General features: G+C 28.5%; 81 protein-coding genes, 1 pseudogene and 1 riboswitch (1 of these 83 running past the window's edge). Of the genes and pseudogenes, 70 read left to right on the top strand and 12 right to left on the bottom strand.

Annotated elements, in window-relative coordinates; all coding sequences use genetic code 11:
- Together feoB and BUB01_RS03470 are read right to left on the bottom strand one after the other, a co-directional pair.
- A protein-coding gene (feoB, locus tag BUB01_RS03475; protein ID WP_072985290.1) for a ferrous iron transport protein B crosses the window boundary here: on the bottom strand, positions 1 to 1,089 show its 5' portion. 1,062 nt of this gene lie to the left of the window's left edge; the window shows 1,089 of its 2,151 coding nt (coding positions 1-1,089); the start codon lies at positions 1,087 to 1,089; its stop codon lies beyond the left edge, outside the window.
- Between the two features lie 48 nt (positions 1,090 to 1,137).
- Positions 1,138 to 1,377: a FeoA family protein gene (locus BUB01_RS03470; RefSeq protein ID WP_072985289.1), complete on the bottom strand. Its 240-nt coding sequence runs from the start codon at positions 1,375 to 1,377 to the stop codon at positions 1,138 to 1,140.
- 219 nt (positions 1,378 to 1,596) lie between these two features.
- On the opposite strand from BUB01_RS03470, the gene BUB01_RS03465 reads away from it, so the two are divergent.
- From BUB01_RS03465 to BUB01_RS03410, 12 genes are all read left to right on the top strand, one after another.
- Complete coding sequence (locus BUB01_RS03465; RefSeq protein ID WP_072985288.1) at positions 1,597 to 2,094, top strand: metal-dependent transcriptional regulator; 498 nt, start codon at positions 1,597 to 1,599, stop codon at positions 2,092 to 2,094.
- A gap of 204 nt (positions 2,095 to 2,298) precedes the next feature.
- A complete protein-coding gene (locus BUB01_RS03460) occupies positions 2,299 to 2,664 on the top strand; it encodes a hypothetical protein (protein WP_072985287.1) in 366 nt (121 codons plus the stop codon).
- Between the two features lie 258 nt (positions 2,665 to 2,922).
- Complete coding sequence (locus BUB01_RS03455; protein WP_072985286.1) at positions 2,923 to 5,037, top strand: methyl-accepting chemotaxis protein; 2,115 nt, start codon at positions 2,923 to 2,925, stop codon at positions 5,035 to 5,037.
- Between the two features lie 225 nt (positions 5,038 to 5,262).
- Positions 5,263 to 5,955, top strand: coding sequence for a response regulator transcription factor (locus BUB01_RS03450; protein WP_072985285.1), 693 nt, complete (start codon positions 5,263 to 5,265; stop codon positions 5,953 to 5,955).
- Positions 5,956 to 6,045: 90 nt separating this feature from the next.
- Positions 6,046 to 6,945, top strand: coding sequence for an ABC transporter ATP-binding protein (locus tag BUB01_RS03445; protein WP_072985284.1), 900 nt, complete (start codon positions 6,046 to 6,048; stop codon positions 6,943 to 6,945).
- Between the two features lie 2 nt (positions 6,946 to 6,947).
- Positions 6,948 to 7,688 carry a hypothetical protein gene (locus tag BUB01_RS03440; protein ID WP_072985283.1) on the top strand — a complete coding sequence of 247 codons (741 nt, stop codon included), beginning with the start codon at positions 6,948 to 6,950 and terminating at the stop codon, positions 7,686 to 7,688.
- A gap of 21 nt (positions 7,689 to 7,709) precedes the next feature.
- Positions 7,710 to 8,396, top strand: coding sequence for an ABC transporter permease (locus BUB01_RS03435; RefSeq protein ID WP_072985282.1), 687 nt, complete (start codon positions 7,710 to 7,712; stop codon positions 8,394 to 8,396).
- Positions 8,397 to 8,412: 16 nt separating this feature from the next.
- Positions 8,413 to 9,336 (top strand): ABC transporter ATP-binding protein, encoded by a 924-nt coding sequence (locus BUB01_RS03430; protein ID WP_072985281.1) that lies wholly within the window; start codon positions 8,413 to 8,415, stop codon positions 9,334 to 9,336.
- Positions 9,329 to 10,066, top strand: coding sequence for an ABC transporter permease (locus tag BUB01_RS03425; RefSeq protein ID WP_072985280.1), 738 nt, complete (start codon positions 9,329 to 9,331; stop codon positions 10,064 to 10,066). Before BUB01_RS03430 ends, BUB01_RS03425 begins: the two co-directional genes overlap by 8 nt.
- Before the next feature lie 96 nt (positions 10,067 to 10,162).
- Complete coding sequence (locus tag BUB01_RS03420) at positions 10,163 to 10,990, top strand: sensor histidine kinase (RefSeq protein WP_242958356.1); 828 nt, start codon at positions 10,163 to 10,165, stop codon at positions 10,988 to 10,990.
- 69 nt (positions 10,991 to 11,059) lie between these two features.
- Positions 11,060 to 11,263, top strand: coding sequence for a hypothetical protein (locus tag BUB01_RS03415; RefSeq protein ID WP_072985278.1), 204 nt, complete (start codon positions 11,060 to 11,062; stop codon positions 11,261 to 11,263).
- 154 nt (positions 11,264 to 11,417) lie between these two features.
- The gene (locus BUB01_RS03410) at positions 11,418 to 12,320 is read left to right on the top strand and encodes an acetamidase/formamidase family protein (RefSeq protein ID WP_072985277.1); all 903 of its coding nucleotides are present in this window, start codon (positions 11,418 to 11,420) and stop codon (positions 12,318 to 12,320) included.
- Positions 12,321 to 12,397: 77 nt separating this feature from the next.
- Here the strand turns inward: BUB01_RS03410 and BUB01_RS03405 are convergent, their stop codons facing one another.
- The 3 genes from BUB01_RS03405 to BUB01_RS03395 all read right to left on the bottom strand — a co-directional run bounded on the left by BUB01_RS03405 (position 12,398) and on the right by BUB01_RS03395 (position 15,219).
- Complete coding sequence (locus tag BUB01_RS03405; protein WP_084108273.1) at positions 12,398 to 12,745, bottom strand: winged helix-turn-helix transcriptional regulator; 348 nt, start codon at positions 12,743 to 12,745, stop codon at positions 12,398 to 12,400.
- A 210-nt stretch (positions 12,746 to 12,955) separates the two neighbouring features.
- On the bottom strand, positions 12,956 to 13,777 hold the full coding sequence (locus BUB01_RS03400; RefSeq protein ID WP_072985276.1) for a nitroreductase family protein: 822 nt from the start codon (positions 13,775 to 13,777) through the stop codon (positions 12,956 to 12,958).
- Between the two features lie 116 nt (positions 13,778 to 13,893).
- Positions 13,894 to 15,219, bottom strand: a complete 1,326-nt coding sequence (locus BUB01_RS03395) for an MATE family efflux transporter (RefSeq protein ID WP_072985275.1) — start codon at positions 15,217 to 15,219, stop codon at positions 13,894 to 13,896.
- Positions 15,220 to 15,392: 173 nt separating this feature from the next.
- Between BUB01_RS03395 and BUB01_RS03390 the strand changes: the two genes are divergently transcribed.
- The 11 genes from BUB01_RS03390 to BUB01_RS03330 all read left to right on the top strand — a co-directional run bounded on the left by BUB01_RS03390 (position 15,393) and on the right by BUB01_RS03330 (position 41,233).
- On the top strand, positions 15,393 to 16,220 hold the full coding sequence (locus tag BUB01_RS03390; RefSeq protein ID WP_072985274.1) for a MerR family transcriptional regulator: 828 nt from the start codon (positions 15,393 to 15,395) through the stop codon (positions 16,218 to 16,220).
- Between the two features lie 214 nt (positions 16,221 to 16,434).
- A complete protein-coding gene (locus BUB01_RS03385) occupies positions 16,435 to 17,268 on the top strand; it encodes a hypothetical protein (protein ID WP_072985273.1) in 834 nt (277 codons plus the stop codon).
- 141 nt (positions 17,269 to 17,409) lie between these two features.
- Positions 17,410 to 19,323, top strand: a complete 1,914-nt coding sequence (locus BUB01_RS03380) for a S8 family peptidase (RefSeq protein ID WP_072985272.1) — start codon at positions 17,410 to 17,412, stop codon at positions 19,321 to 19,323.
- 124 nt (positions 19,324 to 19,447) lie between these two features.
- Positions 19,448 to 21,274, top strand: a complete 1,827-nt coding sequence (locus BUB01_RS03375) for a S8 family peptidase (RefSeq protein ID WP_072985271.1) — start codon at positions 19,448 to 19,450, stop codon at positions 21,272 to 21,274.
- Between the two features lie 60 nt (positions 21,275 to 21,334).
- Positions 21,335 to 23,332, top strand: coding sequence for a S8 family peptidase (locus BUB01_RS03370; RefSeq protein ID WP_072985270.1), 1,998 nt, complete (start codon positions 21,335 to 21,337; stop codon positions 23,330 to 23,332).
- 17 nt (positions 23,333 to 23,349) lie between these two features.
- Positions 23,350 to 25,368, top strand: a complete 2,019-nt coding sequence (locus BUB01_RS03365; RefSeq protein ID WP_072985269.1) for a S8 family peptidase — start codon at positions 23,350 to 23,352, stop codon at positions 25,366 to 25,368.
- Between the two features lie 121 nt (positions 25,369 to 25,489).
- Positions 25,490 to 27,340: a S8 family peptidase gene (locus BUB01_RS03360; protein WP_072985268.1), complete on the top strand. Its 1,851-nt coding sequence runs from the start codon at positions 25,490 to 25,492 to the stop codon at positions 27,338 to 27,340.
- A 29-nt stretch (positions 27,341 to 27,369) separates the two neighbouring features.
- Positions 27,370 to 29,211 (top strand): S8 family serine peptidase, encoded by a 1,842-nt coding sequence (locus BUB01_RS23790; protein ID WP_072985267.1) that lies wholly within the window; start codon positions 27,370 to 27,372, stop codon positions 29,209 to 29,211.
- A 225-nt stretch (positions 29,212 to 29,436) separates the two neighbouring features.
- On the top strand, positions 29,437 to 34,593 hold the full coding sequence (locus BUB01_RS22680) for a S8 family peptidase (RefSeq protein WP_084108267.1): 5,157 nt from the start codon (positions 29,437 to 29,439) through the stop codon (positions 34,591 to 34,593).
- Positions 34,594 to 34,829: 236 nt separating this feature from the next.
- On the top strand, positions 34,830 to 40,130 hold the full coding sequence (locus BUB01_RS03335; protein WP_341422250.1) for a S8 family peptidase: 5,301 nt from the start codon (positions 34,830 to 34,832) through the stop codon (positions 40,128 to 40,130).
- 287 nt (positions 40,131 to 40,417) lie between these two features.
- Entirely contained in the window at positions 40,418 to 41,233 is an 816-nt protein-coding gene (locus BUB01_RS03330; RefSeq protein ID WP_084108248.1) for a MerR family transcriptional regulator, read from the top strand.
- Between the two features lie 176 nt (positions 41,234 to 41,409).
- Here BUB01_RS03330 and BUB01_RS03325 read toward each other — a convergent pair whose 3' ends face one another.
- Entirely contained in the window at positions 41,410 to 42,432 is a 1,023-nt protein-coding gene (locus BUB01_RS03325; RefSeq protein WP_072985265.1) for a branched-chain amino acid aminotransferase, read from the bottom strand.
- 458 nt (positions 42,433 to 42,890) lie between these two features.
- On the opposite strand from BUB01_RS03325, the gene BUB01_RS03320 reads away from it, so the two are divergent.
- From BUB01_RS03320 to BUB01_RS03240, 17 genes are all read left to right on the top strand, one after another.
- The gene (locus BUB01_RS03320) at positions 42,891 to 43,055 is read left to right on the top strand and encodes a zinc-ribbon domain-containing protein (protein WP_072985264.1); all 165 of its coding nucleotides are present in this window, start codon (positions 42,891 to 42,893) and stop codon (positions 43,053 to 43,055) included.
- 124 nt (positions 43,056 to 43,179) lie between these two features.
- Entirely contained in the window at positions 43,180 to 43,710 is a 531-nt protein-coding gene (locus tag BUB01_RS03315; RefSeq protein WP_072985263.1) for a hypothetical protein, read from the top strand.
- A 674-nt stretch (positions 43,711 to 44,384) separates the two neighbouring features.
- Positions 44,385 to 44,687 carry a hypothetical protein gene (locus BUB01_RS03310; RefSeq protein WP_072985262.1) on the top strand — a complete coding sequence of 101 codons (303 nt, stop codon included), beginning with the start codon at positions 44,385 to 44,387 and terminating at the stop codon, positions 44,685 to 44,687.
- 110 nt (positions 44,688 to 44,797) lie between these two features.
- Positions 44,798 to 45,940, top strand: a complete 1,143-nt coding sequence (locus BUB01_RS03305) for a DEAD/DEAH box helicase (protein ID WP_072985261.1) — start codon at positions 44,798 to 44,800, stop codon at positions 45,938 to 45,940.
- A 228-nt stretch (positions 45,941 to 46,168) separates the two neighbouring features.
- A complete protein-coding gene (locus tag BUB01_RS03300; protein ID WP_072985260.1) occupies positions 46,169 to 47,899 on the top strand; it encodes a ferredoxin hydrogenase in 1,731 nt (576 codons plus the stop codon).
- A gap of 598 nt (positions 47,900 to 48,497) precedes the next feature.
- The gene (locus BUB01_RS03295) at positions 48,498 to 51,116 is read left to right on the top strand and encodes a cation-translocating P-type ATPase (protein WP_072985259.1); all 2,619 of its coding nucleotides are present in this window, start codon (positions 48,498 to 48,500) and stop codon (positions 51,114 to 51,116) included.
- Positions 51,117 to 51,240: 124 nt separating this feature from the next.
- Complete coding sequence (locus tag BUB01_RS03290) at positions 51,241 to 54,483, top strand: sensor histidine kinase (protein ID WP_072985258.1); 3,243 nt, start codon at positions 51,241 to 51,243, stop codon at positions 54,481 to 54,483.
- Between the two features lie 24 nt (positions 54,484 to 54,507).
- Positions 54,508 to 54,951: a MarR family winged helix-turn-helix transcriptional regulator gene (locus BUB01_RS03285; protein ID WP_072985257.1), complete on the top strand. Its 444-nt coding sequence runs from the start codon at positions 54,508 to 54,510 to the stop codon at positions 54,949 to 54,951.
- Between the two features lie 395 nt (positions 54,952 to 55,346).
- Positions 55,347 to 55,985, top strand: coding sequence for a fructose-6-phosphate aldolase (fsa, locus tag BUB01_RS03280; protein ID WP_072985256.1), 639 nt, complete (start codon positions 55,347 to 55,349; stop codon positions 55,983 to 55,985).
- Positions 55,986 to 56,299: 314 nt separating this feature from the next.
- Positions 56,300 to 57,070 (top strand): transporter substrate-binding domain-containing protein, encoded by a 771-nt coding sequence (locus tag BUB01_RS03275; protein WP_072985362.1) that lies wholly within the window; start codon positions 56,300 to 56,302, stop codon positions 57,068 to 57,070.
- 432 nt (positions 57,071 to 57,502) lie between these two features.
- On the top strand, positions 57,503 to 58,273 hold the full coding sequence (locus BUB01_RS03270) for a transporter substrate-binding domain-containing protein (protein ID WP_072985255.1): 771 nt from the start codon (positions 57,503 to 57,505) through the stop codon (positions 58,271 to 58,273).
- Positions 58,274 to 58,293: 20 nt separating this feature from the next.
- Complete coding sequence (locus BUB01_RS03265; RefSeq protein WP_072985254.1) at positions 58,294 to 58,992, top strand: amino acid ABC transporter permease; 699 nt, start codon at positions 58,294 to 58,296, stop codon at positions 58,990 to 58,992.
- A complete protein-coding gene (locus BUB01_RS03260) occupies positions 58,940 to 59,662 on the top strand; it encodes an amino acid ABC transporter ATP-binding protein (RefSeq protein ID WP_072985253.1) in 723 nt (240 codons plus the stop codon). The genes BUB01_RS03265 and BUB01_RS03260 overlap by 53 nt, the downstream gene beginning before the upstream one ends.
- 423 nt (positions 59,663 to 60,085) lie before the next feature.
- Complete coding sequence (locus tag BUB01_RS03255) at positions 60,086 to 61,795, top strand: methyl-accepting chemotaxis protein (protein WP_072985252.1); 1,710 nt, start codon at positions 60,086 to 60,088, stop codon at positions 61,793 to 61,795.
- 160 nt (positions 61,796 to 61,955) lie between these two features.
- Complete coding sequence (locus tag BUB01_RS03250; protein WP_072985251.1) at positions 61,956 to 62,504, top strand: sigma-70 family RNA polymerase sigma factor; 549 nt, start codon at positions 61,956 to 61,958, stop codon at positions 62,502 to 62,504.
- Positions 62,497 to 63,960 (top strand): DUF4179 domain-containing protein, encoded by a 1,464-nt coding sequence (locus BUB01_RS03245; protein ID WP_072985250.1) that lies wholly within the window; start codon positions 62,497 to 62,499, stop codon positions 63,958 to 63,960. The genes BUB01_RS03250 and BUB01_RS03245 overlap by 8 nt, the downstream gene beginning before the upstream one ends.
- A gap of 89 nt (positions 63,961 to 64,049) precedes the next feature.
- Positions 64,050 to 64,616 carry an NUDIX hydrolase gene (locus tag BUB01_RS03240; protein ID WP_072985249.1) on the top strand — a complete coding sequence of 189 codons (567 nt, stop codon included), beginning with the start codon at positions 64,050 to 64,052 and terminating at the stop codon, positions 64,614 to 64,616.
- Between the two features lie 33 nt (positions 64,617 to 64,649).
- On the opposite strand, the gene BUB01_RS03235 is transcribed toward BUB01_RS03240, so the two are convergent.
- Both BUB01_RS03235 and BUB01_RS03230 read right to left on the bottom strand, forming a co-directional pair.
- Positions 64,650 to 68,222 (bottom strand): hypothetical protein, encoded by a 3,573-nt coding sequence (locus BUB01_RS03235; RefSeq protein ID WP_072985248.1) that lies wholly within the window; start codon positions 68,220 to 68,222, stop codon positions 64,650 to 64,652.
- A gap of 14 nt (positions 68,223 to 68,236) precedes the next feature.
- A complete protein-coding gene (locus tag BUB01_RS03230) occupies positions 68,237 to 69,997 on the bottom strand; it encodes a hypothetical protein (RefSeq protein WP_072985247.1) in 1,761 nt (586 codons plus the stop codon).
- Positions 69,998 to 70,486: 489 nt separating this feature from the next.
- On the opposite strand from BUB01_RS03230, the gene BUB01_RS23425 reads away from it, so the two are divergent.
- Positions 70,487 to 72,301, top strand: coding sequence for a carbohydrate-binding protein (locus BUB01_RS23425; RefSeq protein ID WP_200802831.1), 1,815 nt, complete (start codon positions 70,487 to 70,489; stop codon positions 72,299 to 72,301).
- A gap of 182 nt (positions 72,302 to 72,483) precedes the next feature.
- The gene (recQ, locus tag BUB01_RS03220) at positions 72,484 to 74,607 is read left to right on the top strand and encodes a DNA helicase RecQ (protein WP_072985246.1); all 2,124 of its coding nucleotides are present in this window, start codon (positions 72,484 to 72,486) and stop codon (positions 74,605 to 74,607) included.
- Between the two features lie 194 nt (positions 74,608 to 74,801).
- Here the strand turns inward: recQ and BUB01_RS03215 are convergent, their stop codons facing one another.
- Positions 74,802 to 76,850 carry a methyl-accepting chemotaxis protein gene (locus BUB01_RS03215; RefSeq protein ID WP_072985245.1) on the bottom strand — a complete coding sequence of 683 codons (2,049 nt, stop codon included), beginning with the start codon at positions 76,848 to 76,850 and terminating at the stop codon, positions 74,802 to 74,804.
- Between the two features lie 226 nt (positions 76,851 to 77,076).
- Positions 77,077 to 79,125: a methyl-accepting chemotaxis protein gene (locus BUB01_RS03210; RefSeq protein ID WP_072985244.1), complete on the bottom strand. Its 2,049-nt coding sequence runs from the start codon at positions 79,123 to 79,125 to the stop codon at positions 77,077 to 77,079.
- A 418-nt stretch (positions 79,126 to 79,543) separates the two neighbouring features.
- Here BUB01_RS03210 and BUB01_RS03205 point away from each other — a divergent pair, with 418 nt between their 5' ends.
- The 25 genes and pseudogenes from BUB01_RS03205 to BUB01_RS03085 all read left to right on the top strand — a co-directional run bounded on the left by BUB01_RS03205 (position 79,544) and on the right by BUB01_RS03085 (position 109,058).
- Positions 79,544 to 80,257 (top strand): DUF5714 domain-containing protein, encoded by a 714-nt coding sequence (locus tag BUB01_RS03205; protein ID WP_072985243.1) that lies wholly within the window; start codon positions 79,544 to 79,546, stop codon positions 80,255 to 80,257.
- Positions 80,250 to 81,329, top strand: coding sequence for a hypothetical protein (locus tag BUB01_RS03200; protein WP_072985242.1), 1,080 nt, complete (start codon positions 80,250 to 80,252; stop codon positions 81,327 to 81,329). The genes BUB01_RS03205 and BUB01_RS03200 overlap by 8 nt, the downstream gene beginning before the upstream one ends.
- A 30-nt stretch (positions 81,330 to 81,359) precedes the next feature.
- On the top strand, positions 81,360 to 82,115 hold the full coding sequence (locus BUB01_RS03195) for an MIP/aquaporin family protein (RefSeq protein ID WP_084108241.1): 756 nt from the start codon (positions 81,360 to 81,362) through the stop codon (positions 82,113 to 82,115).
- A gap of 13 nt (positions 82,116 to 82,128) precedes the next feature.
- On the top strand, positions 82,129 to 82,932 hold the full coding sequence (gene arsM, locus BUB01_RS03190; protein WP_072985240.1) for a putative arsinothricin biosynthesis methyltransferase ArsM: 804 nt from the start codon (positions 82,129 to 82,131) through the stop codon (positions 82,930 to 82,932).
- A 23-nt stretch (positions 82,933 to 82,955) separates the two neighbouring features.
- Complete coding sequence (locus tag BUB01_RS03185; RefSeq protein WP_072985238.1) at positions 82,956 to 84,182, top strand: ATP-grasp domain-containing protein; 1,227 nt, start codon at positions 82,956 to 82,958, stop codon at positions 84,180 to 84,182.
- 19 nt (positions 84,183 to 84,201) lie between these two features.
- Positions 84,202 to 84,495 carry a hypothetical protein gene (locus BUB01_RS03180; protein ID WP_072985236.1) on the top strand — a complete coding sequence of 98 codons (294 nt, stop codon included), beginning with the start codon at positions 84,202 to 84,204 and terminating at the stop codon, positions 84,493 to 84,495.
- Between the two features lie 24 nt (positions 84,496 to 84,519).
- The gene (locus tag BUB01_RS03175; protein ID WP_072985234.1) at positions 84,520 to 85,791 is read left to right on the top strand and encodes an MFS transporter; all 1,272 of its coding nucleotides are present in this window, start codon (positions 84,520 to 84,522) and stop codon (positions 85,789 to 85,791) included.
- A gap of 214 nt (positions 85,792 to 86,005) precedes the next feature.
- Positions 86,006 to 86,464 carry a MarR family winged helix-turn-helix transcriptional regulator gene (locus BUB01_RS03170; protein ID WP_072985232.1) on the top strand — a complete coding sequence of 153 codons (459 nt, stop codon included), beginning with the start codon at positions 86,006 to 86,008 and terminating at the stop codon, positions 86,462 to 86,464.
- A 128-nt stretch (positions 86,465 to 86,592) separates the two neighbouring features.
- Complete coding sequence (locus tag BUB01_RS03165) at positions 86,593 to 87,093, top strand: GNAT family N-acetyltransferase (RefSeq protein WP_072985230.1); 501 nt, start codon at positions 86,593 to 86,595, stop codon at positions 87,091 to 87,093.
- Between the two features lie 600 nt (positions 87,094 to 87,693).
- Complete coding sequence (locus tag BUB01_RS03160) at positions 87,694 to 89,889, top strand: DNA topoisomerase III (protein ID WP_072985228.1); 2,196 nt, start codon at positions 87,694 to 87,696, stop codon at positions 89,887 to 89,889.
- Between the two features lie 752 nt (positions 89,890 to 90,641).
- Entirely contained in the window at positions 90,642 to 90,962 is a 321-nt protein-coding gene (locus BUB01_RS03155; protein WP_072985226.1) for a rhodanese-like domain-containing protein, read from the top strand.
- Between the two features lie 46 nt (positions 90,963 to 91,008).
- Complete coding sequence (gene trxA, locus BUB01_RS03150) at positions 91,009 to 91,329, top strand: thioredoxin (protein WP_072985224.1); 321 nt, start codon at positions 91,009 to 91,011, stop codon at positions 91,327 to 91,329.
- A gap of 15 nt (positions 91,330 to 91,344) precedes the next feature.
- The gene (locus BUB01_RS03145) at positions 91,345 to 91,713 is read left to right on the top strand and encodes a C-GCAxxG-C-C family (seleno)protein (RefSeq protein ID WP_072985222.1); all 369 of its coding nucleotides are present in this window, start codon (positions 91,345 to 91,347) and stop codon (positions 91,711 to 91,713) included.
- A 433-nt stretch (positions 91,714 to 92,146) separates the two neighbouring features.
- Entirely contained in the window at positions 92,147 to 92,626 is a 480-nt protein-coding gene (locus BUB01_RS03140) for a DUF7832 domain-containing protein (RefSeq protein ID WP_072985220.1), read from the top strand.
- Between the two features lie 257 nt (positions 92,627 to 92,883).
- Complete coding sequence (locus BUB01_RS03135; protein ID WP_072985218.1) at positions 92,884 to 93,684, top strand: SMI1/KNR4 family protein; 801 nt, start codon at positions 92,884 to 92,886, stop codon at positions 93,682 to 93,684.
- A 166-nt stretch (positions 93,685 to 93,850) separates the two neighbouring features.
- Positions 93,851 to 93,944: riboswitch (NiCo riboswitch) on the top strand.
- 112 nt (positions 93,945 to 94,056) lie between these two features.
- Complete coding sequence (locus BUB01_RS03130; protein WP_072985216.1) at positions 94,057 to 96,624, top strand: cation-translocating P-type ATPase; 2,568 nt, start codon at positions 94,057 to 94,059, stop codon at positions 96,622 to 96,624.
- A 17-nt stretch (positions 96,625 to 96,641) separates the two neighbouring features.
- On the top strand, positions 96,642 to 97,244 hold the full coding sequence (locus BUB01_RS03125) for a class I SAM-dependent methyltransferase (RefSeq protein WP_072985214.1): 603 nt from the start codon (positions 96,642 to 96,644) through the stop codon (positions 97,242 to 97,244).
- On the top strand, positions 97,234 to 97,899 hold the full coding sequence (locus BUB01_RS03120; RefSeq protein WP_072985212.1) for an L-2-amino-thiazoline-4-carboxylic acid hydrolase: 666 nt from the start codon (positions 97,234 to 97,236) through the stop codon (positions 97,897 to 97,899). The genes BUB01_RS03125 and BUB01_RS03120 overlap by 11 nt, the downstream gene beginning before the upstream one ends.
- A gap of 161 nt (positions 97,900 to 98,060) precedes the next feature.
- Complete coding sequence (locus tag BUB01_RS03115; RefSeq protein WP_072985210.1) at positions 98,061 to 98,414, top strand: zinc ribbon domain-containing protein; 354 nt, start codon at positions 98,061 to 98,063, stop codon at positions 98,412 to 98,414.
- Between the two features lie 276 nt (positions 98,415 to 98,690).
- On the top strand, positions 98,691 to 100,652 hold the full coding sequence (locus BUB01_RS03110) for a serine hydrolase domain-containing protein (RefSeq protein WP_072985208.1): 1,962 nt from the start codon (positions 98,691 to 98,693) through the stop codon (positions 100,650 to 100,652).
- Between the two features lie 72 nt (positions 100,653 to 100,724).
- Positions 100,725 to 101,420: a response regulator transcription factor gene (locus BUB01_RS03105; RefSeq protein ID WP_072985206.1), complete on the top strand. Its 696-nt coding sequence runs from the start codon at positions 100,725 to 100,727 to the stop codon at positions 101,418 to 101,420.
- The gene (locus BUB01_RS03100; protein ID WP_072985204.1) at positions 101,410 to 102,504 is read left to right on the top strand and encodes a HAMP domain-containing sensor histidine kinase; all 1,095 of its coding nucleotides are present in this window, start codon (positions 101,410 to 101,412) and stop codon (positions 102,502 to 102,504) included. The genes BUB01_RS03105 and BUB01_RS03100 overlap by 11 nt, the downstream gene beginning before the upstream one ends.
- 335 nt (positions 102,505 to 102,839) lie before the next feature.
- Positions 102,840 to 103,654 (top strand): annotated as a pseudogene (locus BUB01_RS03095) (MBL fold metallo-hydrolase).
- A gap of 744 nt (positions 103,655 to 104,398) precedes the next feature.
- Positions 104,399 to 105,445, top strand: a complete 1,047-nt coding sequence (locus BUB01_RS03090) for a putative sugar O-methyltransferase (RefSeq protein ID WP_072985202.1) — start codon at positions 104,399 to 104,401, stop codon at positions 105,443 to 105,445.
- A gap of 535 nt (positions 105,446 to 105,980) precedes the next feature.
- Positions 105,981 to 109,058, top strand: coding sequence for a cyclic peptide export ABC transporter (locus tag BUB01_RS03085; RefSeq protein WP_072985200.1), 3,078 nt, complete (start codon positions 105,981 to 105,983; stop codon positions 109,056 to 109,058).
- A 120-nt stretch (positions 109,059 to 109,178) separates the two neighbouring features.
- Here the strand turns inward: BUB01_RS03085 and BUB01_RS03080 are convergent, their stop codons facing one another.
- Positions 109,179 to 109,727 carry a rubrerythrin family protein gene (locus tag BUB01_RS03080; RefSeq protein WP_072985198.1) on the bottom strand — a complete coding sequence of 183 codons (549 nt, stop codon included), beginning with the start codon at positions 109,725 to 109,727 and terminating at the stop codon, positions 109,179 to 109,181.
- A gap of 601 nt (positions 109,728 to 110,328) precedes the next feature.
- Between BUB01_RS03080 and BUB01_RS03075 the strand changes: the two genes are divergently transcribed.
- The gene (locus BUB01_RS03075) at positions 110,329 to 111,360 is read left to right on the top strand and encodes an LCP family protein (protein WP_084108238.1); all 1,032 of its coding nucleotides are present in this window, start codon (positions 110,329 to 110,331) and stop codon (positions 111,358 to 111,360) included.
- 60 nt (positions 111,361 to 111,420) lie between these two features.
- Here the strand turns inward: BUB01_RS03075 and uraA are convergent, their stop codons facing one another.
- Positions 111,421 to 112,728, bottom strand: coding sequence for a uracil permease (gene uraA / locus BUB01_RS03070; RefSeq protein ID WP_072985196.1), 1,308 nt, complete (start codon positions 112,726 to 112,728; stop codon positions 111,421 to 111,423).
- A 226-nt stretch (positions 112,729 to 112,954) separates the two neighbouring features.
- Between uraA and BUB01_RS03065 the strand changes: the two genes are divergently transcribed.
- Together BUB01_RS03065 and BUB01_RS23630 are read left to right on the top strand one after the other, a co-directional pair.
- Positions 112,955 to 114,535, top strand: coding sequence for an ABC-F family ATP-binding cassette domain-containing protein (locus BUB01_RS03065; protein WP_072985194.1), 1,581 nt, complete (start codon positions 112,955 to 112,957; stop codon positions 114,533 to 114,535).
- A gap of 126 nt (positions 114,536 to 114,661) precedes the next feature.
- Positions 114,662 to 115,343: DNRLRE domain-containing protein (locus BUB01_RS23630; RefSeq protein ID WP_242958355.1), on the top strand; the 682-nt coding region annotated here is incomplete at its 3' end.

Here is a 115,343-nt window from a genome sequence, read left to right as displayed (position 1 = left end):
GTTTAAAAAATCTGTAAGCTTATTTTGAATCTCAAATAGACCTTTAGCAAGAAGTTCAGAAGGAATGTTAGCACCACTAATAGTAATCCAAAAAATTATGGCTAAAAGAAGGAGCATAATAGGAATTCCAAACTTTTTAGATGTCAGATATTTATCTATTTTTCTATCTATATTGCTAAAGCTTCTATTCTCAAAGGTTAGTACTTTATTGCTTATTTTTTCAGATGTTTTTACTAATTCAGAAACAATTTTGTCACGTAGTACTTCAGAGGTAATACCTTCATCATTTAGAAATGTTCTTACTTCATAAACTTTTTTCATAAGTTCATCTTCTTCAGTTAAGTTAAAATTGAGATATTTTTTAATTGAAGCTAATAAGGATTCATTACCATCTATAAGCTTTAAAGCCAACCATCTAGGAGGAAGATTCCCTCGAAATTTCAATTTTATTATTTCTTCAACCTCAGATATAGATTTTTCAATTTGATTTTCATATATAATATTTATAGGTGTACAAATATTATTATTGGAAGTAACATTATAAATTGTATCTATTAATTCATCTAAACTTTTTTTATTAACAGCACTTGTTCCTATTACAGGAACTCCAAGTTCTTTTGATAATTTCTTTAAATTAATAGATATTCCTTTTCTTTTAGCTTCATCCATTAGATTAACACAAACAACCACATTTGAAGTAATTTCAAGCGTTTGTAAAGCAAGATTTAGATTTCTTTCTAAGCATGTGGCATCTAGTACAATTACTGTTGTATCTGGGTTCCCAAAGCAAATAAAATCTCTAGCAACCTCTTCTTCAACAGAGTTTGACATTAATGAATAGGTACCAGGTATATCTACTAAAATAAATTTAGTATCTTTATAAAAATACTCTCCATGAGCATTTGTTACAGTTTTACCAGGCCAGTTACCTGTATGTTGATTTAGCCCAGTTAGATTATTAAAAATGGTGCTTTTACCCACGTTTGGATTGCCACCTAAGGCTATTATTTTATCTGTGGATTTCAGTTTATCAATTCTAAGCTCTTTTTCTAAAATTGACCTCCCAGTTGAACTATTGGTTAATCCCATTAACATTCCTCCTAAAAATAATATAGTATAGGTTAATTAAAGAAAATTTTAAATAATTTCTACTAATATCATTGATGATACTTCAGTGCGAAGAGCTATTACTGCACCTCTTATAAGATAAGCAACAGGATCACCTGATGGACTTTTTTGTAAAGCTTCTATAATCGTATCATTAATTAATCCTAAGTCTAGTAATCTTCTTCTTAATAATCCATTTGAATTAAGTTCTTTGACTTTACATTTACCTCCAAGTGGTAAATGGTTAAGTGAAATATAGTTGTTATTCATATTAAATCGAACCTCCATTTCTAATCGTAAGTTTATTTTTAAATAGTAGTTTCTTTGTAGTTTCTTTAGAGAAAAAAAGTTTCCCTAAACTAAAATATGATAAATACTTTCTAAGTGTTACTAATATATATAATGTGAAACAAAAATTTGAATTTTGAATAGGAAATATTAAACAATGTAATAATTCTTATTTTTAACATACTTAATGGTGGTGATTTTATGGATGATAGGTTTTATACTGTTCGTGGATATGAATTACAAAGATATAATAAAAATATTCTTACCCCTGCATTAGAAGATTATCTTGAAATGATATATAGAAATAGTCTAAGTGAAAATTATATTAGAATAAATATCCTTGCACAGCTTTTAAATGTTAAGGACTCGTCAGCTTCAAAAATGGTAAAAAAACTTGGAGAGTTAGGTTTTGTAGATTATGAAAAGTATGGAATTATAAAACTAACTAAGGAAGGAAAAGAATTAGGGAAGTATCTATTAAGAAGGCATAATATAATAGAAAAATTTTTATCTTTTATAGGGTGTGATAAAGAGGCTTTAGAGGAGGCAGAATTAATGGAGCATATTATCACGGATAATACAGTTAAAAATATAGAAATATTATACGACTTTATTAGAGGTAATGAAGATGTAATGGAAAAGTATATAAAATTTAGAAATGATACTAAGGATAACAATGTGAAAATAACGAAGGTATAATAGAAAAAGTAAAATATTGTTGGTACTAATTTATAATAGAGTATTTTGTCAAGCCATTTCTATGAAGTTAGTAATGGCTTAAGTTATAATGTAAGTTGATAAAAGTGAAATAAAAATGAATTGTATGTATAAAATAACCAAAATGTAGCAAAAATCATAATAGAAGAAAAAATAAATTTATTATATTATGAGAGGATTGTCATTATGGTTAAAATAAAAGAAGTAGTAAAATCAATATTAGAATATGTAAAAAAGTACGAGGTTGAAAAGTTTACTTATGAGGATAGAATAGGAATAAAGTTGTTTTTATTTATAAGTATAGTGTTAACAATATTAAGTATAGTTTATACAGCTGTATATAGTAAAGCAGGTTACTCACAACTTTCATCTCATAGAGGAACTATTAGAGGGGGGATTGGGTATATTAAAGCTGTTGCTGATTACTTGGGAGATGGTATAGGGGCATTTATAGTTTGTATTACATTTTTAACTACAACAATTTGGTGTATTGGATGGTTAACTAAAAATTCAAGCCATAAAAAGAAGAATATAAAAAAAGAAAATGTTTAAAAGTAAAAATGAAACGACATTAAAATTCCTTTAAATAAATTTTTGTTTAAAGGAATTTTATATTTTATAATAGATAAATTATTAGCTATAACTAAAGATATTATATTAAATCAATTCTTAAATAAAATATTAGTAATAATTATAAAATTGGGAAAATAAATAAAAAAAATAAGTTTATTTAAAGGATTATGAAAAAAAATGTAGAATGGTATAGATTGGACAAGTAATTATATACATAATTTGAAAGGAGAAACTAACATGTTAAAAAAATTAAATTTGGCAACCAAATTAAGTATTATACTTGGCACAATAGTGTTTATAGGGGTCATTCTTATAGGAGGAATTACACTTAATAAGGTTAAAAAAAGTTCTTATAATCAAGCAACTGAACAAGCAAAACAAGTATCAAGTGCTTTTGCAAAGGATATAAGAGGAGATTTAAAGGTAGCACAAGCTACTGCTGAAGGCATAAGAGATACAGTTCTATTTTGTAAGAAATCTGGTGGCTTAGATAGAGAACAAATAATACGTCTTTTAAATGATACATTAGAAAAAAATAAACGTATAATAGGAGTACATACTGTATGGGAGCCTAATGCTTTTGATGGAAAAGACAGCGCTTACATAAATAAAGAAGGACATGATTCTACAGGGAGGTTTGTTCCTTATGTTGTGAGAACAAATGAAAAGATAAAAATAGAACCGTGTAAATCTTATGATAAAGAAGGTATTGGAGATTATTATCTTCTTCCAAAGAAAACTAAGAAAAGTTGTTTAATAGAACCATATATGTATGAAGTAGATGGTAAAAATATTTTAATAACTACATTAACAATACCTATACTTGATGAAAATGAAAATTTTATAGGTACTGTAGGAGTTGATATTGATTTAAAAACTTTGCAAGATAAAACAGTTAAAGCAAAACCTATGGGAGGTTATGCGACAATAATTACAGATAAGGGAACAATAGTTACAAATGCTTTGAAATCAGAGATAGTTACTAAAAATTTACTTGATATAGACAAAGAAGAGCAAAATCTTGTTAATAAAGTTGGAGGTGGTAAAAGTTTTACTGTATATGAGAAATCATCAGTAACAGGGGAGTCATCTTTAAAAGCTAGTGCACCTATATCTGTAGCTGAAATAGATAGTAAATGGGCTTTTATATCAGTTATTACAGATGAAAATATGTATGCTGAATATAATAATTTATTTAGAATAATAATGACTATGAATGTAATTATTACTTTAATAATAATTATATTAATTTTCTTATTAGTTAAGAAAACTGTAAAACCTATAGCTGTTACTTGCAATCAACTAGAGTTAATTTCTAATGCTGATTTTACAACGAAAATACCTGAAAGTTTCTTAAATAAAAGTGATGAAATAGGTAGACTTTCAAGATCAATGGACAAGATGCAAAGTTCTATTAGAGAGCTTGTTATAGGGGTTAAAGAAGAAGCTTCAAATATGGAAAATGCGGTTTTAGATACTGCAAGCCATATAAAAGAATTAAATTCAAACATAGAAGATGTTGCAGCCACTACTGAAGAGTTATCAGCTAGTATGGAAGAGACAGCTGCAGCTACAGAGGAAATGAATGCTACATCAAATGAAATAGAAAGTTCAGTAGGTGTAATAGCTAATAAGGCTAAAGAAGGTACTAAATCAGCTCAAGAAATTGATGAGAGAGCTGAAAATTTAAGATTAAACTTTATAGAAGCAGAAAAAAAGGGCTTCAAGATTTATGAAGAAACAAGGGAAAGGCTTCAAAAGGCGTTAGAAGAATCAAAATCAGTTGAGCAAATCACTACACTTTCAAATACAATAATGGAAATAACTGACCAAACTAATCTTTTAGCTCTTAATGCAGCAATAGAAGCTGCAAGAGCAGGAGAATCTGGAAAGGGATTTGCTGTTGTAGCTGATGAGATAAGAAAACTTGCGGAAGATTCTAAGGATGCAGTTTCTGAAATTCAAAAGATAACCGAAACTGTAATATCATCAGTAAAGAATCTTGCAGATAGTGCAAATGGTATGATGGACCATATGACAAACAATGTTAGTAAAGATTATGATGATATGCTTAAGGCAATAGATAAGTATAGTAATGATGCTGACTTTGTTAAAAACATGGTTTTAGAATTTGATAATGCATCAAACCAGATTTTTAATTCAATAAAAAGTATGGTAAGTGTCATAGATAATATAACAGCAGCGGCAAATGAAGGAGCAAGTGGAACTACTACTATTGCTGAAAAATCTACTTTAGTAGCAGAAAAGTCACATGAAACTAAAGAACTTTCAGAGTATGTTAAAGAGAGAAATGAGAGACTTGTAGAGTTAGTTTCAAAATTTAAGGTTTAATATATTATTTAGAATTAGCAGGGAAAAGGTAGAGTTAATTCTAAAATCAATAAATGTTAATTTTTAAAAATAAGTGGACCTATATAATTTCCAACTATTTTAATTTTATTTATGTAGAAGGAAAATTATTTAAGTCCACTTTTTATTTTATAATATACTGGATTTATTTATTGTATAATTAGTATAATATTCAAATACAGATGTAATAGGTGGTGCAAATTTATTGTGAATAAAAATAAAAACATATTAATAGTTGAAGATGATAATGATATAAACAAAATGTTAGCTACTCTTATTAGAAAAAATGATTATAATGCTGTACAGGCTTATTCAGGTACAGAAGCTATGTTACAAATAGAACATAATGAATTTGATTTAGTTTTACTTGATTTAATGTTACCTGGAATCACTGGAGAAGAGTTATTAGAAAATATAAGAAAAACTAAAGAAATGCCAATAATAGTGATTTCAGCTAAAATTCATAAAGATGATAAAGTGAATTTACTTAAATTAGGAGCAGACGATTATATTACAAAGCCATTTGATATTGATGAAGTATGGGCAAGAATTTATTCAAATCTTAGAAGATATACTAAGTTTAATAATACAACTATAAAGAAAACTTTAACATTTAAAGATATTATCCTCAATAAAGAAACTAAAGAAGTATACGTAAATAATAAGAAAGTAATTTTTACAGCAAGAGAATTTAAAATACTTGAGTTATTTTTAAGTTATCCTAAAAAAGTATTTTCAAAGGAAAATCTATTTGAAACTATATGGGATGAAGAGTATTTAGGTGATGATAATACAGTAAATGTTCATATGAGTAATGTAAGAAGTAAGCTTCAAAAGGCTAACAAAGAAGAAGAATACATAGAAACTATATGGGGAATGGGTTATAAACTTAAAGGATAAACTTAAGGTTTTCTTAAGCTTTCCTTTAAGTTTCTTTATGTTTCCATTTATAAAATAATCTCAAACAAAAATATTTGGAGGAGATTGTTAATGGAGGAAATATTAAAAATTAAAGATATAACTAAAGTTTATGGAAAACAAGTTGTATTAGATAAAGTTAATTTATCATTAGGGGAGGGAGAAATAATAGGACTTGTAGGACCTAATGGTGCTGGTAAGACTACGCTTATGAAAATTATTACTGGACTTATTAAAAAGTATAATGGTGATGTTTTTATAAAAAATGAAAATATAAAGGAGAATATAAAACATGATACAAAACAAATAGGTTGTGTAATAGAAACACCAGGTTTTTATCCAGATTTAACAGGCTATGAAAATTTATTGTTTTTTTCAGAAATATCTGGGTTAAAAGATAAAAATGAAATTAATGAAATAGTTAAGAAACTAGGGATTGAGGACTATGTAAATAAGAAGGTAAAAAAGTATTCACTGGGTATGAAGCAAAGACTTGGGGTTGCACAGGCTGTTTTATCATATCCACCTATACTTATATTAGATGAGCCAACTAATGGCTTAGATCCTGCAATAGTTCCAGAGCTTAGAAAGTTTATAAAATATATAGCAAAAGAAAAGCATACAGCTGTATTTATATCAAGTCATATTCTTTCTGAGATTGAGTTAATGTGTGATAAAGTTGCTTTTATACAGGAAGGAAAATTAGTTAAAATAGAAAATTTAAAAGAAGTAAAAAGGGATAATACTACTATTGCTTTTATAACAAGTAAAATAGAAGAATTAAGGAACTTTTTTAATGAAAGGAAGATTGAATATAAAATATTAGGCGAAGATAAGTTACAGATAGTTTTAAATCCTAAACATTTAGAAGACTTAGTTTTAAATATAAGTAAAGCTAATATACCACTTAGAAGTGTCTATGAGGTAAGTGAAAGTTTAGAGGAAAAATATTTAAGGACTATGGGGGAATAAAAATGAAAGGGTTATTAAAAATATCTTGGCTTAATGTTAAAAATATAGCGTATTCAAAGAAGTTTATGCTTGGAATTAGTATAGCTTTTATTTACTCAATGATGTGGGTATTTTTAGTTAGGCCTTCAAGATATGGTCTTAGTGAATATGCATTCGAGATAGGAAGGTTTTTATTTATAGTAATACTATATAGTACAGTTTCATTACTTAGAAATGATATAATTTTTAATACAACTAAAACTGTTTTTACAGGAATTTTTAGTAGAATAGAAATAATGATAACAAAGGCAATATCTTTAATAATATGGGGGATAATTTTTGCACTTATAATTGAGATAAATAATGTGGTAGCATCATGTATTTTATATGAGAAGATAGGAATTTCTGGATTTTTAGCTTTTAATCATTTAGAGTTATTTATCACTTATATTGTTATAGCTCTTTGTATTGGAAGTCTGATGTTTTTAATATCTTCTATAATGTTTAATGAAAGTAAGACAGTGCTATTTTTTATACTATTTATTAGTATGATAAATTTTTATACGGCAGGTATTGTAACATTGATTTTTAGGCATCCAGAAGTTGCAAATAAATTATTCATTTATTTGCAGACACCCTTCTATAATATAGTACTGTTAACACAGGGAATATTTAATATAAAAGCAGTAATAATAAATTTAGCTTGGACATTAATATTCTTTGTTTCAGCTACTTTTGTCATTAATAGAAGAGAGATTAAGTAGTTAAGGGGTAGGTGAATTGTCTTGGAAAGAGTTTTAAAGCTTATAACATTGGAAATAAAGAAAAGAAATTTTTTAAAAATGGCAACTATTTCATTACTAGCACTTAGTCCTATTTTATTATTATACTCTAAATTTATGGATAAAAATTTGATTCCACAAGCAGCGTTAAGATTAATTGCTTTCATTATATTAGTTATTAGTAGTTTCTCATTAACACATGAGTTTTCAAACAAAACAGATAAGATAATATTTACAGGTATATTTAGTAGAACCCAAATAATGATTTCCAAACTAGTTAGCTTCATATTTGTAACTACTATATGCTTTATATTTTATGAAATTGTGTTAATAGTATGTGGTACCTTTGATTTTAAAAATTTATTCGGTAATTTTTTAACATTTAATATTTATGTTTTTACTATAGGGTCCTTTATATTATTAGTTTCAGTTATTACTTCTAATTTTATAGTTACAGGTATTACTTGTTATATTTTGTATTTTGATTTAATATTAGTACTTTTTAATAATGCATTAGGATCAAATAGAAGTGAAGAAATAAAACAAATTATAAGAAATTTACCATTTTATATAGCAAACATGGGTTTTGCTAAAGGTATGTATACTGTAACTGAATCTATTGTTATGCTAGGTTATGGAATTGTATTTTTTGCATTAGCTTGTGTTATAATGAATAGAAAAAATATCTAACTTAGAGAGGCTTTAAATGGATAGTATTATATTAAGAACCTTTGGAGTTACTAAAGCTTATAAAAATTCAAATGTGTTAGATGGCATTAATATGTCAATAAGAAGAGGACAAATTTATGGACTTATAGGCTTAAACGGTGCAGGAAAAACTACATTAATGAGAGTTATATCAGGACTTGTAACAAATTATAATGGAAATATTGAGCTATTTGGAGAAAGTAATGTTGAAAAAATACAGAAAGAACGCAGTAGGATGGGGTGCCTTATAGAGACACCTGCTCCATATTACTATAAAACTGTTTATGAAAACCTAGAGATAGAAAGACTTCATAAAGGAATACCAGGGAAAGAGTGTATAGAAAAGGTTTTGAAATTAGTGGATTTAGTAGATTTTAAGGATAAAAAGATAAAAAATCTTTCAGTAGGGACAAAACAAAGAGTGGGAATTGCAATGGCTTTGCTTGGAGATCCAGAATTTTTGATATTAGATGAACCTATTAACGGGTTAGATCCGGTATGGATAATTGAAATAAGGGAATTATTAAAAAGGTTAAATAAAGAAGTGGGAGTTACAATTCTAATATCTAGTCATATATTAGAGGAATTACATCAACTTGCAAATTGTTATGGAATAATTCATAAAGGAAAATTAATAGAGCAAATAACAGATAAAGAATTAGATGAGAAATGTAAAAAATTTCTTCATATTAAAGTAGATAATATACCTAATGCAACAGTTATATTAAATACAAAGTTAAAAACATCTAATTTCACAGTATTACCTAATAATATCATTAAATTACATGATTATGTAGATAATTCAGGCACAGTAGCTAAATTATTATTTAGTGAAGGAATTATAGTAGAGGAAATAATGCCTATGGGAGATAGTTTAGAATCATATTTTTCGAAGGTTATAGGAGGTGTTTTAGATGATTAATTTAATAAAAGTTGAATTATACAAGCTAAAAACCTCGAAAACATTTTTAGCAGTTATATTTTTAAGTGTATTACAAAGTATTTTATGTCCTATAATATTTAGTCAGACTATGACTGGAAAACAAGTATTAATTACTGTATTTGAGACACAGGATGTCATAGGTTTTTTCATGTTAGTAGGATTATTTACTGCTTTTTACATAGCTGACGAGTTTAGCTCTAAGTATATAAAGAATTTAATTGTTTATGGGCATAGAAGAAGAGATATTCTTATGGCAAAGATTATAGTTTATTATATTGGAATTACAATTATAAGTTTAATATCTCCTATTTTAATAACAATAATAAATACATTTATTAATGGATATGGAGAAGCTATTACGTTAAATACTCTTATGTTTATAATAAGGGTATTTATGCTTATGTTACTTGTCTATATTGGTTTATCAAGTATTGCAGTTTTGATAGCAGTTATTTGTAAAAATTCTACGCTTGTTATAATTTCGCTTATAGTATTGGACTCAATTAACAGGTTTGGGTTAGCTTTTGCAATAAGAAACTCAATTGTTGATTTAATTTATAGTAATATTATATTTGGACAAAAGGTGAACGCTGTGGCAGAGAAACTTAGCATTTTGCAAGGGACAAAGGTGATAGTAATATCTTTAATTACAATAGCAGTTTCAATTTTTTTAAGTATATATTTTTTTGAAAAAGCAGATATAAGATAAGGAAAGGCGGATAAATGTATGATTCTTATTATAGCAATTTTAATAATTATAATAATATTTTTATTTATACGTTTATTTCTTATAAGAAGGCAAGTAATGGGGATAAATGAGCAGATTATAGATATTAATAGAAATAAGGAAGATAAAAAGTTAACTGTAGGTTTGATAAATAAAGAACTTGAAGAATTAGCTAAAAATATAAATATTACTTTAGATTTAAAAAAACAATGTGAAATCAGAGAAATTGAGCTTCAAAATGATTTAAGACAAACAATTGCAAATATTTCACATGACCTTAGAACACCATTAACATCTATTATAGGTTATATTCAATTTTTAAAACTTGATAATACAAGTGAGGAAGAAAAAAAAGAGTATTTAGAGACAGCAGAAAGAAGAGCAAAATCATTAGAGGTATTACTTAATGATTTTTATGAACTTTCTTTAATAGAATCTTTAGATTATAAAATAAATTTAGAAAAAGTAAAGTTTAATAGAATTATAAAAGAAATAGTTTTAGGGAGATATTCTGATTTTATAAATATAGGCATAACTCCTAATATACAAATTTTAGAGGAAGATGTATATATTATAGCGGAGCATAAATCATTAGAACGTGTGATAGAAAATTTATTAAGCAATGCTATTAGATATGCAAAGGATAAAATTTCTATTTCTTTAGAAATAGAAGAAAGTATAGCAATACTAAAAGTTAGTAATAATATTAGAAATTTAACTAATCATGATGTGGAAAAGGTTTTTGACAGATTTTACATGGCAGATAAGACACGTTCAGGAAAAGGATCAGGGCTTGGTTTAGCTATTGTAAAAGGATTAGTTGAAAGAATGAATGGCAATATAGAAGCAGATATTGTTGGTGATATTTTTAATATCTACTGTAGGTTTAAAATAATTAATATTTAGTATAAAAATATATGTTATAAATTATTTTAAAGATAAGTTATTTAAAATAATATTTAGAGGGGAAATTAAATGACAAATAAAAAGCAAGAAAATAAAAGCAAAGCTACAAATCTAGGAATAGTATTTGGAACGTCATTAGGAATAATATTTGGAATTATTTTTAATGAATTTACGCTTTGTTTCATAATAGGAATAAGTGCTGGGCTTACAATTGGATCAATGTATGATTTGAGAGATAAGAAGAATGATTATAAAGAAGTGACTAAAAACTAATAGTTATTTTTAATAAACTGTATCTAAATAATAGTATCTATATTAATGATTATATTTAGGGCATAAAATTAACTAAGGTTTTAACATATTGAATTAAACTTAAATAAGTTGTATAGTTTATACAAATGGAAATAATTATAGAAGAGGTGTTAAAATGGTTCATAATCTTAATAACTCAAATTCAATTTTTAATTTTTCTAATAAACATGAATATGTATTAAAAGTTAATTCAGGGGATGTTGTTGAAATAGAAACAAAGGATTGTTTTTCAGATTTAGTAAAAAGTGAAGAAGATTTTATGTACAATATGGAATGGGACAAGGTTAATCCTGCAACAGGTCCTATATATATAGAAGGGGCCAGAAAAGGAGATGTACTTAAAGTTACTATTAAAAAAATTAATATAAAGGAAAAAGCTGTTATAGCTACAGGAAAAGATATTGGAGTTCTTGGAGATAAGATGAATGGGCAACATTGTAAGGTTGTAGACATAAAGAATGACAAAATAATTTTTGATAATAATTTAGAAATACCAGTTAAAAAAATGATTGGAGTAATCGGAGTGGCTCCAAATGAAGAGGAGATTAATACAGGGACTCCAGGCTCTCATGGTGGTAATATGGATAATACTATGGTAGAAGAAGGTGCTACTATTTATTTTCCAATATTTAAAGATGGTGCCTATTTTGCTTTAGGAGATGTTCATGCAGTTATGGCTGATGGTGAAATTGGGGGAGCTGGAGCAGAAATAGGTGCATTTGTAACGGTACAGTTAGAAGTAATTAATGAGTTAAAATTAAATAATCCTCTACTTGAAAACAATGAATTCATTTCTACAATAGCTTCAGAGAAAAGTATTGATAAGGCTGTATATACAGCAGTTCACGATATGCTTAATATTGTAAAGGAAAGAGTTAATCTTGAAATAAAGGACATATCAATGTTATTTAGCATAACCAGTAATACTGAAATATGTCAAGTAGTGGATCCTTTAAAAACAGCTAGATTTGTAGTGCCTAAGTGGGTTCTTGAAAAATATAATTTTAGATTATTATAGAAAAGTATATATTAAAGAGTCTATATAAGATTGAACAAAAATGTTCAACATTATATAGACTTTTGTTATTTATAGGATTAATTATTTCGTGTTTGATTTATAACATCGTATCCAAATTTTTCGAGAGAGCGTAATATTGGGCATAAAGACATACCGAGGTCAGTTAAAGAATACTCAACATGGGGTGGTACTTCATTAAATTGTTTTCTATCTACTAATTTGTATTCTAGTAGTTCTTTCAGACAACGAGTAAGCATTAAATTAGAAATACCATCTAAATTTTTTTGTAATTGATTAAAGCGTATAACTTTGTTTGTATATATTTCCCAAAGTATTTTTAAACGCCATTTTCCACTTATTATATTTAAGGCTAAATGTATAGCATTTTCATTCATAGATATTTTTTCTATTGGACAGTTATTCATATTGAACTCCATTTCTTTTTTATAGTATACTAATATATTATTTTATAACTTAGTTATTTGCTTGTAAAGAATATTATTTATAATAAGAAAACATTTTAAAAGTAAACTTATAAAACTAAGAATAGAGATTATTGGGAATGAAAAGTATATCAATAATAGTGTATAATTAAAAGTCAGCAATGAAAGGAGTATTCATTGCTGACGAATTTTTTATAACCAAGTTATAGAAGATTTCTTTCTAGGAACAGTTCTAAGATATTTTATATTTGGATAACCTATTACCATACATGTTACGATTTTGTGATTTTCTTCTAAACCAAGAAAGTCATTAATTTTTTTATTTCCTTCTGCAGCCTTAGCTAAGAAACCGCTAAAGTAAGTGCCAAGACCTAATGCATTTGTAATAAGTTCCATATTTGAAGAGGCTAATGATGCATTTACAGAATCAGGGGAGGTTACAAGAATAACTAGAGGTGCCTTAAAGAACAACCTATCACTGCCATTAGGATTTTCTAAAAAGTCACTATACATTTTAATCCACATATAAGCATATCTTTTTAATCTATTATCAGTTATATTTTGATTTGTAAGTATATGCTCACCTTTTTCTTTAAGTGATTCTAGTACTAATTTTCTTAACTCTTGAAGTTTATCTTTAACAACTATATAAGAAACATTTTGACTGTTAATGCCTGTTTGAGTAAATCTACCTGCTTCTATAATTTTATTAATTTTCTCATCTTCAACATCTTTATTATTAAAGTTTCTTACACTTCTTCTAAACTTAATAAAGTTTAGAAGATTTTCAGCTTCAATAGTAAAATCTTCTTTGGTATATTTTTTTACTTCATTCATATCATATTCATCAGTTGATACAGCCTCTTTTGGACAAATAGCTATACAATGTCCACATTTAATACAAGTTTCATTTTTTATATTGGCTTTTCCATTAACTAATTCAATATCGTAAGCGATACAATCTTTTGAGCAAAGTCCACAACCAACACATTTTTCTAAATTAACATTCATCATATTTAAAAACTCCTAACAATAATATTTATTCATGTAGGTTATTATATTAGTGATTTTTAAGTAAAACAAGTACTGAAATCTTTGTAACCAAGTTACAAAAAAGTAAGTAAAGTTTTTTAGTAGTGATATATCTTTTTATATTTTCTTAAAAATGTTAATGAAAGTAGAATAGTTAATAATTCAGCAAACGGAACCGTAAGCCATAAGCCATTTATGTTTAATAATTTTGGTAATATTGCTGCACCAATTATTATAAATACAAATGATCTACATAAGGCTAATATTGCTGAAATTTTACCATTTGAAAATGCAGTAAATAACCCAGATGCAAATACATTTATACCAATAAATAAAAATGCAATAGCAAATAGTTTAAGTCCATTTAAAGCTATATTAAAAACAGGATTATTAGTTGTTACAAATATACCAACTAACATGGGTGAAAAAGCTATAGATATAATAAATACTATAATAGATGAAATTATGATAAATTTCTTTGAATAATTATAGGTTTCTTTTATTTTATCAATATTTTTAGCACCATAATTAAAGCTAAGGATTGGGGTAATTCCAGCTACAAGTCCCAAATATGTTGATACCATTAAAAAATGAGCATACAGTATGATTGTTAATGCAGCTAAGCCCTTTTCACCAGCATATTTTAATGCTAGCATATTAAAAATTATAGTTGTAATTCCAGTAGAAAGTTCCGTAACCAATTCAGGAGATCCATTAATTATGACTTTAATAAGTAATTTAAAATCTACTTTTGGAATTCCAAATTTTAGATTTGACTTAGAAGATAAGAAATAATAAAATCCCATGATAGCTGCAACTAAAACTCCAAGTCCAGTTGCTAAAGCTGCTCCAGCAACTCCAAAATTAAATATAGATATGAAAATATAATCGAATATAATATTTACTATACCTGAGATTATAGATAATAAAAGACTAAAATTAAAATTTCCATCAGTTCTAATAAAAAATTCAAATAAGGTTTTTATTATAAATATAGGTGCAAATAAAATTATTATTTTACCAAAGGCTTCAGCATAAGGTAAAATAACTTCGGTAGCGCCAAGAATAGTAGCTATATTTTTAATAAATATAGAACCTAAAACTGAAATTATAATACCAACTAATGTTGCTGATATAAAAATGAAAGAAAAAGCTTTATTTGCTTCTTCATTTTTACTTTGACCAAGCATTATAGATACAATAGCACTTCCTCCAATAGCAAACATTATACCAATTCCGAATATAAGATTTATAGCAGGAAGAATTATATTAATACTAGCTAAAGCATCGGAACCTACAAGTACGGATACAAATATACCATCCACAATAGTATAAAATGAAATGAATACCATAGATATAATGGCTGGTGATATAATTTTTAAAAATTTAAGAAAAGTAACTTTCTTAGAAAAATTTGCTTCCATGATGATAGCCTCCTTTATTTTTTTATATAAAAAGCATAATTTATTTAGAGAGTTTAGTATTAGGAACATGTCCTATTGTATAATAAGGTATATAGTAACTATATAGGCAAGCAATTTTTTAAAATAAACTTGTGTAAGAATGTGTATACAAGATATATAAAGGAGTAATTTTTATGAATAGTTCAAAAAAATATTTTGCAACAGGTGAATTTGCAAAGTTATGCGATATATCTAAACAAACATTAATATATTATGATAATATAGGAATTTTTAAACCAGCATATAAAGATGAGAATAATTTTAGATTTTATGCTTTAAGTCAATATGATACTATTTGTACATTAATTACTTTGAGAGATGTTGGAATGTCTTTAGAAGATATTAGAAGTTATTTGGATAAGAGAACGCCTCAAAAAGCAGTTGATATGTTAACTAATGAGTATAAAAAAATTGAGAAGAAAATACAGGAGTTAGATGATATAAGTAGAAATATTAAAAATAAAATAGATGTAATTAATAAAGGAATAAAAATTGGGTTAAATAATGCAATATATATAAAAGAAATGGAAACAGAGTCATTAATATTAAATAGATTTAGATGTAATTCTGAGACTGATATTATATTTAACGCCATGGAGCTCATAAAATACTGTAATGAAAATAAAATATATTCAGGATATTCTTTAGGAGCTACTGTTAGTAAAGAAAATATAATTAATAAGAGATATACGAAGATAAGCAGTCTTTTTATTAAGGTAGACAAAAGTATAAAAAGTGAAAAAATTACTATTAAGCCAAAAGGGCTATATGCATGTATAAATCATATTGGTAGCTATGAAACAACTTTTAAATCCTATGATAGATTATTAAAATATATAGAAGAAAATGGATATGATGTTGATGGAGATTCATATGAGTGGACCTTATTTGATTCATTAATTGTAAAAAGCGAAGACGAGTATTTAACAGAAATAAACATTCCTATTAGAAAAGCTATATAATTATTTAGATAAAATATGCAAATAGATAATGTAAACAAAGGTAATATAAAAATTATTTTTTCAAATTTTAATGGATAAGTTAGATATCTGGACCTTAAATTATAGAAAAGAATATAATATTTATGCTACATTTCTAGAAAAAATACAAATTATTATTTTGGTACATATGTTAAAATTAGATTATTGTAATATTTTGGTGATGGGGTGTTATTTTATGAAACCATTAGATAATTTTAATGAAATTGTAATTTCAGAAGAAAATGCTAAAAAGTATTTAAATGACATTGAATTTAAGGAATTTAAATTAATGTCGAATGAAGAGAAAAATCAAAAGTTAAGAAATTTATTAGAAAAACCTATTTTTGAATTTACTGTTATAAATGAGCTATATTTTAGAAGTAAATGGGCTGAATGTGTAAATATTTTAATGGGTGACAACAGATTGAATTTACTTGAAATTGCATCTGGAGATGCAGATATGATTCCACAAATGATGGCAAGAAATAATATTAACAGTCATTATATTACTGCAAATATGAATAAAGAATTAAATAGTAGTTTAACAAATAAAACAAAAGATTTGCCTATTAGAATTACACTTATTGATGATGATGCTGCAAATATAAAAAAATATTTAGGTGAAGAGCAAGTCGACATAATAGCCTTTCAACATAGTGTAAATGATATAGTTCAAGCTATATTATGTGAAGATGAAGGAATAGATACTGTTTATTCAAACTGGATTGAAATATTACCAAAAATGATTGAAATAATGAAAAGGGAAGATAAGAATAACTCATTAGAGGAAAGTGTAAAACTACCATTTCTAAACTTAATAAAGAGTTTGTTAGGTGTGTTAAAAAAAGACGGATTTATAATTATTAATCACTACATGTTTCAATTTGACTTAGAGTTAGGTTATCCAGAAGATATATGGGAGAATTTTGTTCTAATCACACGTAAATGGCTAAGTGAGTTAGAGGAATGTGAAGAGTTTGCTATTGATGGATTTAATGAACAATGGTGGATATTTTTAAAAAAGAATTAGAGGATATTTTAAGTGATAATAAAAAGTAAAATAGATGATTTATGTTATTATATGAGAAAATGTGTTTCTATGGAATTTATAGAAACGCATTTTTTTATTTTAAATTTTAATAAATTATAAATATAAGGTGTTTATTGAGAAATGTTTGAATATTTTAATAGTATAGAGCTTTATTCACTGGGGGAGATTAACATAGGAGATTATAAGTTGAATGAAGAATTGAACTTATTAAATAAATCAAGAATTGAACAGAAAAATATGAGTTTTGAAAATATTGATGATACCACGTTTTTTACATTACCAGGTACTATTTTTGCTACAATAGAGTATCAGGGAGATATTAAAGCAGCCATAAAGAAGATACCTAATGCTAGAGTTTTTATAGCTGATAAAAACCGTGCAATAATAGCAGCTCAAACAAATTTAGAAGGATTAAGAAAGATATTTGATGAGCTCTTTGATGTAATTGTTTATGTAGTTACTATTTTATTACATACTTTATGTGATATTTCACCTATAGAAGCATCAGGGGCGAGTAGTTTTTATAATAGTGTTTATTTACCTTTAGATGGTCAAGGTATTACTGTTGGAATTATTGATACTGGAATAGATTATTTAAATGAAGAGTTTATTAATGAAGATGGAACTTCAAAAATTATAAGTATTTGGGATCAGGATATTTATACAGGAAAAGTGCCTGAAGGTCAGTATGGGGGAAGTGAGTATACTAATGAAGAGATAAATAGAGCTATTAATGCTAAGAAGAATGGTGAAGATCCATATAAGATAGTTCCTACGAAAGATAAGGATGGACATGGAACTAATATGGCTAGCTTAATAGGTGCAAGAGGGGTAAATCCATCACTTAGAGGAGTGGCTCCAAGGTGTAACTTGGCAATTGTAAAACTAAGCCCAGCAGTATCTGCTTATAGAGATGAGTATGGAGTATATGGAGATAAGGTTGCTTATTCAACATCAGTTATATTTGCAGCTATGAAGTATTTATATGAGTTGGTACCTAAAATTAAGACACCCATGGTAATATTGGTGCCCCTAGGCTCAAATCTTGGACCTCGTAATGGATTATCATTCATTGAGAGATATATAGATGATATTTCAAAAGTTAAAGGGATAGCTGTAATTATGCCAATAGGTAATCAAGGTGATGGAAGTAATCATAATTCTGGAATAATAGAGAGTACAGGGGATGTAAAAGATATTGAACTTAAAATAGATAAAAACCAAAAGAATATTAAATTTGAAATTTGGATTTCTAAACCTGATAAGGTTTCATTATCAATAGTTTCTCCTTCTGGGGAAATTATTGATAGGATACCACCAACTAATAATAAAATAACAGAAATTAAATTTTTGTATGAAAGCACTGTTATGTATATAGAATATTTAATACCAGAAACGGTAAGTGGAGAGGAAAAAATTTCAATAAAGGCTAGGAATATAAGAGAAGGTATATGGACTTTTAAACTTATAGGGGATTTAATTATAGTTGGTAAATATGATGCTTATTTACTTGAAAGAGAACTGTTGGCTCCAGAAACTAAGTTTTTGAAGTTTGCTCCGTATATAACTTTAACTACACCATCTTCATCTTCATCAGCTATAACAGTAGGATACTATAATCAAAATAATGATAGTATTGTGAAAGAATCTGGTAGAGGTTATACGAGGGATAATAGGGTTAAACCTGAGATAGTTGCTGGTGGAGTAAGAGCAGTAGTTACTACTGTAGGAGGAGGAACACAAGTTATAACTGGATCAAGTGTTTCAGCAGCTATTGTAGCAGGGTGTTCAGCACTTATATTTCAGTGGGGAATTGTAAATGGAAATGATAGTAATTTGTATGCATCAAAGCTTAAAACATATTTAATAGGTGGTACTTTAAAGAAAACTGAGGATTTATATCCAAATCCAGAGTGGGGATATGGAAAAATTGATGTAAAAGCTATATTTGATAATATAAGAGTTATAGAAGAAAAACATATAGAGAGTAAAGAATATTATATTGGTAATTTATTTATAAGATTACCAGTATGAATTAGCCATATAAAAATATAATCTTGAATTAATATATAAATATTAGAGATGTTTCTAGGAGGAGAGTAATATAGAAGGAATAAATCTGTCTAGTAATAATAGGATAGAAGAAGACATAGGAAGCATGCCGGATGAAAAGTTCTTTGCTCTATTAGATACTGTGTATTCAGTAGTTGAATACAAGGGGGATATAGTTAGTATGGTAAAAAAAATCCCTAATGCTAGAGTAGCTATTGTAGATAAAAATCGTGCAATATTAGCAGTTAGAGGAGATGTTCAGGAGGTTGTTGATAAGCTTTTTGATGTAATTGTTAATGTAAGTCCTAGTTCACTTTATACTTTATGTGATATTTCACCAGTAGAAGCATCAGAAGCAACTATATTCCACAATAGTATTTATTTACCACTAGATGGGTCTGGTATTATTGTAGGGATAATTGATAGTGGAATAGATTACTTAAACGAAGAATTTATTAATGAGGATGGAACATCAAGAATTATAGCTATTTGGGATCAAAATATTGTTAGTGATAAAAAGCCACCAGGACAATTTGTAGGAACTGAATATACTAGAGAAGAAATAACTTCTGCTATTAAGGCTAAACAGGAGGGGAAAGATCCATATTCTATAGTGCCATCAAAAGATGATATAGGGCATGGTACACATATGTCATCAATTGTTGGGGCAAGAGGAGTTAAGCCAGAACTTGTAGGAGTAGCACCAAAATGTGATTTGGCGATGGTAAAGCTTGGGCCCAGTCCTGAATCATTAAACAATCAATTTGCTAAATATGGTAATTCACCTACGTTTACCACATCAGTCCTTTTTTTGGCTACGAAATACTTATATGATTTGTCTTATCGAATGAAAAAACCTATTGTAATACTTACACCATTAGGAGGAGTTAGGGGAGGACATAATGGTCTGGCATTTAATGAGAGGTATATAGATGAGATTTCAAAGGTTAGAGGTGTAGCTGCAGTTATACCAACAGGAAATGAAGGAAATGCAGAGAACCATGTATCTGGAAAGATACTTAATGAAGGTGATTCACAAAATATAGAAATTAAAATAGGAAAAGACCAACAAAATATAAATTTTGAAATTTGGGTAAGCAAACCAGATAAATTTGCTCTATCAATAATTTCACCTTCTGGAGAAATTATTGATAGAATACCTCCAACTTTAAATAAAATTACGCCATTTAAGTTTTTATATGAGGGAACCGTAATATATGTTAAATATGATATTCCAGAAGCATTAACTGGCGATGAGAAAATCACTATTAATGCTAGGAATATAAGAGAAGGAATTTGGACTTTTAAACTTATAGGTGAACTTGTTGTAACAGGTGATTTTAATTCATATTTACTTCAAAGAGAACTCTTAGCTCCTGACACTAAATTTTTAAACCCAGATCCTTATGGAACATTAACTATACCATCAACTTCATCTTATGGAATATCGGTTGGATTTTATAATCAAAATAACAATTCTAATGTAGCAGAGTCTGGAAAGGGATATACACGAGATGGAAGAGTTAAACCAGACTTAGCGGCTGGGGGAATAAATGCGGTAGTAGCTGATGGAAATTCCGGAACGAAGGTTATAAGTGGATCTAGTGTAGCTGCTGCTGTTGTAGCAGGGTGTTCAGCTCTTATATTTCAATGGGGAATTATAAATGGAAATGATGTGAATTTATACTCTACTAAACTTAAAACCTATCTTATAGGAGGCACAGTAAAAAGGGAGGGAGATATATATCCTAATCCAGAGGTTGGTTATGGATTTGTCAATATGAAAGGAATTTTTGATAATATTAGATCAAAAATTTATGTGAATCCATATGATAGGGAACTACTTTACAAAGAGGATATATATGTGAATGAATATTGTTTTGGTAGTTTATTCATAAGATTGCCAAAAGCCAAAAATTATATAAAGTTATAGAAATATTTAATTAATATGAAATAGCTTTTTAAGGAGGTGCTTAATATAGAGAAAGTAGAAGTGAAACCATATGTTACTGTAGAATATAATGGAGATATTTCTGGAGCTACAAAAAAGATTGGGAATGCAAAGGCTTTTATAATAGATGAGAATCATGCAATATTAGTATATCAAGGAGACATTAAGGAAGTGGCTGATAAGCTTTTTAAAGAAGGTGTGAGTATTAAAATAATTCCTAATCTTACAGATCAGCAATTTTTTGCATTACCACAAGCAACTTTTGCCACCATAGAATATCAAGGTGATGTTATTAGTGCAGTGAAAAATATTCCTAATGCTAGGGTGATTATTCTTGATAAAAAACGTGCAATATTAACAGTTGTAGGAAATGCTGATGATATACAAGATGTAGTTAATCAACTTTCAGATGTACTTCTTTATTCAGTGCAAACTGTACTTCATACTACCTGTGACATTTCACCAATAGAGGCTTCTGGAGCAACTACATTCCATAATAGTGTTTATTTACCTTTAGATGGGAGAGGGGTTACTGTAGGAATTGTTGATACTGGAATAGATTACTTAAATGAAGAATTTATTAATGAAGATGGTACATCAAGAATTGTAGCACTTTGGGACCAGATACTTAATACTGGAAAAAAACCAGAAGATTCATTTGGAGGCAGTGAATATAGTAATGAAGATATAAATAGAGCAATTCAAGCTAAGAGAAATGGTGAAGATCCTTATAAAATAGTACCATCTAAAGATACAGATGGACATGGTACTAGTATGGCATCTATTATAGGAGCAAGGGGTGTAAATCCAGATATTATCGGGGTAGCACCAAGATGTGCATTAGCTATTGTAAAGCTATATGATGCACCGAATACTGTAAGAGATGATTTTGGTGTATATGGAGATAGGGTAGCTTATTCTACATCAGTAACATTTTCAGGTATTAAATATCTATATGAGTTAGGCATTAAATTAAAAACACCTATAGTAATATTTGTAGGAGTAGGAGCTAATATAGGTCCTCATAATGGTTTATCATTTATTGAAAGATATATAGATGAAATTTCAAAGGTAAGGGGAATAGCTGCAATTGTACCAACAGGAAATCAGGGAAATAGTGAAACTCATGTTTCAGGTAAGATAATTAAAAAAGGAGATACTAAGAATATTGAGATTAAGATAGGCAAAGAACAAATTAATATAAAGTTTGAGATATGGATTAGTAAACCAGATAAATTTGCATTATCAATTATTTCGCCTTCTGGTGAAATAATTGAAAGAATACCACCTACTCTTGAAAAGAGGGTAGAAGTTAAATTTCTTTATGAAAGTACAATACTATATGTAGAATATTCTATACCAGAGGTTTTAACTGGTGAAGAGAGAATTACGATTAAAGGTAGAAATATGAGGGAAGGAATATGGATTTTTAAGCTTATAGGCGAACTAGTCATATCAGGAGAGTATGATTCATATTTGATTCAGAGGGAATTATTAGCGCCAGAAACAAAGTTTTTAAATTCAGACCCATATGAAACTTTAACTATACCATCAACTTCAGCTTATGCTATAACAGTAGGTTTCTATAATCAAAATAATAATTCTGTTGTAGCTGAATCTGGAAAGGGATATACAAGGGATAATAGAATTAAACCAGATTTAGTGGCCGGTGGAATAAATGCTATGGCAGCTACTATAGGAGGAGCTACAAGAATGATAAGTGGGTGTAGTGTAGCAACAGCTATTGTTGCAGGTTGTTCTGCACTTATATTTCAGTGGGGGATTATTAACGGAAATGATACAAATTTATATTCTACAAAGCTCAAAACATATTTGATAGGAGGGACAATAAAACGAGAAGGTGATATATATCCTAACAGAGATTTTGGATATGGAATACTTAATATGAAAGGTATATTTGATAATATTAGACTAAAACTCAGTAACTTCGAGAGTAATAATATTGTGAGTAAAAAAAGGTTATTGAATGAAGAAGAATACTATATAGATAATTTATTTATAAGGATACCTAAATTATAAAAAACTCTAAGTAGGAGGTGATTTATATATATAGAATAGAACCAAAACCGTATGTTACTGTTGAGTATGAGGGAGATATTGTTGGATCTGCAAAAAAAGATGGTAATACTAAAGCCTTTATAATTGATGATAAACGTGCAATATTGGAATATGAAGGAGAAATTAAGGAAATTACGGAGAAATTTTCTAAAGAAGGTGTAACTATTAATATAATTCCTAATCTTACAGAACATGAATTTTTTGCTTTGCCACAAGGGACTTTTGCTACTATAGAATATCAAGGTGATGCTATTGGTGCTGCAAAAAATATTCCCAATGCTAAGATTACTCTTCTTGATAAAAAACGTGCAATTTTATCAGTTGTAGGTGATGCAGATGATATACAAGATGTAGTTAATCAGCTTTCAGATGTAATTCTTTATTCGGTGCAAACAGTACTTCATACAACCTGTGACATTTCACCAATAGAGGCTGCTGGAGCAACTATATTCCATAATAGTGTTTATTTACCTTTAGATGGGAATGGAGTTGTAGTAGGAATTGTTGATACTGGAATAGATTATTTAAATGAAGAATTTATTAATGAAGATGGCACTTCAAGAGTTTTAGCTATTTGGGATCAAATAAATGATACAGGAAAGCAGCCACCAGATTCTTTTGGAGGTAGTGAATATAGTAATGAAGATATAAATAGAGCAATTCAGGCTAAAAAAAATGGCGAAGATCCTTATAAAATAGTACCATCTAAAGATACAGATGGACATGGTACTAGTATGGCATCTATTATAGGAGCAAGGGGAGTAAATCCAGATATTATTGGGGTAGCGCCAAGCTGTGACTTAGCTATTGTGAAATTATATTTTGCACCTGATACTATAAGAGACGATTTTGGAGTATATGGAAATAGAGTGGCTTTTTCAACTTCTGTAGTATTTTCAGGTATTAAGTATTTGTATGAGCTTGGTATTAGGCTAAAAAAACCTATGGTAATATTTGTAGGGGTGGGAGCCAATATAGGTCCTCATAATGGCTTATCATTTATTGAAAGATATATAGATGAAATTTCAAAAGTAAGGGGAATAGCTGCAATTGTACCAACAGGAAATCAGGGAAATAGTGAAACTCATGTATCAGGTAAGATAATTAAAAAAGGAGATACTAAGAATATTGAGCTTAAGATAGGCAAAGGACAAATTAATATAAAGTTTGAGATATGGATTAGTAAACCAGATAAATTTGCATTATCGATTATTTCGCCTTCTGGTGAAATAATTGAAAGAATACCACCTACTCTTGAAAAGAGAGTAGAAGTTAAATTCCTTTATGAAAGTACAAAAATATATGTAGAATATTCTATACCAGAAGTTTTAACTGGTGAAGAGAGAATTACGATTAAAGGTAGAAACATGAGGGAAGGAATATGGATTTTTAAGCTCATAGGTGAACTAGTCATATCTGGAGAATATGACGCATATTTAATTCAAAGAGAATTATTAGCTCCAGAAACAAAGTTTTTAAATTCAGAACCTTATGAAACTTTAACCATACCATCAACGTCATCTTATGCTATAGCAGTAGGGTTTTATAATCAAAATAACAATTCTGTTGTAGCTCAATCTGGAAAGGGATATACAAGGGATAATAGAATTAAACCGGATTTAGTGGCTGGTGGAATAAATGCTATGGCAGCTACTATAGGAGGAGCTACAAGAATGATAAGTGGGTGTAGCGTAGCAACAGCTATTGTTGCAGGTTGTTCTGCACTTATATTTCAGTGGGGTATTATTAATGGAAATGATACAAATTTATATTCTACAAAGCTCAAAACATATTTAATAGGAGGGACAATAAAACGAGAAGGTGATATATATCCTAATAGGGATTTTGGATATGGAATACTTAATATGAAGGGAATATTTGATAATATTAGATTGAAGCCTACTAATTTTATAAGTAGAAATTATAGAGATGAAGAGATGATAAAGTATGAAATTGAATATTATATAGGCAAATTGTTTATTAGATTACCATTATAATAAAAAAAAGTAAAATTATTAAAGATGGATATTTTACTATAAAATGAGCTCTTTTTAGGGGGAGATTTATATAAAAAGTGGGGAGTTTAATAAAACATCAGAAAAAGTAAGAGAGAGTAGTATGGAAGACTTAGGAAATATGCCTGATTATATATTTTTTACTTTACCAGATACGGTACTAACTGTAGTTGAATTTATGGGAGATATTATTGGAGCTGTACAAAAAATTCCTAATGCTCGTATTTTTATTGCTGATAAATATCGTGCGGTATTAGCAGTTAGGGAAAACTATAAAGAAGTGATTGATAAATTATCTGATGTACTTGTTTATCCTAATCCTAATGCTCTTTATACCTTATGTGATATTTCACCAATAGAAGCATCTGGATCCTCTCAATTTTATAATAGTACTTATTTGCCGCTAGATGGAACGGGAGTTCTTGTAGGAATCCTTGATACTGGTATAGACTATTTAAATGAAGAATTTATAAATGAAGATGGAACTACAAGAATTATAACTATTTGGGATCAAACTATTCCATGTGAAAAAGGAAAAAAATACTTGCACGGAGGTTGTGAGTATACTAGGGAAGATATAAATAAAGCTATTAAAGCAAAGAAAGATGGTCAAGATCCTTATAAAATAGTTGCATCAAAGGATGAAATAGGTCATGGTACTAGTATTGCCTCAATAGTAGGAGCAAAAGGAGTAAATCCAGAAGTTAGAGGTGTGGCACCTAGGTGTGATTTATCTATTGTAAAGTTAGCACCTAGTCCAAAAGCGTTTATTGAAGAGTTTGAAGCTTATGGTAATGCACCCACGTTTACAACTGCGGTTGTATTTTTAGGTGTAAAATATTTTTATGATTTATCTCGTAGGTTAAATAGACCAGTAGTAATACTTATACCAATAGGGGGATGTAGAGGAGGGCGTAATGGATTAGCAACTATTGAGAGATATATAGATGAGATTTCAAGGGTAAAAGGGATAACTGTGGTTGCAGCACTAGGTAATGAGGGAAATTCAGATAATCATACTTCTGGAACAATAGAGTCAGTAGGGGACATAAAGAGTATTGAACTTAAAATAGGTAAAAAACAAAAAAATATAAATTTTGAAATATGGGTTAATAAACCAGATAAATATTCAATGACCATTATTTCTCCTTCAGGAGAAGTATATAGTAACATATCACCTAGCCTTAACAAAACAATAGAAATAAAATTTTTATATGAAGGTACAATTATATATTTAGAATATGCTATACCAGAAATATCAACTGGAGAGGAAAGAATAACTATTATTGGTAAAGATATAAAAGAAGGAATATGGTCTTTTAATCTTATAGGGGAAGTTGTTATAACCGGTAAGTATGATGCATATTTGATTCAACGTGAATTATTAGCTCACGAAACAAAATTTTTAAATTCCAATCCATACAGAACATTAATGATACCATCTTCTAGTCTATATAGTATATCAGTTGGTTACTATAATCAAAATAATAACTCTATTGACATTAATTCAAGTAGAGGATATTCAAGAGATGGGAGAGCAAAGCCAGAATTGGTAGCAGGTGGAGTAAATGCCTTGGCAACTACTACAGGGTCTAAAACACAAGTTATCAGTGGATCTAGTGTAGCAGCTGCAGTAGTAGCAGGATGTGCAGCACTCATATTTCAATGGGCAATTATTAATGGAAATGACACAAGTTTATATGCAACAAAAGTTAAAACTTATTTGATAGGAGGTACTGTAAAACCTGAGGGAAAGGAATATCCAAATCCAGAATGGGGATATGGAATTATTAACATGAAGTTAGTTTTTGATAATATGAGAGTAAAAAATAAAGAAGATATAATTAGAGATAATTTGCAAGGTAATCATATATTGAAAAATAAAACTGAAGATGAAGGTGCAATGGATAAAAAAGAATATTATGTAGGGAAGTTATTTATAAAGTTACCTTAATATTTATATAGTTCTATTCTTAGGAGGAGATTAAAATAGAAGCAAATAAAACTAACACTCAATTAAATTTATTAAGTAAAATACCAGAACAGTTATTATATAAAGTGGTTCAATTAGCTGAAAATGAGAAAATTAATAAAGGGAACATAGAATTAGTAGTCTTATTTGGAGACAATGTAGAAAAGGTAGCAAAATCTGTAGAGCAAATAGGAGGAACTTTTGAAAATTTAGGTTTTGGCTTTGGTATTATTACATTAAAGGCTGATGATATAAGAAAAGTATCTCAAATAGAAGGAGTACAGTATGTGGAAGTACCTAAGGTATTATTTACATCAGATTTAGAAAGTAATAAAGCCTGTTGTGTGCCAAATGCTTGGGAGAGGTATGGATTAAGTGGGGAGGGAGTATTGGTTGGATTTATTGATACTGGGATAGATTATACTCATCCAGCTTTCATAGATGAAGCAGGAAATACAAGAATTGATTTCATATATGATTTGGGTGAAAATAAAAAGGTTTATGATAAAGCTCAGATAAATGAAGCCTTAAAGTCATCTGATCCTTATGCCATTGTAAATGTAAAAGATCCAGTAAATCATGGAACACATGTAGCAGGAATAGCTACAGCAGGAGGCAAAGCTCAAAAGCAAAACTATGGAGTAGCTTTCAAAAGCTCTATTGCTATGGTCAAGATAACTAGATATGGGTTTCTAAATTTTGCTTTGAGCACTCAGATTATGAGAGGAATAAAGTTTCTGTTAGACAAGGCAAATGAGAATAATAAGCCTTTAGTTATAAATATCAGTCTAAGTACTAATGATGGTGCACATAATGGAACAAGTCTTTTAGAGCAATATATAGAGACTATATGTAGACTTGAAAGGGTTGCAATGGTTATTGCAGCTGGTAATGAGGGAGATGCAGCCCATCATGTTGGTGGAACGTTAAGTGATGTTAATACAATTCCTTTAAGTGTATCAGATTTTGAAGCATCAATAGCATTACAAATATACAAACCTCTTCTTGTTGATATTTCTATTGAAATAGAAAATTCATTAGGTGAGAGGAGTGGTGAAATAGTATTACGTACTGGATATAGGGAAGTTAATATAGGAGTTGATAAGTGTATCATTTATAATACAGGGCCTAAGCCTTTTGATATAAATGGAGAAATAACTGTAACCTTATTAGCTGGAGAACAATATTTAACAGGTGGAGAATGGAAGGTAACAATAAAGCCTCTTAATAAATATAGAGGAGTATATGATATATGGTTGCCTATTACAGAAGCACTTAGTCCTAAAACAAAGTTTCTTCAACCTGATGTTTATAATACTTTAGGTATACCAGGAACAGTTAGAAGTGCAATTACAGTTGGTAGTTATAATAATATGACTAATACTTTTTCTGCTTTTTCAGGTAGAGGAAAGCTTTATGAAACATCATTTACAAAGCCAGATATAGTAGCACCAGGAGAAGATATATTATCTACAGTATCAAATAATGGATTTGATACTAAATCAGGAACGTCAATGGCAGCACCTCATGTATCTGGAATATGTGCGTTACTTTTAGAGTGGGGAATAGTTAAGGGTAAAGATCCATTTCTTTATGGAGATAGACTTAAGTATTATCTTTCAAAAGCAGCTAAAAAAGATAGATTAGGAGTGTTATATCCTGATCCAAGTTGGGGATATGGTACGGTGTGTGCTTATGATTCTTTAGATTTATTAAGAGTGGCTAACGTTAGAGGAAACTTAAAAGACACTTATTATGAAGATATAGATAATACAAATAAGTCTATTAATGATGCTATAAAAGGTGAGAGTGAATATTATTTAGGAAGTTTGTTTGTGAGGTTATGTAAATGATAGTGTTCAAAATTAATAGTTTAGGATTTTAAATAGCTATGAAGGGAGGAGAGTGGTATAAAAGATAAAAAGTGTACTAAAACATATAATAGAGAAAACTCCTCTGACATTCCATTAGGAGATAATATAACATATGCGTTAGTAGAATATAGTGGTGATATAGTTAATGCAGTAAAGAAGTTTAGTAATGCAACAATTTTTATAGTTGATGAAAATCATGCTATATTGTCAGTTATAGATGATGAGGTAGATAATGTAGTTAATAAACTTTCTAGTGTGATAACATATAGAATTCCTAGTGCGATTTATACTTTATGTGCTATTTCACCAGTAGAAGCTTCAGGTGCGTTACAATTTTATAATAATGAATATTTACCCCTTGATGGAGCTGGAGTCATATTAGGTATATTGGATTCAGGAATAGATTATTTAAATGAAGAATTTATCAATGAAGATGGAACTTCAAAGATTTTGAGTATATGGGATCAGACTATTCAAAGTGGTAAAAAACCAGAAAAATATCCTTTAGGAAGCGAATATACTAGAGATGATGTAAATAATGCAATTAAAGCAAAAAGGGAAGGCAAAGATCCTTATTCTATAGTGCCATCAACAGACGAAATAGGTCATGGAACAAATATGGCGGGGATAGTGGGAGCTAGAGGTGTTAATCCACAATTTAGAGGAGCAGCACCAAGATGTGACTTGGCTGTTGTAAAGTTAATATCAGCAAGTAAAAAATTTATAAAACAATCATATATATATGAAAATATACCTTTATATTCTGTTATACAAGTATATCTAGGAATTAGATATTTATATGAGCTTTCTTTAAATTTAAAAAAACCAATTGTAATATTATTACCCCTTGGAACTAATTCAGGTTCTCATGATGGATTGGCTTTTAATGAGAGATTTATAGATGAAATTTCAAGAATTAGAGGAGTAACTGTTGTTGTACCAACTGGAAATGAAGGAGATACAGATACTCATACGTCAGGAGTAATATCACAGAATGGTGATGTAGGAAATATTGAACTTATAGTAGATAATAACCAAAAAAATTTAAGGTTTGAAATATGGATTTCTAAGCCGGATAAATTTACGTTATCTATTACTTCACCTTCTGGTGAAATAGTAGAAAGAATAGCGCCAATAAATAAAAAAATTACAGAGATTAATTTTATATATGAAAAAACTAAGATGTTTATTCAATATGTTAAACCAGAGGAGATAAGTGGGGATCAGAAAATTAGCATTACAGCAGTTAATATTACCGGAGGGATTTGGAATTTTAAACTTGTAGGAGAGTTTGTATCAGTAGGTAGATATGATGCGTATTTGCCTCAAAGAGTAGTATTAGCACCTAATACTAAGTTTTTAAGACCTGATCCGGATGGAACTTTGATGCTTCCGTCAACATCAAAGTATGCTATAACAGTTGGGTATTATAATCAAACCAATAATGCTATTGAAGTAGACTCTGGTAGGGGATATACAAGGGATGGAAGAATAAAGCCTGATATAGTGGCGGGAGGAATAAATGCATTAGCTGTATATGAAAAGAATAAAGTTATTAGTGGATCAAGTGTAGCAGCAGCAGTAGTGGCAGGGTGTTCAGCGCTTATTTTTCAATGGGGAATTATTGAAGGTAAGGATAAAGGAATGTATTCAATAAAACTTAAAACATATTTAATAAGAGGGGCATCGAAGAGAGAAGGGGATATATATCCTAATCCTCAGTGGGGGTATGGAGCTGTAAATATGAAGGGGGTTTTTGATAATATAAGAGGTTTGAGAGATGAGAATAGATTTGAACAAAATTTTAAATATCCTATTGATACAGAGCATAATTATTTTTTTGATCCAAATAATAAAATTGTTTTAATTGAATATACGGGAGATATAATTAAGGCTATGAAGAAATGGCCTAATAGTGAAGTATTTATAATAGATAACAAACGTGCATTAATAACAACACCAAATACAATTTATAATGAGGTATTAGGAGCAACACCTGAAATAGTTTATATTGAGGCAGATGCACCACTTTCTCTTTGTGATATTTCACCAATAGATGCATCTGGAGCTATTGAGTTCCATAATAACCCTTATATGTCTTTGGATGGAGAAGGTGTTCTTATAGGAATAATTGATACTGGCATAGATTATTTAAATGAAGAATTTATAAATGAAGATGGAACTTCTAGAATAGTAGCGCTTATGGATAGAGGAATTCCGGATAATAACTCTTGGCTTAGATGTGCTGTTTATAAAAGAGAGGATATAAATAAAGCTATACAAGCTAAGAGAAATGGAGAAGATCCATATAAAATAGTACCTTCTAAGGATGAAGTAGGCCATGGAACAAATATGGCTGGAATAATAGCTGCAAGGGGAGTTAATCCAAATTTGGTTGGAGTAGCACCTAGATGTGAATTAGCTATAGTAAAGGTAAGGAATGCATTTAAAAATTTTAGAGAAAGTTTTGCAATTTATGGAGATGAATTTGTGTGTCAAACTCAAGCACTAGTGCTTGGAGCAAAATTTTTATTTGAGATAGCGCTTGAATTAAAGAAGCCAATTGTAATATTTGCTCCATTGGGAACTAATGTGGGACCTCACAATGGAGAAGCATTTTCAGAAAAATATATAAATGAAATTTGTACTTATAATGGTGTAGGAGTTGTGATTCCTACTGGTAATCAGGGTAATACGGATACTCATACTTCTGGAGTAATAAGAAATAAAGGTGATGAAGCCACTGTAGAAATTCAAATAGGAAAAAATCAAAAAAATATAAGGCTTGAAATATGGATGTCTAAGCCGGATAAAATAGGGTTATCTATAGTGTCTCCAACAGGTGAAGTGATTAGAGATATATATCCAAAGCTTAAAACTTCCATGGATATAGGTTTTTTATATGAAGAGACTAAGATGAATATAACATATTCTTTACCTGAGGAACTTACAGGTGAACAAAAAATAGTTATTATGGCTAGAAATATTAGAGAAGGAATATGGCAATTTAAACTTATAGGAGAATTAATTATAGTTGGAAGGTATGATGTATGGACTTTACAAAGAGGACTTATAGCGCCTGATACAAAATTTCTTAATCCAACCCCTAACACTACTTTAACTACTCCAGGAACATCTAAAGCTGCAATCACTGCAGGGTTTTATAATCAGAATAATAATTCAATAGTTCCTGAATCAGGAAAGGGATATACAAGAGACAATGCAATTAAACCCGACTTAGTAGCAGGTGGAATTAATGCTGTTACTACTGCAGTTGGGGGAGGAACACAAACTATTACTGGGTCAAGTGTAGGAGCAGCTATAGTAGCTGGAGCTTGTGCTTTATTATTTCAGTGGGGAATTGTTTTGGGAAATGATATTACCATGTTTGCTGCAAAATTAAAGACATATTTAATAAGAGGAACTAGTAAGAGGCCTGGTGATGTTTATCCTAATCCTCAGTGGGGTTATGGAATTTTGGATATAAAAGGAATTTTTGATAATATTAGAGGAGAGGCTATGATTGAAAGTAGACAAGAAAATACTAAGATAAATTACTTTTTACAGCCTAATAATGTAAATACAATGGTTGAATATAGGGGAGATATAGTAGGTGCTATAACAAAATTTCCTAATTCAGCTGTATTTATATTAGATGACAGGCGTGCATTTATATCCTTGCCTTTAGACATAGTTAATAATGCTTTAAGAACAACTCCAGAAATAGTTTATGCAGATCCAGGTTCAGTTCTTACGTTGTGTGATGTATCACCTATAGAAATATCAGAGGCACCATTATTTCATGACAATAAATATTTACCATTAGATGGGTCTGGGGTAATTGTAGGTATAGTAGATACTGGAATAGATTATTTAAATGATGAATTTATAAATGCTGATGGAACATCTAGAATTATATATATTTATGATCAAACTATTCAAGGTACTGAAACGCCTAAGGGACATGTAGCAGGTTCTATATATACACAAGAGGACATAAATAAAGCTATACAAGTAAAGAAAAGTGGTGGAGATCCGTATGCTATAGTACCATCTAGAGATGAAATAGGACATGGTACAAAGATGGCAAGTATAATAGCAGCAGGAGAAAAAAATAAAGCCATTTTAGGGGTTGCACCTAAATGTAATTTAGCAATCGTTAAGCTTTTGGAAGGAAATCAAGCTTTTAGAAATATGTATGCAGTTTATGGAGATGCAGTTGCTTATAAAAATACTGCAGTATTTTTAGGTATAAAAGATTTGTTTGAATTATCAAATAATTTAAAAAAGCCTATAGTAATATATATTCCATTAGGCACTAATATGGGACCACATAATGGTGAGTCATACTTAGAAAGATATTCCGAAGAAATCACTAGAAATATTGGTGTTGTAGTAGTTGCGCCAACAGGAAATCAAGGAAATACATCAACGCACACATCTGGAACATTAAAAAATGCAGGAGATATTGGAATAATAGAGTTAAAAATAGGAGATAAGCAAAAGGATATAAGACTAGAAATATGGATATCAAAACCAGATAAAGTATCACTTTCAATAACATCTCCAACAGGTGAGGTTATTAGAAAGATTCCACCTAAGCTTAAAGAGGTTACAGATATTAACTTTGTATATGAAGAAACCAGAATGACTGTGGAGTACTCAATACCAGATGAAATAAGTGGAGAACAAAGAATAGTTATTATTGCAAGAGATATTAGAGAAGGAATATGGCAATTTAAACTTATAGGAGAATTGATTGTAGTAGGAAAATATGATGCATGGATATTACAAAAGGAGCTCATAGCTCCAGAAACAAGGTTTATTAGGCCTAATCCATATACGACACTTACTTTGCCAGGAACTACCCAAGCTGTAATAACAGCAGCTTACTATAATCAAAATAATAATTCAATTGTACCAGAATCAGGGAGAGGATTTACAAGAAATGATATGGTTAAACCTGATATCGCAGCAGGTGGTATTAATGCTGTTGTAACCAGTATAGGTGGAAATATAGAGGTTATTAGTGGTTCAAGTGTAGCTGGCGCTGTTGTAGCGGGTTCTTGTGCATTATTACTTGAATGGGGAATTGTTCAAGGAAATGATACTACAATGTATGCAGAAAAGTTGAAAACCTATTTAATAAGGGGAGCCAAACAGAGACCAGGTGATGTATACCCTAATCCTCAATGGGGATATGGAATGCTTAGTTTAAGGGGAGTTTTTGATAACATTAGAGTAAATAAGGAAGATGAATTAAATAAAAATGTGAACAGGTTTAAAGTGTCCATGAATGAATATTATATAAAAAGTTTATTTATAAGAATACCTAGTGATATTGTGCATAATATAGAATAATTAAAAAATAAAGTTAAGGTAATATAAAGTTATTTAGATAATTTTATAAGATTTTGATAGTAAGTTTTGATTTGTTTATTAAAAACACTGCTGGATTTATTTTACTTTAATGAAATGTATAAGTTAACTTTTAAACTAAAAAATTCTACATTAAACTCTTACTTTTTATGTGTTTAAAAAGTAAGTATTATTAAGTGAATTAGAGATTTTGGTATCCATTTAAGGAGGGGGTTAGCATAAAAAAGAATAGAAGTTATAAAAAACGAGATAGAGAGATTCCAGAGGATATCTTAGTTGGGCCTGAAGTTAGTTATGCTATAGTAGAATATTCTGGAGATATTAAGAGTGCTATAAGTCAATTTAAAGATATAAAAGTATTTATAATTGATGAAAATCGTGCTATATTATCAACCTCACTTCCTAATATAGATGATATAATTACTAAACTCTCCGACATAATCATTTATAGAAATACAACAGATATATATACCTTAAGTGCCGTTTCCCCAGTAGAAGCATCTGGAGCATTACAGTTTTATAATAATGAATATTTACCTTTAGATGGTTCAGGAGTAATAGTAGGAATAGTTGATACTGGGATAGATTATTTACAAGAGGAATTTATTAATGAAGATGGAACTTCAAGAATTATAACTATTTATGATCAAACTATTAATACAGGAAAGAGGGTTAGTGGGCAACCGTTTGGAAGTGAATATACAAAAGAGGAAATTACTGAAGCGATAAAGGCTAGAAGAGAGGGGAGGGATCCATACGCTATAGTACCTTCAAGAGATGAGATAGGTCATGGTACTAATATGGCAGGAATAGCTGGGGGTAGGGGACCCAATTCACGATATTTAGGAGCAGCACCAAGATGTGATTTTTCAATTGTAAAGTTACAACCTGCTAGTAATAAGGAGAGGGAAGAAGCATATATATATGGAAACGCACCAGCTTATACAAATATAGGAGTATATTTAGGAATAAAATATTTATATGATTTATCTTTAAATTTAAGAAAGCCGGTAGTAATTTTAGTGCCATTAGGTTATAGTATGGGATCTCATACAGGATTATCTGTTAACGAGAGGTATATAGACGAAATTTCTAGAATTAGAGGGGTAGGTGTCATTGTACCAACCGGAAATGAGGGGGATACTAATATTCATACTTCAGGGATAATAACAAAAGAAGGTGATGTGGCTAATATTGAACTTATAGTAGATGATAACCAGAAAAATTTAAAATTTGAAATATGGATTTCTAAACCAGATAAGTTAACTTTGTCAGTTACATCTCCTTCAGGAGAAATAGTTGAAAGAATAGCTCCAATAAATAAGAAAATTTCAGAGATTAATTTTATATATGAAAAAACAAGAATGCTTATTCAGTACCTAAAACCAGAAGAAATAAGTGGAGACGAAAAAATTAGTATTACAGCCTTGAATATGAGTGGAGGTATATGGAATTTTAAGATTGTAGGAGAATATGTATCTGTAGGTAGATATGATGCTTATTTACCACAGAGAGAAATACTTGCTCCAAACACAATGTTTTTAAGTCCTAATCCTGATGGAACCCTTACAATTCCATCGACTTCAAGATATGCAATAAGTGTTGGATATTATGATCAAACTAACAATGCTTTAGTAGTAGATTCTGGTAGAGGGTATACTAGGGATGGAAGGATAAAACCAGATTTGGTGGCTGGAGGAATTAATGCGATAGCATTGTATGGAAATTATAAAACAAAAATTATTAGTGGCTCTAGTGTGGCTGCTGCTGTAGTAGCTGGATGTTCAGCACTTATATTTCAGTGGGGGATTATTGAGGGAAAGGATAAAGGAATGTACTCAATAAAACTTAAAACTTATTTAATAAGGGGGACATTTAAAAGAGAAGGGGATGTTTATCCCAATCCTCAATGGGGATATGGGGCTGTAAATATGCAAGGTGTTTTTAATAATATAAGGGGCTTAAAGTATATAGAAAATAGAGTAACAGGAAAGGAAGAATATTTTTTTAAAGATGAGAATAAAATTGCTTTGACTGAATATAAAGGGGATTTGGTCAACGCTTTAAAAAATTATCCCAATACTGCTGTAGATATAGTAGATGAAACACGTGCATTAATATCAACACCATATGAACTTTATAATAATGTAATAAAAAGTACACCTGAAATAATTTATGCAGATATAGGTGAGCCTCTTACACCTTGTGATATTTCGCCTATAGAAGCGGCTGAAGGTACTTATTTTCATAATAATGTGTATCTACCATTAAATGGAGAAGGGGTAATAGTAGGAATAATAGATACAGGGATAGATTACTTAAATGAAGAATTTATAAATGAAGATGGAACAACCAGAATTTTATCGATTATGGATAGAGGTGTTTTAGGAGAAAACAAATATGGTCGTGCAATATATACAAGAGATGACATAAACAAGGCAATACAGGCTAAGAAAAATGGGGGAGATCCTTATGCCATTGTGCCATGCAAAGATGAAATAGGTCATGGTACAAATGTGGCTGGCATAGTTGCAGCTAGAGGTAATAATCCTAATTTAGTGGGGGTAGCTCCAAGATGTGAGTTAGCAATAGTAAAACTAAAACCAGCTGTTAAATCATTTAGAAGAGACTATTGTATTTATGGAGATGAGGTTGCATATCAAAGTATAGGTTTAGTAGTAGCTATAAAATATTTATCAGATTTAGCAGTTGAGTTAAAGAAGCCTATTGTAATATATTCACCACAGGGAAGTAATTTTGGTCCTCATAATGGAGAGTCATTTATTGAAAAATATATAAACTTACTTTCAACTTATAATGCTGTTGTAGTGGTTGTTCCTACTGGTAATCAGGGGAATACTGATACTCATACCTCCGGAATAATAAGAAATAAAGGAGATGAGGCTGTTGTAGAAATACAAGTAGGGAAAACTCAGCAAGATATAAGAATTGAAATATGGGTTTCAAAACCAGATAAGGTAGGATTATCAATAACATCGCCTACAGGTGAAGTTATTAGGGATATATATCCAAAACTTAAAACTTCTATGGATATTAGTTTTTTGTATGAAGAAACTAAGATGTCAATAGAATATTTTATACCTGAGGAATTAACAGGCGAACAAAAAATAGTTATTATTGCAAGGAACATTAGAGAAGGTATATGGCAGTTTAGGATTATAGGACAGTTAATTATAGTCGGTAAATATGATGTATGGATACTGCAGCGTAATCTTATAGCACCGGATACAAAATTTTTAAATCCAATTCCCACTACTACGTTAACTACTCCTGGAACTGCCAAAGGTTCAATAACCATAGGCTTTTATAACCAAAATAATAATTCTATTGTACCTGAGTCTGGAAAAGGATATACAAGAAATAATATGATTAAACCAGAACTTGTTGCAGGTGGGATTAATGCAATCACAACTGCTGTTGGGGGTGGAACTCAAACAATTAGTGGATCGAGTGTAGCAGCTTCTATAGCAGCGGGCGCATGCGCATTAGTTTTTCAGTGGGGAATTGTTCTTGGAAATGATACAACAATAACTTCTATAAAAATGAGAACTTATTTAACAAGAGGGACTAGTAAGAGAATAGGAGATGTGTATCCAAATCCACAGTGGGGATATGGGATGCTTAATATAAAAGGAATTTTCGATAATATTAGGGGAATTAATGATTCTAAAAATAGAGAAGAGGTGAAAAATAAAAATATAAATCATTTTTTAGATGAAAATAACCTTAATACTCTGGTTCAATATAAAGGTGATATAGTTAATGCAATAAGTAAATATCCAAATTCTCAGGTGTTTATAGTTGATGAAAAGAGAGCTTATGTTTCATTACCATATGATATATCAAGTAATGTATTAAGAATAACGCCAGAAGTAGTTTTTATAGATCCTGGATCAGCAGTTACATTATGTGACATATCTCCCATAGTGGCTTCAGAGGCACAGTTATTCCATAATAATCAATATCTTCCTTTAGACGGTTCTGGGGTTATTGTAGGCATAATTGATACAGGAATAGATTATTTAAATGAGGAATTTATAAATAAGGATGGAACTACTAGAATTATATCTATTTATGATATGACTATTCAAACAGAGCCGATTTCACCAGAGGTTTTTGCAGGTACTATATATACACAGGAAGATATAAATAAAGCAATACAAGCAAAGAGAAATGTAGGAGATCCTTATGCCATAGTTCCATCAAAGGATGATGTAGGACATGGAACAAGTATGGCAGGAATTATAGGAGCAAGTGGTATAAATCCAGAACTTGTTGGAGTAGCGCCAGGATGCAGCTTAGCAGTTGTTAAGCTTAGGCCAGATAATAAGGCTTTTAGACGTTTTTATGCAATTTATGGAGATGAAGTTGCTTATAAGAACACAACATTATTTTTTGGTGTAAGATATTTGTATAGATTAGCAGTGAAACTTAATAAGCCAATTATAATATATGTTCCTTTAGGGACGAATAATGGTGCACATAATGGAGAATCTTATGTTGAAAGATATTCAGAAGAGATTACTAAAAATATTGGAGTTGCAGTGGTAGCTCCAACAGGTAATCAAGGGAATACTTCAACCCATACTTCAGGAGTTTTAAAAAATTCAGGTGATATAGGTATTATAGAACTTAAAATAGGAAAAAACCAAAAAGATATACGTATCGAAATATGGGTTTCAAAGCCAGATAAGGTATCTCTTTCAATAACATCTCCTACAGGTGAAGTTATTAAAAAAATACCTCCAAAACTTAAAGAGGTTACTGATGTTAATTTTGTATATGAAGAAACTAGGATGACAGTAGAATATTTTATACCAGATGAAGTAAGTGGAGATCAAAAAATAGTTATTTTTGCAAAGGATATAAGGGAAGGTATATGGCAATTTAAAATTATAGGGGAATTGATTGTAGTTGGTAGGTATGATTCATGGATATTGCAGAGAAACCTTATAGATCCCGAAACAAGATTTCTTAGGCCTAATCCATACACAACATTGACACTTCCAGGAACTTCAAGTAGTGTGCTAACAGTAGCTTTTTATAATCAAAATAATAATTCAATAGTACCAGAATCAGGAAGAGGGTTTACCAAAAATGATATGATTAAACCGGATATTGCTGCAGGAGGAATTAATGCACTTACAACTGCTCCTGGGGGAGGAACTAGAATTATTAATGGTTCAAGTGTAGCTGGTGCTGTTGCAGCAGGTTCTTGTGCACTTTTATTTCAGTGGGGAATTATTGATGGTAATGATACTACAATGTACGCTCACAAGTTAAAGACCTATTTAGTAAGAGGTGCGGTACAAAGGCCTGGAGATGTATATCCAAATCCACAGTGGGGGTATGGAATGCTTAGTTTAAGAGGCGTTTTTGATAATATTAGATTGGAAAAAGAAGAAAGGATTGATAAGTATAGTAATAAGCAGCAAGAAATACTAAAAGAATATTATATAGGGGGGTTATTTGTAAGATTCCCTAAAGAATTTGTTTAAAGAAGTGCTTGAATTGTTATTAAAAGCTCCTATGATTTTCGTAGGAGTTTTTTTAAGTAAAGTATTAAATTATATATAAGAATATTTAATTTATTGTTGATAAGAAAATTATTATATTATAAGAATAAATATATTTTGTGCATTAACACAAGTAAAACTTTTTGAAATTTAGTAAAAATATGGTATTATTGTAATGTGTATACTGGAGTAGCTTTAAATATTGAGGTTGTGACTCAAGCTAAATTAAAGGATATACTAATGTAAATATAAGGGAGTGAGGGTAAAATTTGTATTCAATAGGTATGTTTTCAAAAATGAATAAAATTACTACTAAAACTTTAAGTTACTATGATGAAATAGGGTTATTAAAGCCTGAACATATTGACGATTTGACTGGATATGGATATTATACTACAGAGCAATTATCGAAACTTCATAAGATAATAACTTTAAGACAGATGAGCTTATCATTGCAAGATATTAAAGAAATGATGAAAAATCCAAAATTATTAGATGTTTTTTTAAAGCTTAAGGAGCATGAAGTAATTAAAAATATAAGAGTTGAAGAGAAAAAATTAGCTAAAATAAAAAGTTTTTCAAATATGATTGCAAATGGGTTTAATTATGGTTATAAACCTATTATAAAAGAATTACCAGAAGTAATAGTAGCAAGTATGAGACAAGTTGTGGATACTTATGATGCTTTTTTTTACCTTTGTCCAGATATAATGGCAAAAGAAATGAAAAAAGCAGGCTGTAAATCTATTATGCCTAAATACTGTTTTAATGTTTACCATGATGGAGAATTTATGGAAAAAAATATAGATGTAGAAATTTGTGAAGCTGTAACAGAGATGAAGACTGATACTCAAATAATTAAGTTTAAGACTATAAAAAAAATAGAAAAAGCAATTTGCATATTTCATAAAGGTCCATATAACAAAATTAGAGAGGCATATATATTTATCTTTAAGTGGATGGAAGAGAATAATTATAGAATTCTTGATAATCCAAGGGAATGTTATATTGATGGTATTTGGAATAAAGAAAATGAAGAAGATTGGTTAACAGAAATACAAGTACCTATTGAATTTAAATATTAAATTATAATAGGTTGAATATAAAAAGGGAGACCTATAGAAATTTTTTATTACATTCCAGATTCCAAGTAGTTAAAAATTTCTATGAGTCCCCTTTTAATTTTTAAAAGGAAATTCCTATTTATTATTATTCATAGGAGTAAGTTCAAATATTAAAATTTAGATTTGTATATTTGAATTTATACTTCTACTATCCAGCCTTGTGGTGCTTCAACGTCACCAAGTTGTATTCCATATAAAGTATCATAAAGTTTTTTAGTTATAGGACCTACTTCAGTTTCACTATGGAATACATGAAGTTTTTCTTTGTATTCAATTCCGCCTATTGGAGTTATAACAGCAGCAGTACCACAAGCTCCAGCTTCTTTAAATTCATCTATATTATCTATTAAAACATCTCTTTCATAAACATCAAGTTTTAAATATTCTTTAGCTAGGTAAAGTAGAGAATATTTTGTTATACTTGGAAGTATTGAAGGAGAATTTGGAGTTATAAATTCATTGTTATGTGTTATACCAAAGAAATTTGCAGCACCAACTTCTTCTATCTTAGAGTGTGTTGCAGGATCTAGATATATGCAGTCAGCAAAGCCCCTTTTTACAGCAAGTTCATGTGGATATAATGAGGCTGCATAGTTTCCTCCAACCTTTTGAGCTCCTGTTCCATGTGGAGCAGCTCTATCGTAATCTGCTATAGTAAAGTTAACTGGCTTCATGCCCCCTTTAAAGTATGGACCTACTGGAACGCAGAATACACAGAAAATATATTCCGGAGCAGGTTTAACTCCTATGTTATCACCAACGCCTATAACAAATGGTCTTAAGTAAAGTGTTGCTCCAGTTCCATATGGTGGAACAAAGTGATCATTTGCTTTAACTACTTGTTTACAAGCGTCTATAAATTTTTCAACTGGTATTTCTGGCATTAATAAACGCTTGCAACTATTATTCATTCTATTAGCATTTTGATCTGGTCTAAATAATTGAACAATACCATCTTTTCTTCTGTAAGCCTTTAAACCTTCAAAACATTGTTGACCATAATGTAGTGCTGTAGATGCTTCGCTTATATGAAGGAGATTGTCTTCAGTTAAAACTCCGTCATCCCACTTACCATCTTTCCAAACAGAAACATAACGTAAATCAGTTTTAATATAACTAAAACCTAAGTTTTCCCAATCGATGTCAATTTTATTACTCATTAAAAAGTCCCTCCCCAAAATAAAATATTATTTAAATATATAAATAAATTGTAATTAATAATATTCAAGTAATTAAAAAATGAAATAATTTTAATGGTATGAACATTTTTTATTACAACTCTTATATTATTTTACCATGTATGAAAAAATAGTTAAACATAGAAAAAAAATTTTTAAAATTGTAATTATTAATTTGAATTTTGGGTAATATATATGTATAAGTAAGATATGTTTTTATCTAATTCAATTTAGAAAATTATTCTAATTTATTTCATATTTTAACCATGAAATCTATTGCAATTAGGAAAAATATATGATAAAATTTAAATTGTTGTAGGTAAAATATACTTACTAAAGAGATTTAATCTGATTCAAATTCAAACATTCCCTTTTTATAGGTATGTTATTGTAAATCAAATTAAAATCTTAAATCTTAAATAAAAAGGAGAAATGTTAAAATGGCAGATAAGAACTTAGTATGTAAAGACTGCGGTAAAGATTTCGTATTCACTGAAGGAGAACAAGCGTTCTACAAAGAAAAAGGATTCGAAAATGAACCTCAAAGATGTCCAGATTGCAGAAGAGCAAGAAAACAACAAAACAATAGAAACTTTTCAAGATAATTTAAAGTGAATTGTTACCTATAAGAATTAATTTTCTTATAGGTTTTTTTATATTTATAAAGATATATACTAAGTTTATATAGATTTTAAGATAATTTTACAAGGAGTTAATAAGGAGTTAATTATGAGGAGTTATTTAGAACCTATAAAAGAGGATGTTTTTAAAGAGACAGTAAATATAAGATTTAATGATATAAATCAAGGTTTTTCTAACTTTATTAATGGTATTTTAGAAGTTGATGAAAAGAGTTCTATAGAAGATGATTTTGAAGAAAGATTTATTAATTTTTATAAGAAAGTTTATGAAAAAAATGAGGTTATTACAGATTTTTATCTTAAAGATATAGATGAAACTGGAGTTTTGAAAATATTAGAAGGTTTAGATTACCAGGATAGGTTAATTATATTGAATGAATTAAAATACGGAGATAAAACTACATTATATTTTAAAATTAAAGACGAAAATATTATTAGAACTATAGTTAGTCTTTCTTTTAGAGAACTTTTATTTTGCACAACTTATTTCCTAGGTAAAGATATTACTATATGGGGAAATTATAGTAGAAGATTTCCTGTGTTTTTTAAGGATGAAGAGATTATTAAAGAATATAAAATTATAGCTAAAAGTTGTGGTTTAAAAATAAGTGATTATTGATTTTAAAAATAAATTTTATTAATATTTTATAATTCACTACCATAAAATTATATATAGCATAATTTAAGGAGTGATTTTTATGCCAGATAAGGGAAAGAGTAAGGGTGGTCCAAAGAAGCCTAAAGCTACTAGAGAAACTAAAAAAAATACCACAAAGGATTCAGGAAAAGGCAAAAAAAAATAATATACAAATTAAAACCTAGGTTTTATCTAAATTGTCCTTGACAAAGGGTACATTTTAATCTAAAATCTAGGTTTTTATTTTTTCTAAAAGAGAATTATAAACTATAAAAACATGATTTTTCAAAGTTTTAGATTTTTTACAAGATAATTTTGTTTAGAGTATATATGTTCTAATTAATATTCTACATAAAAAACAAATTTATTAAGAAATAATAACAACTAAACATTTTTAGTTAAAAATAGCTAATTAGAATCATATATACTATTTAATTTAATTCTATAAGTTCCATAAAAGACTTAATAATATGATAAATTATAAGTGAAAGTAAATTTAATTTTTTGAATAATCTTTATTGGAACTTATATATTACTGAAATTTTTATTTAGGAATATAAATAATAAATGTTTTTTAATTATTAAATAATTCACTTTTGGGCTATATTTATGATAATATATGGAGTAATGATAATAAGTTTCAAAGGAGGTCAAATATGAGATCAAAAAGTTCTAGAAATAATGATGTTTTATTGAAGCATAGAGATAAGACTACCCCTAAAATTTATGCTTTGCTTGTAGAACTTGTAAATGAGAATAGGGAAGATTTAGCTGAGATGGTTGCTAAAGCTGATTATCTTATAAAATATGCTACAGTGTGCATAAAAGATAAAGATTTTGCAGAAGCAAGAGAAGCACTAGAGGGAGCGGCTAAAAGAATAAAACCCGTTAAAGAATTTGGTGTTAATGTGGAGTATTTAGAATACATATATGAAGGGGCTAAAAAGAAATGTAAATAGGATGAGAGTTTTTTGTTTTGTAAAAATCAGTCGAAAATTATATACAAAACTATTTAATATTGTTAAAATAAAAACTATCAAAAATAATAAATTAAGAACGAGGGATAATAATGAAAAATTTTAAGGAATTAGGGTTAAGTGAAGAAGTTATTAAAGCACTTACTGAGTTAAATATAACAGAGCCCACAGAAATACAAAGTAGGGCTATTCCTTTAGCGATGAATGGAAATGATATAATAGGTAGCTCAGAAACAGGAACGGGTAAAACTTTAGCATTTTTACTTCCTATTATAGAAAAAATAGATACATCAAAGAAAGAAATGCAAGCTATAATATTAACTCCTACTCATGAATTAGCTGTTCAAATAAATAATGTTATAGTTGAGCTTAGACAAAAGGGTAACTTGAATGTTACATCAACTACATTAATAGGTAGTGCAAATATTACAAGGCAAATAGATAAGCTTAAGGCAAAGCCTCATATTTTAGTTGGTTCAGCAGGGAGAATATTAGAACTTATCAAAAAGAAAAAGGTAACTGCAAGTACCATAAATACAGTTGTAATTGATGAAGGTGATAAACTTTTAGATCAAAAAAATATAGCTGGAGTAATGGACATAATAAAATTAATTAAAAAAGATGCTCAATATATGGTATTTTCGGCAAGTTTAATTCAGGGAACTATTAAAACTGCAGAGAAATTTATGAATAAAACTGAAATAGTAAGAGTTAATGAATCTAATAAGGTAAATCCAAATATTGAACATAATATTATACTTGTAGAGCGTAGAGACAAGGTAGATATGCTAAGAAAGCTTATACATGCATCTAAACCTAAGAAGGCGCTTGTGTTTATAAATAATAATTATGATGTAAATATGACACTTGCAAAACTTAGGTTTCATAAGATAAAGGCAGATGCAATTCATGGTGAAGACAAGAAGCTAGAACGTCAAAAAGCTTTAAATGACTTTAGAACTGGTAAAATTCAAGTTTTGATAGCTTCTGATATAGCGGCTAGAGGGCTTGATGTGAAAGGTGTAACTCACGTTATAAATCTAGATATACCAGATAGAGCTAAGGATTATCTTCATAGAGCAGGTAGAACGGGTAGAGCAGGGGAGAGTGGATGCTGTTATTCGTTAGTTGATATTAAGGAAATACCAAAGTTAGAGCAAGTTGAAAGTGCGTTTAAAGTAGAATTTAATCAGAAATTTGTTTATAAAGGAACTATAATAGGTGACGAAGATTAGGATTTAATGTAATATTTTTGGGAAAATCATATAAATATTGATAAAAATAAATATTTATATGATTTTTTTCTTTATTTACGGCTAAATACTAATGAAAATTTTAAAAATCTGTGATAGAATAATTGTGTGTGAAAAAAATATCAAATAAACGGTAAAAATATTAAAAAATATAAGATGAGTTTGTGCTTAAAACTTAGTATTTGAAGCACATATTTTGGAGGTTTGTATATGATAAAAATCGTACTAAACGGTAATGCTATTGAAACAAGTGAAGAAAAGTCAATATTACAAGTTGCTAAAGAAAATGGAGTAGATATATCTACACTTTGTTTCTTAGATGACTGTAGCAATGTTGGAAAATGTGGAATATGTTCAGTTGAGATAGAAGGACAAGATGACTTAGCTATGGCCTGTGTTACAAAAGTTAAGGACGGAATGGTTATTACTACAAATTCAGAAAAAGTGGACACTGCTGTAAAAGCAAGAATGAGTGAATTATTAGATAAGCATGAATTTAAATGTGGTCCTTGTAAAAGAAGAGAAAACTGTGAATTTTTAAAGTTAGTTATTAAAACTAAGGCTAAGGCTTCAAAACCATTCATAGTTGCAGATAAAACTCCTTATGTAGATGATAGAAGTAAATCAATAGTTATAGATAGAACTAAATGTGTTGAATGTGGAAGATGTGTTGCTGCTTGTGCAGAAAAAACAGGAACTAACACAATTCAATTTATAAAAGATGGAGATAAGACTATAATAGGAACACAAGGTAAGAAATGCTTTGATGAAACTAATTGTTTATTATGTGGTCAATGTATAAACGCATGTCCGGTTGATGCTCTTTCAGAAAAAACTCATATAGATAGAGTAAAGGCTGCATTAGAAGATGAAAATAAACATGTAATAGTTGCGATGGCTCCTTCAGTTAGAACAGCTGTAGGTGAAATGTTTAAAATGGGTTACGGGGTAGATGTAACTGGTAAAATATATACAGCATTAAGAAACTTAGGCTTTGATAAAATATTTGATATAAATTTTGGCGCTGATATGACAATAATGGAAGAAGCTACAGAACTTGTTCAAAGAATTGAAAAGGGTGGACCATTCCCGATGTTCACTTCATGCTGTCCAGCATGGGTTAGACAAGTGGAAAATTACTTCCCACAATTTTTAGATAATTTATCAAGTGCTAAATCGCCTCAACAAATATTTGGAGCTGCAAGTAAAACTTACTACCCAACTATATCTGATATAGATCCAGCTAACGTATTTACTGTTACTATAATGCCATGTACAGCTAAAAAATATGAAGCTGACAGAGAAGAAATGGAAAACAACGGTTTAAGAAATATAGATGCAGTAATCACTACAAGAGAACTTGTTAAGATGATTAAAGATGCTAAAATAGATTTTGCTAAACTAGAAGATAGCGAAGTAGATCCAGCTATGGGTGAATATACTGGAGCAGGTACTATATTTGGAGCTACTGGTGGAGTTATGGAAGCTGCATTAAGAACAGCTAAAGATTTTGTGGAAAATGCAAATCTTGAAAATGTAGAATACCAAGAGGTAAGAGGCTTAAAAGGAATAAAAGAAGCTACTGTAAATATAGGTGGAAATGACTATAATGTAGCTGTTATAAATGGGGCTTCTAATGTATTTGAATTTATGAAGTCAGGAGCAATAGATAAGAAACAATACCACTTCATAGAAGTTATGGTTTGTCCAGGCGGCTGTGTAAATGGTGGAGGGCAACCTCATGTGAATTCAAAAGATAGATGTGATATGGATATAAGAAGTGTAAGAGCATCTGTGCTTTACAATCAAGACAAGAATCTTGCCAAGAGAAAGTCACATGAAAATGCAGCTATGCTAAAAATGTATGAAAGTTATTTTGGTGGAACTCCAGGAGAAGGTTTAGCTCATAAATTATTACATGTAAAATATAAAACAAAATAATCTAAGCTTATAAAAGGAATCCGTAAATGGATTCCTTTTTGTTAATTATTTAGATTTAATGATTGAAATTGTTTAATATTATTTTTAGGAGCTTATTGTTGCAATTTTGAATAAAGGAAATTATATAAAGACAGTTTTTTTATTATAAAAATATATTTAGAGGTAATGTTTTTATATTTAATAAGGTTTTGTAGGATAGTAAAGAATAAAGTAGACAATTTAGGGAAAAATATTTAGAAGTTTAGGAATTGCAGTTAAAAACTGTTGACAAAGAACTAGTAACCATACTATAATATAATTAACAACTTTATATGGTAATAATAGCCTTATTAAAGGGGAGTAGTGTAATATATCAAATCAACAATACGGTGAATAACCTGGTTTGATAATCCAATGTTTGGTGACGAGACTTTTAATATAATCCTAGACTATTTGTATCTAGGATTATATTAAAAGTCTTTTTTTTGTGAATAAGCTTCAAAACTAGTAGTTTTTTAAATTAAGTAATTATTAAAAATATGAAATACATAAGTTAGTTTTTTAAAAGTTTATTTGTAGAAGTTATCAATTCAGATATTAATAAAGAGGAGGAGTTAAGGTGAATAGGTGGTATAACAAACCATGTGAAAGAGTTATGGAAGAATTAGAAGTGGATTTCAGTGGTCTAACTGAAAAGGAGGTTACAACTAGAAGAGATAAATATGGTTTTAATGAACTTATAGAAGGTGAAAAAGCAAGTGCATTCTTAATTTTTTTAGAACAGTTTAAAGATCTTTTAGTAATAATACTTTTAGGTGCTGCTACAATATCTATTATATTAGGAGATATTGAAAGTTCAGTAGTAATTTTTTTGGTAGTAATTTTAAACGCGATACTTGGAACTGTTCAACATATTAAAGCTGCAGAATCTTTAAATAGTCTCAAGAAGTTAAGTTCACCTACAGCTAAAGTTTTAAGAGGTGGGGTTAAAATCGAAATACCTTCGAGAGAGGTTATAGTAGGTGATATAGTTTACTTAGATGCAGGAGATTATATTTGTGCAGATGGAAGAGTGATAGAGAATTATTCACTTCAAGTAAATGAAAGTTCTCTTACAGGAGAATCGGAGAGTGTAAATAAGCAAGTAGATGTTATTGATGAAGAAGATATACCTTTAGGGGATAGGAAAAATATGGTTTACTCAGGTAGCTTAGTTACCTATGGTAGAGCAAAAATTTTAGTAACTGAAATTGGAATGAAGACAGAAATAGGAAAAGTAGCTATGCTTTTAGATGATACTTCAAAGAAAAAGACTCCTCTTCAGGTCAGTTTAGATGATTTTGGTAAGAAATTAGCTATTGGTATTTTGATAATTTGTGCTTTGGTTTTTGCACTTAATATATATAGAGGATATACACTTATAAGTGCATTTATGTTTGCTGTTGCGTTAGCTGTTGCAGCTATACCAGAAGCTTTAAGTTCAATAGTTACAATAGTTTTGGCTATAGGAACTCAAAAAATGGCAAAAGAACATTCTATTATAAAGCAACTTCAAGCTGTAGAAGGATTAGGTAGCGTATCAGTAATATGTTCAGATAAAACAGGAACATTAACTCAAAATAAAATGACTGTTAAAAGATTATTTGTAGATGATAAAGTGGTATTAACTAATGATATAGCTTTAGATAATAATTTGCAAAAGAACATAATAATGCAAAGTATACTTTGCAATGATTCAATAATTAGCGATGATAAAGAGATAGGAGATCCTACAGAGGTGGCTCTAGTCAATCTTGGAAGAGTTTTTTCTATAAATGAATTAGAGCTTAGAAAAATGTATCCTCGTTTAGGTGAAATACCATTTGATTCAGATAGAAAGCTTATGAGTACTGTTCATAATATTGATGACAAAAACACTATGATAACTAAAGGTGCAGTAGATGTAATTATAAGAAGAGTAACTCATATACAAACTAATAATGGAATAAGGAAAGTAACTAAGGAAGATATTAAATCTATTGAAAATAAAAATGAAGAATTTTCAAAGTTAGGACTAAGAGTATTAGGTTTTGCTTATAAGGAAATAGAAGAAAAAGAAGAATATAATTTAGAAGATGAAAAAGAATATACTTTTGTTGGACTTATATCAATGATGGATCCACCAAGGGAAGAATCAAAAAAGGCTGTAGAGGAATGTATAAAAGCAGGAATAAGACCTATAATGATAACTGGAGATCATAAAATAACTGCTATGGCTATAGCTAAAGAGATTGGTATACTTCATGAAGGTGAGGAGTCAGTAGAAGGACGTGAAATAGAGAATTTAACAGATGAACAATTAATAAAAAAAGTTCAGGACATTTCAGTTTATTCAAGAGTATCACCAGAACATAAGATTCGTATAGTTAAGGCTTGGCAAAGTAGAGGAAATATAGTTGCTATGACAGGTGATGGTGTAAATGATGCTCCAGCGCTTAAAGCTTCTAACATAGGAGTTGCTATGGGAATTACAGGTACAGAGGTTGCAAAAGATGCTGCAGCTATGGTTTTAACAGATGATAATTTTGCTACAATAGTTAAAGCTGTGGAAAATGGTAGAAATATTTATAATAATATTAGAAGTGCTATAAAATTTTTACTTTCAGGAAATACAGCAGGTATTTTATCAGTGCTTTGGGCATCTATATTAGCACTACCAATGCCATTTACAGCAGTACATCTATTATTTATAAATTTAGTTACAGATAGTCTTCCAGCTATAGCATTAGGCGTAGAACCATATAAAGAAAATGTAATGAAGGAAAAACCAAGAGGAATAAATACACCTATATTAACTAAGGATTTTACTATTGAATTGATATTTGAAGGTATAATTATAGCTATAGTTACAATGTTAGCATTTAAGATTGGTAACGATAATTATGGTGAAGGTATGGGAAGAACTATGGCCTTTGCAACATTATGTTTAAGTAGACTTCTTCATGGATTTAGTTCTAGAGGGAATGAAAATGTATTTAGGGTAGGAATGTTTAAAAATAAATATTCTTGGTTAGCCTTTGGTGTGGGAAGTTTATTACTCTTTAGTATATTGCTTGTACCAGCTTTAAATGGAGTTTTTGAAGTTACCTATTTAGGTTTCAACAATATTATTAATATAATTTTATTATCTTTATGTAGTTTTATAGTAATTCAAATAGGAAAGACTTTAAAAAGTATTATAATTTCAACAAAAAGATAGAAGTATAAAAAAATTCATGATGTAGAAACAGTTAAAGGAAAAACTTGTAGGAATTTGTCTTGTAAACTTAGAATAAATGTGGCAAAATATTTTTACAATGATAAATAATTATCTTGGGGGGATTATGAAAAAAATTAATAAGATAAGTGCAATGTTCTTTACAATTATTGTTTTTACAAATATATTTTTAAATAATATTATTGCCTATGGAAATGAGAAAGAATATAAGTTTAAAAGAATGACAATAGAAGATGGTTTAGCTCAATCTTCTGCACAAGTTATTTTTCAAGATAGCAAAGGATATATGTGGTTTGGAACTTCTGATGGGTTAAACAGATATGACGGATATAATTTTGTTTCTTATAAATATAAACTAAATGATGAGAATAGTTTAGTATCCAATTATGTAGATGGTATAGCAGAGGATAAAGATGGTTCATTATGGGTAGCTACATCTAAAGGCTTAAATAGATTAGATCCAAATACAAATAAAATAACTAGATATACAAGTGATTCTACTAGTGAAACTAATAAACTTTCTAATTATAACGTATGGAGTGTTGTTGTTGATAAAAATGGATTTAAGTGGGCTGGAACTACTGATGGTCTTAATAAAATTGATAACTCTACAGGAAAGATAGTTAAATTCTTTAATGATGAAAAAGATGAGAATAGTTTATCAAATAATTTTATAACGTGTCTTTATGCTGAAGATGATTTACTTTGGGTTGGTACGAAGAATGGTATAAATATATATGATGAAAAAATAAATAAGTTTACCAGATATGAGCATTTTGATAATGATATTAATTCAATTAGTGATAAGTTTATAAGAAAGATATACAAAGACCGTAAAGGTGATATTTGGATAGCTACAGAAAATGGTTTAGATAAATATAATAGGCAAAATAATAATTTTACTCGTTATAAAATACTAAATACAGAAGATTTTGTTTTAAGTAATAGAATTATGGATATGTTAGAAGATAGTAATGGTGAGTTTTGGGTAGCGACTGCTGATGGAATTGCTAAATTAGACAGAGATACTGGAAAATTTACAAGATATAAAAATAATTATTATGATACTCAAAGTCTTATAAGTAATAATGTCTTAACTCTATTCGAAGATAAATCAGGTATGATATGGGTTGGAACTTATAAGGGGATAAGTTTATTTAATCCTAATGCCAAATTTCAAAATTATAAAAAAGATCCTGTAAATCCTAATTCCATAAATGCAGAAAGCTTAAATGGAATATTGGAAGATGATGAAGGGTTAATTTGGATTGGTACTGATGAGGGTGGAGTAAATGTACTTAATAGAGAAACAAAAGAAGTAAAGCATTATATGTATGAAAAGGGTAATAATAATAGTCTTAGCGATAATCATGTATATACAATACTTCAAGATAACGATGGGGAAATCTGGATAGCTACCTATGATGGTCTGAATAAATACAATAAAACAAAGAAAGAATTTACTAGGTATAAACATGATAAACTAGATAAAAATTCATTGACAACAAATGAAATAAGATTTTTATATCAGGATAAAGACGGAATTTTATGGGTTGGAACTAGGGATGGTTTGAATTCTTTTGATAAAAGAACAAATAAGTTTACTAGATATAAAGAATTCTTTAATGAAAAAGGTATAGAAGATAATTTTATATCAGCCATATATGAAGATTCCAATGGAACACTTTGGATTGGTTGTTCTATAGAAGGTGGACTTGTGAGGTTTGATAAAAAAACTAAAGAAACTAAAATCTATAGATATAATGCTTCAGATGAAAATACTATAAGTTTTAATAGTATTAGATCTATTGCAGAAGATTCCAAGGGAAATCTTTGGATAGCTACTAATTATGGTTTAAATAAGTTAGATACCAAAGAGGAAAAATTCACAAGATATATTGAAAAAGATGGGCTTATAAATAATTATGTTTATGGTGTTTTAATTGATAAAGAGGACAATCCTTGGGCAAGTACCAATGGAGGTCTATCTAAGCTTAATGTATCTAAAAATTGTTTCACTAATTATACTATTACTGATGGTCTTCAAAGTAATGAGTTTAATGCTTATTCTTGTTTTAAAAGTAAAACAGGAGAAATGTTTTTTGGAGGAATAAATGGATTAAATAGTTTTATGCCTCAAAATATTAAGGAGAAACAGTATACTCCAGATATAATTATAGAGAATTTTAAAGTTCTTGATAAACCTAAAATTTTAAATGATGATATTAATTTAAAGTATGATGAAAATTTTTTTTCTTTAGAATTTTTCATGCCCGATTTTAGAAGTCCTAATAAAATAGAGTATGAGTATAAATTAGAAGGGGCGGACAAAGATTGGATATATTCAAAAGGAAGAAATTTTGCAAATTACACTAATATAAAAGATGGAAATTATGTATTTAAGGTTAAAGCTAGAAATTCTAATGGTATATGGAGTAAAGAAAAAAGTGTTAGAATAAATATAGCCACAGCTCCTTGGAAAAGTAAATGGGCATATTGTTTTTATGGGTTAACAGTTATATTTATAATTTATTTAGTATGGAATTATGTTAAGATACTAGAGACTTTAGTTAGACAAAGAACTAATCAGCTTAATAATAAGCTGGCTGAAAACAAAAAATTATATAAAAGGTTAATAAAAAACGAGAAGTTTAAGAATGATTATTTTGTAAATCTTTCACATGAACTTAGAACTCCGTTAAATGTAATATTGTCAACAGTTCAATTAATTGACAAGTTGAATGATGAAAAATTTAAGTTAAACAAAGATAATATCAATAAATATATGAAAATTATAAAACGAAATTCGGATAATTTACTTAAGATAATAAATGATTTAATAGATACTTCAAAGATCGAAGCTGGAAGTTATAAAATAGAAACTAAATCTATTGACATAGTATATCTTTTGGAGGAAACAGCACTTTCAATGAAGGAATTTATTGAAAGTAATGGCTTGGAGCTTATTATAGACCCAGAGGTTGAAGAAAGATATATAGAATGTGCAGAAGATGATATACAAAGATGTATAATAAATCTTTTATCAAATGCTGTTAAATTTACTCCAGAAGGTGGGGTTATTTATGTTTCGCTTTATGATAAAGAAAATTTTATTGAAATATCTATTAAAGATACTGGCATTGGAATAAAAGAGGAAGATCGAGAATTGATATTTAATAGGTTTGGACAGGCGAGTAATGAAGTTATATGCAAAAAGAATATCAAGAGTAGTGGTATAGGACTTACGCTTGTAAAATATTTAGTAGAAATGCACGGTGGAAGTATAAGTGTTGAAAGCGAAATTAATAAAGGTAGTGAATTTATTATTAAGTTACCGGCAAATATTTAATAACCTTTTGAAAGGAAGGATTTTATGGAACGGTTTAAGCTAGGAACAGAAGTTTCAAATTTAATAAAGGAAATAGATAAAGGCTTAAGAACCAATATGGAAAAAGCTTTTGAGGATGTTGATTTAACAATACCTCAAATAAATGTTATAAATGTTATAAGAAAAGGTAAAAAGGTAAGGATTTCTGAGATAAGCAGGGAGGTAAAGTTATCAAATAGTACTGTATCTGGTATTGTTGATAGGCTTGAAAAAGCAGGTTATGTTGTAAGAAAAAGAAGTGAGCAGGATAAGCGTGTTGTATTTGTAGAACTTACAATTAGATTTAAGAGAAAGTCAAAAGAATTTCAAGGGGCTCTTGAAAAATATCTTAATAATCTTATGAGTAATGCAAAGGAAAGTGAGATTGAAGAGATTGTAAATGGGCTTAGAAAACTCAAGGAAGTAATTTCGAGAGCTAATAGAAAATAAACATATTATTTTAATCAAGGTATATTAAGGTTTGTTTTTTATTGAAAGACAAACTTTAATATACTTTGATTTTCTTATTTTATATATTTGGTAATATTATTGCTACAAATTAAATATTACTTTTTAATAGAAGTGAAAAAGTGGATTTAAATAAATGTAGATTTTAATTTAAAATATGTATATAATTTTTTTTATTTAAATTGGATAATTAAGAAATTTGTATAACATTATTTTTAGGTATTGTGAAAACGTTATGTATGTGCTACAATAAATGTGTAAAGGTTAACACATATTTTCTGAATGTAGACAAGCGAATAGATTATTTTTTTTAAGTTCAATGTTACCGCTTTCAGAAATAATATATTAATATAATTAAGCTTAGGAGGATTTTAGTTATGAAATTATTTTTAGACACTGCAATTGTAGATGAAATTAGAAAGGCAAATGATTTAGGAGTTATTTGTGGAGTTACTACAAATCCATCATTAATAGTTAAATCAGGAAGAGATTTAAAAGAAGTTATAACAGAGATTGCTGGAATAGTAGATGGTCCTATAAGTGCAGAAGTTATAAGCTTAGACTGTGCTGGAATGTTAAAGGAAGCAGATGAATTAGTTAAAATTCATAAAAATATAGTTATAAAATTACCTATGACAGAGGAAGGTTTAAAAGCAACTAAAGTATTATCACAAAAAGGTGTTAAAGTTAATGTAACACTTATATTCTCAGCAGCTCAAGCTTTATTAGCTGCAAGAGCTGGAGCTACTTTTGTAAGTCCATTCTTAGGAAGATTAGATGATATAGGTATGGATGGAATGTTACTAATAGAGGAGATTGTAGATATATTTGAACTTCATGGAATAAAAACAGAAATTATAGCTGCTAGTGTAAGAGGTCCATTACATGTGACTAGAGCTGCAAGAGCAGGTTCACATATAGCTACTGTACCTTATTCTGTTATTACTCAAATGGTTAAACATCCATTAACAGATGCAGGAATAGAAAAATTCTTAAGTGATTGGAATAAAAAGTAATAAATAAATACTTGACAACCCAAAATAAAATAAATATAATTCTTAATATACTAAAAATTAATTTTAAGAACAAAGGCGTTCTTTAGATATGGCTTAGGCCATATCTAGAGTACGCCTATTTTTGTTTATATGTATTCATAAAATTATTAATATAAATGTAGATTTTAAATTGCACTATATAATAATTTTAGAAATTTTCAAAATTTCTAAGTTGTCTTATATAATCTACGATAGCTTGGAGAATTTCAGTGGGAAAAGAAAGTTTAGAAAATACTTTTTTAGAAAAAACTTATATTTTAGGGAGGATGTTTAGTATGATGAAAAAATTAATAGCTGTAACAATGGTTGTAGCAACGTTAGGAACTGCCATGATAGGATGTGGTAACAATAAAGAGGCTGATACTGCAAATAAAAAGTACATAATAGCAACAGATTCTAAATTTGCACCTTTTGCATTTGAAAAGGATGGTAAATATACAGGTATAGATGTTGAGATATTAGAAGCAGTAGCAAAAAGTGAAAATTTTAAATATGAATTAAAGCCTATGGATTTTAGTGGTATAATACCAGGAGTTGTATCAAACCAATTAGATGGTGCAATAGCTGGGATGAGCATTACAGATGAAAGAAAAAAGACATTAGATTTTTCAGATAGTTATTTTGAATCAGGTTTAAGTATGGTAGTATCAAAAGATAATACTACTATAACAAAGCTAGATGATTTAAAGGGAAAAGTTTTTTCAGTTAAAAAGGGAACAGCAGGATCTAAGTTTGCAGAAGATAATAAAGAAAAATATGGAGCTACTATAAAATATTTTGAAGATTCTCCATCAATGTTTCAAGAAGTAACAAATAAAAATGCAGATGTAGCGTTTGAAGATTATCCAGTAATAGGTTATAAATTATCTTTAGATAAAGAACCTACCTTGAAAATGGTTGGAGATAAGATGGAAAAGAATTATTATGGATTTGCTGTTAATAAAGGAAAGAATCAGGATCTTTTAAAGAAGTTTAATGATGGCCTTAAAAAAATTAAAGATAGTGGAGAGTATGACAAGATAGTAAATAAATATATAAAAAAATAATAAGTAATAAATAATAAAAGGTTAATTGGTATAAATTCTACTAATTTTATAATGAAGAATTAGAAAGAATATTTATACAAATTGACTTTTTATTTTTAGAAAAGTATATAGATTTAAATAATTTAATTTTCAAAAATTCATTTTTGAAAATGTTTTCTTTGTTTTAAAATAACATGAATGTAGAGTTATTGGTTGTTAAATCTATATTTTAATTATATGAATAGATCATTTACGAAATAAAAATGAAAGTCTAAATCGAAAAACTTTCAAGAAAGTATTGACTTAAGATAAAAAAATTAATATAATTTACACATAGTAAAAAATAAAATAAATTTCGAGAACAAAGGCGTTCTTTAGTGATATATATTGGGGAATAATAATATATATGTCATTATTGAGCGCTTTTTTAATATCCAAGAGGGGGAAGAACTAATGATGAAAAAAGTTTTAGTATCAATTATGGCAATTGCAGTTGTAGGAACAATGTTTATTGGATGTGGGGAAAGTGATAATAAAGATAATGCAAACAAAAAATATTTAATAGCAACAGATGCTAAATATGCTCCATTTGAGTTTGAGCAAGATGGAAAATATGTAGGTATAGATGTAGAGTTATTAGATGCAATAGCGAAAGTTGAGAATTTTAATTATGAATTAAAACCTATGGATTTTGATGGTATAATTCCAGGAATCACATCAAATCAATTGGATGGGGCTATAGCTGGTATAAATATGACGGATGAAAGAAAAAAAATACTTGATCTTTCAGATACCTATTTTGAAGCAGGCTTAACGATGGTTGTTAAAAGTGACAATGAAACAATAAAGAAGCCAGAAGATTTAAAGGGTAAAATATTTGCAGTTAAAAAAGGAACTGCAGGAGCTAAATTTGCAGAGGACAATAAAGATAAGTATGGAGCAACTATAAAATATTTTGAAGATTCTCCAGCAACATTTTTAGAAGTTGCAAATGGAAATGCAGATGTTACTTTTGAAGATTATCCAGTAATAGCATATAAACTTTCTTTAGAGAAAAAGTCTGATATTAAAATAGCAGGAGAGAAAGTTGTAAAAGGTAATTATGTTTTTGCAGTAAACAAAGGTAAAAATGCTGAGCTCTTAAAGAAATTTAATGAAGGACTTAAAAAGTTAAAAGAAAATGGTGAATACGATAAAATAGTTTCTAAATATATTAAAAAATAGAATTAAGGGGGAAAAGAATAATGGATAGATTAGCATTATTTAAAGAAAGCTTACCAAGTTTAATAAGTGGGTTAGCTATAACATTAAAAATAACACTTTTTTCATTAATAATAGCAATAATATTAGGACTTATATTTGGTCTTATGAATATATCAAAGAAGAAATCAATAAAATCAATAGCAGTGGTTTATATAGATTTAATAAGAGGTACACCACTTTTGGTACAAGCATTCTTTATATATTTTGGACTTCCAATGGTATCAGGTGTTAGGATAGATCCAATGGTGGCTGGAGTTGTAGCATTAAGCTTAAATGCTGGAGCTTATATGGCAGAAATATTTAGAGGTGGAATCCAAGGTGTTGATAATGGACAAATGGAGGCTGCTAGAAGTTTAGGTTTATCTTATAGTACTGCTATGGTAAAGGTAGTAATACCACAAGCTATAAGAAAAATGATACCTGCTATAATAAATCAATTTATTATATCTTTAAAGGATACTTCAATATTATCAGTTATAGGTATAAGAGAGCTTACTCAAAGTGGACAAATTATAATAGCAAGAACTTATCAGGCATTTGACTTATGGCTAATGGTTGGAGTAATGTATTTAGTAGTGATAACTTTATTATCAATCTTATCTAAAAATTTAGAAAGGAGTTTAAGTTATGATCAAAGTAAAAGGACTGCAAAAGCATTTTGGAAACTTAAGAGTGCTTAATGGAATAGATTTAGAAGTGAAACAAGGGGAGGTTTTATGTCTAATAGGACCTTCAGGTTCTGGTAAAAGTACTCTTTTACGTTGCTTAAATGGGTTAGAAGAAATAAATGGTGGTAGTGTAGTAATAGATGGGGAAGACATAAGTGCTAAATCTACCAATATAAATAAGTTGAGAGAAAAAATAGGAATGGTTTTTCAATCCTTTAACTTATTTCCGCATCTTACAGTATTAGAAAATATAACTTTGGCTCCTGTTCAGCTAAAGAAAATGAGCAAAGAAGAAGCAAAAGAAAAAGCTATAGAGCTTTTGGGAAAGGTTGGATTAGCTGCTAAGGCAAGTGAGTATCCAAATAAATTATCTGGTGGACAAAAACAAAGAGTAGCTATAGCTAGAGCATTAGCTATGAATCCAGAAATATTACTTTTTGATGAACCAACATCAGCTTTGGACCCAGAAATGGTAGGAGAAGTTCTGGGTGTTATGAAAGATTTAGCAAATGAAGGAATGACAATGGTAGTTGTAACACACGAAATGGGATTTGCAAGAGAAGTTTCTGATAGAGTAATCTTTATGGATGGTGGAGTAATAGTTGAAGAAGGTACGCCAGAAAATGTTTTTGGAAATCCTCAGAATTTAAGAACGCAAGACTTTTTAAATAAAGTACTTTAAGTAAGAATCCAAATTTTAATTTGGTAATTCAAACTTACTCATACGAATGAAATGAGTAGGAGTTTCATTAATTATATAAAGAATAGTAGTTATAAAATCTTTAATATTTTATAACTACTATTTTTTTAACAATATAAATAAGTTTTATATTTAAGTAATATGTGTTTAGTATTACTTTATAAAAGATAGTTAAAAATATACAGTTGGTTAGTTAGTAATGCTGATATATGGTGGTTAAAAAAAGATATTTAAATAAATAGCAATTAGTCTTGAATAAACATTTATAAGTATCTAATGTTATAGGAAAATGGAACGAATATATATATATTAAATATATACATAAATTTTAAAAGCGTTTAAAAAATCAAACAAAGTTATCTTGTAGAAAATGAATAAAATACAAAAGAAGGTAGGGTACAAAAGGTGTTTAAAAATTTAAAAGTAAGAATCAAAATAATAGTACTATCATCAACTGCTTTAATATTATTACTATTAATGGCTGTACTAGGATATATAAATATTTCTAGAGCGAATAGTAAAGTTAATTCAATGTATAAGGATAAGCTTCTTGCAATAGAATATTTAAATGATAGTAAAGCTCAAGCGAGAGCTGTTGAAGCAGACATTTATTATATAATACTTAATGTAGATGATAAAGATAAACAAAGGGGCAAAAAAGAGGATATTGATAAAAGAATACAGCAATTTAGTGATGATATAACTGCATATAAGCAAACACCGTTAGATAAGTCTGAAGTTGATTCTTTGCAAGTACTTGAAAAGAATCTTGAAAGTTATAGAGTACTTAGGGATAATGTTATAAAACTTGCTTTAGATGAAAAACAAAAAGAGGCTATAGAAGAATTTAGAAAAATAGAAAATTTGGAGAATGAGTTTCAAAAAAACCTACAAGATTTAACAGACTATGCAAAAAAGGAAGCAGAAAAAGTTAATAATGAAAATAATTTAGAATATGAAAAAGTTAGAATGGAGTTTACAGTTATCTTAGGTATAGCTATAATTGTTGGAATTATAGTAACAAGAATTATTAGTAGAAGCATTATTGTTCCTCTTAATAAAATAAAATGTTTTGCAGAAAGGTTACAAAACAATAATTTTACAGAATATATTGAAATAACAAGAACAGATGAGTTTGGTCATACAGGAGTTGCACTTAATGCTGCACAAAAACAAATAGTAGAGCTTATTAAGGAAGTATCAAATTCAGTTCAAGATTTAAGTTCAGGAAGCGAAGAATTGTCTGCAACAGTAGAAGAAATGACAACTAAGTTTGAGGAAATTAATAAAGAAGTAGAGGAGATAGCTGCTGATATGCAAGATGCTAGTGCAGGTGCAGAAGAAGTTTCAGCATCATCACAAGAGGTGGATACTAATATTCAAGCACTTTCAAGACAAGCAGCAGAAGGTAGCAATAAATCAGAGCATATAAAAAATAATGCCAATGAAGTTAAAGAGAATAGCGGAATAGTAGCTAAAAATACAGATAAGATAGCAGAAGAGAAAAAAGAGAAAATCTTAGCTGCACTTAAAAAGGCAGAAGTTGTAGATGATATAAGAGTAATGGCAGACACTATACAAGAAATATCAACTCAAACAAACCTTCTTGCACTTAATGCAGCTATAGAAGCAGCAAGAGCTGGAGAACAAGGTAAAGGATTTTCAGTGGTTGCAGATGAAGTTAGAAAACTTGCAGAAGAATCTTCTCAAGCTGTAATTAGAATTCAAGAAACAATAAGAGAAGTTAGTGATGCATTTTTAGAACTAAAGGAAAATAGCAATCAAGTATTAGAATTTATAAATATAGATATTAAAAACCAATTTAGTGAATTTATTAAAACAGGTAATGAATATTATAATGATGCAGAATTTGTTGCAAATATGTCTCAGCATATAGCAAGTATGTCAGAAGAAATAGCTGCAACAGTAGAACAGGTTAGTATGGCAGTTCAGGAAATGGCAATTCAAACGCAAAAATCTAGTGAGAGTTCTGAAGTTATAAAGGCTGGAGTGAGTGAAGCTACAATAGGTATGGAACAAGTTTCAATTTCAGCACAAACGCAGTCTGAAATGGCTAAAAAGTTAAGTGAAATAGTACAAAAGTTTAAAGTTTAAAAGAAAGCCCTAGGATTTGTCTTAGGGCTTTCTTTTACTTTTGATAATTTTGAGTTTATGAGTAGTTAAAAAATTATAAAGTTTAAATTTTTTATGATAATATGAAACCTAAAGATAGACTTTTCCATCTAACTAGTATAAAGAGGATGGAGGAAAAGTTATGGAACTTAATTTTATAAATAATGGAGGGTATATAGTGAACTTAGATGTGGCAAAAGCCATAAATGGTGATAAAGAAGCTTTTGAAGAGCTTATAAGAACTAATAAGGATTCAATGTATAGAATAGCAAAAACTATACTTTCTAATGAAGATGATATTATAGAGGCTATGCAAGAGGCTACTTTAAAAGCTTATAAGGGAATAAATAAGTTAAGACAAAAAGAGTTTTTCAAGACTTGGCTATTTAGAATTTTAATTAATGAATGCAATGAAGTTTACAGAAAGAAAAATAAGGAAATTATAGTTGATAAGGAAGAACTATGTACTATAAGTATAGTGGATAAATATGAAAATATGGATTTAAAGAATGCTATAAATACATTAAATAAAGATATGCAAACAATCATTAATTTATATTATTATGAAGACCTTTCAGTTAAAGACATAAGTAGTATTTTGAATATACCAGAAAATACGGTGAAAACAAATTTATCTAGGGCTAGAAAAAGATTATATAGTGTTTTAAAGGAGGGGTATATTTATGAATAAGGATTTTCTTAGTAAACAAGATGATATTTTAATAGATGAGCTTATAAAAAAAGAGATTAAGGGTGAACTGGGTAAGGAAAGGATATCAGTGAGAGCTGATTTAGAATTAGAGAAGACACTTAAATCATTACCTAAAAAATCAAAAGTCAACAAATATGGTAAAAAGATAGTTATAGCAGCAGGAATTTCATTTGTCACTATTACTTCATTAGGCTTTATGTTCCCAACAGTTGCAAAAGCAGTACCTGTAGTTGGAGGTATATTTCAATATTTAGCTAAAAACACAGATGATAAGGTTTATTACGAGAAGTTAGACGAGTTTTCACAAGAAATAAAGCAGATAACTGAAAGTAATGGATTGAAGTTAGAGATGGATAAGTTAGTTTTAGATGGGCAAGGATTAGTATTTACATATACTGTTGAAGGTGATATGGATACTTTAAGTAAAGAACAGCTTGGCTATGGTGGAAAAGACAGATTGCCTCAAGTATGGGATTCAAAAATTACTGTAAATAACAAGGAATATAAAGTAGATACATTTACAAGGAAAAATTATATTAAGGATAAAAATATTTATTATGTTGTAACTGTTATACCATATCATTTTTTGTCTATTGATGATTTAAGCAAAAAATTCGATTTTAGTTGGAATATAAGTGAGATGTCTGGACTTAAGGGGCAGTGGATAGTAAAAGGTACTTTTGATCCAAAGGACTTTTTTAAGGAAAGCTTTGAAAAGACACTAAGTGATGAAAGGAATACCACAATAGGAAATATTAGACTTAAAAAGTTGATGTATTCTCCTATGAATGTTGTAATAGAAGGTGATGTAAAGCCTAATGAAAGCAGACCTTATGGTTTAAGATATGATTTCAATATATATGATGATAAGGGAAATTTAATTAAAAATGATTCTTATGGAATGGGATATTCAAATGGATATAAGCCGGATTATGATAGAAGATTTATAGGTTTTGCATTAAACAGTTTAAAAGATAAGACTAAGTATTTAGATATAGTACCAGTAAAAGTAGAAAATCCTGATGAATTAGAAAAAAATATACCTATACCTATAAAAGAAGAATATTTAAAAGGTGATAAACCTATTTATGATGGAAAGTATGGAAAGATAACTATTTATAATTTTAGACAAGATAAAGAGTATGTTTATGTAAAGCTTAAGATACAAGAAGGAAAAGAAGATGCATTAACTTTAGGTCAATCAATATTAATAGCTAATGAAGATAGAGAAGGTAGAAGGGGAACAGTTCTATATCCAGAGGATGAACAAATAAAAGCTTATAGAAATGGGGATGTTTGTGAGCTAAAATACTCAAAGGGAAGTTTTGATGCTAACTCACAGATAAAACTTTATTATAGAGATGTAGATAAACGATATGATGAAGTAAGAACAGAATATAAGGATGAAAGAATAAGAATAAACTTAAACAAATAGAAAAATTATAAGCCTAGAGGTTTTTTGACTTCTAGGTTTTTGTTATAATAAGCTTTATAGGAATATTATAAGAAGAGGTGATAAAAAGTATGGGTTGTTTAAAAGCTATAGAAAGCTATAAACCTTATAATAAGGAGGAGGAAAAAGAAAAGGCTTTAAGTATAAAATATATAAAGAATTTTAATGACATTTTTGAGAGAAAAAATGAACTTATACACATAACAAGTTCAGCTTGGATTATAAATAAGAGTAAAGATAAAGTACTTATGGTTCATCATAATATATATAATTCATGGTCATGGGTAGGTGGTCATGCCGATGGAGATAATGATTTATTAAAGGTAGCTTTAAAGGAAACTAGAGAGGAAACTGGTATTGAAAATATAAGGATATTAAGTAATGATATTTTCTCAATAGATATATTAAATGTAAAAGCTCATTATAGAAGAGGTGAATATGTAGCTCCTCATTTACATTTATCTATTGCTTATTTATTTGAAGCAGATGAAAATGAAAAAACAAGAATAAAAGAAGATGAGAATAGTGGAGTTAAATGGATTGAAATAGGTAAAGTAATGGAATATACAAAAAATGAACCTCATATGCAAAAATTGTATAGTAAATTTATAAATAAGATAAACAAAGAAGCTAGATAAAACCCAAAGGTCATCTAGCTCCTTTTAAATTTATTACAAAGAAAAATCAGGTATTAAATTAACAAACTTAGGAAATTTTCTAGATTTAGATTCAACATCTATGACGTGAGCTCCATTAATTCCTAATGCTATTTGAACTGATGAATATCCAACTGCACAAATAACTCTAATGGCTTCAATTCCACCTTTCAAATATACGTCTTTAGCATAATCATAAGAAATATCCATTATTGTTTTGATATCACAAAGTATTATACTACAACAATTAGAAATTAATAAACCTGCTGAATCATCATTTATTTCTTTTCCAACCCTTTTTATTAAATAATAGATGATTAGACCTATTTGACACATTCCTTCTATAAGCGTAGCAATCGCTTTTATAACATTATAAATTTCTTTTAAAACTTTATTATCTCCAAATTTCTTGAATTTAAAGGTTATATCTCCAAAATCAATAGCTGATTTAACAACAACCAAAATTATACTAATTGCTAAAGTTACACTATATGCAACGCCTTCATCTTTTATAGGGCAGAAAATTTTTAAACCAACTCCCATTATTACTACATCTAAAATATTTAAAATTAAAGTTATGCCAATAAAAAATTTATTTTTTATTGGCTCTATTATTCCCTCCTTAGCTAATAACTCTACTCCTTGACACGCCGTCTCTATTGTTCCTATACATCCAGCAAAAATATGATACACGCAGTATAATATTTTATTTATTTCAGTTGTTGAATCTGAAGCACTAGTATTTAACTGCTTAACCTTCTTCAAATCATCAAAACTTTCAATAGACATAAAGATATCATATGATTCATCATCAAATGGAGATTCATTAGTTGCTAATTTATAAATAAACGTCGTTCCTATTGATGGTAATAAACATATAATATCTAACGTTGAAAAAGGTTTTATCCCAAAAATATCAGTCAGAATATCTGATAAAACTGGTATTACAATTGGTTTAGCCATTATTTCAAGACCTCTAGTACTTAATAACTCAAAAAAATCAGTGGCTGCTGTTAAAACATTCCCGCAAGAAGAAAGTGTAGACTTAGCAATAATTGCAACTAGCTTTTTCAAAATTGTTAAAAAGTCATACTCGAGGAATTTACTATCTTTAAACAAATTATCATTTAAATCATTAATCAACTCTGTTATAACTGATTTTTCTTTTAAAGCTGCATCACAAAGTATAGAAAATGCTTTTTTTAAGTCATCATCCATTGATAATGTAGACTTTAAATTTTCTTCTAATTCTGAACTTGAATAATTCTCTATAAAATAATCAGTTAAATACATATCTGTTACATTGGTATTTTCCTTTGGAATATATGCATTTTGCATGTCAGTAATTTTCTTCTTACTTAATTCAGTATCCACATCTAAATCTGCCATCTGAGAAATCTTATCAACCATTTTTTCTATAGCATCATTTACTTCTATATTAATAGTCTTTAAATTGTCATTTAAATACTTAACACTTAAAAAGACTGTCTTCTTCATAACATCCTTTACTCTAGAAATATCTTCCCAAGCAAATAAGAATTTTATATAATCAAAAATCTTTTTAATTGTAACCTTAATTAAATTATATACTGCTTGAACACAAGCAACTACTTCATTTATACACTTTACAGCAAATGAATAAATCTTATCTCCTATTGTAAGAATAAAGTTCCATGTATCATTTACAAAATGAATTACTATATCAAAAACCTTTTTAGGTATATTCTTTATAAAGTTCAATACCTCACCACAATTATAAATAATATCATCTACAACTCCGCCCTTAGCAGTCATTAGGTTTAAATACTTAGGAGGTAAATTTATTAATGCTTCATCTCCAGAAAAACTTCTTACTTTATCTCCATTAACCCTTATAACAAATATACCTTTATGAGAAGTTCCAAGATAATTTACACCCTTTAATAAACCTTCTTTCATAACTGTTCCATCTTGAGGTAAGGACGTTGCCATATCCTTGAATATATCCATTGAATTTGCTACAGCTTCAATATTTTTATCTTTTACCCCATCAGGAACAAGAATTTCCCCAATACCATTTTTAGCACCTTTAAGTTTATCCACGGTATTCAAGGATGTAAGCTTATCTAGTTGCTTATTTTGTGGATTTATATCAATAGATATTGAATGGTTATCTCTATCATTTATTGTTACATTAAAGTTAGCAGAAACTGTAGAGTCAGCTTGTTGCACTATTTTTACTAATCCTCTTTCGTCTGTAAAAACACTTATAGGATCATCCTTAAAGGAATAATATCTATTGTTTATATAAACATTACAATAATCTGTTGCTGTTAATATAACTTTTTTCTTTGCTACAGGAACTTTATTTTCATTTTTAACCTCTATTCTTGTACAGTAAGATGGAAATTTTGTAGATGGTCCATTAAGTGATGTTAGGTTTATTTTTTGATTTGTCCAAAGAGATGTAATCGCAGATTCTTTACCAACATTTATTATTGAATCATATCCATATGCAAAATAATTACTAACACCATTTTTTATATTAGGGTAAGCATAAGCATATTTAATATTTGTTAATATTGGCACTAGACTACTCCAATTATCTGCATCAGTTAAAGCTGAATCATTAGCAGTTGAAAAACAATAAAATAAATCACCATTTTGATTTAATATCCATACCATTTTCTTGCCATCTATTTCATAACTATATAAATTTTTAATATTATTTAAATTTTCATCTTCTAAAATTTTATAAGCCTTTGCATTGCCCTTTTGCTCTTTATAAGGATAAATATAAAGTGCATTACCTCCACAAGAAAAAAGATGCGTATACCCTGTACTTTCTTCTCTTATAGCTGATATAAAGTTAACATTATTATCTAGTGCTAATCTTATAGAGTTTGGAGCTAAATTAGGATTAAAATAATTATATGATGGTGTATATATTAACTGCTTAACCCCACCTATTGATCCAATTGTATAAATTCCATCTACCGCTTCTTTATATGACCTTCCCATGCTACTTGTATAAATATGTTGAAAATCTCCCGGAAGTGAATGTGAAATCCATTTATTTGAGTCGTCTGTAGAATCTATATTTATGAAATAACGTTTTAGTATTTTTGAAGCATCATTAGTAGTAATGTCTGCTATTATATATCTTTTTGAATTTAATGTAGACATATATAATTCATTAATTGCTATATTACTTGTAATAGAAGAATCATCAAAAGGAACTTCAATCCATTTAGGAGCATATATAATTTCTTCTTTAGATACATATAAACGATCCACATTATCTATTGTAACTACTACAGATAAATAGAATTTTTCATTTTGTGAATCTTGAGCTATTGCAAAGGTTTTTGTAGATATAGTTTTGTGAGGATTACTTTTTTCAATAAATTCATTTAAGTTTACTTTTTCCCATCCAGTATCGTTATCAGACTTTTCATATGTTAGGTAAAATTTTCCATCATCACCTATAGAAAAAAGTCTATTATAATTATTATCACATAAAGCCTCCATTTTCTTTTCGGCAGTTGCAAGTTGTAAATATTTGTAACTATCTATGAATTCATTTGACTGCTCTAGTACATACTTCATATTTCTAACCTCCATTAATTTTCTTGCGCATAAGTAATGTTAACTATTAAATCTTGGTAATTTGAAAAAGATACATTACTAAATATAAAGCTTGAATTTCCAGGAAACACCCAGTTTAAAGACTTATTTAAATTTTTGCCCATTGACTTGTTATATTTAAAACAATAATCATCTATTGCTTTTTTTAATCTATATCTATATTTATCAATAAATTCATTGAAATTTTTAAAACACATGTTTGTCCAAATGCCAGCATCAAAGTCATCCTGATGATATACAGAATCATGCTTATACTTAAAATCTAATCCTCCATTAACATCAACAAATAAAGTATAAATATCTGTTAAAACATAAGATGCAATTTCTCCTTTTGCAGTTTTAGTAATAGCTCCTGGATCAACTTTTAATGGTGTTTCAATTTTAGTTGTAATTATTATTTTATTATTAATAAATTCCACAGAATAATCTAAAATATACTCTAACGAAGCACTAGCTTTTCTTAGTAATCCATATTTATCATCATCTGAATCTTTACGGCTAAATTTATAGGTTAATACTTTAGACCCACTTTCAGTTACTACTATAGGTTCAACTTTATCTTCACAAGGTTCTAAATAAATTTCTAAATGAAAATCAGAACCATTTTTCTTAACTGCTACTTTAGGCTGTAGTAATAATAATTTTAAAGAATTCATAAGCTGATTAGCCATTTTACTAGCAAAATCATTCCTATTGATAGATATACTTCCATGTTTATTTGACTGTTCATTTGATTCAAGCCAATTCCAAGTAAATGGCTTTAATTTAGGAATTAAATGTCCATCACACATTACTACATAATTCAAAGTATTTAAGCCAGGATTTTTTTTACCGGTTTTAGGATCTGAATAGGTAGAGACATAGAAAGTAAAATTTGTTGGAACTATAATATAGTTAGGGTCATAATTAGAATTATTATTATAACTTGTCCCTTTCTTAAGTGGTGCAAGTGCATATCCAAATATCACATCACCCTTATCACTATCCTTTAATCCCTTCCAATATATTTTAACAAAGAATCTATTAATTAAGTCATACTCTTCAGTTCCTTCCGACACGCCTTCAATAGTAGGACATGATTGAAGTTTTGCGGAGTTTAAATCTAAATAAAGTTGTTTAACACTGAACATTGTTTCTGGATCAAGATTTTTAATTTGCTTTTGTATATCTATAGGTAGATTTTTAAAATCCTCATCCTGTAAATCTAATTTTACATTAAATTTAAAAATCCAAGGATTATCTTTTGGCTGCTTTAAATTATTAAAATAGACATTACTTTTATGCTCTTTTAAATATACAAATTCTAAATTATTAAAATAGGCTTTATATGATACATTTGCCGTACTTGAAATATCACTTTCTAATAATTCTATAATATCAGGAAATCCATTAGTTAACTTATCTATTCCTATAGAACCTTTAATTGCCATATAAAAATCAAAGTCATCATAAGCTTTATTAATAGCATCAATTTCTTTTTGAGTTTTATTATCTTCAGAAATTTTAAATAAATCAATGCCAATTTTCTCAACTAATTCATGGTAACTAATTTCCTTTATTAACGAATGTCCCTTTTCATCATAAGTTATAGAATAAGCTACAACATATTCTGTAGACTCCATTTTGTAAAGATATTGTTTTAATGTAGCATTTATTGAATCTTGAGTAGTAGCTACAACCATGTCATAACCATAATTTGATAAATTTGAATCTTTACTACTTTTTTTGTTTGACATATTCCTCACTCCTTCTTTTTAATGATATTATCATCATTATTATTACATAAATACCAGAAATATGAAATAAGTATTTAGATTTTGGTTTCTCCATCCTATCTAAATACTGGACTTATCGTTATGAAAGAAACCTTAATGGTATAGATAATGCAATAGTTTTAATTTCTTTGGCCTATATTTTTCGCACAGTGCAAGAAAACGCTAAAGATTCTTTTAGTAAAGTTTTAGTAATCTGCAGAAATAATGTTTAAAAAGAAAATAAGGTAAGAGTTTATTAAATTGAAATATTTTACATAGGTTTTTAGGAAAGTTGTTAAAACTAAGGATAAAAAAGTAATAAAATATAAAAAAATACATATATCTTAAAATATGTATTGTTAATGTTTACAAGATGAAATATTATATAAGTAATAACATAATTAAATGTAAAAATTTATAAGTAGGTTAGGAGTACATACCCAAATAAAAAATATAAAAGGAGATGTAAATATGTCAAAAAAATTTAAGACCTTAGCCTCAATTTTTACAACATTAATACTAATCTTTACCTTGATTCCAGCGACGGTAGCAAAAGCTGGGACAAACTTAGGACAAAAATTATTAGTAGGATATTGGCACAACTTTGATAATGGGACAGGCATAATAAAATTAAGAGATGTATCACCAAAATGGGATGTTATTAATGTATCTTTTGGTGAAACAGGAGGTGATAGAGCAACAGTTGAGTTTACACCTTGCTATGGGACAGAAGAAGGATTTAAAGCTGATATTGCTTATTTAAAATCACAAGGAAAAAAGGTTAATCTTTCTATAGGGGGACAAAATGGTGTTGTACTAGTACCAGATGCACAATCAAGAGACAAATTTGTAAATTCTTTAAAAACACTTATTGATAAATATGGTTTTGATGGTATAGACATAGATTTAGAATCAGGAATATCACTTGAAGGTAATGACAACGATTTCAAAAATCCTAAAACTCCACAAATAGTAAATCTTATAAGTGCTATAAGAACACTAGCAGATAGCTATGGTCCAAACTTTATAGTTAGTATGGCACCAGAAATCGCTTATGTTCAAGGTGGAATTAATTCTTATGGAAACATATGGGGAGCATATCTTCCAATAATTTATGGTGTTAGAGATAAATTAACTTATATTCATGTTCAACATTATAATGCAGGTGGAAATATGGGACTAGATGGAGTTACTTATAATCAAGGAACAGCTGATTTTGAAGTAGCTATGGCAGACATGCTTTTAAATGGTTTTCCAATAGGTGGAAACACAAGCAATATGTTCCCAGCATTAAGAGAAGATCAAGTTATGATAGGAATTCCAGCTTCTACAGGAGCAGCAGGTGGTGGATATATAAATCCAACAGAAATGAAAAAAGCTTTAGATTATATAACTAAGGGAATTCCTTATGGAGGAAAGTATAAGCTTTCAAAGGAAGGTGGATATCCTGGATTTAGAGGTCTTATGACATGGTCAATAAATTGGGATGCTAAAAATAACTTTGAATTTTCAAATTCATATAGCGATTATTTTGCGAATGGAGTAAAACCACCAGTAAATACCTTAAAGGCAGCAAGTTTAACAGCTAGCAATGTAGATAATGGAAATTTTAGTTTAACAGCAGTAGTTCCAAGGAATAATACAGCTTCCTCATATACTATATATGAAGAAAGTTCAGCAGTAGCTACAGGTACATTACAGGCTAATAGCACTTCTGATTTTACAATAATTAAGAATATCTCAAATAAAAATCCAGGAACTTATAATTATACTGTAGAAGTTTCAGATGGACAAAATAAATTAATTTCAAATAAAGTTACAGTAGTAGTTAAAGATACAATACCAGTAACACCTACTTTAAAGGCAGCTACATTAAAAGTAGATAATGTAAATGGTGGAAACTATAATTTATCATGGATGGTACCAGCTAATAATAGCGCAGTTTCATATAAATTATTCGAAGGAATAACAGAAATAGAAAAAGGAAATTTAACACTTAATAACTCTTCAGATGTAAGTTTAACAAAATCAATAACTAACAAAGCACCAGGTAGTTATGACTACACAGTGACACTTTACGATGCAGCAAATAAATCAGTTGTTTCAAATAAAGTTACAGTAACTGTTTCAGATAAACCAGCAGTTACACCTTGGGCTGAATATGTAAATTATAAGGTTGGAGATAAGGTTTCTTATTCAGGAAAAACTTATGAATGTATACAACCTCATCAATCATTACCAGGTTGGGACCCAGCATCAGTAGCTGCATTATGGAGATTGGTATAAATTTAAATAAAAGGTTTTAGAAAGTACTTCTTTCTAAAACTTTTTTTCTTTCTAAAAGATGAATTTTTTACATAGAAAATGATTACTTGTAAGTTTATTGTCAATAATTAATAAGGTAGGACAACATATTATATATATGTTAAAATAATATGTATAGTTTAAAAATCAGAGGATGTGAAAATATGAGTCAGGCACAAGAAGTCTTGTATAGATACTTTGGATATAAGACTTTTAGAAATAATCAAGAAGACATAATAAATGAAATTTTAAATAAAAAAGATGTTGCTATTATAATGCCAACTGGTGGTGGGAAATCTTTGTGTTACCAAATACCAGCTATTATTTTAGAAGGTATAACAATAGTTATATCTCCACTCATATCTCTTATGAAGGATCAAGTAGATGCCCTTAATAGTTTAGGTATAGGAGCAGCTTATGTAAATTCATCTTTAAGTAATGTAGAAATTCAAGAAGTTTATTATAAACTTAAAAATAATGAGATAAAGCTTTTGTATGTAGCTCCAGAAAGATTAGAATCTCAAGAATTTATAGCTGAAATAGGAAGTTTAGAAGTAGCTCAGGTGGCAATAGATGAAGCACACTGTATATCTCAATGGGGACATGATTTTAGAAGTAGTTATAAATATATAAGTAATTTTATAACCCTCTTAAATAATAGACCAATAGTTACAGCATTTACAGCTACTGCAACTAAAGAAGTAAGAGAAGATATAATAAAACTTTTAAGACTTAAAGATCCTAAGATTTTTATTTCAGGTTTTGATAGAAGTAATTTAAGTATAATTATTGAAAAAGGAGTAAATAAGAAAAGATATTTACTAGATTATGTTAATAAAAATAAGGATGTAAGTGGAATAATATATGCGGCTACTAGAAAAGAGGTAGATGCAGTCTGTGAAATGTTACAAGAAAATCATATAAATGCCACTAGATATCATGCAGGGCTTTCAGATGAAGAAAGAAAAATAAATCAAGAAGATTTTGTTTATGATAAAGAAAATGTAATGGTTGCAACTAATGCTTTTGGTATGGGGATAGATAAACCTAATATAAGGTATGTAATTCATTATAACATGCCTAAAAATATAGAAGGATATTATCAAGAAATAGGTAGGGCTGGTAGAGATGGTGAAAAGAGTGAATGTATACTTTTATTTTCTCCGGGGGATGTACAAACTCAAAGATATATTGTAGAAACAGGAACTGTTAATCCTGATAGAAAGTTAAATGAACTTTCTAAGCTTCAAACAATGACTGATTTAGTTTATTCAAATGATTGTTATAGGAGATATATATTAAATTACTTTGGTGAAGAATTAAATGAAGATTGTAATAATTGTAGCAACTGTAACTCAGAGGGTGAACTTGTAGATAAAACTATAGATGCCCAAAAGGTTTTATCTTGCATATATAAGATGCAGAGAGGATATGGGGTAGGTGTTGTAGTTGATACCTTAAGAGGTTCACAAAACAAGAAACTTTTAGAATGTGGACTAGATAAGCTTTCTACTTATGGTATTATGAAGGAGTACTCAAAGGATGGACTTAAAGAATTTATAAACACTTTAATATCACATGGTGTTATAGATTACGGTGGAGAATTTCCAGTTTTAAAGCTTAATAATAGATCAGTAGCAGTTCTCAAAGGAGAAGAAAAGATTTTATTTAAAGAGATTAAAGAGGTTAAGGCAAGCTTTGAGGAAAATGGATTATTTGATATGTTAAAAGCTTTAAGAAGAGAAATTGCTGCTACTGAAAAAATTCCACCATATCTTGTATTTGGTGATAATAGTTTAAAAGAAATGAGTACAAAATATCCTTTAATTAAGGAAGACTTTTTGGATATATCTGGTGTAGGCGCCCTTAAGTATCAAAAATATGGTAAGCAATTTTTAGAACTAATAAATACTTATGTAGAAGAAAATAATATAGAAGTAAAAAGAAGCTTCAAAAAGGAAGTTAAGAAGTTACAAGAGAAAAAGAAATCCTATGTAGAGACTGTAGATATGCTAAGAGAGTTAAAGAGTATTAAAAAAGTGGCTCAAGGTAGGGAATTAGCTTTAACAACTATATTTTCTCATATAGAACAATATATTTCCGAGGGAAATAATATAGATTTTGCAGTAGATTTTGATAATATTTTTGATAGTGAAGAGGAGAGTCGGATTTTAGATGTAATAGATGAAATTGGTTATAATAAACTAAAGCCAATAAAAGAAAAACTTCCTAATAGTATAAGTTATGATGCAATAAAAGGAGTTATAGTTAAAAAACTTATAAGTTAGATGAGAGTCTAAATAGTTGATTTAATCAATTAAACTTATTACTATGAACGATAGTGAGTTGGAGTTTTACTTAAAAATAATGATTCCTGATTTGGGTAATATAGATTTACTTCTAAATTATAATTAATAAGATATATTTTTAAAATAAAAGAAGTCCTTACAATTTAATTTTTGTAAGAACTTCTTTTTAAGTATTAAAATTTAAAAAATGATATATTATTTTGAACAGTTGTAGCCATTTTAGTTAGGTTTTCACATGCATTAGCAACTTCTTTCATCAATGCTGTTTGTTCTTCAGTAGCAGCTGCAACTGTTTGAGTATTTCCGGTAGTGTCTTGAGATATTTTAGAAATTTGTTCTATAGATATAGACATTTCTTTTGTTGCTTTGTATATTTCATCTATAACCTTAGTAACATTATTTGCCTTGTCAGAAACTAAATTTACAGCATTATTAATATCATCAAAAGAGTTCTTTGCTTCATCAACAATAACTAATCCAGTCTTAACGGAAGCTGTTCCTTCATCCATGATATTAATAGCGTTTGAGATTTCGGTTTGAACTTCTAAAATTAATTTAGCTATTTGTTCTGCTGCATTTTTAGATTGTTCAGCAAGTGTTCTTACTTCATCGGCAACTACAGCAAATCCTTTACCTTGTTCGCCAGCTCTAGCGGCTTCAATGGCTGCATTTAAGGCCAATAAATTAGTTTGATCAGAAATATCAGTTATAAGTGAGACAATTTCACCAATAGAGTTTGACTTTCCACCTAAAGCATGAACTATTTTAGAGGATAAAGCCACATTTTGGTTAATAGTTGCCATTTGAGATTTAACTTTAATTATTACGGCTTCACCTTTTTCAGCAGTTTCTAATGAATGAAGAGAGGTTTTAGAAACTTCTTGAACATTATTTGAAATATTGTGCATTTTAGAACCAATATCTTCAACAATTTTAACAGCATTTTCAGAGGAATTTAATTGTGTATCTGAACCTTCAGCTAATTCTTGCATTGAAATTGCTATTTTTTCAGAGGCCATTTGAGTTTGTTCAGCACTAGCTGTTAGCTCTTCTGAAGTAGCAACAACATTTTCAAGGTTTTGAGATATATTAATTAAAACATCTTTAAGATTATCAGACATAGAATTTAAGTTTGTATACATAAGTCCTATTTCATCTTCTGTAGTTACGTCTATATTTTTTGATAAATCGCCTTTAGCAATACTTTCAGAAATAAGATTAGCTTGTTTAAGTTTATTTGAAATATGTATACTAAACAATAGAACTACAGCTATAGCAATGAGTATTGAAATAATGGTTATAATAGATGATTTTATTAACAATGAATTAAGTGGAGCATAAAGTTCTGATTGTGGTATTGTGAGTGCAACAACCCAATTAGTGGAAGGAATCGTATCATAGTAAATTATATTATTACCATTAGATGATGTATATGTAGTGTTACCGGATTTTCCACTTAATAGATCACTAGCTATTGATTTAAAACCTATAGTTGTATCTTCTGAAACTTTAGCTTTCATTATTTTCTCATTAGGAACTCCAGCCATGAATAAGCCAGTATTATCAATAAGTACAGCTTTACCTGTATTGCCTATCTTTACAGAATCGACCATCTTTTGTATATTTGATATATTAATATCACCAGTGGTAGTACCTAATAATTTTTTATTTTGGTCATAGAATGGAGCTGTAGCAGTAACCATTGTTAATTTAGAGGTACTATCATAGTAAGGATTACTCCAAACTATTTTATTAGTTGTATTTACTGCTGCTTTATACCAAGCCTGATTTGGGTAGTTATAAGATTCAGAAGAATATTCATCAGTATAAACTACCTTATCATTATTCTTATAAGCATAATTAGAGAAAAACTTAGTGTTGTTATCGTATTCATAAGGTTCATACCATATACCAGCACCAAGAGTATCGTTGTTGTTAGTTATTATATTTTTTAAGATTGCAGCATAGTTATCTTTAGTAAGGTTAGCTCCAGTATTTTCAGTAATTCTTGCTAAATCCATAGGTATAGCAGCATGTTTGTCTAAATTTTTTTGTATATTTTCAACAACTTGACCTAATTGGGAATTCATTTTTGCATCAAGTTCTTTATTTAGTATGCTTTTAGCACTTAGATAACTTATTATTGTTAAGAAAAACATAGAAGCTATTACTACTGGTAGAACTGACATCAATGTACGCATTCGTATAGTTTTAAATTTCATAGTTATATAATCCTCCTTTAGAAAAATTTACATGTACTTTAAATATCGAAGAATTATAGATAATATTAAGTCGATTTATGGAATATTATATGATATATATAAGAAATTTAGAAAAAAAGTATTTTGTATTCCAGGTAAGATTGGAAATAGAGTTATATATAAATAAAAGATTGAAATATAAATAGTAAAAGTTCTTACAACTTAATAGTTATAAGAACTTTTATTATTAAAATTTGAAAAAGTTTATATTGTTTTGAAGATCTATAGCCATATTAGTTAAGCTTTCAGCTGCATTAGCAACTTCCTTCATCAAAGCAGATTGTTCTTCAGCAGCTGCTGCAACTGTTTGAGTATTTCCAGTACTATCTTGCGATATTTTAGATATTTTTTCTATTGCTTCTGACATTTCTTTTGTTGCAGTATAGATTTCAGATATTACTATGGTAACATTATTTGCCTTGCCAGAAACTTCGTTTATAGCATTATTGATATCATCAAATGAATTTTTAGCATCATTAACAATTAATATACCATCTTTAACAGAGGTTGTTCCTTCATTCATAATATTAATAGCATTTGATATTTCATTTTGTATTTCAACAATTAAACTACCTATTTGTTCAGCTGCATCTCCAGATTGCTCTGCAAGTTTTCTGACTTCATCAGCAACAACAGCAAAACCTTTACCTTGTTCACCAGCTCTAGCAGCTTCTATAGCAGCATTTAAAGCTAATAGATCAGTTTGAGTAGCTATATTGGTTATAAGTGAAACAATTTCACCAATTGAGTTAGACTTTCCACCTAATTCATTAACTATTCTGGAAGATAAAACTACATTTTTATTTATAGTTGCCATTTGAGATTTAACTTTACCTATAACTTGTTCACCTTTTTCAGCAGTTTCTAATGCATGTATAGAAGTTTTAGAAACATCTTGTACATTATCAGAAATATGATGTATTTTTAAGCTTATATCTTCAACTATTTTAACTGCATCTTCAGAAGAATTTAATTGTACATCAGATCCTTCAGCTATATCTTGCATTGAAAGAGCTATTTTTTCAGAAGCCATCTGAGTTTGATCAGCACTAGCTGTTAATTCTTCAGAGGTAGCAACTACGTTTTCAAGATTTTGAGAAACTTTAATTAAAACATCTTTAAGTTTAGAAGACATAGTGTTTAAATTGGTATACATCATTCCTATTTCATCTTCTGAAGTTACTTCTATATTTTTAGAAAAATCACCTTCAGCTATGCTTTGAGAAATAACATTAGCATTTTTAAGATTTTTTGAAATATATATGCTAAATAATACAACTACAACTATAGAAATAAGTATTGATATAATTGTTATAATAGATAATTTAACTAATAATGAGTTAAGTGGAGCATAAAGCTCTGCTTCAGGTATTGTAAGTGCTACAACCCATTTTGTAGATGGTATTGTAGTATAGTAAACTATATTTTTACCATTAGAAGACGTATATGTGCTATTACCAGATTTTCCACTTAATAAATCAGTAGCTAGAGTTTTAAGACCTATAGTGGTATCTTCAGAAACTTTAGCTTTCATTATTTTATCAGTAGGAACACCAGCCATAAATAGACCGCTATTATCAATGAGGATAGCTTTACCAGTAGTACCTATCTTAACATCTCCAACCATTTTTTGAATGTTTGTAATATTAATATCTCCTGTAGCAGTACCTAATAACTTATGGTTTGCATCATAAAATGGAGAGGTTGCAGTAACCATTGTTGTTTTTGTAGTATCATCGTAGTAAGGATTACTCCAAACTATTTTGTTAGTTGTATTTGAAGCTCCTTTATACCAATCTTGGTTAGGATAATTATAATTTTCAGTAGCATAATCATCAGTGTATACTACCTTATCACCATCTTTATAAGCATAAGGACCAAAAAATTTAATGTCTTTATTATATTTATATGGTTCATACCATATACCGGCACCAAGAGTATCAGTATTATTAGTTATTACATTTTTTAACATTATTGAATAATTATCTTTAGTAATAGATGTACCATAAGATTCAGCAACTTTTGCTAAATCCATAGGGATAGCAGCATGTTTATCTAAATTCCTTTCAACACTTTCAATAACTTGTCCAAGTTGAGTATTCATTTTTGTATCAAGTTCTTTATTTAATAAGCTTTTAGCACTTAAATAACTTATACTTGTTAACAAAAACATAGAAGCTACTACTAAAGGTAAAACTGACATTAAAGTACGCATTCGTATAGTTTTAAATTTCATATATACATACTCCTCCTTAAGAATATTTTATAGTTGAATTATCGAAGTTTTTTAATAAATATACTTATTAAAATGAAACCAATGAAGGAATGAGTAGCCATAATTCTTAATTAAATCTATTTTATCCTTCAAAGTATCTTAGAAATACAAAATATTTTTTATACAAACGTATATTTTTTGTTGTTTTCAATGCATTTTTAATTAATTTAAGTTTTATTTTTATAGCTTATATAAAATATTTAAAAATGTAGTTGTAATTATTAGAGAAAAATATACAAATTTATAGAAAGTATTTATATGAATTATATAATGTAAAATTTTAAAAAAATAGTTGCAATATGCAACAGTTGGTGATACAATCTATATTGTGGTGTTAATGGAATAAAAAGTAAAATGGGAAAAGTAAAGGGAGGAAAAAATGATTACAGGAAAATGTTTAACATGTAATGGTGAATTAGAACATTATAAAAGTCTAGTTATTGCTAAGTGTTCAGAATGTGGAGCACGTGAAAAAACATATATAATGTGTAAAAATGGTCATTATCTTTGTAACACTTGCGCATCAAAAGAATCAATAGGGAAAATTTTCAATAATATGTTTACTTATCAGGATAAGAATCCTTTAGATGTTGCTGAAAAATTAATTAAAGATTGTGGTGTTTGTGGTAATTCACCTCATCCAATGACTACAGCAGCTTTTTTAGTAGCATATAAAAATTTAACAAATGAAATAGATGAAAAAACTGTTATGGAAGGTGTTATGAGGGCAACTCAAATTCCAGGTGGATGGTGTGGGTATTTTGGAGCATGTGGTGCAGCTATTGGACTTGGTGTAGCCTTTGCTATAATTAAAAATTCAACCCCTATGTCAAATGAAGAGAGAAGTTTAGCTAATTTGGTAACATCAAAAGCTCTAGAGAGCGTATCTATTCAAGGTGGTCCAAGATGCTGTACAAGTTCAGTTAGAGTGAGTTTAGAGGTTGGATGTGAAATTTCGGAGGAATATTTGGGTGTTATTTTTCCAAAGAGAAAATCTAATTTTAAAAAATGTTGGGTAAGTAGTTTCAATGATGATTGTAGAAAAGAAAGATGCACATTTTTTAATAATAGAGGAGAATTAAATTATGGTTAATAAGGAATTGTACAAAAATATGATAAATATTGCTATTCAAAAAAATGAGGATTTGGATATGCTAAGTGTTGCAGGAAATCTTAATGAATTTGATGGCTTTGATAGTAATGAAATTAAAGATTCTAAAAAGATATTAGTTATAGGCTGTGCCAATACAAGAAGCATAATGTCTTTACTAGATAATGTTAGAGATGATGCTGAGGTAATAATTTTGGAAGATGATAAAAATTATATTAATAATTTAATTGAGTATACAGAAGAGTGTAGGATTAAGCCTATTATTAAACTTTGTGATTTAACAAATATGAAGCTTAATTATGAATTTGTTGGAAGATTGATAAACGAAAAACCTATTAATAGTATTGAGGAATATTTAAAATTTATTAAAATTATTGAGAATGTAACAAAAAATAATCCCTTAATAAGAAATGAATGGGCAGATGTTCTTTTTGTAAATTTATACAATAGATATGATAAAAATATAATAAAAAATATAATGGCTCAGGGGTTTACTCTATTGAAGGAGCAGGGCAAAATTTTAATCAATGTAGTTCTTTCAGATGAAAATATTAAGAAAAATATTAATAATCTATTTAATAATATTCAAATTAAAAATATTCCACTTGAATCAGAAATGTTAAATGATTTAGAAAAGGTTGGATACCTTGCTATAGGATACACTAGAAGAAGTACTCTACCATTACGTATAGTTAAACAAGTTGAATTGAGATCTTATGTAGTTAAGGCTACAAAGGGGACACAAGGAATTTGCAAAGAAAAAGGTCATTCTGTCTTGTATTGTGGCCCATGGAAAGAGGTTATAGACGATGATGGACATCGTCTAATTCGTGGAAAGAGGTCAGCTGTATGTGAGAAGACATTCAAAAATCTTACAAGTGAATCATATAGAGCTGAGGTTATTGGAATTGAACCATATTATATAATATCAGAAGAAGAAGCACAGGTATTTGATTGTAGTATAAGACCAATAAGAGATCCTAAAATAACAAAGGGAATAAAGAAGCTTGAATCTAAGAATATTGAAGATATAGAAGAAGTTAAATGCTGTTAGTGAATGTTTAATATAAGAGGGAGCTAAAAAATGAGTAAATTTAAGGAGATATGTCCAGGAACTAAAGATAATTTGTATAAAGATACTATGGAGAATAAAAATTATAAAAAGTACTTTGCAGAGTTTTTTGGGACATTTATATTGCTTTTTTTTGGAGTAGGGGCAATATGTATATCGTATTCCACTAAGGTGCTAGGTAATAGTGAGATAGCACTTGTATTTGGAGTTATTGTTACGATATTAATTTACTCCTTAGCAGATGTATCAGGAGCAGATTTTAATCCAGCAGTAAGTATAGCAAAATATTTAAACAACTGTCTTACTTTTAAAGAGTTAATACTCTATTTTATTGTTCAAATATTTGGAGGAATAGCAGCATGTGGACTATTAAATCTGTTATTTGGAAATATAGCTGTTAAGAGTTCTCTCACTATCCCTAAAACATCTACTATACAGGCTGTTATATTAGAATTTATTTTAACTGTATTATTAGTAACGATAATATTATGGGCTGGTGTATATAAAAAGGCTAACCAGAACTTAGTAGGAGTTTTAATTGGAGGAACTATAATGTTGGAAGCATTAATCTTTGGGCCAATAAGTGGAGCATCTATGAATCCAGTCAGGACATTAGCTCCAGCAATTATTTGTGGACAGATGCAATATGTATTTATATATATTATAGCAATAGTACTTGGAGGAGTTGTTGCTGCAATACCTTTTAAAGTGAATAAAGAGAGTGAGCGAGATGAAGTTCTAGATGAAATAGAGGTTTTAAAAATTTGATAAGAGGTGAAATATGAATAAAGAAGTAATAAAAAGATTTTATGAAAATGTTGGAAATGGGGATGGGCCATACAATCTTAATACAGACAGGTTTGCACCTACAGCTGCATCTGAGAAAATAAAAGAGATAGTATTGGAAAACAACTTTAAATGTATTTTAGATATTGGATGTGGGATGGGAGTGAGTCTAATAAATTTAGCGAAACTACTTCCTGATGATGTATGTTTTGTAGGTATAGATTTTAATGAAAGTATGATAAAAAGGGCAAAGGAAAAATTAGAAGAAAATAAAAGTTTGATAAATAGAGTAACGTTCGTGGTTGCAGAAGCAGATGAGCTACCATTCAAATCAAATTTTTTTGATTTAGTCTTTAGTGAATGTGTGTTTAATTTAGTAGAAGACAGGAATTTACTTATTAATGAAGTGAATAGAGTTTTAAAAACTGATGGAATATTAGTATACTCTGACTTTGTTGCATTTAAAGATGTGCCAGTATATATTAAAGAATCTGATAGTCTAGCATGTGGATGTCAATCAGGAAGTATTACATTAAGTCATAATATAGAAGTTCTTGAGAATAATTTTTTTACGGATATTGAATGTATTAATTATGGTGCTGATAAAAAAAGGAGAAAAATTGAATTAGAAGAGTCAAGTGATGTAATAAGGAGCGAAAATAAGAAATTTGAAGATGAAAATCCTGAGATGGCTGAGTTTTTAGATAAAGAAATTTCATATTATCTAATAAAATCTAAAAAGTCAGCTAGTATACCAGATATAAGTGGAATAAATTGTTCATGTATGAAGTGTAAATAAGTATTATACAAGGAGGGAAAATAATGCAAAATAAAGATGAGTATATTCTTGTTATAGGAAAATTACTTGAGGGAAATGAAATAGATATTATAAAAGAATTTGGATACAAGACTATTGTGTTTAATACTGAGTTGAATTTACAACAGGTATTTGAAGCTGACATACCAATAGAAGTTAATTTAAATTGTGATAGCTCAGTTATAAATAAGGCATTAGAAGTTGCTGAGAAGTATTGTATTAAGAGTGTATTTACATTAAATGAATATAGAGTTCCGTTAGCTGCAAAAGTTAGGGAGTCTTTAGAAATAAAATATGGAATACCATACGAAGCTGCTATAAACTGTAGAAATAAAAAAAATACTAGAAAAATACTTCAACAATTAAAAAAGGGGGCTGTGGAATATTTTGTTATAGGTTCAATAGAAGAAGCAGAAGAAGTTATGAAAAAGCTTGATTTTCCTATTGTTGTAAAACCATCAAATGATGCTGGAAGTAATATGGTTTTTTGTTGTAGGAAAAAGTCTGAGGTAAATGATGCAATAAATAAGATTAGTTCAACGACAAAAAATAGTGTAGGTCAAATTTTAGATAAGGATATATTAATTGAAGAGTTTTTGGATGGTCCAGAATTTAGTGTGGAATCTTATACTCATAATGGTGAAAGCAAAGTTATAGCTATAACCTCTAAAAAAATACTATCACCTTTTAATCCAATAGAAGTTGGACATACAGTTCCAGCACAAATAACTGAAAATGAAAATAAAGAAATTGAAGAGGTAGTATTAGAGGCTTTAAAATTATTAAAAATAGACTATGCTATTACTCACACTGAAGTTAAGTTAACATTGAAAGGTCCTAAAATAGTAGAAGTTAATGCAAGGCCAGGTGGTGATAAAATACCATTTTTGGTAAAGGCTACAACAGGATATGATTTAAATAGAGCATCTTTTATGCTTTCATTAGGAAAAAAAGTTAGTTGTGTAAGCAATAATATAGTAGCTAAAAAAGCAGATATAAGGTTTTTTATAGCTGATAAAAATGGAACAGTAGGGTTTGATAGTGTTTGTAAGCTATATAGTAACCATAATATTAAGAAGGTAGACATAAAGATTAGCAATGGAAGTAAAGTTACAAAAACAACCAGTAATTATGATAGATTGGGATGGTTTATAGCTTATGATGAGAATGATGATGTATTAAATGAGTCAATGAATTTTGTTAATGTAATAGGATCAAAATGTTGTAAATAAAAATTTGGAGGTATTAAATATGATTAATTATTGTGAAAATTTACAAGGGAAATTCAATTGTTATTGTAAGGAAGTAGTAGATAATAAAAAAATAACTGATAGAGAATATAGTATAGTTTTAATCGTTGATGCATTAATAAATAATGATAACAATGCATTAAAAAATGCAATTATATTAGCAAAAAATAGTGGAGTAACGAATGAAGAAATAAGTTATATATCAGGAATATTAATAATGAAAAATGGAGAAAGAATTGCTAATATTTCTACCGAAAATAAATGCAAAGAGTCTCAAAGAGTTTGTTGTTCATAGTTAGTTTTTAGGGGTGATAGTATATTGAATAAATTTAATGAATTTATGAAGTTATTTTATGAAGTACCTAGAAATATAAAGCTTATTTTAATTGCTACACTGATTACAAATATAGGTAATGGAATGCATACAATAGCCGTAAGTAAATTATTGTATGATAAAACAGGTACTGCAATGGCCTTTGGAGGCGTATTGATATTAGATAATGTAATATCTTTTATATTTCAATTCATATCTGGATCAGTAGTAGATAGAATTAATACCAAGAAAGTTTCCATTATTTGTGATTTAATAAGAGGTGTTGTTATAATATTTGTTGGTATAATGGTTAATTACTCACACAATGGTATATATTTCCTTATAGTATCTTTGGTTGTGGTAAATGTTGTGAATCCATTTTATAGATCAGCTAATTTTAAATTAGTGCCAATGCTAATAGAAGATTCTTCTAAGTTGTTAAAAATTAATGGAATAGCGGGAGTGTTATTCCAAACCGGTCAATTGTTAGGCGTTGCTTTAGTAGCACCAATATTATATTTTTTTAATCCAGGACTTGCATTGATAATTGATGGATTAACATTTATGTTTTCAGCTATAATGACTAGTTTTATTATAATAAAAGTTTCTAAAAACATAGTTGCTGAAAGTAATATCAAGGCAAATGTTAGCAATAAGTTGTATAATGATTGGAAGGAAATATTTTGTGTTTTAAAAAATGAAAAAAGTTTAATAGCACATATTTCTTTAAGTTCAGGAGATTATTTATCAGTTAGTTTTATTAATCTACTATTAGTTCCTATGGTGACACAATGGTACAATAATAATAGTTTTTGTATATCTTTATTTGATGGTAGTTTCGCCATAGGTGCTATTAGTTCAGTATATTTATTATATAAAATTTATGATAGAATGGGTATAGAAATGTCAAGTTGGATAGGTTTGTTAACTCAGGGGATTATTTTCTTTATCATAATGATAAACAGGAATACTATTATAACAATACTAATGATGTTTTCACTTGGAATGTTTAATGCATTCTCAATTTCAGTATTTCAAACTTCATTGCAATTGAGAGTTGACACTGCAATAAAAGGAAGAATTTCAAGTTTAAGAAATATTATAGTATATACTTTATCATTAATTTTAATACCTATAATAACAAAAATAATGGATTATTCATTGAGTATAGGTATTATAATAGTAGCGATAATAGTATCATTTTATGGTTTGTTATCAGTAATCATTAGTAAAAGTAAATTATTTGGGGAAAATTATTTGCAGTCTAATAACATTTAAGATATAGCAGATATGGATACCCCTTATTAAATAATGATATATTATTTAATAAGGGGTATTTTTATTTAGGCAATAGAAACAAAGGTTATTGTTAATATTCTACAAATATTTAATAAAGAAAAAATATAATTTAATAATACCAGATTATGTACATGTATTGATTATATTGTTATACTTTAAAATATGTTAATATAAAAAATAGTGAGGTGATTAAATGAGAATAGAAGAGTCAGCTCAAAATTTAAGAAGTTCAATTGTAGAATTAGTTAGGAGCTTATCTATTCTTGATAAAACAGAAGCATCAGGATGTAGCATTTCTCTAGCTCAATGTCATGCTATTTTGGAGATTGGTAGAGCTGAGGAAGTAAATCTTAATGAACTAGCAGAGATTCTTAAATTAGATAAAAGTACTATGAGTAGAACAGTAGAAAATATAGTTAGAAAAGGTTATGCACAAAGAATAGTGGATAATAAGAATAGAAAATACGTTAAAATAACATTAACTGAAGATGGAAATAAAATATTTAATGAAACTGAAAAAAATATGAATGAATATTATAAAGATATTTTATTAAATATAGATGAAAGAAAACGTATGCAAGTGTTAGAAAGTTTAAATTTGTTAAATAAGTCTATAAAGGATATAAAAAAAGCAGTGAGTTGTAATAAATAATGTTAGAAACATCTGATAATGAAATAGAATTATCAGGTGTTTATTATTAATTATATTGTAAGTAATTAAATCCGGATTTATAAGGTGTAAATAGATAATGTAAATTATGAAAATAATGGGGTGAAAAAATGGATTTTAAAATAACAGAAATGTTAAAAGAAGATTGGAAACAAGTTGAGGCTGTATATTTAGAGGGTATAAAAACAAGGATTGCAACATTCCAGACAGAAACTCCTACTTGGGTTGAATGGAATAAGAACCATATGAGTTCATGTAGGTTAGTTGTAAAGTATGGAAATCATATATTGGGATGGTGCGCTTTAAGTCCAATGTCAAGTAGATGTGTTTATAGAGGTGTAGCAGAAATAAGTATTTATATTAGTGAAAAATACAGAGGGCATGGGATAGGAACGCTGCTTCTAAATGAATTAATAGCAGAATCAGAGAAGTGTGGTATTTGGACTTTACAATCTAATGTTATTAAAGAAAATGTTCAAAGTAGAAAATTGCATGAAAAATGTGGTTTTAGAGAGGTTGGTATAAGAGAAAAAGTTGCTAAAATGGATAATACTAAATGGATGGATGTAGTTATTTTAGAACGTAGAAGTAAAATCATTGGAGTAGATTAAATAGGTTATAGGTATAGAGTTATCTATACCTTATTTTTGTTAACAAATTATGTAGCAAATATAATTAATAATATTCTAAAAGTAAGTAAAGAAATTAAAATGATAAATAGAGTAGATTAGATATCTAAGGGGGATTTTTCAATTATAAAGTGGATACCTAAAGAAGTTAAAAATGAAAAACTTAATTTTTATGTTAAATTTAATCTTTTATTCAGTATTATGAAGTATAATAAATAATATGTTATAATCCATTTAAATGTAAGAATAAAATTATTGAAGATTATTTTGTTGAAAATTTATTAAGATGGTAAGTGAACTAATGTATATAAAAAATATAAAGTAATAGTAAATAGTTTTTTGCACTAATAATTGAAGTTAGGAGAGTATGTAGTGAAGTATAAATACAAGTTTTAAATATTAGTTCAACAATAAGTGACCATTATAACAGAATATTTAAATTGAGTAATAGTAAGGTTTTTACAAGACAGTTATGAAATATAATTGTGAAAAAGGTCTAAGCTAAGTTTCCTTTGCCTTTTTTTAAAGTTAAAAGAAACTCAACTTAGATAAATCAATAGTAGATAAAGGAGTGATTCTAAAATGGGGAAAACAGTTGTACTAGCAGAAAAGCCTTCTGTGGGCAGAGAATTAGCTAGAGTTTTGAAATGCAATAAAAAGGGAAATGGATATATAGAAGGTGAAAAATATATAGTAACATGGGCATTAGGACATTTAGTTACGTTAGCAGATCCAGAAACTTATGATGATAGATATAAATCGTGGAAAATGGAGGATTTACCAATGCTTCCAAAACCACTAAAGCTTGTAGTTATAAAACAAAGCGGAAAGCAGTTTAGTGCAGTTAAGGAACAATTAAATAGAAAAGATGTAACTGATATAGTTATAGCTACAGATGCGGGTCGTGAAGGGGAGCTAGTTGCTAGATGGATATTAGAAAAAGCTAGAGTTCATAAGCCTTTAAAGAGACTTTGGATATCTTCTCAAACAGATAAAGCTATATTAGATGGATTTAGAAATCTAAAACCAGCAGCACAGTATGATAATCTTTATAAAGCGGCTTCTTGTAGATCAGAAGCAGACTGGGTTGTAGGATTAAATATTACAAGAGCATTAACTTGTAAGCATAATGCTCAGCTTACAGCAGGAAGAGTTCAATCAGCAACTCTTGCCATGATAGTTAATCGCGAAGAAGAAATAAGAAACTTTAAGCCAAAAGATTATTATGTTATAAATGCAAAGACAAAAGGTTTTACACTTTCATGGAGAGATAAAAACAATAATAACAATAGTCTTTTTGATTTAGATAGGGTAAATAAAATACTTTCAAATACTAAAGGTAAAGCAGCAAAAGTTGTAGATGTTAATGAAACTTCTAAAAAGCAATTTGCACCAGCTCTTTATGATTTAACAGAATTACAAAGAGATGCTAATAGAATTTATGGATATTCAGCAAAACAAACTCTTTCTATAATGCAAAGATTATATGAAAACTATAAGGTATTAACTTATCCTAGAACGGATTCAAGATATATTTCAAGTGATATAGTAGCTACACTTCCAGACAGATTAAAAGCAATTGCAGTAGGAAGCTATAGAGCTTTAGCTACTGAAATCTTAAATGGAAAGATAAATGCTCATAAAGGGTTTGTAGATAATAGTAAGGTAAGTGATCACCATGCTATTATACCAACTGAAGAAAGAGGAAATATAGCTCTTTTAAGTAGTGAAGAAAGACATATTTATGACTTAGTAGTTAAGAGATTCTTATCTGTTATGCTACCACCTTATGAATATCTACAAACTACTATAACAGCAGACATAAATGGAGAAACATTTATAGCTAAAGGTAATGTAGTAAAATCTAAGGGATGGAAAAAAGTATATGATAAAGCTACAGATTTAGATGATGAAGAAGAAAATGATAGCCAAGAGTTACCTGTAGTTAAAAAAGGTGATAGTTTAACTGTATCTTCAGTAGATAGCAAAAAACTACAAACTAAAGCACCTGCAAGATTTAATGAAGGTACATTACTTTCAGCTATGGAAAAACCACATAAATATGTATCTGTAGATAAAGTTTCTGCTAAAACATTAGGGGAAACAGGTGGTATAGGAACAGTTGCAACTAGAGCTGATATAATAGAAAAGTTATTTAATATGTTCTATATAGAGAAAAACGGAAAAGAAATAATTCCAACAGGAAAAGGAAAACAACTTATAGAGTTAGTTCCAGAGGAATTAAAATCACCTTTAATGACTGCTAAATGGGAACTAGAACTAGATCTTATAAGCAAAGGTAAGAGAGATCCAAGAGAATTCACAGAAGAAATGAGAAAATATGCAGCAGAGCTAGTTAAAGAAGTTAAGGGAAGTACAGATAAATTCAAGCACGATAACTTAACAGGTAAGAAATGTCCAAAGTGTGGCAAGTACATGCTAGAAGTTAAAGGTAAGCATGGAGTAATGAACGTGTGCCAAGATAGAGCTTGTGGACATAGAGAAAATGTAAGTAAGTTCACAAATGCAAGATGTCCAGAATGTAAGAAGAGACTAGAACTTAGGGGACAGGGAGAGGGTCAAATCTATGTTTGTCCAAATACAAACTGTAACTTTAGAGAAAAAGCATCTCAATTTAATAAGAGATTTGATAGTAAAAATGATAAATTAAATAAAAGAGATGTTCAAAACTATATGAAGAAAATGAAAAAAGAAGCTGATGAGCCTATAAATAATCCTTTTGGAGATTTAATGGCTATGTTTAATAAAGATAAATAATAAGAAATAATGAAAACTCTTTCTTAGCTAATTTTAGTAGTATAAGAAAGAGTTTTTTAGTGTAATTGATATAAAGAAGTAACTTTAATAATATTTTATCAGTTAAGGTTAATGCTTCATAGAGTATATATAACTTTTTTAAGACGCTATATAATTTTAAAATCATGAACTAATAGTGTGATATTAGTAAATATGATATAATTTACTAAAAGGTAGATAATAATTTGTTAGTTAAAAATGATTAAAATCTTATCAACTATAAATTTATTTTTATCTAAATGCATTTGGATTTAAAGATATAGCAGTATATTTTAACCTATAATATGAAAAATAATAGGAGATATAGATGATAGAAATAAAAAATAGTCTTACAAATTAGGATAAGGTTCTTTTTAAGAGAATTATAGAATCTAATGTTAAAGGGTGTTTGGATAATTTTCCAGAAAATCATTTTTTAATTAAAGCATTAAATAGAAATTTTCATTATAAATTAAAATTATTTTATTTCAATCATTATATTGTAATATTACGATATAATGATTAAGCTGAAGAAGACTTAATATTTTCACCAAATTTGGTGTTTAATCAAATTGACTCATAAAAAAATATAGTATTATAATAATTTTAGATACCCCAATGGGGTACATTTGAAAGGTGTAATAGCTATATGTTAAAAATATGAAAAAAATATCTATATTAATATAAAAGAATTTTTAAAAATAAAAACTCAAATAATAGTTAGGAGGAGTAGTATGTTTTCGTTTTTTAGTAAAAATAAAGTAAAGTCAGTTGATATTGATGAGTTAGATTCTTTATTAGGAAGGATAAATTTAATAGATATCAGAGAAACCTATGAATATAAAAGTGGACACTTAAGAACTGCTAAAAATATTCCTATGGAGAAAATTATAAATGAAAGTGATAAATTCTTAGATAAATCTAAGGAATATCATATAATCTGTCAATCAGGTGGAAGAAGTTCTAGAACTACTAAAATCTTAAAGAAAAAAGGATTTAATGTAGTTAATGTTTTAGGTGGAACTTCTGGATATAGAGGACAATTAAAAAGATAAAGTATAAAAAAAAGGAATAAATATTTAAATTGTGGAGGTTTTAATTGTGGCAAAGATAATAAATTCTGTGGAGTTTCAAAATCAGATTTTAAATAAAGAAGGAGTTGTACTTGTAGACTTTTTTGCAGAGTGGTGTGGACCATGTAAGATGATAGCTCCAATTTTAAATGAATTAACAACTGAAGTAGAAAATAAAGCAAAAATATATAAAGTAGATATAGACAAAAGCGGTGAACTAGCGGATAAATATTCAATAATGAGTGTACCTACAATGATAATATTTAAAAACGGCAAACCTGTTGAACAAATAGTTGGGTTTCAATCAAAAGATACTTTAAAAACAAAATTAGAGTATTATGCAAATTAGGGAGGAGTTTTAGATATGACAAAGGCATCAGAATATCATAAACAAGGTTTTACGTGTGGAGAGGCTGTAATAAAAGCATATAATGATGAGCATAAAACAAATATTAGAGTAAGTCTTGGAAGTGGAATGGGTACTGGCTTTACAGTTGGAAGTGTTTGTGGTTCAGTAGGAGCTGCAACAGTTGTTATAGGAGCATTAAAAGGTAGAGAAAATAAAACAGATTTAAATGAAGCTAGACAATACACAAAAGAATTAATGCAATCAGTTAGAGAAAAGTATGGTAGTGAGATATGTAAAGATTTAAAAAAGAATGGGGTAACTTGTTCAGAAATTATAGATTACACCTATGAAACTTTAAATAGTATATTAGATAAACACAAATAAAATTGTATTCTTTAAAATTTAATTCTATAAATTTTGTATATATAAACTCATATAGAACTTAAGGAAGCTTTACAAAAAGTAATTACTATAAATATATTAGATTTTGAATTAAATAATAATTTGTAATAGATAAGATAGACTTTAAATAAGTCTATCTTATTTTTTATTAAAAAATATAATGAAAACTTGAATTTGAAATAATATTAATTATATTGTATGTGGTGTAACCTAAACTTTTTACTTATGGTGTGGTGAATTGTATCATAAGTAAATAAGACTTATAGTGTTGGGTGTTGATATAACTTAATTAAGGTTGTTCTATATTTTGAAATAGCGTATCAGAAGTAGCAAGTGATTTACATAATATGTTATAATTTTGTTCAAGAGATGTTGTTGAAAGAATAAATTCTAATTTGAAAGGATGAATTAAATAATGGCTGTTTTTGATAGTTATGATAATTATTATGACAAGGCAATGGAGGCTTACTGCTCTAGTAATAAAATACAACCTAAAGATATTAATGATGAACAAAACCAAATAATTATTGAAAGATCTTGTGTTCATATTGCATTTTACATTGTATGGATTATTAATAATAAACTGGAGGGAGACATTCATAAGGAGTATGATTCAGAAAAGCTTGAAAAGGTAAGAAGAAAAGAAATGACGGGAGTGGATTTTTTTCTAACATGTTGCGATGGTAAGCTATGGAGTGATGACTTTAGTGACAAAGGATTAGCATTTACAGAATATTATTATGCTAGTAAAGAGTTTATGAAGGATTATGTGGATTTTGTTTTTAATGAACTGTATGATGTTCCGTGTGAATTTAATTTTAATTGGGATGATTTTAAAAAGTTTGAATACGTATTAGATAGAAGATATAAGACTTTTTGTGAAAAAAGTAAATAGTTCTCTATATGATTGTAAGTCTTTATATAATATTTGAATCTGATAGCAAGGAATATGATTTATATCGCACTATGGTTAAAGAGTACATAATATGAGTATAAGACAAGCCTTTTATTAAAATTATTTAAGTTGTAAAAGATTCTTTTATCAAGTAAGTGTAAAAATATTAGGATGGAAAATGGTAAGTATGAGTTTTGTAGTACTAGAAAGTAGTTATGTAGGGTTTTTTAATATATTTATTAAATAAGGAGTAAAAAATGAAAGCAAATTTTTACAACGAATATTTTGATGAATTAAATGCAGAACAACTTGCAATTTTAAAAGAGCAAGATATTACAAAAGAAAATATGAATCAATATTCCTATATTGCTGATGAAGAAGGGAATATAGAAACAATTATTACAGATGAAATGATTTATAATATAATTAAAGAATTAGGAATTAATGAATTACCAAAAAGTTATATAAAATATTTGAAAATTTATGGAGATGGTGGTTGGGGAAAAATTTGGATTTATGGAATCTATAAATGGAAGCAACCTGTTGAGTCAAGATTACTTGACTCAACTTTAATGTATAGAAAAAAATATAATTTAAAGAATGAGTTTGTTTGTATAGCTATAGGCTCTGGGAATGATGATATTATTTATTTCTTTGATACAAGCAGAATGTGTAATGGTGAATGCCCGGTTGTTGTATTTAATGAGAGAACTACAGTATTTGAGGAATATGCTAAGAATTTTAATGATTTTGTAAGAAAATATATTAAAGACGGGATAGGATGGCAAATTAGAATAAATAGAGAAATTATTCATATGATAAGAACTCCAAAGATTCCATTTGTTCAAAGTAGAGCATCTTTCCCAGTATTGGCTATTACAACAATAGCAATTGCAATAGTAACAAATATTCCTTATACTGCTTTTGGAAAGTTAATGGGTATGTCACCTATGCCAGTAGTATACTTTTTATGGTTAGTAGTTACTATATTAGCATATATGCTATTAGTAACATTATTAAAAAAATTATATATAAAGATATATGGTCAATTTTTATAACTTTTAAATACAATCTATTTAATTTTACATTGGCTTATTATTTTATAATGGTTAGAATTAATAAAAATTTATGCATGAAATATTATTAATTGAGAATCAATTGATTGACAGCTTGTAATATTAGTGGTAAAATTTTATTAAAGCTATTTGCACTGCATATAAATCTACAGTACAAACTGAGCAGGCGATGAACTTGTAAAAAAGTTCGTGGGGCCGGGCCTTAATTGGCAGCAGGATGATTATACACCTGTGGGACAGTAAATGTTCTACAGGTCTTTTTTTATACCTACCTATAGAACATTTCTGAAGATTGCAATGCCATAGAGCTATCTTAAAATATGCTTTAAATAAGCAAAAGTGGAGGTAACTATTATGACAGAACAACAACTCAAAGACCAAAAAGGGCTAACTACCCAAAGGGCAAAACAACTTCAAGACAAATTTGGTAAGAATGAGCTTGTTTCTGAAAAAAAGGAAACCTTTCTACACAAGATTTTGCATGTTATTAGCGAACCAATGTTTTTATTGCTAATAGTTGCAGCAGTAATTTACTTTATTCTAGGGGAACCTAAAGATGGTGCTATAATGCTTATTTTTGTTGTAGGAATTATTAGTATTGAAGTAATTCAAGAATGGAAAACTGACAAAACTTTAAATGCATTAAAAGATTTATCAGCTCCTCATATCACAGTACTTAGAGATGGAACTGAAAAGGTAATTAATAGTTCAGATTTAGTACCTGGTGATATAATGTATATTTCAGAAGGGGTTAAAATACCAGCAGATGGTATAGTTTTAAAGGAAAGTACACTTTGTGTTGATGAGTCTTCTCTTACTGGAGAGGCTGAAGGTGTATGGAAGGCTTCTACAGATAATAAAAGTACAAATACTGATTATTGGCGTAAAGATTATTGCTATGCAGGGACTCTTGTTACACAAGGGACTGCTACTATATTAGTAGATAAAATAGGGTTAGAAACTGAATATGGAAAGATAGCACAAAATGTTGTATCTGCTCCTGATAATCCAGCACCACTTCAAAAGCAAACAGGAAAGCTTGTAAAGTTGTGTGCAATAATTGCAGCTATTTTATTTATTTTTGTTGGGATTATTACGTATTTTAATATATCAGACCATAGCTTTGGAGATAGACTTATAGAAAGTATCCTGTCCGGTGTAACTCTTGCTATGGCAATGATACCAGAAGAATTTCCAGTTATTTTAACAGTATTTTTATCAATGGGAGCGTGGAGACTTGCTAAAAAGAAATCTATTGTTAGAAAATTACCATCAGTAGAAACTTTAGGTGCTGTTTCTGTTCTTTGTGTTGATAAAACAGGAACAATAACAATGAACCAAATGACTGTTAGAGATACTTGGAGTTTTACAAGTGATACAAAAAAATTAACACAGCTAATGGGAATGGGCTGTAAAATAGATGCTTATGATCCGATGGAAAAAGCTATGATATCTTATTGTGAAGAACAAGAAATTAAAAGAGATGACCTTTTTAGTGGAGAACTTATAAAGGAATATCCTTTTACTAATGAAACAAAAATGATGGGGAATGTTTGGAAGAATGGGGATACTATTTTAGTTGCAGCAAAGGGTTCTCCTGAACGAATTTTAACAATATGTAATTTAACAGATGAGGAAAGAAAATTAGCAGAAAAGAAAATTCTGGAGATGTCTAGTAAAGGACTTCGTGTTATAGCTGTTGGACAAATGGTTATAGATAATTTAGATGATATAAAAGATACTCTTATGGACTGTAAGTTAGAACTTTGTGGAATGGTTGGGCTTGCAGACCCTCCGAGAGAATCTGTAAAACAAGATATTAAGATATGTACTAAAGCTGGAGTTAGAGTAGTTATGATAACAGGAGATAACGGAATAACTGCTAGCTCTATTGCAAAACAAATCAATATGCCAAATAGTGATAAGATTATTACTGGTGATGAACTTAATGCAATGACTGATGAGGAGCTTCGTGAAAGGGTTAAAGATGTTAGTATTTTCTCTAGAGTTGTTCCAGAGCACAAAATGAGAATAGTTAAGGCTTTTAAAGAAAATGGAGAAATTGTTGCAATGACTGGAGATGGAGTTAATGATGCTCCCGCTCTTAAATATGCAGATATCGGGATAGCCATGGGTAAACGTGGCTCAGAAGTAGCAAGAGAAGCGGCAGATTTAATATTATTAGATGATAATTTTTCTACCATTATAGATACCATAAAAGATGGTAGAAGGATTTATGACAATATTAGAAAAGCTGTTGGATATGTATTTACTATTCATATGCCGATTGCATTTGCTTCATTATTTGCTCCTTTATTAGGAATAAGTCCTGCAAGTATTTTATTACTTCCAGTGCATGTAGTTTTACTTGAACTTGTAATTGATCCTACATGCTCTATTGTATTAGAACGTCAACCAGCTGAACAAGATATTATGGAACGTTCACCACGTAATCCAAATGAAAAAATTTTACCAGCTAAAACTCTTTTTAAGAGTTTAATGCAAGGTTTTGTTATATTTGGAGCATCTTTTGGTACGTATCTTGGATTTTTAAGTCAGTATCCAGAAAATGCACCTCTTGCAAGAACAATGGGACTTGCTATTATATTGTTAGCTAATGTGCTATTGGTTCAAGTTAATAGTTCAAACTCTGAGTTTGCAATTAAGTCCTTTATTAGGCTTATAAAGGATAAAGTAATGTGGGCCGTTAGTTTAGGAACAATTATAGGATTGTTAGTAATATTATATACACCATTATGTGAGTTTTTAAAACTTGCGCCTTTATCTATATATAAATTAATTATAGCAACTGCTATATCAGTAGTTTCAGTTATGTGGTATGAAGTTGTAAAGCTTATAAACTATATGAAGAAAGTAAAAAGTAATGGACTTGAAGATACTACGAATACTTTAAAATTTTAAAGTGGAGTGAAAATAGTATGCTAAATTATTACTATAAAAATATATTTCCTTTTTTAATAAATAAAAATATTGGTAACAAGGAAATAATAGAATTAAGGCGAAAAGCGCTTAGTTGTGCAAAAGGTGAAATACTTGAAATTGGTATAGGAACAGGACTAAATCTTGATTTATATCCAGATAGTGTAGAACGTATTACAGCAATTGATAATTATGTTCGTATATTACCTAAGAGTAAAGTTAAAGTAGATTTTTATAATATGTCAGCTGATAATATAGCATTTAAGGAGAACACTTTTGAAACTGTAGTTAGTACATTTTGTCTATGTAGTATAACTAATTTGGAAAAGTCATTACAAGAAATTAAACGAGTTTTAAAACCAAATGGAATTTTGATTTTTTTAGAACATGGTCGGGCTGATATAAAAAGTGTACAGTTGCTACAGGAGATATCAAATCCTATTTTCAATATATTTGCAGGTGGATGCAATGTTAACAGAAATCATTTTGAGATATTGGAAAATAATAGGTTTAAGGTAGAGGGTAATATTAAGCGGGTCAATATTTTTCCAAAATCTATTACAGGGTATGTATATATGGGGGTTGCTGTAAATGAAAAATAAAATATATATGAATTTTAAGGTAGCTTTGTGGACTTCAAGAAGAACTATTATTAATGAGTATTCAAAAGAATTTTATAAAACATTTTGTAAATTATCAAAGGATAATTTGGAAAGTATAATAGATGAAGTGCCTAATATAGGTGATAGTATTTTTAATGTAAGTTATTATTTTTGCCCATCATATATTGCATGGTACAAAGCTTATTTAGAGCTTGGACTTAAAAGTGAAGATGCAAATAAAATGATATGGGAGATGAATGAAACACTTGTTAAGCCTATCCCTAAAATATTTATGAAATTAATAGTAAGGAAGTATATAGGTGACTTTATAAAAAAATCTCCAAAACATGAAACATTATCACTTAAAAATGAGGTTCATAAATTTGATTGGAAAATACGGTGTAGAAATATTAGCAAAACAACCTTTGAAATTGATATTTATGAATGTGGAATGATTAAGCTTTGCAAGAAGTTTGATGCTATGGGGCTATTTCCTATGATGTGTAGAATGGATTATCTTTTTGCACATTATATGGGTACAGGGTTTGAACGTACAAAAACTTTAGGTGATGGGGATGATTGTTGCAATTGTAAATACACACTTCCAGGGAAATGTGAATGGGCTCCAGAGAAGGGATTTGAGAATAGAAAGTAAAAGGAATAATTATTACTGTAATATTATTAATAACATTAGTTGTTTGTGGAATAATACTACAAAGTATATACAAGGAAACACAAAGTAGAAGCAATATATAGTATAAAAAAGTGCTAAGTATAACTTGATTAAAATAAAAAAGAAGAAAGAGAGATAAAAATATGAGTTTTTCATCAAGATCTTCAGGATCATCAAACAGAAATCATTATAGAAATGGGAATAATGGAAGTAAACACTATCAAAAGAAAGGGCTTTTAGGGAATTTGTTTGATATGATTGGTTCAAGAAGTTATTCAAGTAGGAATAAAAATAATTATCGAAAGCAATATAACAATACACCTATGTATAATGAACCTATAGCACCTCAAGGTACTATAAGTTGCAGTAAATGTAGAGCTCAAATACCAGCAGGTTCAAAATTTTGTTTACAATGTGGTCAAAAAGTTAGGGACATATTGTGTTGCAGAATTAACAATGGAACAAAAAGTATTTTTGGAAAAGTTGTTAGGGCTTGAACAAGTATATGAAAGTATAGAGAATATTGAAAGGGATTTTATAAAGGTTTTTAGTGATTAATCTCATAAATAATTTCTAAAGGTATAATATTCTTATCACATTTCTGTAATTGTGTAATTATAAAAGGAAGAGAGTATCTACAAATGATTTTTTATCATTAGAATAGATATTCTCTTTTTTTATATAAACTTTAATTTTTCGTAAGAAAAAAGTTAAAATTTAAAATTTGTCTTCATATAAAATGAAATTACAAAATAATTAAGGAGTTGGTGTTTATGAAGATAAAAATAAAAAGAGGTATAGCTATATTATTAAGTACTATTTTTATAATGCTAGGTATAAGTAACAATACTTTTGCTAGTGAAGTGAAAAATAATAAAGAAGAAGTTAAAAAACATTTAGATATTAATAATAGTGCTGAGTTACAACAGTTTATGGATGAATTTTTTAAGAAAAATATGAGTAAATATTCTGTTCCTGGTGTAGCAATAGCTGTTGTTAAAGATGGAAAGGAAATATTAAAAAAAGGATATGGTTATAGTGATGTAAAGAGTAAGGTGTTAGTGGATCCTGATAAAACAGTGTTTCCAGCTGGATCCGTAAGTAAATTGTTTACTGCAACAGCTATAATGCAATTACAAGAAACTGAAAAAATAGATTTAAACGAGAATATTGATAAATATATAAAACCTTATAAAGTCATAAACAATTATAAAGAACCAGTCACATGTAGTAATTTGTTAACTCATTCTAGTGGAGTTGATGAAGCTAGTGAACTTAATGGTGGTACTAATGATGAAAAGTTAATAAAATCACAGGAGTATTATTTTGATAATCATAAGCCTATTGTAGTAAGAGAGCCTAATACTGTTAGTAGATATTCCAATCAAGGTTATAATCTTCTAGGGTATGTTATAGAAAAAGCTTCTGGTATCAGTTATGAGGAATATATAAAGAAAAACATATTAGAACCTTTAAAAATGGATAATAGTTTAGTTAGATTAAAAGATAATAATGTAGTTAAGTGCTATGGGTATGGAGGAGTAGATGGGGATTATGAAGAAAGTCCTTTAAGATATCAATATACTTCTGGATCTTCTGGAGTAAATGCGACAGTTAAAGATATGGAAAATTTTATGATGGCTCACTTAAATAATGGAGAGTTTCAAGGAAAGAAAATTTTAAGTGAAAAAACATCAACAATAATGAAGAATAAGCAATTTTCAAATAATGATAGTTTACCTGGAATGGGATATGGATTCATAAGAAGCAATAGAAATGGACAAGAAATATTAAAACATGAAGGCGCATTAATAGCAGGAAGTACTACTACATTATTTCTAATGCCAAAGGAGAATTTAGGAATATATGTTGCAACAAATTCATTAAATCCACTTCCATTTAACTTTGAGGAAGCGTTTTTAAATGAATTTTATCCTAGCAAGAATGATAAGTTTAAAGAAACACATAAAAATTCATCTCAAGATTTTAGTAAATATGAAGGAACATATAGAAGTTATGATGGAATATCAAAAAGTAATATTATGAAGCTTGGTGTTTTATTTATGCCTGATATAAATATGAAAATTAAAGATAATAAAGATGGTACATTGACACTTAAAGAGTATACTCAGGCTAAGGAGGAGATTACTACAAATCTTGTGCAAATTAAAGACGGCGTATTTGCAAGAGAGGATGGTAGGGGAGATTTTACATTTAAGGTAGATGATAAAGGTAAAGTAACTTATGCATTTAATGACATAAGTGAAAATTCTTTTGAAAAGATAAGTTTTTTTGATGAAGTAAATTTTAATATAGGTATATTTGCTATAGCTATGATCATGTTTATTATAAATATAATTGGAACAATAATTTTAATTATAAAAAGAAAAATTAAAAAAATAAGGAATAAAAGTTGTAAGAGCCTTAATTTAATTAGGAGAGTAAATTTAATTATTAGTATGTTCAATATAATTGGAATGCTTGGAGCAACTATAATGGCAATGTCTATGATTAGTATTAATGACTTTACTTTTGGATATTTACTTTATATCTTTTTAGGATTTCTAATAGTAGCAACAGTTTTAAGTATAAGCGGAGGATTTATTTTAATATATATATGGGTTAAAAATAGATGTACAAAAGTAGAAAAAATATATTTTACAACATTAACTGTAATTAATTTTGTTTTTATATGGTTTATATATTATTTTAACTTTTTAGGGTTCAAAATATAAAAATAAATATTCATTATTTTAAAATATGGTATAATTCTTGAAGAAAAATGTTTAATAAAGGAGATAAGATTTATGTTTAATGTGCTTATTGTAGATGATGAAGTAGAAATAATTGAACTTATGGAAGTATACCTATTAAATGATGGTTATAATGTCTTTAAAGCTATAAATGGAGTGGATGCAATTAATATAATAAATACAGAAAAAATTCATCTTGTAATTTTAGATATAATGATGCCAGGAATAAATGGATTACAAGTTTGTATGAAGATTAGAAAAGATTATAATATTCCAATTATAATGGTTAGTGCAAAAGGTCAAGAAATGGATAAGATACAAGGATTATCAACAGGTGCTGATGATTATATGGTAAAGCCATTTAGTACAATAGAATTGCTTGCTAGAGTTAAAGCTCAAATAAGAAGATACGTATATCTTAATCAAAATAACAGTTTAATTGATAATGAAGATATTATTGAAGTAAAAGGTATTAGTATAAATAAAAGAAATCATAAAGTTCACTTATTTGGCACAGAGTTAAAATTAACACCAACAGAATATGATATATTATTACTTTTAGCTAGTAACAAAGGAAAAGTGTTTAGCGCTGAGGATATATTTAAAGAGATTTGGAAGGAAAAATATTTTGAGGGTAATAATACTGTTATGGTTCATATATGGAGATTAAGAGAAAAGTTAGAGGATAATCCTAAGGAACCTAAAATAGTAGAGACAGTATGGGGAGTGGGATACAAAATTGAAGAGTAGTAGTATTAAATACAATATACTTATAAACTTTTTTATATCTGCAATATTATCTATAATAGTAACATTATTGATGATTTTTTCAATAATTCTTGGAGTACATATCTTAATTCCAAGAATTTATATGAAATTTATTGATGCATATAATACAAGTAGTTGCTTTATGTTAAGTTTTATTATAGGAATTTTCATGCTTTTTATATTATTCATGTGTTTGATATTTATAAAGAGAATGAATAAAATTACTAATTATATAGAAGAAATATCACAGAATGTAAATAGAGTAGCTAATGGAGAGCTTGAGATAAATATACCGGTTAAAGCAAAGAATGAATTAGGAATATTAGCTTCAGATATTAATAAAATGGCATATAGTATAAAAGAACTTATGAACAAGGAGAGGCAATGGGAAAAGCAAAAGAATAACTTGATTACAAATTTATCTCATGATTTAAGGACTCCTCTTACATCAATTCTAGGTTTTTTAGAATTAATTGCAAATAAAAAATATAAAAATGATGATGAATTAAACCATTATTGTGAAGTATCACTAAGTAAGGCAAAGGAATTAAAGAGTTCAGTAGATCAACTTTTTGAGTTTACAAAAATAAGTAATGGAGATGTGAAAGTAAATAAATCTAATATATATTTGCAACAGTTAATAGAACAAGCTACTATGGGATTCATACCTGCTTTTGAAAGTAATGATATGGAATATAGAATATTTTCAAGAGATATGCATTTGATGATAAATGGAGATGCTATTTTGTTAGTCAGGGCATTTGAAAATATAATATCTAATTCTATTAAGTATGGAAGCGATGGAAGGTATTTTGATATAAATATAGAAAAAGAAAATGATATGGCTGCAGTTAGCTTCATAAATTATGGAGAAATAATAGAAGAAGAAAATTTGAAAAATTTATTCAAAAGATTATATAGGGTGGAGAAAACTTGTGATAAAAAAGAGGGAACTGGGATTGGACTTGCAATTGTAGAAGCTATAGTAGAGCTACATGGAGGAAATATAGAGGTTACAAGTTCTAAGAGAAAAACAGAGTTTAAAATAAAATTACCAATTAATTGATAAGAATTTCTATAATACAATCTATGAATCTCGTAATCAGTTATCATTTGTTCCAGTGAACTTAAAAGAAATCATTACTGTGTTTTTGAAGAATATGATAAATGAGAATAAAGCATGCTTATTAAAAAAATAAATGAAGAAATAATATAATTATAACTTTAAAATTGAGATTAAATAGTTTTGGATTTATAAATATGTTATAATCCATTAAAAGATAAATAGTAATTTTGTAGGGAAGGTGAAGTCTTGACGATATTTTTGCGTATGCATCCAAAGAATCGCTTATCCTCTGTACAACTATAAAATTAATACTGTACAGAGGAGTGTATATTAAAATGAATAGATTAAATAAACCAGTTATTACGAAAGAAACAATCAAAGCAATGGAGGATATGTCATTTTTTATTCATGCTAAGATTTTTGACGATTTGCTAATTGTTGCACAAAAACAAACAAATTGTTTTGTATTAAAGACAAGTGATGGATTGATAATAATAGACGCCATTTGGCCGGGAAAAAAGGCTTTTGAAGCAATAGTAAATGCGATTAAAGATGTAGGATGGAATCCTGATACAATAAAAAAACTGGTTTTGACGCATGGACATGTTGATCATACAGGATGTGGAAGATGGTTTGTTGAAAACTATTATGTTGATACATATCTTTCTAAAGTAGATGATATTTTTTGGAAAAAAATCCAACAAAGCCTGATAGACCGGAAACGTGGAAAGATTACAAAATTAATACTTATATTCAGGATGGTGATACCATAACATTAGGTGATAAAACAATATATGTTTACAGTACTCCTGGTCATACTCCAGGAGGCTTAAGTTATATATTTCCCGTAGAAGAAGTTGGTGAAACACATATGGCAGCATTATGGGGAGGTACGACACCACCATGGACAAAGAATGAAGTGAAACAATATCTAGATTCATTGGATTACTTTATCACTGAAGCAATTGGAAAAAAAGTAGATGTGGCTTTAAGCAATCATACAGCTGTAGATAATGGATTGGAACGTATTATGTATTCAAAAACAAGAATGAACTATATGCCCAATATTTATATTATCGGACAAGATGGATTTCAAAATTATTGTCAGGTATTTCGTACATTGAGTTATGAGATGCTAGAAAAATTATAATATTAAGTCTACAGATGCCAATTTTATGAGGAAACTGTTTGAAATCTAATAATGAAACTTTTTCTTATACTAATAAAATTAGTTAAGAAAGAGTTTTTTTATTTATAGAAAAGTATTTATGGTTATAAATTTAGCTAAATAAATATTTTGGAGGATTATAAATAAAATGATAAGCATAATAATATTTTTTAATGGTGAAATATTTATAAATATGTTACAATTTACTACAACATAAATAGTAATTTATAGGGAAAATGAATGTATAAATATGAAAATGTTTTAGGAATAATATATCGCCAAGAAGTTCATATGGGCGAGATAATTAAATTAGAGTTTGATTTTTTAAAATAAATAAAGAATAATAAATAATTTTTTCAAGAATTATAGTTAACAACTTAATAAAGTTAAATTATGAATAACCTGTATCATGTTGAATTTTGACCAACATGATGCAGGTTGTTTTTTATATATGTAAGCATTTTTTGACATTTATAAAGGGATCTTTTATAAATAAGGTTTGTTATAAAAATAAGTTTATAAAGAAAACTTATGGTATGAAAATGAAATGTTATAAATAAGATGGGAAAATATTACAAGCAGTTAATTGACATAAAATGGGAATAGATGTATTCTGATACTAGAAAGGCTAATAACCTTATAAATAAAATATAATCAAAAATTATAATAATGTTTTTAATAAATTAAAATAAATTTAAATCAAGAATAAAAGGAGGGGTAATACAAATGAAAGACATTTATTCTTTTATATCAGAATTGTGTGATAAGGAGGCATACCAATTTATAAAAAAAGATAAACTAGAACTTTTTTTACAGCGTATTCATATTGGAAGCGATGATGAAAAAAAATCAACATCTAATCTTAGTAAGGAGGATATTTTATATCTTAATTCTAACAATACAAAATTGTTAGAATTAAAGCAGGAATACAAAAATTGTAAAAATGGTATAATAGATCATTCACTTTGGAAAGAAGAATATACTGAAAAAGAAATAGATTTTCAGTCTTTTAGAGCAGATTCAGGATATATATGGCAGATTAGAGACATGAACTTTGATATTAATTATTTATTAACTTGGTATTATATAAAGTCTATTGATAAATTAAATTTATTAGATAAATTAACAGAAGATGATGCATTTTCTCCATATACTGTTAAGGTAAAGGATGATAAATTAATTACTAGAGATTTGTTAGATTCAATACTTGAAATATATTTTTTAGAAAACAATCTTGGTATTTATGATTGGGAAGAGTTAAATATATTAGATATTGGAGCTGGATATGGTCGTTTAGCTTATAGATTAAGTCAAGCATTACCTAAAGTAGGGCAAATTTTATGTGTTGATGCTGTACCAGAATCAACGTTTTTAAGTGAATTTTATATTCGCTATAGAAAAGCAGAAGAAAAAGTAAAAGTTATTCCATTACCAGAAATAGAAGAAGTATTAAAAAATAAGCAAATTGATATAGCCATAAATGTTCATAGTTTTTCTGAATGTACATTTTCTTCAGTTTCAGCATGGATTGCATTAATAAAAAAATACAAGGTTAAATACTTGATGATTATTCCGAATGCTTGTCCTGCTAGTAATGGAGGAACCAAAATATTGTCTTATGAAAAGGATGGTACTTATAGAGATTTAGAGCTTTTATTTGCAAATGAAGGTTACGAATTAATTTGTAAAGAACCTAAATTTAATATCGAATTAGCTCAAAAGTTTGGTATTTCATCAAGTTATAATTATTTATTTAAATTGTCTAATATATAATAAAGTAATTTTTTAAAATTAGATTAATTATAAGTGATAAAAATTTTTAAATTTTTATCACTTATATTTAAAAGGGGTTTACTAGCAAGTAGATTCCTTATTTTTTTATTTTTTTACAATAATTTAAATTAATTTGGAAAATAATAATTATAAAAAAAAATTCTGTATAAAATGTAAAAAAAGAAAAAATATTTGAAAAAATAAAATACAAGTAAAGCGTATAATAAGACATATTATTACAATATGGAGTGGTATAATATACTTATGGTAAAGTTTGCTAAAATATAAGTAAAAATGCATAAAGAAATATTTTGTAAGAATTTATATTGTAAAGGTTTTATATAACATATGAGATTTAAAACTATTAAATATAACATAAAAAATTAAAATAATATTTATCACATCAGAGTTTAAGGAGGTGGATATTTCAAAAAGAAGAGTTAAATAGTATTTTTAATTAAAATATAGATTTGCAAGTAGATGATAATCAAAGGTATAAAGTATAATTTAGAATGATGCAAGGAGCGATAGTATTATGAAAAAAGTAAATAAATTATTATTAGTTATGCTTAGTGTTTTTCTCATCGTAATTTTATTACCTTTGAGAGGCTATGCTTTAGATAATGTTACTGATGAAGTAAGTTACTTATCGGATAATGAGAAAAATCAAATAGAGAAAATTATAGAAAAAAATATGAATAAAGGTAAGATTCCTGGTATGTCTATAGTTATAGTTAAAGGTGATAAGTCTGTTTACCAAAAGGGGTTTGGATATTCTAATATAGAATCAAAAAAATTAGTGGATTCTAAATCCTTATTCGAAATTGGTTCTAATAGTAAAGCATTTACTGCTCTAGGAATTCTTAATTTACAAAAAGATGGATTAATTAAAATTGATGATGAAGTAACTAAATATATTCCTTGGCTAAAAGTTAAATATAAGGGAAAAGAAGTTTCAATAACTATAGAGGAGTTATTACATCATACAAGCGGGATACCTTTTAAGACAATAGATAATATACCAGTTTCTAATGATGATAATGCAATTGAGGAAACTGTTAAAACATTAATAAATACAGAATTAGATAATAATCCAGGAGAAAAGTTTCAATATGCAACAATAAATTATGATATATTAGGATTAATAATTGAAAAGGTTACAGGTATAACATATGAAAAGTATATTGAAGAAAATGTATTAAAACCAATTGGATTAAATGATACTTACTTATATAAAAATCAAAATGTTAATGAACGTATGGCACAAGGATATAAGATTGAGTTTTTAAAATCGCGTTTATATGATGCTCCAATTTATAGGGGTAATAAACCAGCAGGCTATATTATTTCTGATGCTGAAGATATGGCAAAATGGCTTAAGGCTCAGATGGGATCACTTGATAAATCTAATTTCAGTAAAGATTTAATTGAAGATTCTCATAAACCTAATCGTAAAATTGAACCTTTAGGAGATGGTTCATCATATGCTTGTGGATGGTTTGTTTATCAAAAGGGTGGAGGAGAGATTTCCCATGGGGGAAATAATCCTAATTATTCTTCTTTTATATTATTTAGACCAGAAGATAAAGTAGGAATTGCAGTACTTTCTAATACAAATTCACAATATGTATCAGCGATTGGACAAGGTATTAATGAAATGCTACAAGGTAAAGAGTATAATAAAGATATAAGAGATTTAAATAAAAGTGCAGATAATTTATGTGTTTTAGTTATATGTATTACAAGTTTAATTATTATAAGTACTTTGTATTTTGGAGTTAAAACATTAAAAGAGATATTAAAGAAAGAAAGAAAATTAAATGTAAAAAAGTTAAAAGGTATATGGAAATTTAGTTTCTCTCTGATTTTCATGCTAGGTTTAAGTTATTGTATATATTTAATACCTTATATTCTTTATAGAGGAGTGTCATGGAACTTTGTTTTTACTTGGATTCCTAAAAGTGTAAAAATATCAATTTATTTGTTATACGTAAGTGTTTGGTTAGTATATATATATTCGTTAATTACAAGTCTTTATAAAAAAAAGGATGATAAGTCTATACTAATATTATCAATATTAAGTGTTGTTAGTGGATTTGGTAATGCCCTTATAATTTTTACTATCAATATAGCTATAAACAGCGACAATGGCATGAAAATTAAGTTATTAGTGTATTTTGTACTTGGCATAATATTATATGTTTATGGTCAAAAGATTATGAGAGTGAAATTGATAGAAGTGACGAATGAAATAGTGTATTCGAAGAGAATGGAAATCGTTAAATGTTTATTAAAAGCTCCTTATAAAAAGTTTGAAGAAATAGAAAAAGGGAGAATTCAGTCAACTTTAAATAATGATACAGAAACTATAAGTAGGTTTACAAATATTTTAATTGGTGGAGTAACAAGCGCTGTTACACTTATTTGTTGTTTTATATATTTAGGTTTTGTAAATATATATGCGTTACTACTTTCCATAATAATAATAATATTAATTGCAAGTATATACTATTTAACTGGTAGATATGCAAACAGGATTGGAGAAGAGGCACGAGATCTTCAAAATGTATTTTTTAAGTTTATCAATGATTTAATTGGTGGATTTAAAGAATTAAGTCTTAATGTAAAAAGGCGAGATGAATTTGAAGAGGATTTAGAAATAAGCTGTGATAAATATAAAATTAAGAGAGGAAAGTCAGCTATAGCATTTGCAAATATGTTTGTAGTAGGCGAGTTATTATTTACACTTGCAATTGGAGCTGTAGCTTTAATTTTCCCTTTAATCTTGAAAAATTTAGAAAGTACTAGTATAGCAAGCTATGTTTTCATATTACTTTACATGACAGGTCCAGTTCATGGAATATTGAATACTATACCTAATGCTATTGAAGTGAAAATAAGCTTTAAGAGAATTAATGGTTTATTAAGTCAAATAGTACTTTCGGATGATAAAGAGTGTAATAAAGAGTGTAATAAAGAGTGTAATATTAGATTAGAGTTAAATGAAGTAGAATATATTTATGATGAAAATGATGAAAAAAGTTTTAAAGTAGGACCTATAAGTTATGAATTTAACTCAGGGGAGATAGTTTTTATTACTGGTGGAAATGGTAGTGGTAAATCGACATTAGCTAAACTATTAACTGGATTATACACACCTTCTAAAGGTTATATAGGATTAAATGGTAACAATATCAAAGAAAATATATTGAGTGAAAATTATTCTACAGTTTTTAGTGATTTTTATTTATTTGATAAGCTTTATGGAATAGATTATAATGGGAAAGAAATAGAAATAGAAAAATATTTACAAATATTACAACTTGATAGTAAAGTTCAAATAAAAAATGGGAAATTTAGTACAACAAAATTATCAACAGGTCAAAAAAAGAGACTTGCTTTACTGGTTACTTATTTAGAAGACAGGCCTATTTATTTATTTGATGAATGGGCAGCAGACCAAGATCCTGAGTTTAGATTATTTTTTTATAACACTCTTTTACCAGAACTTAAAGAACGAGGTAAGTGTGTTATAGCTGTAACACATGATGAACATTATTTTAACCTTGCAGATAAACTTATAAAAATGGATATGGGGAAATTTACTTATTGACACGAATGATTTAATTTAAAGGTATAATTTAAAACTAAAAATAAAACTCCATGTGATTTAATACTTTTATTAGCGTTATCACATGGAGTTTTTAAATGACATCATATATAAATATTATTTTTATTTAATAATGCTATCATAGTCACATTTAGGTTTAAAATAAGCCTGAGGAAATCCACAACATGGACAATCATTAGGGGCAGATATACCTTCATGAACATAACCACAGTTTAGACATACCCAATAAATTGGTTTCTTTGAATGAAATATTCCTCCATTTTTAAACCTATCAAGTAAATCAGAATAAATTTCTACATGAGATTCCTCAGTTTCTTGTAATTCTTTAAAAAAATGAGCTAGTTCATCTAAGCCTTCTGAATGAGCTATTTTTTCAAATTCTTTATACATTTTAGTGACGTCCTCTTCTCTGTTCACACTAAAATCTAAATTTTCTTCAGTGGCTTTAATATTATTTAAGTATTTTGCATATGCAGCTCTAGAATGAGCAAGTTCATTTCCAGCTAATGTTTCAAAAACCTGAGCAACCCACTGATATCCTTCTCTTTTAGCTTTTTCTGCAAACATTATATAGATGTTATTGGTTCTGGCTTCTATTGCAAATGTTTTATAAAGATTTTTCTCCGTTTCTGTTCCCTTAAAGTTTTTCATGATTATAAAACTCTCATTAAATTAATATAGTTTAGTCTATGCTATTAATCATAGATAAGTGAATCAAATAGTTTTAGTATTAAGTAAGGAGTGACTTTATATAATTTTAGGATTATTAAATTAATATATTTTACGTAATACTAACTACTATATTTAAATGAATTATATATTTGTGTTAGAAAATGTTAAGAATAATTAATTAATAAGACTTAAAATCAAGATAGGGAGAAGCTATGACAGGATTTTTCTAATTTTAAAAGGACAAAGATGTAAATTAGCATATTGGAAAATATAGAATAAAAGTTAAAACAGTATTATAGCTAAGTTATGATTTATCAAAATTATTTATAAGGGATATTAAAATGACTATAAATATGATTTGAATTTTGAATAATGTTAGAGTCTTAGTGTATAGTTTAAGAAGAAAAGAAGAGATATGCTTTTACTTATTAAGATAGATGTTTAAAAAAAGTTTACTGGATTTTTGCTTTAATATTTAAAAATATCAATGACTTTAGTTAAAATTTTTGTTAGAATAGAATGTATGGTGTTAATTCAATACTTGAAACTATTTTAAATGATTTAGGGAGGGAATAAACAAATGGAGAAGAGATCAGAGAAAAATAGAAGTAACAATAAAAATAAAAAGCCCAAAAAGAAAATGAAAAAATCAACTAAGATAATATTGCTTTCATTATTAGGAATACTAGTATTTGTAGTAGGTTTTGGAGGTTTTTATTTATGGAATATGACTAGTGGAATTAAAAAGACTGATATATCAAAATCTGATATGGAAAGTAGTATGGATAATAATGTCAAAGGAAAATATAGTGATATAATAAATATAGCATTATTTGGAGTTGACAGAAGAGCAGGAGATACTGGACGTTCGGATGCTACTATGTTTGCAACTATAGATAAAAAACATGGCAAGCTTAAGCTTACATCTATAATGAGAGATAGTTATGTAAGTATTGATGGACATGGAATGGACAAGTTAAATCATGCTTATGCTTTTGGTGGAGGAGCTTTATCTATAAAGACTATAAATCAAAATTTTGGACTTAATATAACAGATTATGTAGCTGTTGATTTTGGTGAACTTGTAAACATAATAGATGCATTAGGTGGCGTAGATATAGATGTTATGAAAAATGCAGTTTCAGAAACTAATAAGTACATAGATGATGTAGCAAAAGAAACTAAGAAAACAGGCGCTCATATTTCAGCACCAGGTATGCAACATTTAACAGGAGTTCAAGCTGTAGGATATTGTAGAATAAGATATAACGATAATGATTTTGCAAGAACAGATAGACAAAGAGATGTTTTAGTAGCTATGTTCAATAAAATAAAAACAACTAGCCCTACTAAATTACCAGGAATAATTAAAGAGTTATCACCTTATTTAGAAACAAGCTTAAGCACTACAGATATGATAGGTTTAGGAACTGATGTGTTACAAAGTGGAATAGGAAACATTCAACAACAAATCTTACCTATTGAAGGGTTAGACAATTGTAAAGGTGGAATAGCAAGCAATGGAGTGTTCTACTTTAAGTATGATAAAGATGCATTAAAGAAAAGAATGCAAAACTATATATTTGAAGATATAGATCCTAAGAATAAATAGTTAATAAAAAAATCCTTCCTACGAAATCCGTAGGAAGGATTTTTTTATTTGATCCTTATATTAAGCTTCTGTTTCGTTCATTATTCCTAGTTTATCAAATATCATGAATGCTATACTCATTATCATAGCTACTATTGTAGCAAGTCCCATTCCTTTTAACTCTATTGAGCCAAAGCTTACATGTATACCACTTAAGCCTACTATAAATATTACAGAAGTTAAGATTAGATTTCTAGATTTTGAAAAATCAACCTTTTGTTCTATGAAGGTTCTAAGACCTGATGTTGCTATCGTTCCAAATAGTAACATGCTTATGCCACCTATTACTGGAGTAGGGATACTACTTATTAGAGCTGATAGCTTACCAGAAAAACCTAGTATTATTGATATAACTCCAGCACCACAAACTACATATACACTATAAACTTTAGTTAATGCCATAACTCCTATATTTTCGCCATAAGTTGTTGTTGGTACTGAACCCAGTAATCCAGATAATATTGTAGATAAACCATCACCTAATAGAGATTTATGAAGTCCAGGTTCTTTTGTAAGATCTTCACCAACTATACTACTAGTTACAGTTAAGTGTCCTATATGTTCAGCGATTACTACAAAGCTTGCTGGAATTATAGTCATTATAGCTGTCAAGTTAAATTTTGCTATTTGGATATGAGGGATTGCGAAGAATGATGCAGAACTTACTGTATTAAAGTTTACAAGTCCAATTATATAAGCTGTTATATATCCAACTACTACTCCTATTAATATAGGAATTACTTTTAAAAATCCTTTTAATAAAACGTTGCAAAGTATTACTGTAATTAAGGTAACCATAGAAACTATAATCCATGTGGAGTTAGGTCCTTGTGGATTATTAGCTCCGCCTACTGAAAAACCTGCCATATCAGCTGCTGTTGATGCGAGTTCTAAACCTATTATAGTTACAATTGCTCCCATAGCTGCTGGTGGAAACAATTTGTTTATCCAACCTATACCAGTGAAACCTACTGTTATTGCCACTAAAGAAAATATAACTCCTGTAGCTACAAAGCCACCTTGTATGATTTGAAATGAATAACCTTCTTTAGTTAATAAGAATACTGGTGCTAAGAATGCAAAGCTTGACCCTAAATATGCAGGAATTTTTTTCTTAGTTATAAATGCATAAAGAAGAGTTCCTATACCGTTAAAAAATAATACTGTTGTTGGATCAATGTGAAATAAAATTGGAACTAAAACAGACGCTCCAAACATTGCAAATAAATGTTGGATACTTAATGGAATAGCTCTTTTTAGTGGTACCTTTTCACTTACACCTACCACTTGAGTTTCTTGAATTGAAATGTTTGTTTCTGAAATTTTCATTATTATCCCCCTTCTTAGCCTCTCTGGACTAAATTAAAAGTTTTTTATACTATACCACTTCTTTAAAAATTTTTCAATAGGAGGAATTATAAATTTGAGTAATATGTATTAATCCAAATATTATACTATGTAAATCCATTAATTTTATGATATAATAAGCAAATGTGAGTATTTTCTAAAATTTTTAGGAAAATTAAAGTTTTTTGATAAAGAGAGGAGATTTTTAATGATTACTGTAAATAATGTAAGTTTAAGATATGGTGGAAGAAAATTATTTGAAGATGTAAATTTGAAATTTACTCCAGGGAATTGCTATGGAGTTATAGGTGCAAATGGTGCTGGAAAGTCAACTTTCCTAAAGATTTTAGCAGGAGATGTAGAACCTAATACAGGTGATGTTGCAATGGCTCCAAACCTAAGAATGTCAGTTTTAAAACAAGATCATTATGCTTTTGATGAGTGTGAAGTTTTACAAACTGTTATAAGAGGAAATGCAAGACTTTATGAAATAATGCAAGAAAAAGATGCTTTATATGCTAAACCAGATTTTTCTGATGAAGATGGTATAAGAGCTTCTGAACTTGAAGGTGAATTTGCAGATATGAATGGATGGGAAGCAGAATCAGAAGCTTCATCATTACTTCAAGGCTTAGGAATAGGAACAGATCTTCACTACAAAACAGTAGGAGAACTTAATGGTGAACAAAAGGTAAAAGTACTTTTAGCTCAAGCTTTATTTGGTAAGCCAGATGTACTAATACTAGATGAGCCTACAAACCACTTAGACCTTAAAGCTATTACATGGCTTGAAAACTTCTTAAGTGATTTTGAAGGAACAGTTATAGTTGTATCCCATGATAGACATTTCTTAAACATGGTATGTACACAAATTTGTGACGTTGACTTTGGAAAAATAAAATTATATGTTGGTAACTATGATTTCTGGTATGAATCAAGCCAATTAGCACTTCAAATGGCTAAAGATCAAAATAAGAAAAAAGAAGAAAAGATTAAAGAACTTCAAGATTTCGTTGCAAGATTTAGTGCTAATGCTTCTAAATCAAAGCAAGCTACTTCAAGAAAGAAGTTATTAGATAAGATAACATTAGATGATATACAACCATCAAGCAGAAAATATCCTTTCGTTGGATTTAAGCCAGAAAGAGAAGTTGGTAATGATGTATTAGTGGTTGAAGATTTATCAAAGACTATTGATGGAGTTAAAGTTTTAGATAACATTAGCTTTAGAGTTGATAGAGAAGATAAAATTGCTTTTGTAGGAGATGAAATTTCTATAAGTACATTATTTAAAATACTTATGGGTGAGTTAGAACCAGATAGTGGTAGCTTTAAGTGGGGAGTAACTACTTCACAAGCTTATTTTCCAAAAGACAATAATGAGTTCTTTGATGGATGTGATTTAAGTCTTGTAGATTGGTTACGTCAATATTCAGAAGAAAAATCAGAAAGCTATTTAAGAGGTTTCCTTGGAAGAATGCTTTTCTCAGGAGAAGAAGCTTTAAAGAAAGCTAGTGTACTTTCAGGAGGAGAAAAAGTTCGTTGTATGTTATCAAAAATGATGCTTAGCTCAGCTAACGTACTTATTTTGGATCAACCTACAAACCACTTAGACCTTGAATCTATAACAGCAGTAAATAATGGATTAATAGACTTTAAGAGTATAATACTTTTTGCATGTCACGATCATCAATTTGCTGAGACAGTAGCAAATAGAGTTATTGAAGTTAGTCCAGAAAACTTTGTTGACAAAAAATGTACTTATGATGAGTACTTAGAAGGAAAATAGAATATACATAAAGAGAGATACCATATTTATGGGAACTCTCTTTTTTTTTATTAAGTAAATATTAGACACATTTAATAGAATCACTAATAAAATAAAGTGAGAACTTTTTTATAGAGGAGATGTAATATGGGTAGTTTTAATATTTATGCAAATTCAGATACACTTATTTCAAAGAGATTAAATAATAGCAACTTTAGTTCTTTAAACTATCTAGCTGTAGGAGAAAGAGTTAATAATAATAGCTGTATTGATAATATTGTATCATTACTAAATTTCGACTTAAGTGGGATGGTATTACAGGGAGAGCTAAAAAAGGCTGAAATTCATCTTTATGTTAATTGTGAGTCAGTAGGTATTAGAGACTCAAACCTTAGTATGAATATTTATAGAAATACTCAGGAGTATAATTACAAGACAGTAACTTGGGATACTGCACCTCAAATGGTCAATTCAGGCTATAAGGGATATGTATCAGGATGTGATGTGTATCAATATATAAGGATTGATATAACAGATTTAGTTAGAAATTGGCTTAGTGAGTATTATCCTAATTATGGTATAGCTTTGGTTGAAGATGATTGTGGCAAACTAGTATTTTTTGCGTCAAGTAGAAGTAAGTATCCTCCTTATTTAGTTATATATGAGGAGAACTGTAATATTTGTTGTAAAGGTCCAACAGGGGCAACCGGAGCAAGAGGAGCGACAGGCCCAACTGGTCCAACAGGGGCAACTGGAGCAACAGGACTAATCGGAGTAACAGGTCCAACCGGAGCAACCGGAGTAACAGGAGCAACCGGAGCGACAGGAG

The organism is Clostridium cavendishii DSM 21758, from assembly GCF_900141845.1.
Taxonomy (GTDB): domain Bacteria; phylum Bacillota; class Clostridia; order Clostridiales; family Clostridiaceae; genus Clostridium_AG; species Clostridium_AG cavendishii.
This window is presented reverse-complemented; position numbering and strand designations above follow the sequence as displayed.

What these genes read in the sequence shown, in the direction of transcription:
- BUB01_RS03470 (WP_072985289.1), bottom strand. Translation starts at nt 1,377, where the DNA reads ATGAATAACAACTATATTTCACTTAACCATTTACCACTTGGAGGTAAA.
- BUB01_RS03465 (WP_072985288.1), top strand. Translation starts at nt 1,597, where the DNA reads ATGGATGATAGGTTTTATACTGTTCGTGGATATGAATTACAAAGATAT.
- BUB01_RS03460 (WP_072985287.1), top strand. Translation starts at nt 2,299, where the DNA reads ATGGTTAAAATAAAAGAAGTAGTAAAATCAATATTAGAATATGTAAAA.
- BUB01_RS03455 (WP_072985286.1), top strand. Translation starts at nt 2,923, where the DNA reads ATGTTAAAAAAATTAAATTTGGCAACCAAATTAAGTATTATACTTGGC.
- BUB01_RS03445 (WP_072985284.1), top strand. Translation starts at nt 6,046, where the DNA reads ATGGAGGAAATATTAAAAATTAAAGATATAACTAAAGTTTATGGAAAA.
- BUB01_RS03440 (WP_072985283.1), top strand. Translation starts at nt 6,948, where the DNA reads ATGAAAGGGTTATTAAAAATATCTTGGCTTAATGTTAAAAATATAGCG.
- BUB01_RS03430 (WP_072985281.1), top strand. Translation starts at nt 8,413, where the DNA reads ATGGATAGTATTATATTAAGAACCTTTGGAGTTACTAAAGCTTATAAA.
- BUB01_RS03425 (WP_072985280.1), top strand. Translation starts at nt 9,329, where the DNA reads ATGATTAATTTAATAAAAGTTGAATTATACAAGCTAAAAACCTCGAAA.
- BUB01_RS03420 (WP_242958356.1), top strand. Translation starts at nt 10,163, where the DNA reads ATGGGGATAAATGAGCAGATTATAGATATTAATAGAAATAAGGAAGAT.
- BUB01_RS03415 (WP_072985278.1), top strand. Translation starts at nt 11,060, where the DNA reads ATGACAAATAAAAAGCAAGAAAATAAAAGCAAAGCTACAAATCTAGGA.
- BUB01_RS03410 (WP_072985277.1), top strand. Translation starts at nt 11,418, where the DNA reads ATGGTTCATAATCTTAATAACTCAAATTCAATTTTTAATTTTTCTAAT.
- BUB01_RS03405 (WP_084108273.1), bottom strand. Translation starts at nt 12,745, where the DNA reads ATGAATAACTGTCCAATAGAAAAAATATCTATGAATGAAAATGCTATA.
- BUB01_RS03400 (WP_072985276.1), bottom strand. Translation starts at nt 13,777, where the DNA reads ATGATGAATGTTAATTTAGAAAAATGTGTTGGTTGTGGACTTTGCTCA.
- BUB01_RS03395 (WP_072985275.1), bottom strand. Translation starts at nt 15,219, where the DNA reads ATGGAAGCAAATTTTTCTAAGAAAGTTACTTTTCTTAAATTTTTAAAA.
- BUB01_RS03390 (WP_072985274.1), top strand. Translation starts at nt 15,393, where the DNA reads ATGAATAGTTCAAAAAAATATTTTGCAACAGGTGAATTTGCAAAGTTA.
- BUB01_RS03385 (WP_072985273.1), top strand. Translation starts at nt 16,435, where the DNA reads ATGAAACCATTAGATAATTTTAATGAAATTGTAATTTCAGAAGAAAAT.
- BUB01_RS03380 (WP_072985272.1), top strand. Translation starts at nt 17,410, where the DNA reads ATGTTTGAATATTTTAATAGTATAGAGCTTTATTCACTGGGGGAGATT.
- BUB01_RS03375 (WP_072985271.1), top strand. Translation starts at nt 19,448, where the DNA reads ATGCCGGATGAAAAGTTCTTTGCTCTATTAGATACTGTGTATTCAGTA.
- BUB01_RS03360 (WP_072985268.1), top strand. Translation starts at nt 25,490, where the DNA reads ATGGAAGACTTAGGAAATATGCCTGATTATATATTTTTTACTTTACCA.
- BUB01_RS03325 (WP_072985265.1), bottom strand. Translation starts at nt 42,432, where the DNA reads ATGAGTAATAAAATTGACATCGATTGGGAAAACTTAGGTTTTAGTTAT.
- BUB01_RS03320 (WP_072985264.1), top strand. Translation starts at nt 42,891, where the DNA reads ATGGCAGATAAGAACTTAGTATGTAAAGACTGCGGTAAAGATTTCGTA.
- BUB01_RS03315 (WP_072985263.1), top strand. Translation starts at nt 43,180, where the DNA reads ATGAGGAGTTATTTAGAACCTATAAAAGAGGATGTTTTTAAAGAGACA.
- BUB01_RS03310 (WP_072985262.1), top strand. Translation starts at nt 44,385, where the DNA reads ATGAGATCAAAAAGTTCTAGAAATAATGATGTTTTATTGAAGCATAGA.
- BUB01_RS03305 (WP_072985261.1), top strand. Translation starts at nt 44,798, where the DNA reads ATGAAAAATTTTAAGGAATTAGGGTTAAGTGAAGAAGTTATTAAAGCA.
- BUB01_RS03300 (WP_072985260.1), top strand. Translation starts at nt 46,169, where the DNA reads ATGATAAAAATCGTACTAAACGGTAATGCTATTGAAACAAGTGAAGAA.
- BUB01_RS03290 (WP_072985258.1), top strand. Translation starts at nt 51,241, where the DNA reads ATGAAAAAAATTAATAAGATAAGTGCAATGTTCTTTACAATTATTGTT.
- BUB01_RS03285 (WP_072985257.1), top strand. Translation starts at nt 54,508, where the DNA reads ATGGAACGGTTTAAGCTAGGAACAGAAGTTTCAAATTTAATAAAGGAA.
- fsa (WP_072985256.1), top strand. Translation starts at nt 55,347, where the DNA reads ATGAAATTATTTTTAGACACTGCAATTGTAGATGAAATTAGAAAGGCA.
- BUB01_RS03275 (WP_072985362.1), top strand. Translation starts at nt 56,300, where the DNA reads ATGATGAAAAAATTAATAGCTGTAACAATGGTTGTAGCAACGTTAGGA.
- BUB01_RS03270 (WP_072985255.1), top strand. Translation starts at nt 57,503, where the DNA reads ATGATGAAAAAAGTTTTAGTATCAATTATGGCAATTGCAGTTGTAGGA.
- BUB01_RS03265 (WP_072985254.1), top strand. Translation starts at nt 58,294, where the DNA reads ATGGATAGATTAGCATTATTTAAAGAAAGCTTACCAAGTTTAATAAGT.
- BUB01_RS03260 (WP_072985253.1), top strand. Translation starts at nt 58,940, where the DNA reads ATGATCAAAGTAAAAGGACTGCAAAAGCATTTTGGAAACTTAAGAGTG.
- BUB01_RS03250 (WP_072985251.1), top strand. Translation starts at nt 61,956, where the DNA reads ATGGAACTTAATTTTATAAATAATGGAGGGTATATAGTGAACTTAGAT.
- BUB01_RS03245 (WP_072985250.1), top strand. Translation starts at nt 62,497, where the DNA reads ATGAATAAGGATTTTCTTAGTAAACAAGATGATATTTTAATAGATGAG.
- BUB01_RS03240 (WP_072985249.1), top strand. Translation starts at nt 64,050, where the DNA reads ATGGGTTGTTTAAAAGCTATAGAAAGCTATAAACCTTATAATAAGGAG.
- BUB01_RS03235 (WP_072985248.1), bottom strand. Translation starts at nt 68,222, where the DNA reads ATGAAGTATGTACTAGAGCAGTCAAATGAATTCATAGATAGTTACAAA.
- BUB01_RS03230 (WP_072985247.1), bottom strand. Translation starts at nt 69,997, where the DNA reads ATGTCAAACAAAAAAAGTAGTAAAGATTCAAATTTATCAAATTATGGT.
- BUB01_RS23425 (WP_200802831.1), top strand. Translation starts at nt 70,487, where the DNA reads ATGTCAAAAAAATTTAAGACCTTAGCCTCAATTTTTACAACATTAATA.
- recQ (WP_072985246.1), top strand. Translation starts at nt 72,484, where the DNA reads ATGAGTCAGGCACAAGAAGTCTTGTATAGATACTTTGGATATAAGACT.
- BUB01_RS03215 (WP_072985245.1), bottom strand. Translation starts at nt 76,850, where the DNA reads ATGAAATTTAAAACTATACGAATGCGTACATTGATGTCAGTTCTACCA.
- BUB01_RS03210 (WP_072985244.1), bottom strand. Translation starts at nt 79,125, where the DNA reads ATGAAATTTAAAACTATACGAATGCGTACTTTAATGTCAGTTTTACCT.
- BUB01_RS03205 (WP_072985243.1), top strand. Translation starts at nt 79,544, where the DNA reads ATGATTACAGGAAAATGTTTAACATGTAATGGTGAATTAGAACATTAT.
- BUB01_RS03200 (WP_072985242.1), top strand. Translation starts at nt 80,250, where the DNA reads ATGGTTAATAAGGAATTGTACAAAAATATGATAAATATTGCTATTCAA.
- BUB01_RS03195 (WP_084108241.1), top strand. Translation starts at nt 81,360, where the DNA reads ATGAGTAAATTTAAGGAGATATGTCCAGGAACTAAAGATAATTTGTAT.
- arsM (WP_072985240.1), top strand. Translation starts at nt 82,129, where the DNA reads ATGAATAAAGAAGTAATAAAAAGATTTTATGAAAATGTTGGAAATGGG.
- BUB01_RS03185 (WP_072985238.1), top strand. Translation starts at nt 82,956, where the DNA reads ATGCAAAATAAAGATGAGTATATTCTTGTTATAGGAAAATTACTTGAG.
- BUB01_RS03180 (WP_072985236.1), top strand. Translation starts at nt 84,202, where the DNA reads ATGATTAATTATTGTGAAAATTTACAAGGGAAATTCAATTGTTATTGT.
- BUB01_RS03170 (WP_072985232.1), top strand. Translation starts at nt 86,006, where the DNA reads ATGAGAATAGAAGAGTCAGCTCAAAATTTAAGAAGTTCAATTGTAGAA.
- BUB01_RS03165 (WP_072985230.1), top strand. Translation starts at nt 86,593, where the DNA reads ATGGATTTTAAAATAACAGAAATGTTAAAAGAAGATTGGAAACAAGTT.
- BUB01_RS03160 (WP_072985228.1), top strand. Translation starts at nt 87,694, where the DNA reads ATGGGGAAAACAGTTGTACTAGCAGAAAAGCCTTCTGTGGGCAGAGAA.
- BUB01_RS03155 (WP_072985226.1), top strand. Translation starts at nt 90,642, where the DNA reads ATGTTTTCGTTTTTTAGTAAAAATAAAGTAAAGTCAGTTGATATTGAT.
- BUB01_RS03145 (WP_072985222.1), top strand. Translation starts at nt 91,345, where the DNA reads ATGACAAAGGCATCAGAATATCATAAACAAGGTTTTACGTGTGGAGAG.
- BUB01_RS03140 (WP_072985220.1), top strand. Translation starts at nt 92,147, where the DNA reads ATGGCTGTTTTTGATAGTTATGATAATTATTATGACAAGGCAATGGAG.
- BUB01_RS03135 (WP_072985218.1), top strand. Translation starts at nt 92,884, where the DNA reads ATGAAAGCAAATTTTTACAACGAATATTTTGATGAATTAAATGCAGAA.
- BUB01_RS03130 (WP_072985216.1), top strand. Translation starts at nt 94,057, where the DNA reads ATGACAGAACAACAACTCAAAGACCAAAAAGGGCTAACTACCCAAAGG.
- BUB01_RS03125 (WP_072985214.1), top strand. Translation starts at nt 96,642, where the DNA reads ATGCTAAATTATTACTATAAAAATATATTTCCTTTTTTAATAAATAAA.
- BUB01_RS03120 (WP_072985212.1), top strand. Translation starts at nt 97,234, where the DNA reads ATGAAAAATAAAATATATATGAATTTTAAGGTAGCTTTGTGGACTTCA.
- BUB01_RS03115 (WP_072985210.1), top strand. Translation starts at nt 98,061, where the DNA reads ATGAGTTTTTCATCAAGATCTTCAGGATCATCAAACAGAAATCATTAT.
- BUB01_RS03110 (WP_072985208.1), top strand. Translation starts at nt 98,691, where the DNA reads ATGAAGATAAAAATAAAAAGAGGTATAGCTATATTATTAAGTACTATT.
- BUB01_RS03105 (WP_072985206.1), top strand. Translation starts at nt 100,725, where the DNA reads ATGTTTAATGTGCTTATTGTAGATGATGAAGTAGAAATAATTGAACTT.
- BUB01_RS03090 (WP_072985202.1), top strand. Translation starts at nt 104,399, where the DNA reads ATGAAAGACATTTATTCTTTTATATCAGAATTGTGTGATAAGGAGGCA.
- BUB01_RS03085 (WP_072985200.1), top strand. Translation starts at nt 105,981, where the DNA reads ATGAAAAAAGTAAATAAATTATTATTAGTTATGCTTAGTGTTTTTCTC.
- BUB01_RS03080 (WP_072985198.1), bottom strand. Translation starts at nt 109,727, where the DNA reads ATGAAAAACTTTAAGGGAACAGAAACGGAGAAAAATCTTTATAAAACA.
- BUB01_RS03075 (WP_084108238.1), top strand. Translation starts at nt 110,329, where the DNA reads ATGGAGAAGAGATCAGAGAAAAATAGAAGTAACAATAAAAATAAAAAG.
- uraA (WP_072985196.1), bottom strand. Translation starts at nt 112,728, where the DNA reads ATGAAAATTTCAGAAACAAACATTTCAATTCAAGAAACTCAAGTGGTA.
- BUB01_RS03065 (WP_072985194.1), top strand. Translation starts at nt 112,955, where the DNA reads ATGATTACTGTAAATAATGTAAGTTTAAGATATGGTGGAAGAAAATTA.